The sequence below is a fragment of the Streptomyces sp. NPDC127119 genome (assembly GCF_042677425.1).
Classification (GTDB): Bacteria; Actinomycetota; Actinomycetes; order Streptomycetales; family Streptomycetaceae; genus Streptomyces.
Window position 1 is genome coordinate 1 of record NZ_JBHXTO010000002.1, and the last position, 115,343, is coordinate 115,343.

General features: G+C 70.9%; 87 protein-coding genes and 4 pseudogenes (1 of these 91 running past the window's edge). 31 read left to right on the plus strand and 60 right to left on the minus strand.

Features of this window, described 5'->3' with window-relative positions:
• Positions 1–85: 85 nt before the first annotated feature.
• From ACFVH5_RS01050 to ACFVH5_RS01060, 3 genes are all read right to left on the minus strand, one after another.
• Positions 86–1,426: an ABC transporter substrate-binding protein gene (locus ACFVH5_RS01050; RefSeq protein WP_385831018.1), complete on the minus strand. Its 1,341-nt coding sequence runs from the start codon at positions 1,424–1,426 to the stop codon at positions 86–88.
• A 74-nt stretch (positions 1,427–1,500) separates the two neighbouring features.
• On the minus strand, positions 1,501–2,457 hold the full coding sequence (locus tag ACFVH5_RS01055; RefSeq protein WP_385831291.1) for a carbohydrate ABC transporter permease: 957 nt from the start codon (positions 2,455–2,457) through the stop codon (positions 1,501–1,503).
• Between the two features lie 15 nt (positions 2,458–2,472).
• A complete protein-coding gene (locus ACFVH5_RS01060; protein ID WP_384808289.1) occupies positions 2,473–3,399 on the minus strand; it encodes a carbohydrate ABC transporter permease in 927 nt (308 codons plus the stop codon).
• 196 nt (positions 3,400–3,595) lie between these two features.
• On the opposite strand from ACFVH5_RS01060, the gene ACFVH5_RS01065 reads away from it, so the two are divergent.
• The gene (locus ACFVH5_RS01065; RefSeq protein WP_385831019.1) at positions 3,596–4,675 is read left to right on the plus strand and encodes a LacI family DNA-binding transcriptional regulator; all 1,080 of its coding nucleotides are present in this window, start codon (positions 3,596–3,598) and stop codon (positions 4,673–4,675) included.
• 276 nt (positions 4,676–4,951) lie between these two features.
• Here ACFVH5_RS01065 and ACFVH5_RS01070 read toward each other — a convergent pair.
• Positions 4,952–5,080, minus strand: a pseudogene (locus ACFVH5_RS01070) (hypothetical protein); the annotation flags it as partial.
• Positions 5,081–5,303: 223 nt separating this feature from the next.
• On the opposite strand from ACFVH5_RS01070, the gene ACFVH5_RS01075 reads away from it, so the two are divergent.
• Positions 5,304–6,098: an aminotransferase class IV gene (locus tag ACFVH5_RS01075; RefSeq protein ID WP_385831020.1), complete on the plus strand. Its 795-nt coding sequence runs from the start codon at positions 5,304–5,306 to the stop codon at positions 6,096–6,098.
• A gap of 112 nt (positions 6,099–6,210) precedes the next feature.
• Here ACFVH5_RS01075 and ACFVH5_RS01080 read toward each other — a convergent pair.
• Positions 6,211–6,399: pseudogene (locus ACFVH5_RS01080) on the minus strand (carboxymuconolactone decarboxylase family protein); the annotation flags it as partial.
• Positions 6,400–6,558: 159 nt separating this feature from the next.
• Here ACFVH5_RS01080 and ACFVH5_RS01085 point away from each other — a divergent pair.
• Entirely contained in the window at positions 6,559–8,862 is a 2,304-nt protein-coding gene (locus tag ACFVH5_RS01085; protein WP_385831023.1) for an MMPL family transporter, read from the plus strand.
• Positions 8,863–8,912: 50 nt separating this feature from the next.
• Here ACFVH5_RS01085 and ACFVH5_RS01090 read toward each other — a convergent pair whose 3' ends face one another.
• Positions 8,913–10,388, minus strand: coding sequence for a hypothetical protein (locus ACFVH5_RS01090; RefSeq protein ID WP_385831025.1), 1,476 nt, complete (start codon positions 10,386–10,388; stop codon positions 8,913–8,915).
• A gap of 201 nt (positions 10,389–10,589) precedes the next feature.
• Here ACFVH5_RS01090 and ACFVH5_RS01095 point away from each other — a divergent pair, with 201 nt between their 5' ends.
• Both ACFVH5_RS01095 and ACFVH5_RS01100 read left to right on the plus strand, forming a co-directional pair.
• Positions 10,590–11,609, plus strand: a complete 1,020-nt coding sequence (locus tag ACFVH5_RS01095; RefSeq protein WP_385831027.1) for an ArsR family transcriptional regulator — start codon at positions 10,590–10,592, stop codon at positions 11,607–11,609.
• A gap of 43 nt (positions 11,610–11,652) precedes the next feature.
• Entirely contained in the window at positions 11,653–12,465 is an 813-nt protein-coding gene (locus ACFVH5_RS01100) for an SAM-dependent methyltransferase (RefSeq protein ID WP_385831029.1), read from the plus strand.
• 69 nt (positions 12,466–12,534) lie between these two features.
• Here ACFVH5_RS01100 and ACFVH5_RS01105 read toward each other — a convergent pair whose 3' ends face one another.
• The 6 genes from ACFVH5_RS01105 to ACFVH5_RS01130 are packed head-to-tail and all read right to left on the minus strand — an operon-like array spanning position 12,535 to position 19,552.
• A complete protein-coding gene (locus ACFVH5_RS01105; RefSeq protein WP_385831031.1) occupies positions 12,535–13,785 on the minus strand; it encodes a VWA domain-containing protein in 1,251 nt (416 codons plus the stop codon).
• The gene (locus tag ACFVH5_RS01110) at positions 13,782–14,681 is read right to left on the minus strand and encodes an AAA family ATPase (protein ID WP_385831032.1); all 900 of its coding nucleotides are present in this window, start codon (positions 14,679–14,681) and stop codon (positions 13,782–13,784) included. Before ACFVH5_RS01110 ends, ACFVH5_RS01105 begins: the two co-directional genes overlap by 4 nt.
• A complete protein-coding gene (locus ACFVH5_RS01115; RefSeq protein WP_385831034.1) occupies positions 14,678–15,724 on the minus strand; it encodes an XdhC family protein in 1,047 nt (348 codons plus the stop codon). The genes ACFVH5_RS01110 and ACFVH5_RS01115 overlap by 4 nt, the downstream gene beginning before the upstream one ends.
• Positions 15,721–18,120: an aerobic carbon-monoxide dehydrogenase large subunit gene (locus tag ACFVH5_RS01120; RefSeq protein ID WP_385831035.1), complete on the minus strand. Its 2,400-nt coding sequence runs from the start codon at positions 18,118–18,120 to the stop codon at positions 15,721–15,723. Before ACFVH5_RS01120 ends, ACFVH5_RS01115 begins: the two co-directional genes overlap by 4 nt.
• Positions 18,117–18,656 carry a (2Fe-2S)-binding protein gene (locus ACFVH5_RS01125; RefSeq protein ID WP_385831038.1) on the minus strand — a complete coding sequence of 180 codons (540 nt, stop codon included), beginning with the start codon at positions 18,654–18,656 and terminating at the stop codon, positions 18,117–18,119. The genes ACFVH5_RS01120 and ACFVH5_RS01125 overlap by 4 nt, the downstream gene beginning before the upstream one ends.
• A gap of 5 nt (positions 18,657–18,661) precedes the next feature.
• Positions 18,662–19,552, minus strand: coding sequence for an FAD binding domain-containing protein (locus tag ACFVH5_RS01130; RefSeq protein WP_385831040.1), 891 nt, complete (start codon positions 19,550–19,552; stop codon positions 18,662–18,664).
• Positions 19,553–19,721: 169 nt separating this feature from the next.
• On the opposite strand from ACFVH5_RS01130, the gene ACFVH5_RS01135 reads away from it, so the two are divergent.
• The 4 genes from ACFVH5_RS01135 to ACFVH5_RS01150 all read left to right on the plus strand — a co-directional run bounded on the left by ACFVH5_RS01135 (position 19,722) and on the right by ACFVH5_RS01150 (position 23,959).
• A complete protein-coding gene (locus tag ACFVH5_RS01135; RefSeq protein ID WP_385831041.1) occupies positions 19,722–20,681 on the plus strand; it encodes a LysR family transcriptional regulator in 960 nt (319 codons plus the stop codon).
• A gap of 110 nt (positions 20,682–20,791) precedes the next feature.
• Positions 20,792–21,628: an SRPBCC family protein gene (locus tag ACFVH5_RS01140; RefSeq protein ID WP_385831042.1), complete on the plus strand. Its 837-nt coding sequence runs from the start codon at positions 20,792–20,794 to the stop codon at positions 21,626–21,628.
• A 783-nt stretch (positions 21,629–22,411) separates the two neighbouring features.
• Positions 22,412–22,945 carry a GNAT family N-acetyltransferase gene (locus tag ACFVH5_RS01145; RefSeq protein ID WP_384808247.1) on the plus strand — a complete coding sequence of 178 codons (534 nt, stop codon included), beginning with the start codon at positions 22,412–22,414 and terminating at the stop codon, positions 22,943–22,945.
• Positions 22,946–23,308: 363 nt separating this feature from the next.
• Positions 23,309–23,959, plus strand: a complete 651-nt coding sequence (locus ACFVH5_RS01150; RefSeq protein ID WP_385831044.1) for a DUF4360 domain-containing protein — start codon at positions 23,309–23,311, stop codon at positions 23,957–23,959.
• Between the two features lie 85 nt (positions 23,960–24,044).
• Here ACFVH5_RS01150 and ACFVH5_RS01155 read toward each other — a convergent pair whose 3' ends face one another.
• The 6 genes from ACFVH5_RS01155 to ACFVH5_RS01180 form a co-directional block, all read right to left on the minus strand.
• Positions 24,045–25,355 (minus strand): alpha-glucoside ABC transporter substrate-binding protein, encoded by a 1,311-nt coding sequence (locus tag ACFVH5_RS01155; RefSeq protein ID WP_385831045.1) that lies wholly within the window; start codon positions 25,353–25,355, stop codon positions 24,045–24,047.
• Positions 25,352–26,485, minus strand: coding sequence for a hypothetical protein (locus ACFVH5_RS01160; protein ID WP_385831046.1), 1,134 nt, complete (start codon positions 26,483–26,485; stop codon positions 25,352–25,354). The genes ACFVH5_RS01155 and ACFVH5_RS01160 overlap by 4 nt, the downstream gene beginning before the upstream one ends.
• A 104-nt stretch (positions 26,486–26,589) precedes the next feature.
• Positions 26,590–29,052: a tetratricopeptide repeat protein gene (locus ACFVH5_RS01165; RefSeq protein ID WP_385831048.1), complete on the minus strand. Its 2,463-nt coding sequence runs from the start codon at positions 29,050–29,052 to the stop codon at positions 26,590–26,592.
• Between the two features lie 104 nt (positions 29,053–29,156).
• On the minus strand, positions 29,157–29,519 hold the full coding sequence (locus ACFVH5_RS01170; protein ID WP_385831050.1) for a cupin domain-containing protein: 363 nt from the start codon (positions 29,517–29,519) through the stop codon (positions 29,157–29,159).
• Positions 29,520–29,643: 124 nt separating this feature from the next.
• Positions 29,644–31,146 (minus strand): metallophosphoesterase family protein, encoded by a 1,503-nt coding sequence (locus tag ACFVH5_RS01175; RefSeq protein ID WP_385831051.1) that lies wholly within the window; start codon positions 31,144–31,146, stop codon positions 29,644–29,646.
• A 392-nt stretch (positions 31,147–31,538) separates the two neighbouring features.
• Positions 31,539–31,955, minus strand: coding sequence for a RidA family protein (locus tag ACFVH5_RS01180; protein WP_385831053.1), 417 nt, complete (start codon positions 31,953–31,955; stop codon positions 31,539–31,541).
• 204 nt (positions 31,956–32,159) lie between these two features.
• Between ACFVH5_RS01180 and ACFVH5_RS01185 the strand changes: the two genes are divergently transcribed.
• The 5 genes from ACFVH5_RS01185 to ACFVH5_RS01205 all read left to right on the plus strand — a co-directional run bounded on the left by ACFVH5_RS01185 (position 32,160) and on the right by ACFVH5_RS01205 (position 39,013).
• Positions 32,160–32,642 carry a cupin domain-containing protein gene (locus ACFVH5_RS01185; protein WP_384808233.1) on the plus strand — a complete coding sequence of 161 codons (483 nt, stop codon included), beginning with the start codon at positions 32,160–32,162 and terminating at the stop codon, positions 32,640–32,642.
• Positions 32,639–33,565: an acyl-CoA thioesterase gene (locus tag ACFVH5_RS01190; protein WP_385831055.1), complete on the plus strand. Its 927-nt coding sequence runs from the start codon at positions 32,639–32,641 to the stop codon at positions 33,563–33,565. Before ACFVH5_RS01185 ends, ACFVH5_RS01190 begins: the two co-directional genes overlap by 4 nt.
• Positions 33,566–33,647: 82 nt before the next feature.
• The gene (locus ACFVH5_RS01195) at positions 33,648–35,342 is read left to right on the plus strand and encodes an AMP-binding protein (RefSeq protein ID WP_385831057.1); all 1,695 of its coding nucleotides are present in this window, start codon (positions 33,648–33,650) and stop codon (positions 35,340–35,342) included.
• Positions 35,343–35,355: 13 nt separating this feature from the next.
• Complete coding sequence (locus ACFVH5_RS01200) at positions 35,356–37,737, plus strand: bifunctional salicylyl-CoA 5-hydroxylase/oxidoreductase (RefSeq protein ID WP_385831058.1); 2,382 nt, start codon at positions 35,356–35,358, stop codon at positions 37,735–37,737.
• A 187-nt stretch (positions 37,738–37,924) separates the two neighbouring features.
• Positions 37,925–39,013, plus strand: coding sequence for a hypothetical protein (locus ACFVH5_RS01205; RefSeq protein ID WP_385831060.1), 1,089 nt, complete (start codon positions 37,925–37,927; stop codon positions 39,011–39,013).
• Positions 39,014–39,035: 22 nt separating this feature from the next.
• Here ACFVH5_RS01205 and ACFVH5_RS01210 read toward each other — a convergent pair whose 3' ends face one another.
• Positions 39,036–39,458 carry a PPOX class F420-dependent oxidoreductase gene (locus ACFVH5_RS01210; protein WP_210893278.1) on the minus strand — a complete coding sequence of 141 codons (423 nt, stop codon included), beginning with the start codon at positions 39,456–39,458 and terminating at the stop codon, positions 39,036–39,038.
• Positions 39,459–39,588: 130 nt separating this feature from the next.
• Complete coding sequence (locus ACFVH5_RS01215; RefSeq protein ID WP_385831062.1) at positions 39,589–40,401, minus strand: SAM-dependent methyltransferase; 813 nt, start codon at positions 40,399–40,401, stop codon at positions 39,589–39,591.
• Positions 40,402–40,800: 399 nt separating this feature from the next.
• On the opposite strand from ACFVH5_RS01215, the gene ACFVH5_RS01220 reads away from it, so the two are divergent.
• The 3 genes from ACFVH5_RS01220 to ACFVH5_RS01230 all read left to right on the plus strand — a co-directional run bounded on the left by ACFVH5_RS01220 (position 40,801) and on the right by ACFVH5_RS01230 (position 50,229).
• Positions 40,801–43,353: a beta-L-arabinofuranosidase domain-containing protein gene (locus ACFVH5_RS01220; RefSeq protein WP_385831064.1), complete on the plus strand. Its 2,553-nt coding sequence runs from the start codon at positions 40,801–40,803 to the stop codon at positions 43,351–43,353.
• Between the two features lie 124 nt (positions 43,354–43,477).
• Entirely contained in the window at positions 43,478–46,894 is a 3,417-nt protein-coding gene (locus ACFVH5_RS01225) for a glycosyl hydrolase (protein ID WP_385831065.1), read from the plus strand.
• Between the two features lie 50 nt (positions 46,895–46,944).
• Positions 46,945–50,229 (plus strand): family 78 glycoside hydrolase catalytic domain, encoded by a 3,285-nt coding sequence (locus ACFVH5_RS01230; RefSeq protein WP_385831068.1) that lies wholly within the window; start codon positions 46,945–46,947, stop codon positions 50,227–50,229.
• 49 nt (positions 50,230–50,278) lie between these two features.
• Here the strand turns inward: ACFVH5_RS01230 and ACFVH5_RS01235 are convergent, their stop codons facing one another.
• From ACFVH5_RS01235 to ACFVH5_RS01245, 3 genes are all read right to left on the minus strand, one after another.
• Positions 50,279–51,724: a glyceraldehyde-3-phosphate dehydrogenase gene (locus ACFVH5_RS01235; RefSeq protein WP_385831069.1), complete on the minus strand. Its 1,446-nt coding sequence runs from the start codon at positions 51,722–51,724 to the stop codon at positions 50,279–50,281.
• Between the two features lie 127 nt (positions 51,725–51,851).
• The gene (locus ACFVH5_RS01240) at positions 51,852–54,074 is read right to left on the minus strand and encodes a discoidin domain-containing protein (RefSeq protein WP_385831071.1); all 2,223 of its coding nucleotides are present in this window, start codon (positions 54,072–54,074) and stop codon (positions 51,852–51,854) included.
• 649 nt (positions 54,075–54,723) lie between these two features.
• Complete coding sequence (locus ACFVH5_RS01245; protein ID WP_385831073.1) at positions 54,724–57,894, minus strand: tetratricopeptide repeat protein; 3,171 nt, start codon at positions 57,892–57,894, stop codon at positions 54,724–54,726.
• 279 nt (positions 57,895–58,173) lie between these two features.
• Here ACFVH5_RS01245 and ACFVH5_RS01250 point away from each other — a divergent pair, with 279 nt between their 5' ends.
• Together ACFVH5_RS01250 and ACFVH5_RS01255 are read left to right on the plus strand one after the other, a co-directional pair.
• Positions 58,174–59,430 (plus strand): hypothetical protein, encoded by a 1,257-nt coding sequence (locus ACFVH5_RS01250; protein ID WP_385831075.1) that lies wholly within the window; start codon positions 58,174–58,176, stop codon positions 59,428–59,430.
• Positions 59,427–60,020, plus strand: a complete 594-nt coding sequence (locus ACFVH5_RS01255) for a hypothetical protein (RefSeq protein ID WP_385831077.1) — start codon at positions 59,427–59,429, stop codon at positions 60,018–60,020. The genes ACFVH5_RS01250 and ACFVH5_RS01255 overlap by 4 nt, the downstream gene beginning before the upstream one ends.
• On the opposite strand, the gene ACFVH5_RS01260 is transcribed toward ACFVH5_RS01255, so the two are convergent.
• Positions 59,927–62,071: an ATP-binding protein gene (locus ACFVH5_RS01260; RefSeq protein ID WP_385831078.1), complete on the minus strand. Its 2,145-nt coding sequence runs from the start codon at positions 62,069–62,071 to the stop codon at positions 59,927–59,929. The two genes, ACFVH5_RS01255 and ACFVH5_RS01260, sit on opposite strands and share 94 nt — an antisense overlap.
• A 151-nt stretch (positions 62,072–62,222) precedes the next feature.
• Here ACFVH5_RS01260 and ACFVH5_RS01265 point away from each other — a divergent pair, with 151 nt between their 5' ends.
• Positions 62,223–63,479, plus strand: coding sequence for an aminotransferase class V-fold PLP-dependent enzyme (locus ACFVH5_RS01265; protein ID WP_385831080.1), 1,257 nt, complete (start codon positions 62,223–62,225; stop codon positions 63,477–63,479).
• A gap of 53 nt (positions 63,480–63,532) precedes the next feature.
• On the opposite strand, the gene ACFVH5_RS01270 is transcribed toward ACFVH5_RS01265, so the two are convergent.
• The 11 genes from ACFVH5_RS01270 to ACFVH5_RS01320 all read right to left on the minus strand — a co-directional run bounded on the left by ACFVH5_RS01270 (position 63,533) and on the right by ACFVH5_RS01320 (position 74,115).
• Positions 63,533–64,540 carry a YihY/virulence factor BrkB family protein gene (locus ACFVH5_RS01270; RefSeq protein ID WP_385831082.1) on the minus strand — a complete coding sequence of 336 codons (1,008 nt, stop codon included), beginning with the start codon at positions 64,538–64,540 and terminating at the stop codon, positions 63,533–63,535.
• A gap of 203 nt (positions 64,541–64,743) precedes the next feature.
• Positions 64,744–65,670: an anti-sigma factor RsbA family regulatory protein gene (locus tag ACFVH5_RS01275; RefSeq protein WP_385831084.1), complete on the minus strand. Its 927-nt coding sequence runs from the start codon at positions 65,668–65,670 to the stop codon at positions 64,744–64,746.
• On the minus strand, positions 65,667–66,050 hold the full coding sequence (locus ACFVH5_RS01280; RefSeq protein ID WP_385831086.1) for an STAS domain-containing protein: 384 nt from the start codon (positions 66,048–66,050) through the stop codon (positions 65,667–65,669). The genes ACFVH5_RS01275 and ACFVH5_RS01280 overlap by 4 nt, the downstream gene beginning before the upstream one ends.
• Positions 66,051–66,290: 240 nt before the next feature.
• On the minus strand, positions 66,291–67,349 hold the full coding sequence (locus ACFVH5_RS01285) for a glycoside hydrolase family 5 protein (protein ID WP_385831293.1): 1,059 nt from the start codon (positions 67,347–67,349) through the stop codon (positions 66,291–66,293).
• A 337-nt stretch (positions 67,350–67,686) separates the two neighbouring features.
• Positions 67,687–67,971, minus strand: a complete 285-nt coding sequence (locus ACFVH5_RS01290) for a zinc-ribbon domain-containing protein (RefSeq protein ID WP_383935676.1) — start codon at positions 67,969–67,971, stop codon at positions 67,687–67,689.
• Positions 67,972–68,126: 155 nt separating this feature from the next.
• Complete coding sequence (locus ACFVH5_RS01295; RefSeq protein ID WP_385831088.1) at positions 68,127–68,612, minus strand: hypothetical protein; 486 nt, start codon at positions 68,610–68,612, stop codon at positions 68,127–68,129.
• A 169-nt stretch (positions 68,613–68,781) separates the two neighbouring features.
• Positions 68,782–69,672 carry an STM4011 family radical SAM protein gene (locus tag ACFVH5_RS01300; RefSeq protein ID WP_385831089.1) on the minus strand — a complete coding sequence of 297 codons (891 nt, stop codon included), beginning with the start codon at positions 69,670–69,672 and terminating at the stop codon, positions 68,782–68,784.
• A gap of 6 nt (positions 69,673–69,678) precedes the next feature.
• The gene (locus ACFVH5_RS01305; protein WP_385831090.1) at positions 69,679–71,049 is read right to left on the minus strand and encodes an STM4012 family radical SAM protein; all 1,371 of its coding nucleotides are present in this window, start codon (positions 71,047–71,049) and stop codon (positions 69,679–69,681) included.
• Positions 71,046–71,852, minus strand: coding sequence for an STM4013/SEN3800 family hydrolase (locus ACFVH5_RS01310; protein WP_385831294.1), 807 nt, complete (start codon positions 71,850–71,852; stop codon positions 71,046–71,048). The genes ACFVH5_RS01305 and ACFVH5_RS01310 overlap by 4 nt, the downstream gene beginning before the upstream one ends.
• A 64-nt stretch (positions 71,853–71,916) precedes the next feature.
• Positions 71,917–73,110, minus strand: coding sequence for an STM4014 family protein (locus tag ACFVH5_RS01315; protein ID WP_385831092.1), 1,194 nt, complete (start codon positions 73,108–73,110; stop codon positions 71,917–71,919).
• A 36-nt stretch (positions 73,111–73,146) separates the two neighbouring features.
• The gene (locus ACFVH5_RS01320) at positions 73,147–74,115 is read right to left on the minus strand and encodes an STM4015 family protein (RefSeq protein ID WP_385831095.1); all 969 of its coding nucleotides are present in this window, start codon (positions 74,113–74,115) and stop codon (positions 73,147–73,149) included.
• Between the two features lie 245 nt (positions 74,116–74,360).
• Between ACFVH5_RS01320 and ACFVH5_RS01325 the strand changes: the two genes are divergently transcribed.
• Both ACFVH5_RS01325 and ACFVH5_RS01330 read left to right on the plus strand, forming a co-directional pair.
• Positions 74,361–74,687, plus strand: coding sequence for a hypothetical protein (locus tag ACFVH5_RS01325; RefSeq protein WP_190854525.1), 327 nt, complete (start codon positions 74,361–74,363; stop codon positions 74,685–74,687).
• A gap of 168 nt (positions 74,688–74,855) precedes the next feature.
• Positions 74,856–75,884 (plus strand): DUF6745 domain-containing protein, encoded by a 1,029-nt coding sequence (locus ACFVH5_RS01330; RefSeq protein WP_385831097.1) that lies wholly within the window; start codon positions 74,856–74,858, stop codon positions 75,882–75,884.
• A 45-nt stretch (positions 75,885–75,929) separates the two neighbouring features.
• On the opposite strand, the gene ACFVH5_RS01335 is transcribed toward ACFVH5_RS01330, so the two are convergent.
• From ACFVH5_RS01335 to ligA, 5 genes are all read right to left on the minus strand, one after another.
• Positions 75,930–76,871: an endonuclease/exonuclease/phosphatase family protein gene (locus ACFVH5_RS01335; protein WP_385831295.1), complete on the minus strand. Its 942-nt coding sequence runs from the start codon at positions 76,869–76,871 to the stop codon at positions 75,930–75,932.
• A 432-nt stretch (positions 76,872–77,303) separates the two neighbouring features.
• Positions 77,304–77,744: a hypothetical protein gene (locus ACFVH5_RS01340; protein WP_385831099.1), complete on the minus strand. Its 441-nt coding sequence runs from the start codon at positions 77,742–77,744 to the stop codon at positions 77,304–77,306.
• A gap of 294 nt (positions 77,745–78,038) precedes the next feature.
• Positions 78,039–78,182 carry a hypothetical protein gene (locus ACFVH5_RS01345; RefSeq protein ID WP_385831100.1) on the minus strand — a complete coding sequence of 48 codons (144 nt, stop codon included), beginning with the start codon at positions 78,180–78,182 and terminating at the stop codon, positions 78,039–78,041.
• A gap of 137 nt (positions 78,183–78,319) precedes the next feature.
• On the minus strand, positions 78,320–78,922 hold the full coding sequence (locus ACFVH5_RS01350) for a hypothetical protein (RefSeq protein ID WP_385831102.1): 603 nt from the start codon (positions 78,920–78,922) through the stop codon (positions 78,320–78,322).
• A 116-nt stretch (positions 78,923–79,038) separates the two neighbouring features.
• Positions 79,039–81,195, minus strand: coding sequence for an NAD-dependent DNA ligase LigA (gene ligA / locus ACFVH5_RS01355; protein WP_385831104.1), 2,157 nt, complete (start codon positions 81,193–81,195; stop codon positions 79,039–79,041).
• 74 nt (positions 81,196–81,269) lie between these two features.
• On the opposite strand from ligA, the gene ACFVH5_RS01360 reads away from it, so the two are divergent.
• Positions 81,270–81,833 (plus strand): GNAT family N-acetyltransferase, encoded by a 564-nt coding sequence (locus ACFVH5_RS01360; protein ID WP_385831106.1) that lies wholly within the window; start codon positions 81,270–81,272, stop codon positions 81,831–81,833.
• 109 nt (positions 81,834–81,942) lie between these two features.
• On the opposite strand, the gene ACFVH5_RS01365 is transcribed toward ACFVH5_RS01360, so the two are convergent.
• The gene (locus ACFVH5_RS01365; protein ID WP_385831108.1) at positions 81,943–82,575 is read right to left on the minus strand and encodes a hypothetical protein; all 633 of its coding nucleotides are present in this window, start codon (positions 82,573–82,575) and stop codon (positions 81,943–81,945) included.
• Positions 82,576–82,765: 190 nt separating this feature from the next.
• Positions 82,766–83,968 (minus strand): FAD-dependent oxidoreductase, encoded by a 1,203-nt coding sequence (locus ACFVH5_RS01370; protein WP_385831109.1) that lies wholly within the window; start codon positions 83,966–83,968, stop codon positions 82,766–82,768.
• 299 nt (positions 83,969–84,267) lie between these two features.
• On the opposite strand from ACFVH5_RS01370, the gene ACFVH5_RS01375 reads away from it, so the two are divergent.
• Positions 84,268–86,082 carry an ABC transporter ATP-binding protein gene (locus tag ACFVH5_RS01375; protein ID WP_385831110.1) on the plus strand — a complete coding sequence of 605 codons (1,815 nt, stop codon included), beginning with the start codon at positions 84,268–84,270 and terminating at the stop codon, positions 86,080–86,082.
• Positions 86,083–86,100: 18 nt separating this feature from the next.
• On the opposite strand, the gene ACFVH5_RS01380 is transcribed toward ACFVH5_RS01375, so the two are convergent.
• The 6 genes from ACFVH5_RS01380 to ACFVH5_RS01405 form a co-directional block, all read right to left on the minus strand.
• Positions 86,101–87,189 (minus strand): glutamate--cysteine ligase, encoded by a 1,089-nt coding sequence (locus tag ACFVH5_RS01380; protein WP_385831112.1) that lies wholly within the window; start codon positions 87,187–87,189, stop codon positions 86,101–86,103.
• A gap of 250 nt (positions 87,190–87,439) precedes the next feature.
• Positions 87,440–88,471: an ABC transporter permease gene (locus ACFVH5_RS01385; RefSeq protein WP_385831113.1), complete on the minus strand. Its 1,032-nt coding sequence runs from the start codon at positions 88,469–88,471 to the stop codon at positions 87,440–87,442.
• Positions 88,468–89,430, minus strand: coding sequence for an ABC transporter permease (locus ACFVH5_RS01390; RefSeq protein ID WP_385831115.1), 963 nt, complete (start codon positions 89,428–89,430; stop codon positions 88,468–88,470). The genes ACFVH5_RS01385 and ACFVH5_RS01390 overlap by 4 nt, the downstream gene beginning before the upstream one ends.
• Entirely contained in the window at positions 89,423–91,021 is a 1,599-nt protein-coding gene (locus ACFVH5_RS01395; RefSeq protein ID WP_385831117.1) for a sugar ABC transporter ATP-binding protein, read from the minus strand. Before ACFVH5_RS01395 ends, ACFVH5_RS01390 begins: the two co-directional genes overlap by 8 nt.
• 1 nt (position 91,022) lies before the next feature.
• Positions 91,023–92,114, minus strand: coding sequence for an ABC transporter substrate-binding protein (locus tag ACFVH5_RS01400; RefSeq protein ID WP_384802312.1), 1,092 nt, complete (start codon positions 92,112–92,114; stop codon positions 91,023–91,025).
• 165 nt (positions 92,115–92,279) lie between these two features.
• Complete coding sequence (locus ACFVH5_RS01405; protein WP_107017287.1) at positions 92,280–93,293, minus strand: LacI family DNA-binding transcriptional regulator; 1,014 nt, start codon at positions 93,291–93,293, stop codon at positions 92,280–92,282.
• 410 nt (positions 93,294–93,703) lie between these two features.
• On the opposite strand from ACFVH5_RS01405, the gene ACFVH5_RS01410 reads away from it, so the two are divergent.
• On the plus strand, positions 93,704–96,343 hold the full coding sequence (locus ACFVH5_RS01410) for a PA14 domain-containing protein (RefSeq protein WP_385831119.1): 2,640 nt from the start codon (positions 93,704–93,706) through the stop codon (positions 96,341–96,343).
• Positions 96,344–96,463: 120 nt separating this feature from the next.
• On the opposite strand, the gene ACFVH5_RS01415 is transcribed toward ACFVH5_RS01410, so the two are convergent.
• Positions 96,464–96,838, minus strand: a complete 375-nt coding sequence (locus ACFVH5_RS01415) for a toxin Doc (RefSeq protein WP_210894310.1) — start codon at positions 96,836–96,838, stop codon at positions 96,464–96,466.
• Positions 96,835–97,074 (minus strand): hypothetical protein, encoded by a 240-nt coding sequence (locus ACFVH5_RS01420; protein ID WP_107017285.1) that lies wholly within the window; start codon positions 97,072–97,074, stop codon positions 96,835–96,837. Before ACFVH5_RS01420 ends, ACFVH5_RS01415 begins: the two co-directional genes overlap by 4 nt.
• Positions 97,075–97,300: 226 nt before the next feature.
• Between ACFVH5_RS01420 and uvrA the strand changes: the two are divergent.
• The 3 genes and pseudogenes from uvrA to ACFVH5_RS01435 all read left to right on the plus strand — a co-directional run bounded on the left by uvrA (position 97,301) and on the right by ACFVH5_RS01435 (position 100,993).
• Positions 97,301–99,805: pseudogene (uvrA, locus tag ACFVH5_RS01425) on the plus strand (excinuclease ABC subunit UvrA).
• A 135-nt stretch (positions 99,806–99,940) separates the two neighbouring features.
• The gene (locus ACFVH5_RS01430) at positions 99,941–100,612 is read left to right on the plus strand and encodes a hypothetical protein (RefSeq protein WP_385831122.1); all 672 of its coding nucleotides are present in this window, start codon (positions 99,941–99,943) and stop codon (positions 100,610–100,612) included.
• Positions 100,613–100,633: 21 nt separating this feature from the next.
• The gene (locus ACFVH5_RS01435; RefSeq protein WP_385831124.1) at positions 100,634–100,993 is read left to right on the plus strand and encodes a putative quinol monooxygenase; all 360 of its coding nucleotides are present in this window, start codon (positions 100,634–100,636) and stop codon (positions 100,991–100,993) included.
• On the opposite strand, the gene ACFVH5_RS01440 is transcribed toward ACFVH5_RS01435, so the two are convergent.
• The 3 genes from ACFVH5_RS01440 to ACFVH5_RS01450 all read right to left on the minus strand — a co-directional run bounded on the left by ACFVH5_RS01440 (position 100,944) and on the right by ACFVH5_RS01450 (position 103,939).
• On the minus strand, positions 100,944–101,603 hold the full coding sequence (locus ACFVH5_RS01440; RefSeq protein ID WP_385831126.1) for a class I SAM-dependent methyltransferase: 660 nt from the start codon (positions 101,601–101,603) through the stop codon (positions 100,944–100,946). The two genes, ACFVH5_RS01435 and ACFVH5_RS01440, sit on opposite strands and share 50 nt — an antisense overlap.
• A gap of 87 nt (positions 101,604–101,690) precedes the next feature.
• A complete protein-coding gene (gene mraY / locus ACFVH5_RS01445; RefSeq protein WP_384802288.1) occupies positions 101,691–102,758 on the minus strand; it encodes a phospho-N-acetylmuramoyl-pentapeptide-transferase in 1,068 nt (355 codons plus the stop codon).
• 143 nt (positions 102,759–102,901) lie between these two features.
• Positions 102,902–103,939, minus strand: a complete 1,038-nt coding sequence (locus tag ACFVH5_RS01450) for a saccharopine dehydrogenase family protein (RefSeq protein WP_385831129.1) — start codon at positions 103,937–103,939, stop codon at positions 102,902–102,904.
• Between the two features lie 144 nt (positions 103,940–104,083).
• On the opposite strand from ACFVH5_RS01450, the gene ACFVH5_RS01455 reads away from it, so the two are divergent.
• Entirely contained in the window at positions 104,084–105,028 is a 945-nt protein-coding gene (locus tag ACFVH5_RS01455) for a helix-turn-helix domain-containing protein (RefSeq protein WP_385831130.1), read from the plus strand.
• 46 nt (positions 105,029–105,074) lie between these two features.
• Here ACFVH5_RS01455 and ACFVH5_RS01460 read toward each other — a convergent pair.
• A pseudogene (locus tag ACFVH5_RS01460) lies at positions 105,075–105,473 on the minus strand (acyltransferase); the annotation flags it as partial.
• A gap of 603 nt (positions 105,474–106,076) precedes the next feature.
• On the opposite strand from ACFVH5_RS01460, the gene ACFVH5_RS01465 reads away from it, so the two are divergent.
• Positions 106,077–107,714 (plus strand): amidase, encoded by a 1,638-nt coding sequence (locus ACFVH5_RS01465; RefSeq protein WP_385831132.1) that lies wholly within the window; start codon positions 106,077–106,079, stop codon positions 107,712–107,714.
• Positions 107,715–107,761: 47 nt separating this feature from the next.
• Here ACFVH5_RS01465 and ACFVH5_RS01470 read toward each other — a convergent pair whose 3' ends face one another.
• On the minus strand, positions 107,762–108,622 hold the full coding sequence (locus ACFVH5_RS01470; RefSeq protein ID WP_385831134.1) for an SDR family oxidoreductase: 861 nt from the start codon (positions 108,620–108,622) through the stop codon (positions 107,762–107,764).
• A gap of 114 nt (positions 108,623–108,736) precedes the next feature.
• On the opposite strand from ACFVH5_RS01470, the gene ACFVH5_RS01475 reads away from it, so the two are divergent.
• Positions 108,737–109,450 (plus strand): TetR/AcrR family transcriptional regulator, encoded by a 714-nt coding sequence (locus ACFVH5_RS01475; protein WP_385831135.1) that lies wholly within the window; start codon positions 108,737–108,739, stop codon positions 109,448–109,450.
• 58 nt (positions 109,451–109,508) lie between these two features.
• Here ACFVH5_RS01475 and ACFVH5_RS01480 read toward each other — a convergent pair whose 3' ends face one another.
• From ACFVH5_RS01480 to ACFVH5_RS01500, 5 genes are all read right to left on the minus strand, one after another.
• Positions 109,509–110,936 (minus strand): cellulose binding domain-containing protein, encoded by a 1,428-nt coding sequence (locus ACFVH5_RS01480; RefSeq protein ID WP_385831137.1) that lies wholly within the window; start codon positions 110,934–110,936, stop codon positions 109,509–109,511.
• Positions 110,937–111,028: 92 nt separating this feature from the next.
• The gene (locus ACFVH5_RS01485) at positions 111,029–112,627 is read right to left on the minus strand and encodes a beta-N-acetylhexosaminidase (protein WP_385831139.1); all 1,599 of its coding nucleotides are present in this window, start codon (positions 112,625–112,627) and stop codon (positions 111,029–111,031) included.
• A gap of 63 nt (positions 112,628–112,690) precedes the next feature.
• Positions 112,691–113,530, minus strand: a complete 840-nt coding sequence (locus tag ACFVH5_RS01490) for a carbohydrate ABC transporter permease (protein ID WP_385831141.1) — start codon at positions 113,528–113,530, stop codon at positions 112,691–112,693.
• Positions 113,527–114,516, minus strand: a complete 990-nt coding sequence (locus ACFVH5_RS01495; RefSeq protein WP_385831143.1) for a carbohydrate ABC transporter permease — start codon at positions 114,514–114,516, stop codon at positions 113,527–113,529. The genes ACFVH5_RS01490 and ACFVH5_RS01495 overlap by 4 nt, the downstream gene beginning before the upstream one ends.
• 69 nt (positions 114,517–114,585) lie before the next feature.
• Positions 114,586–115,343 carry the 3' portion of an extracellular solute-binding protein gene (locus tag ACFVH5_RS01500; protein ID WP_385831145.1) on the minus strand. It continues 499 nt past the right edge of the window, so 758 of the gene's 1,257 nt are visible here — the last part of the coding sequence; its start codon lies beyond the right edge, outside the window; it ends in the stop codon at positions 114,586–114,588.

A 115,343-nucleotide genomic window follows, 5' to 3' on the forward strand; every position in this document is an offset into this window, starting at 1 on the left:
GGTTCCCGGGGCCCCCGCGGTGGGGCCCCGGGGGGCGGGTCCCGCCACGGCAGGACCTGGGGGAGGCGTCGGGGGCTGGGCTCGTCTACTCGACGGTGAAGCCCTGCTCCTTGCCGTACTTGACGGAGGCGTCCTGCCAGGACTTCAGGCCGTCGGCGAGCTTGGTGTTGCCGACGTAGGCCTTGCCGACGGTGTCGTTGAAGATCGAGTTGGCGTACTGCTGGAAGGGCAGGTACGACCAGTCGTCGGCGACGTTGGCGGCGGAGTCCGCGAAGATCTCGTTGGCCTTCTGGCCGCCGAAGTACTCGAACTCGGTGTTGAGGAACGAGTCGGCCTGGAGCTCCGCGTTGGTCGCCGGGAAGGCGCCCTCCTTGACACGGCTCTGCACACCGGCGCCGGAGTTGGCGTACTCGACGAAGGCGTAGGCGAGTTCCTTGTTCTTGCCGAGCTCGGGCAGGGTCAGCGAGCTGCCGCCGTTCTCCGCGCTCGCCTTGTCGCCCTTGGTCCAGGCCGGCATGGGGGCCGCGCGCCAGTCACCGGCGGCGTTCGGGACGCCGGTGACGAAGTTGGCGGGCATCCAGGCACCGCTGGCGAGGGTGGCGATGGTGCCGTCGCCCAGGCCCTTGTACCAGTCGTCGGTCCAGCCGTTGATCGGCGCGACCAGCTTCTCGTCGATCAGCTTCTGCCAGGTGTCGGTGAACTTCTTGGCGCCCGCGTCGGAGAAGTCGACGCTCACCTTGGTGCCGTCGACCTTGTACGGGCGCGAACCGGCCTGCCACAGCATGCTGGTGGTGAAGCCCGCGTCGCCGGCGTCGTTGGCGATGTAGACCTTCGGGTCGGCCTTGTGCAGCTTGCGGGCCGCCTCGACGTACTCGTCCCAGGTGGTCGGCACCGCGATCTTGTACTTGTCGAAGACCTTCTTGTTGTAGTAAAGCGCCATGGGGCCCGAGTCCATGGGCAGGCCCCAGACCTTGTCACTGCCCTGGGTCACGGCGTTCCACGGGCCGGCGGTGTACTTGGACTTCAGCTTGTCGGCGCCGTAGGGGGCCTGGTCGCTGAGACCCTTGGTGAGGGCGTACTGCCCGAGCGCGAAGTACTCGACCTGCGCGACGTCCGGAACGCCCTTCTCGGCCGAGATGGCGTTCGACAGCGCGGTGTAGTGCTTGTCGCCCGACCGCTCGGCGACGAGGTTGATCTTGACCTTGGGGTACTTCTTCTGGAAGTCGGCGGCGACCGTCTTCAGCGTGGGCTCCCAGGCCCAGACCGTGACCGAGCCGCCCTTCTTGAGGGCCGCCTGGATGTCACCCGAGGACACCGGCTTCGAGCCGGAGCTGTCGTCGTCGGAGCCACCGCAGGCGGTCGCGCCCAGGGCGAGGACGGAGAGGACGGCGAGGCCGCGCATCAGGCGGCTGGTCGTTCTGCGCATGGAGATGCTTCCACTTCTTCGTGGGTGGGACAGGGTGAGGGTGGAGGTGGGGCTGAGGGGGGCCTGTGGGCGCGTCATTCCTTGACGCTTCCGGCGGCGAGGCCGGACTGCCAGTACTTCTGCAGCAGCAGGAACGCGGCGATCAGCGGCACGATGGTGAGCAGTGAACCGGTGATCACCAGGTTGAAGATCACGTCGCCGCCGATGGTCTGCGCCTGGTTGTTCCAGGCGTCCAGACCCAGGGTCAGCGGGTACCAGTCCGGGTCCTTCAGCATGATCAGCGGCAGGAAGTAGTTGTTCCAGGTCGCGACCGTGGTGAAGAGCAGGACGGTCACGATGCCGGGAGCGAGCAGCGGCAGGGCGACCGTGAAGAAGGTGCGCGCCTCGCCCGCCCCGTCGATCCGGGCGGCCTCCAGCAGTTCGACGGGGATCGCCTCGGTGGCGAAGACCCACATCAGATACAGACCGAAGGGCGAGACCAGCGAGGGGATGATGACCGCCCACGGGGTGTCGGTCAGTCCCATCTTGCTGAACATCAGGAAGGTCGGCACCGCGAGCGCGGTGCCCGGCACGGCGACGGCACCGATGACCACGGCGAACACACCGCGCTTGCCGGGGAAGTTGAACTTGGCCAGTGCGTAACCGCCCAGGATCGCCAGGAAGGTGGCACCGCCGGCCCCGAGTCCCACGTACAGCAGCGTGTTCAGCAGCCAGCGGACGAAGATGCCGTCGTGGTAGGTGAACGTGTCGTGGATGTTGGACCAGAGGGCGAAGTCGTCGGCGAACCACAGTCCGGACGAGTCGGCGAGCCCTTCCTGGGTCTTGGTCGCGCTGATGACCAGCCAGATCAGGGGCACCACGGTGTAGACCAGGATCAGGCCGGTCAGCACGGTCAGCAGGACGCTGCGCTTCGGGCGTCCGGCGGAGCGCTCACGGCGCTTGCGCAGCCGGGGCACACCCTTGGTCGTACCGGTGGCCGGAACGGACGCGGACGGGGAGGCGGAGGTGGCGGAACTGCTCGTGCCGCTCATGCTGCTCATTGCTGGTCACGCTCCCTTGCGCATGCCGCGAAGCTGCACGACATAGGCGATGACCATGGTGATCAGCCCCATGATGATGGCGACCGCCGCGGAGTAGTTGTGCTGCTGGCCGTTGAAGGACAGCGAGTAGGTGTAGAAGTTCGGCGTGAAGTCGGTCGTGATGGCGTTGCGCGCCAGCGGCCGCAGGATGCTCGGCTCGTTGAAGAGCTGGAAGCTGCCGATGATCGAGAAGATCGTCGCGATCACGAGGGCGCCGCGGATGGCGGGGAGTTTGATGGCGGTGATGACCCGGAACTGTCCGGCGCCGTCGATCTCCGCGGCCTCGTACAGCGAGTTCGGGATGACCTTCAGCGCGGAGTAGAAGATCAGCATGTTGTAGCCGATGAACTCCCAGGTCACGATGTTGCCGATGGAGGCCAGCACCAGATCGCTGGAGAGCGGGTCGGGCAGGGTGACCCCGAACGCGCTGTTGATGTCACCCACCAGCCCGTACTTGGTGCCGTACATGAAGCCCCACATGAGGGTGGCGACCACGGCGGGCACGGCGTACGGCAGGAAGATCGTGATGCGGAAGAAGTCCGTGCCGTAGAGACGGCCGCTGTCCAGCGCGAGGGCGATCAGCAGGCCGATGAAGAGCATGATCGGCACCTGGACGGCGAGGAAGAGCGAGACCCGTGCGAGCGAGTCCCAGAACCGTTCGTCCTGCAGCGCCTGCTGGTAGTTGTCGAAGCCGACGAACTGGGTGCCGCCGATCAACTGGTCCCGGAACAGGCTCAGATAGATCGAGTACGCGATCGGTGCCAGGAAGACGAGGGTGAACACGGCCACGAAGGGGCCGATGAAACCCCACCCCGTCCAGGAGCGGCGGTCACCTTGTGCCGGAGGCCGTGACTTGCGCGGCTTGGCGGCCGCCGGCGGTTGTAGCGTCGTCATGTCGTTCCTCGCTCGTCCCTCTCGCGAAAACCCGGCGTCCTGCGCCGATGATGTTTGCGTAAACACGAAGGCCCTCAAAGGCCCGTGGCCTGTTATGTTTACGTAAACATCTGATGGCGGCATGTCTACACTGCCCCGTTGACGGTGGTCAAGGGTCATTTGAGGAAACTACGGTTCGGAACGACGAGGGGGACGGGTGGACACAGCGGACAGCGCCTCGGCGAGCAGACCGCAGGCCGCGGCGCGCACCAGGAAACGGGCTTCCCGCCGGACGGCGAGCGCCTCGATGGCGGACGTGGCCCGGCTGGCGGGCGTCTCCTCGCAGACCGTCTCGCGTGTCTCCAACGGTTACGCGGGTGTGAACGAGGAGACGCGCCAGCAGGTGCTGGAAGCCATGCGCGAGCTGGGCTACCGGCCCAACAGCGCCGCCCGCGCGCTCAAGCGTGGCGAGTTCCGCACCATAGGTGTGATCACTTTCGGCCTTTCCACCACCGGTAACGTCCGCACCCTGGAGGCGATCGCCACCTCCGCCGCGCACGAGGGCTACGCCGTGACGCTGCTGCCCGTCGCCGTGCCCACCCAGGACGAGGTGCGCGGCGCGTTCTCCCGGCTGGGGGAGCTGGCCGTCGACGCCGTCATCGTCATCCTGGAGGTCCACCTCCTCGACGCGGTGACCCTCTCCCTGCCGCCCCACATCAAGGTCGTGGTCGCGGACTCGGACGCCGGAGACCGGTACACCGTCGTCGACACCGACCAGGCGGGCGGCAGCAGGGACGCCGTGCGGTATCTGCTCGGCCTCGGCCATGAGACGGTCTGGCACCTGGCGGGCCCCGAGGAGTCCTTCGCGGCCCAGCGCAGGGCCGACGCCTGGCGCGCGGAACTCACCGGGGCGGGCCGCGCCACGCCCCCGCTGGTACGGGGCGACTGGTCGGCCGAGTCCGGCTACCGGGCCGGCCTCGAACTGGCCGAACAGCCGGACTGCACCGCGGTGTTCGCCGCCAACGACCAGATGGCGCTGGGCCTGCTGCGGGCACTGCACGAGCGCGGCCGGTACGTGCCCGACGACGTCAGCGTCATCGGCTTCGACGACATCCCCGAGGCCGGCTCCTTCCTGCCGCCCCTCACCACCGTCCACCAGGACTTCGCCGAGGTGGGGCGGCGCTGTGTCGAGGGTGTGCTGCGGCAGATGGGCCAGGACACCCCGGAGCACGGCACGACGCTGGTCCCGACCCGGCTCGTGGTGCGGGACAGCGTGGGGGTGCCGCGCTCGCGGTAGGCCGGGCACCTCTCGGGCGACGGGCCGCCGTGAGGCCTCTACCGCTCTTCGTCGAGGAACTTCTTCGCCTCGTCCGGCGGCCCGCCGTCGAGCTGCAGCACGTAGAGGTCGAGTCTGTCCCGACGGCCGGTGTCGGCGGGTGTGTCCCGCACGGCGACGGCCGTGCCCGGGTTCAGCTCCTCGATCCGGTAGGTCGCGTACGTCTCCGTTACCGGCCGTGCCGGCCGACGACCCCTCGCCTGTGTCCTCGCACAGGGTCCGCCGGCTGCTGCCCAGCTCGTCGCTCACGGTGAAGTCCGCGTGCTGCACCCGCGTGTAGAGCTCACCGCGGAACCGGACCGCGAACGCGCAGGACGCCGCACCGCCACCGCCGTCCTCGCCGGAGGGAACCGTGGTGCAGGCCACCGCGAAGAAGAGGGACGACGCGGCGAACAAGTGAGACGGCCGGGGCGGCCCGCGCCCCGTACTGCCGTGGTGCGGGACCTGGCTGGAGCATGCTCCTTACGGCCCCGGACACGGCTCACCGGCGAGTGCCGGCCGGAAGTACTGATCATGCGGACGCGCCCGGGATGAATCCGGACGCGTCGGCGGACGTACTGACGGATGTACTGAGAGGAGAGATTCTTTGATGACACAACCGGCAACCGCAGAAGGACTGTTGGCGTGGGTGCCCGGCCACGGGCTGATCGCGGGTCTCGCGGCCGACACACAGCTGCTGGTCGCGGACTCCTGGCTGCTCAGGGACGGACAGGTGCGCGGCCTCGACCGGCACCGGGAGCGGTTCCTGCGGGCCTGCGGCGACTGCGGAGGGCCATCTCTCCACCAACTGACCGAGTTCTGGCGGGACATGACGGCGGCGCTGCCCCGCACGGGATCCTGGTTCCCGCGCGTCGAGCTGGTGGCCGGCTCCCTCCAGCTGAGACTGCTCCTGAGGCACGCCCCGCCCCTCGCCCCGGAGGTGCGGGTGTGGGCGGCGGGCCAGCCCGACCCGCGTACCGTGCCGCGCCGCAAGGGACCCGACCTGGACGTCCTGGCCCGGGTCCGGCAGCGGGCGGCCGGACAGGGCGCGCAGGAGGCGGTGCTGATCGCCCCGTCAGGCCTGGTGCTGGAGGCGGCCACCTCCAGCGTCCTGTGGTGGGAGGACGACGTCCTGTGCCTGCCTCCGCCGCAGCTGCCGATCCTGGCCGGCATCACCACGGGCCTCGTCCAGGAGCACGCCCTGCGCGGCGGGATCCAGCTGGCCCACCGCGAACGGACCCTGGACCAGCTGGCCGGCCGCGAGGTGTGGCTGGTGAACGCCCTGCACGGAATCCGTCCGGTGGTCGGCTGGGAGGGACGGCCCATGGAAGCGGGCCCGGCTCCCCGCGCGAAGGAATGGCAGGAATGGCTGGACAGCCGTATGGAACCCCTACCGGCTGACTGACCGGTTGACCGGGAATTCCCCAGAAAAGGCGTGTGCGCCGGACCGATCGAATTCGGCCCGGCGCGCAAAGCCAACTGCGGATTCGCTGATCCTTCGAGGACCGTCGGATTTTCTACCGGGCCGGTTTCGGCTGATGACCGCCCGGAACCATCCGCGTGACGATCGCGATCCGGTTGTACGCGTTGATGACGGTGGCCGCCCGGATCAGAGCCGCGATCTGCGCCTCGTCGAAGACCTCGCCGGCTCGCGCGTAGACCGCGTCATGCACCTGGCCGTCGTGCACCAGCGTCACGGCCTCGGTCGACGTTGAGGTGTGCGGCGAATTGGAAGCACCGCTAACAGCGGACCGCGGTACGAGCGTCGTTTCCGCGTGGAGTTTTCACGCGAGGCTTCCGCAGGACGGCGTGATCGAGACGTTGTTCAATGGACGAGTCCGACACATGACGTCGTAGGAGTGCGTATGTCATCGACGGGGTCCAGCTCAGGAGGGGGGCGGGACGCGGCGGGGAGGCTGCGCAGGCTGGGGGAGTGGTGTGCACGGCATTTCGTGATCGTCATCGTGGTCTGGCTGGTCGTCCTCGCGGCCGTGCAGGTCCTGAACCGGTCGTTCGGCGGGGAGTACTCGGACGACTTCTCCCTCTCCGGCGTCCAGTCGCAGCAGGGCCAGGACGTTCTGAGACAGCACGATCCGGCGGCGGGCGGCTACAGCAGCCAGATCGTGCTGCGCGACGGCAAGCAATCGCTGACCTCGGTGAGTTCGCAGCTGGGGCAGACGGTCACCGACCTGCAGAAACTGCCGCACGTCCTGGCCGTGCAGAACCCGCTGACGGCCCAGAACTCCCAGCAGTCGAGCCAGCAGTCCAGCCAGCAGTCGTCCCAGCCGTCCTCCGCCCCGTCGTCCCAGCCGTCGTCGGGGCAGTCCCCGCAGCAGAACGTGGGCCCGCTCTCCGGTGACGGCAAGACCGGATACATCACCGTCCGCTTCGACGTACAGCCGTCCACGCTCGGCGACTCGTACCTCGACGGCGTGGACGCCTCGGTCGAACCCCTGCGAGCGGCGGGAGTCGACGTCGAGTACGGCGGACCGCTCGGCGAACTCGCCAGACCCGCCCCCGACGACCGGGTCAGCGAGCTGATCGGGTTCGGTGTGGCGATCGTGGTCCTGCTCGTCGGCTTCGGCAGTGTCCTCGCGGCGGGCATCCCGCTGCTGACGGCCCTGATCAGCGCCCTCGGCGGGCTGGCCTGCCTGGGACTGCTGGCCGCGGCCTTCACCTTCGCCACGGTGTCACCGACGCTGGCCACCATGATCGGGCTCGGCGTCGGCATCGACTACGCGCTCTTCCTCATCACCCGGCACCGGCAGAACCTCATGGACGGCGACGATCCGGTGCGGGCGGCGGGACGGGCCACCGCCACGAGCGGCCGGGCGGTACTCGTCTCCGGCTGCACGGTCATCGTCGCCCTGGGCGGACTGTCGGTCTCCGGCGTCGCGTTCATCGGAAAACTGGGCGTCGCCGCGGCCGTGACGGTCGTCTCGGCCGTCGTCGGCGCGCTGACGCTCGTACCCGCCCTCCTGGGCCTCATCGGTCACCGCATCGACCGCTACCGGGTGCGCCGCCCCGTCGCGGAGACGGACGCGGAGCCGGGAGCCCCCGCCCACGGCACCTGGCACCGCTACGCCCGGCGTGTACAACGGCGGCCCTGGTGGTTCCTGGCGGGCGGTACCGTCACCGTGCTCGTCCTCGCCGTACCGCTGCTCTCGATCCAGCTGGGTCACATCGGGGACGGCGCGGACCCGAAGTCGTTCACGGACCGGCGGGCCTACGACATCATGGCGCAGGCCTTCGGACCCGGCTCCAACGGCCCGCTGACCGTCGTCGTCGACCAGACGGGTGTGCCCTCCGACCAGCGGTCGTCGCTCAAGACACAGGTGCAGAAGTCACTCACCGATGTGCCGGGTGCCGCCACGACCACCCCCCTCACGGCCACCCAGGACGGAGACGTGCTGGTCGCCACCGTCTACTCGGAACAGGCCCCGCAGAGCGCCGACACCACCGGCCTCACCAACCGCCTGGTCGACGAGACCCTGCCCCAGGCCGTCTCGGGAACCGACGCCAAGGGCTATGTCACCGGTACCACGGCAGCCCAGGTCGACTTCCGCGACATCGTCGCGGAACGCCTCCCGCTGATCATCGCGGTGGTCGTCGCCCTGGCCTTCCTGATCATCCTGATGGTCTTCCGCGGCCTGCTGGTCGCCCTCAAGGCCGCGGTCCTCAACGTCCTGTCGATCGCGGCCTCGTACGGCGTGGTCGTCGCCGTGTTCCAGTGGGGCTGGGGCGGCCCCGCCCTCGGCGTGGACGGAAAGGTGCCCATCGAGAGTTACGTACCGATGATGATGTTCGCCATCATCTTCGGCCTCAGCATGGACTACGAGATCTTCCTGCTGTCCCGGGTGCACGAGGCCTGGCTGCACACCGGTGACGCGAAGGCGAGCGTCGCCCATGCCCTGGAGATCACCGCCCGTGTCATCACCTGCGCGGCCCTGATCATGGTGAGCGTCTTCGCCGCGTTCATCGTCAGCGACAACATCGTCGTCAAGATGCTCGGACTCGGCCTCGCGGTGAGCGTCCTGATCGACGCGACCGTCGTACGCCTGCTCCTCGTCCCCGCGGTCATGACCCTGCTCGGCCGGCATGCCTGGTGGACCCCCGGATGGCTCGACCGGATCATGCCCCATGTGGATCCGGAGGGCGATCACAGCTGACCGGGGGCCGCGGCGGGCGGACGCGCAGGGCGTACGGGGCGGGCGGGTTCTCAGGGAGCGATGCCCACACCGTCGATCCGGCTCCAGGTCCTCTCCTGGCCGGACGTCATGGCCGGCCAACGCAGGCCGCCCGGACGGGCGTTGACCTTCGAGGCGTACGAACCGGGCCGGAAGTCCGGGTCGTAGAAGCAGCCGGTGCCGTGGTCGGCGTCGAAGGCGGGGCAGGACGCGGCGACCGACTTCGGCGTCGGTTTCCTGCCGGTGCGCACCCAGGAGTCCAGCGCGGAGATCGAGGTGGCGTACTCGGAGTCGCTCAGCCCGCTGTGCTCGCTCTCCCGCGAGAACGTCTGCACGAGGTACCGGTCCCGGCTCGCGCCCCGGAGACTGTCCCGGTACGCCGACTCGTGCTCGACGAACGCCGTCGGATCGTCGATCGCGTGGAGCGTGAGCACCGGGATGCCGACCTTGCCCGTCAGGTCACTGTCGTACGAGAGGTCGCGCACGGCGGTGGGGTCGGCGGAGAAGCGCTCGACGCCCGCGTTGAGCGCCTTGTCGTCGTGGGACCCGGAGTAGCGCACACCCTGGTTGCTGAACGGATTGCGGCCGCCGAGCCGGTTGTGCACGATGTCGCGGAAGGTGAACGTGGCGAACCGCAGATGCGACTCCAGCGTGCGCTCGGGCACTCCCGTGACACCGAGGATGTCGTCCAGATTGCGCTGCTGCGCGGCGGTCCGGTCCTGCGGCGCGGACTCGAAACCCGTGCACTCCTGCAGCCGCGCGCCGAGCCCGGCGGACGTCATGGTCGAGCCCTCCCGCAACCCCTCCCACAGCGGGTACTGGACCTCGGTGGGACGGGGATGGTTCTGGCAGTAGTACTGGTAGACCACGCGCAGATCCACGCGGTAGTCGTACCCGCGCGACCCGCCGCCGAGGACGCCGTTGGTCAGCAGCGCCCCGTCGTAGGGGCCGTGCTTCCCGGCACCGTAGGTCTCCACGACCTTCGCGGCGACATCGCCGCCCCAGGACTGACCGTGCACATACGTCCGCTTCGGCGTGCCGAACTCCTCGACGAACAGCCGGCGCACCTTCTCCGTGTCGGCGGCGGCCATCCGGGTCCCGTACCCACCGCGACGGTACGACGAGCCGGCCCACGCGTAACCCTCGTCCACCATCACCGACCAGCGCTCCAGGTCACCCGTGCTGCGCTCCGGGTCGGACTCCGCGCCGAGGTCGGGGCCGCCGTGCGCGTGCACGACGAGGGATCTGTTCCAGTTCTTCGGGACGGCCATCGCGTAGTAGGCGCCGTCGGCGTCCCGGCCGGTGTAGCAGGTGGCCTTGCCGGCGAGGTTCGCCGGACACTCCACGGCCGCCGGAGCGGTCGCGGTCGTGGCCGTCGCCGCGGAGGCCGGCCCGGAGAGGGTACCGAGGAGGATGCCCGCGATGCCCGCGGCGACCGCCGCCCTGCGGCGCCGCAGGAAACCGGACCCGCCCTGGATCTCCGACGTACGCGGCCTCGTCCTGTCCATGACGTGCTCTCCCTCTCCTCGGCGGCGCACCGTTGCGCGGCGGGGCCGATGCTAAGGAGCGGCGCGGCGAAAACCCATGGCTTGATCATTACGTTCATTGAGTTCGTGATCGGACCGTGCGCGACCGGAGCCCCGGGCCGGCGCGGCGGCCGTGAGATCCTGCTCCTGCGTCAGGAGCTCCGTGACTCGGGGGGATCATCCGTGCTCCACATACATTTCTCCACGGCGGATCTCAGCCGGATCCGTATCGCCCAGGACCCGGACCCGGCCTGGGAGATCCTGCTGAGCCTCCATGCCCTGGGAGGCCCGCCCGACCACGTGGTCTTCGGCCCCTGGCGGTCCGAGACGCTGACCCGCGTCGACTCCTCGACGCGCATGCTGCTCGCGCTGGCGCCACCCCGCGGGTACTCGCCCGACTTCCTCACCCCCGCCGGTGCCCCCGACGTGCGCTCCGCCGTGGACGCCGTGGTCCGTACCGGCCGCAGGCGGCTGCGTGCCGACCTCGCCCAGTTCGCCGTCCGGCGCCGGACACCGTCCTGGACGCGGCTGATGGCGGAGGGCGACACCGAGACGATGGATCGGCTCGGCAGCGCCCTGAACCGCTACCACGACCGTGTGCTCGCCCGCCGCTGGGACCGCATCCGCGCGGTGACCGAGGCCGAACGAAGCCTGCGCGCCCGCGACTTCCTGGACGGCGGAGCCGAGAGACTGCTCGGCGGCCTCGGCCCCCTGGTCCGCTGGGAGGCCCCGGTGCTGACGGTGGACTACCCCCTCCACCAGGAGCTGCGTCTCCGGGGCAGGGGACTGCGGCTGGTTCCCTCGTACTTCTGCTGGCGAAGGCCCATCACCCTGCTCGACGAGGAGCTGACACCGGTCCTCGTCTATCCGGCCAACCGCGGCCTGCACCTGCTCACGGGAACCGAACGACCGGGCCGGTCGGCGCTGGCCCGGCTGCTTGGACGAACCCGGGCGTCCGTGCTGGAGGAGATCGCCCTGTCCGGCGGAACGACGGGCGCGGACATCGCGCGGCGGCTCGGCATGTCACCCGTGTCGGCGGGCGAGCACACCGCCGTCCTGCGGAGCACCGGTCTGATCGCCACGCACCGGGGCGCCGACAGCGCACGGCACACGCTGACCCCGCTCGGCCTGGCACTGATCGAGGGACACCTGCCGATCGACGACCTGCCGTACGGGACAGGCGCGCCGGGCCCGGAGCACTGACATACTCCACGACCAACGAAGCTTGTCCTCAAGGAGGTTGCCGGTGACCCAGGACCCGTCCGCTCCCGACGAAGCGGCGTTGGCGAAGATCGACTCCACGGTGCCGCACTCGGCCCGGATCTGGAACTACTGGCTGGGCGGCAAGGACAACTACCCCGTCGACCACGCGGCGGGCGACGCGTTCCGCCAGGTCTTCTCAGGCATCACCGACCTCGCCCGCGGCTCACGTGCCTTCCTCGGCCGGGCCGTGCGCCATCTGGCCGGCGAGGCGGGAATCCGGCAGTTCCTCGACATCGGCACCGGACTGCCGACCGTCGACAACACCCACGAGATCGCCCAGCGCGTGGCCCCCGAGGCCCGCGTCGTCTACGTGGACAACGACCCCCTGGTCCTCACCCATGCCCGGGTGCTGCTGACCAGCACGCCGGAAGGCGCGACGGACTACGTCGACGCCGACCTGCACGACCCCGCGACCGTCCTGCGGGAAGCGTCGAGGACCCTGGACCTCTCACGGCCGGTCGCGCTGACGCTGATGCAGGTCAGCGGACACATCGCCGACTACGACGAAGCACGCCGCATCGTCGGCACGCTGATGGCGGCGCTCCCCTCCGGCAGCTACTTCGCGTTCAACGACAGCGTGGACACCAACAAGGGCAACGCCGAGGCCACCCGCCTCTACAACGAGAGCGGCGCGGCACCGTACCACCTGCGCAGCCCGCAGCAACTGGCCGGATTCTTCGAGGGGTTGGAACTGCTCGCCCCCGGTGTGGTCCCCATCGACGACTGGCGCCCCGACACGGGCGAGGCCCGCGCCACCGACGTGATCGCGCTGGGCGGCGTCGCACGCAAACCCTGAACCGGGCGATGCGGGGAGGCCCGGACGGAACCGGGGAGGCCCGGCCCGGCGGGACATCGGCGGCGCGGCTCACCGCCGGCGGACCCGCCGGTTGCCGTCGTCCGCGATCGCCTCGATCACCTCGGTGAGTGCCATGAGGCTGTGCCCGCTCACGAACGCGTCGCAGTGGGGGAGGGCGGCGGCCATCCCGCCGGTGCGCGGCGCGTAACCGGGCGCCGCCCTGCGCGGGTTGACCCAGACGATCCGATGAGCGAGCCGCGCGAGACGGGACATCTCGCGCCCGACCGCACCGGGATCCTCGCCCTCCCACCCGTCGGAGAAGACCACCACCACCGCTCCGCGCGCCATGCCCCGGCGCCCGTACCGGTTGTTGAACTCCGCCAGTGCATGGCCGATCCGCGTGCCGCCCGACCAGTCGCAGGCCGCGCCGCCCACCCGGCGCAGCGCCGCGTCCACACCGGAGGGACCCGTGTGCCGCAGCACCGGGGTGAGCCGCGTGAGCCGGGTCGCGAAGACGAACGCCTCCGCCGCGCCCCCGGCCGCGGCGCGCGGAAAGAGCCGCAAGTAGGCCCGTGTGTACGGCTCCATCGAGCGGGAGACGTCGCACAGCAGCACCAGCCGTCGCCGCCTGAGCCGGTCGCGGCTGCGAGCCAGTGACAGGACCTCGCCCCCCGTGCGCTGTCCGGCGCGCAGGGTGCGGCGCAGATCGATGCGCCGCCCCCGTCCGCCGGTCTCCTGGCGGCGACCGCGGCGCAACGGCGTCCGCAGCACCAACAGGGCGAGCAGCCGCTCCACCTCGGCCAGTTCACCGGCGTCGAGAGCGGCGAAGTCCTTGTGTCCGAGAACCTCGGCCGCGCTGCCCACGGAGGGCAGTGCCTCGGTCCGCCGGTCCCGGCCCGGTCTCCGCGCGCGGTGCTGCACCGCGTCGAGGGCGCCGCCCGGCAGCGGCGCGGCGACGGCGTCAGGACCGGCCCCGGGCGGCACCGGAGCCCGCCCGCCCACGGGATCGGGCTCGACGCCCGCCCCCGGCAGGGGCCGCCCGCGGTCCTGGCGCACGGACAGCGACACCGAACGCGGCAGACCCCCGAAGACGGTGTCGAAGACCCGGTCGAACGGACCGGTCTGCTCGCGCCCCGTCACGAAGGCCAGCCGCGCCGCCCAGTACAGCGCCGCCCGGTCCACCGGCGGCAGCAGACGCAGGGCATCCAGGAACCGCACCGACCGCTCCGGCGTCACCGCCACCCCGGCGCGGCGCAGTTCCGCGCCCAGCCGGACGCCGAACTCGGCCCGGTCGAAGAGCGGAACCTCCACCGCCGTCACGACCGGCGGCCCGCGACCAGCCAGTCCAGACCACGCTCGCGCACCGACTCCTGGTCCTCCCGGTACTTGAGCAGCGAGCCGAGGGTGCTTCCGGCGGTCGGCGCGTCCAGGACGTCCACACCGAGCAGCTTCAGCGCGGAGATCCAGTCGATGGTCTCGGCGATGCCCGGCGCCTTCTGCAGCTCCAGCGCCCGCAGCCGCCGTACGGCCGCCGCCACCGCGACCGCCAGCTCGCGTGACGTGCCGGGCACCCGGCGGCGCACGATCTCGATGAGCCGCTCGGTCTCCGGATAGTCGATCCAGTGGTACAGGCACCGGCGTTTCAGCGCGTCGTGGAGGTCCCGCGTGCGGTTGGAGGTGAGCAGCACGACGGGCGGCACCGCGGCCCGCACGGTCCCCAGCTCGGGAATGGTGACGGCGGCCTCGGAGAGCACCTCCAGCAGGAACGCCTCGAAGTCGTCGTCGGCGCGGTCGATCTCGTCGATGAGCAGGACGGCGGGCGCGGGGCCGGGATGGCTGAGCGCGGCGAGCACCGGCCGGCGCAGCAGATACGCCTCGCTGAACAGGTCGTCCTCGCCGATCTGTTCGTGCCGCGCCTCGGCGAGCCGGATGCCGAGCAACTGGCGGGGATGGTTCCACTCGTACAGCGCCTCGGCCGTGTCCAGGCCGTCGTAGCACTGCAGCCGGATCAGCGGGCTGCCCAGGACGGCGGCCACCGACTTGGCGGCCTCGGTCTTGCCGACGCCCGCCTCGCCCTCAAGCAGCAGCGGCTGGGGCAGGCGCAGTGCCAGGAAGAGGGCGGTGACCAGGCCGTCGTCGGCGAGATAGCCCAGGGCGTCCAGCGCGGCGCGCAGACTCCCGACCCCCGGGAGAGCGCGCTCGACGTACTCGCTCACGGAGCCCCGGCCTCCGTGTCCGCCGCCCGCGCCCGCGTGTGACGCATGGGGTCCTTCTCGTACGCCTCCCGGCAGGAGGGGCAGCAGAACCACTGCCTGCCCGCGCCGCCCGCGTCCGAGTACGGGGTGGTGGCCGCCGACCCCGCGACCTCCATGCCGCAGACCGGGTCGGTGGCCGTCACCGTCCCCGGGCCGGCCACCGTGGCCTCTGCCGCCCCTTCCGTCACTACCGCCTCAGTCGTCGGCGAGCGGACCGTCTGGACCACCTCCGCCAGGATCGACAGCGCGATCTCGCCCGGCGTACGGGCTCCGATCCACAGGCCCGCCGGAGTGCGGACGCGGGCCCGCTGCTCCTCGTCCAGCTCGTGGGCGAGCCCGGCCAGCACCGCCGCCCCGCGCCGGGGACTGGCGACCAGACCCACGTACGGCACCCCGGCCCGTACCGCCGACAGCAGGGCCCGTTCCTCGTCGCGGCCGTGCGAGGCGATCACCACGGCATGGGTCCCGGTCAGAGTCTCGGCGCCCGGGGTGCCGAGCGCGTCGGCACCGGACACCGACGAGATCGCGTAACCGAGCGCCGGGCCGAAGTCGAGCAGGGTCCGCGCGATGGGGGACTCGCCGAGCACCAGCACGCGGGGCGCGGGCCGCAGCGGTTCGAGGAAGATCTCCAGTTCACCGCCGGACAGACACGGGTTGCAGACGCTGACCGCGCCCTCCTCGACGACCGGTTCCCCGGTGCCGTCGGCCGTCTCCTCCGGCGAGATGCGCAGCAGCAGGGACTCGCCGTCACGCAGGGTCCGCAGGGCCTGGACCCGTACCGTGGCCTCCGCGCAGACCCCACCGACGAAACCCTCGATCCTGCCGTCGGCGAGGACCAGCGCGGTGTCGCCGGGGCGCGCGCTCGCCGGACGGCGGGCACGTACGACGGTGGCCTTCACGAACGGCACCCGCCGGCCGGCCAGTTCGGCCATACGCGCTTCGAGCGGCCCGGCCCGCGGCGGTACGACGGGCGGGACAGGCAGGACGGGGACGACGCGGCTCATTGCGGTGCCTCCACCTCGCCGCCCTGCAGCGCCTGCCACACCCGGCTCGGCGTCAGCGGCATGTCGGCATGGCGCACGCCGATGGCGTCGAGGACCGCGTTGACGACGGCCGGCGGTGAACCGACGGTCGCGGACTCGCCGATGCCCTTCGCCCCGAACGGATGGTGCGGGGACGGCGTGACGGTGTGGTCCAGCTCCCAGGCGGGCACCTCCAGCGCGGTCGGCAGCAGATAGTCCATGAAGGACCCGGAGAGACAGTTGCCGTCCTCGTCGAAACCGATGATCTCCATCAGCGCCATGCCGATGCCGTCGGCGAGACCGCCGTGCACCTGCCCCTCGATGATCATCGGGTTGATGCGGGTCCCGCAGTCGTCCACCGCCACGAACCGCCGCACCTTCACCGAGCCCGTACCGGGATCGACGTCGACGACGCAGACGTACGCGCCGAACGGGTACGTCATGTTGGGCGGGTTGTAGACGGTCGTCGCCTCCAGATGGCCCTCCACGCCGTCCGGCAGCTCCAGCGAACCGTGCGCCGCGAGCGCGATCTCCTGGATGGTCCTCGTCATCGCGGGATCACCCTTGACCGACCAACGGCCCTTCGTCCAGGAGAGATCGTCCGGGGAGACCTCCAGCATCGCGCCCGCGACGATCCGCGCCTTGTCCCGCACCTTGCGCGCCACCACGGCCGCCGCGGCCCCCGACACCGGCGTGGAGCGGCTGCCGTACGTGCCGAGTCCGAAGGGCGTCTGGTCGGTGTCGCCGTGCACGACGTCGATGTCCTCGGGCGGGATGCCCAGTTCCTCCGCGACGATCTGCGCGAACGTCGTCTCGTGGCCCTGCCCTTGCGTCTGCACGCTCAGCCGCACGACCGCCTTGCCCGTCGGATGGACGCGCAGCTCGCAGCCGTCCGCCATGCCGAGACCGAGGATGTCCATGTGCTTGCGGGGCCCGGCGCCGACCGTCTCGGTGAAGAACGACAGCCCGACGCCCATGAGTTCGCCCCGGGCCCGCTTCTCGCTCTGCTCCTTGCGCAGCTCCTCGTACCCCGCGAGATCCATGGCCTTGCGCAGACAGGCGGGGTAGTCACCGGAGTCGTACGTCCAGCCGGTCTTGTTCTCGTACGGGAACTGCTCCGGCCGCAGCAGATTGCGCATCCTCAACTCGGCCGGATCGGAGCCCAGTTCGTCGGCCAGGCAGTCCACCAGGCGCTCGATGAGATAGACCGCCTCGGTGACGCGGAACGAGCAGGCGTACGCGACACCGCCGGGAGCCTTGTTGGTGTAGACACCCGTCACCCGGCAGTGGGCGGCCTCGATGTCGTACGAGCCGGTGAAGATGTGGAAGAAACCCGCCGGGTACTTGGTGGGCTGCGCCGTGGAGTTGAAGGCGCCGTGGTCGGCGAGGACCTTGACCCGGACGCCCAGGATCTTCCCCTCCCGCGTCGCCGCGATCTCGCCGGCCATGTGGTAATCGCGGGCGAAGGACGTGCTCATCAGATTCTCGGAACGGTCCTCCATCCACTTCACCGGCCGCCCGGTGACGATCGATCCGACGATCGCGCAGACGTACCCCGGATAGATGCCGACCTTGTTGCCGAAACCGCCGCCGATGTCGGGGGCCACGACCCTGATCTTGTGCTCGGGGATGCCCGCCACCATCGCGTAGAGCGTGCGGTGGGCGTGCGGCGCCTGGGTGGTCGAGTAGAGGGTGAGCTTGCCGTCCACCGGGTCCATCGAGGCGACCGCGCCGCAGGTCTCCAGCGGGGCGGGATGGACCCGCGGATAGAGCATGGTCTGCTCCACGACGACGTCGGCCCGTGCGAACACCTCCTCGGTGGCCGCGCTGTCGCCCGCCTCCCAGTCGAAGACGTGGTTGTCCGTACGCCCCTCCAGGTCGTCCCGGATCACGGGAGCCTCGGCGGCGAGGGCGTGCCGGGCGTTGACGACCGGGTCCAGCGGCTCGTACTCGACGTCGATCAGCTCGATAGCGTCGCGCGCCGCGTAGTGGTCCTCGGCGACGACGAACGCGACCTCCTGGCCCTGGAAACGGACCTTGTCGGTGGCGAGCACGGCCTGCGTGTCCATCGACAGGGTCGGCATCCAGGCGAGCCCCAGACCGGCCAGGGTCTCGCCGGTGATCACCGCTGTGACCTTGGGGTGCGCCTCGGCGGCGGAGGTGTCCACGGAGAGGATGCGGGCGTGTGCGAACGGGCTGCGCAGGACCGCGCCGTGCAGCATGCCGGGCAGCTGGATGTCGTCGACATAGCGGCCCCTGCCGCGGACGAAGCGGGGGTCCTCCTTGCGCTTCATCCGGCCGAAGCCGATGGGCCGTTCGGGCGCCTGTCCCTGTGCCGGCTCCTGCGGTGTCACCGGGGGTTCGTCGACGGCGGTCATGCCTGGCTCCCCGTTGCTGTTGCTGTTGCTGTTGCTGTTTCTGTTGCCGGGGCCGTGGCTTCCGGGGCGGCGCCGGCGGCCTGTTCCCTGGCCGCCCACCGGATGGACCTGACGATGTTCAGATAGCCCGTGCACCGGCACAGCTGGCCGGAGATGGCCTCACGGATCTCCTGGTCGGACGGGTCCGGATTACGGTCCAGGAGCGCCCGGCCGGTCAGCATCATGCCCGGCGTGCAGAACCCGCACTGCAGACCGTGCTGTTCGATGAACCCCTGCTGCACGGGGTCGAGCCGGTCGCCGTCCGCCAGGTCCTCGACGGTACGGATCTCATGACCGGCCGCCATCACCGCGAGGACCGTGCAGCTCTTCACGGGCTCGCCGTCCATCAGCACCACACAGGTGCCGCAGTTGCTGGTGTCGCAGCCCCAGTGCGTGCCCGTCAGCTCCAGGTCGTCGCGGAGGAAGCGCACGAGCAGATGCCGGGGTTCGACCTCCCGGGTCCGGTCCTCACCGTTGACGTCGACGGTGATCCGCATACGTCTCACGCCTCCCCTGTGGTGCCCTGGGCGGTCCGTGCCCTTGCGACGGACCGCCGCAGGGCCCGCCTGGTGAGTTCGCCGGCCAGATGCCGTTTGTACTCGGCGCTGCCCCGGCCGTCGGTGACCGGCGAACAGTTCGCGGAGGCCAGCCGGGCCGCCTCCTCGTACAGTGCCTCGGACGGTTCGCCGCCGTTCAGCAGCTCCTGGACCGCGTCGAGGTTCAGCGCGCCCGCGCCCACCGCCGCAAGACCCACGCCCGCGTCGGCGATCCGCCCCTCGCGCAGGGTCAGGGTGACCCCGGCGGCGGCGACGGCCCAGTCGCCCGACTTGCGCTCGACCTTCTCGTAGGCGCTGCCCGCCCCCGGCAGGACCGGGATCCGCACCTGGACCAGCATCTCGCCGACGCCCACCGCGGTCTCGTAAGGGCCCTGGTGGAAGTCGGCCATGGGCACGACCCGTTCGCCGCCCTCCCCGCGGATCACGACCCGCGCGTGCAGCGCCCCGCACACCGCGGACAGGTCCTCCGACGGGTCCGCCTGGCACAGGGAGCCGCCGATCGTGCCCCGGTTGCGGACCGGCGGATCGGCGATCACCTTCTCCGCGTCGTGGACGATGGGGAAGCACCGGCCGACCAGCGGCGACTCCAGGAGGGAGCGGTGCCGGGTCAGCGCGCCGATGCGCAGCTCGTTCCCGACCTGCTCGATGTGGTCGAGTTCGTGCAGGTCGTTGATGTCGACGAGCAGTTCGGGTCCGGCGAGGCGCAGCTTCATCATGGGCAGCAGGCTGTGTCCGCCGGCCACGACCCTTGCCTCCTCGCCGTAGCGCCGCAGCAGCTCCAGCGCCTCGGCCACGCTCGTCGCACGCCGGTAGTCGAACGAAGCGGGTACCTGCACGGCACGCTCCCTCCCTTGAGGACCGGGCCGGTGCCCGGCGGTCCGGCGGCCGGTCCGGGGGAACAATCGCGCGGTCGTACGGGCCGGTCAACGGCGACTCAAGCGAATGCTTAAGTCGGCCGGTGACGGAACGGGTCCTACCGGCCGAACAGCCGCTGTAATGGCGAACATGACGCTGACTCAGCTGCGCGCATTCGTCACAGTGGCCCGACTGGGTTCCGTGAAGGGCGCGGCTCAGTCGCTCGGAGTCACCGAGGCCGCCGTCTCCGGAGCGGTCGCCGTGCTCCGCCGCGAACTGGGTGACGTGCTCTTCATCCGGGCCGCCGGCGGGATCAGCCTCACCCCGGGCGGCAGCAGGCTGGCCGCGGGCGCCGCCGAGATCGTCGGTCTCGCCGAGGAGACCCGGCACCGGGTCCGCCAGGCGAGTTCCGGCACCGCCCATCTGCGCGTGGCGTCCACCGAGGCCGGTGTGGAACAGGTGCTCCCCGCACTGCTCACGTCCTTCGGGCGCAGGCAGCCCGACCTCGACGTGGAGACCCTCGCCGTGCCGGTGGCGGTCTTCGGCGACCTGCTCCGCGACCGCCGCGCCGATGTCACCATCGGTCCGGCGCCGCGTCCGGCACCGGCCGTCGAGTCGATACCGTTCCTGCGCTTCCAGCTGGCCGTCGTCGCCGCGCCGGACCATCCGCTCAAACACCGGCAGCGGCTGGGCCCCGCCCAACTGGCCCACGAGCCATGGCTGCTGGGCCCGGCCGGGCTCGACCCGGACACGCTGTCCGGCGCGTTCCTCGCCCACATCGGAGTCGAGGCGACCGGCGCGAAGGCCTTCCCCAGCGTCACGGCCTCGCTCAACGCGGTGGCCACCGGGGCCGGTCTGTCCGTGGCCTTCCTGCACGTCGTACGCGACGACCTGCGGCGCGGGTCGCTGATCCGGCTCGATGTCACGGGCGCCCGGCTGGGCGGCATGCTGTACGCGAGCGCGCTCACCGGCGAACGCCGCTCGACGACGGCCGCCGCGCTGTGCCGCTTCGTGACGACACCGGCCGCGACGCAGGCGGTGCTGACGCGGTCCAACGGGGTTCCCATGAACGAGTTCCGTCCACCGGTCCACGTCACGATCTGGAGCTGACGTCCGCCACGGCTGTCCGTCGCGGTTGTCCGTCGGGCCGGCGGGCGTCTTAAGCAAAGGCTGAAGAGCGCGTTGACGGTCCGGCGGGCTGCGCCCATCGTGTGTCCGTCATGGACTTCACCAATGAGTTCCGAGTGAACCTGCCGCCCGACGAGGCCTGGGCCCTGCTGACCGACGTGGAGCGGATCGCTCCCTGTATGCCGGGAGCCCAGCTCACCGGCGTGGACGGCGACGCGTACAACGGGGTCGTGAAGGTCAAGGTCGGACCCATGACCGTCCAGTACAAGGGGGTCGTCTCCTTCGAGGAGAAGGACGAGGCGGCGCGTACGGCGCTGCTGCACGCGCGGGGCCGCGACACCCGGGGGCAGGGCAACGCCGACGCCCGGGTCACCGCCCGGCTCGTCCCGGACGACTCCGGAACGCACGTCACGGTCGACACCCGCCTCACGATCACGGGCCGGGTCGCGCAGTTCGGCAAGGGGATGATCGAGGAGATCAGCGGGCGGCTGCTGACCCAGTTCGTCGACAACCTGGAGGAGCAGCTGGCGGCGGACCGGCGCCGGGCTACGGCCGGCACCGGCGAACCACTGACGCGGCAGGCGCCGGCTCCGACGCCTGCTGCTGCGGCTGCGCCAGGACCGGCCACGGTGCAGGCGGACACCGGCCCGGCCCCCGGCGCGGAGACCGCGGTACCGGCCGCTGCCGCCCCGGGCACCACGGCGGCGGACGGCTCCACGGCCGGAGCCGACCAGGAGGCCCCTGCGGCAGCTCCCGCGACCCCGGTGTCGAACGGGGTCCGTCCCGCGTCCCCGCCGCCCGCCCCGGCAGCGGTGCAACCCCTGAACCTGATGAGCGTGGCTCGCGGCGCGGTCCTGAAGCGAGCCCTCCCGGCAGCGCTGCTGCTGGCCGCGATCGCCATCGGGCTGACCATCTGGCTCGCGCGATAGACCCTGCAGGCCCCGCGGCCGGGCTGCCTTGGGCGGTGGCGGTGTGCCGCGGGTCCCGTGGCCGGGGGTGCCCGAGCGGTGGCAGCTTTTCGCGGGTCCGTGGCCGGGGGTGCCCTGGACGGTGACGGTCTGCTGCCTGGTCCGCGGCCGGGGGCGCCTTGGGCGGTGGCGGCCTTCGGTGAGTCCCGCAGCCGGCGGCGCCTGAGCGGTGGCGGTGTGCTGGGCCCTGTCGTCCCACAACGGGGCGCACCTGGGCAGTGAGGTCCTTCGGACCCGCGGCCGGGTCGGCCCGGCAGACGCCGGTCAAACGCCGGTCTTGCGCCGGTTTCTTAGCGGCCCCGCCGCCGGGCTCACCCGGACTGCGGCGGTGCGTCCCGCCCGCCGGTTCCGAGGCCCGGTTCGCGCGGGCAACCACGGTGTCCCGCCGGGCTCGCGCGGCGCCCCGCGTGTCAGCGGGGCACGGGTGTCAGCGGTGCCCGGCGTCTCAGCCGCGCCCCGCGCCCCGCGTGCCGCGTCCGGCGTGTCAGCTGCGCCCGCGTGGCAGCGGTGCCTGGCGTGTCAGCCGTGCCCGGCGTGCCGCGCCCCGCGTGCCGAGCCCGGCGTGTCAGCCGCGCCCGCATGGCAGCGGTGCCCGGCGTCTCAGCCGCGCCCGGCGTGTCAGCCGCGCCCGCGTGTCAGCGGTGCACGCTGTGGGCGGTCGCGCGGGCGGCGCGGCCGTCCGGTGGGGGCGCGAGCGAGCTCGCGGATTTCGCACTCACGCCCGCGTATCGACAGGATGGGGGCATGAACGACATCCGTACCCCCCGCCTGCTGCTGCGCCGCTGGCAGGACGACGACCTCCTGCCCCTGTCCGAGATCCACGCCGACCCCACGGTGATGCAGTGGATCGGTGACGGCCTGCCGCGGTCCCTTGAGGAGACCGCGGAGCAGATCGAGGCGTGGGAGGAGGAGTGGGACGACGAGGGTTTCGGGGTCTTCGCCGTCGAACTCCTCGGCTCGGGAGAACTCGCCGGAGCCGTCGGCCTGTACGTCCCCGACTCCCCGCCCGAGATCGCGGACCGGATCGCCATCACCTGGCGGCTCGGACGGGTCTACTGGGGACAGGGGTACGCGTCGGAGGCCGCCCACGCCGCGCTCGAGTTCGCCCTCCAGGACCGTGGCATCGACCGGGTCGTCGCCGCGCCCCGGCCGGGCGACAGCGCCTCCGCGAACGTGCTGGAGAAGCTCGGTATGAAGATGGAGGGTGCCGTACAGGACCCGGTCCATGGATACGACCTCCGGCTGTACACGATCGACCTCACGGAGTACGAGGGCTGACGGACCCGGCGCGCGCACGGCCGTCGGCGGACCTGTCGGCGGCCGGTGCACAAATGGCTGGAGTTCGCCCTGGCCCGGCACGGTCGGGCTTCGTACGATGCGATCGCTCCCGGCCTTCACAGCGCCTTCATCGAACCTTCACAGGGTCGGGTCCGAGCGCGCCTCCGCGTGATGCACATGTAGTTGATCGATTGACATGTGCATGACTGTCCGTGCGCTCTGCCGTTCCTGCGCTCCCTGCCCGATCGTCTGATCCCAAGCACCTGGTCCGCGACGGCCCCTGCACATGGGGGCCGCACCCCCCATTTCGCGGCGGGGCACGCTGCCCGCCGCCGGAACACCGACGCAACGGATTGGAACACCATGACCGGCGGACTGCTTCTGAGCGGCGCCATCGCCGCTCTCTTCGCCACCGCACTGCCCGCGCACGACCCGTCGAGCGCGATCGTCGACCCGCCCCCGGACAAGATCGTCATCAACGTCGCCACCGTGAACGGCTCCGGCTGTCCCGCGGGCACCGCCGCCGTCGCCGTGTCCCCGGACAACACCGCCTTCACGGTGACCTACAGCGACTACCTCGCCCAGGTGGGAGGCAACTCCGATCCCACCGCGTTCCGCAAGAACTGCCAGCTCAACCTGGTCGTCGCCGTGCCGGGCGGCTTCACGTACGCCATCGCCAGCGCGGACTACCGCGGCTTCGCCTCGCTCAAGGCGGGGGCGACCAGCACCGAGAAGGCCTCGTACTACTTCCAGGGCTCGTCGAACACGGCCTCCATCACGCACCCCTTCAGAGGCCCGCTCGTCGACAACTGGCAGGCCACGGACACCACGGAATGGGCCCAACTGGTCTGGGCGCCCTGCGGTGTCCAGCGGAACTTCAACATCAACACCGAGATCCGCGTCAACGCGGGCACGTCGGCTCCCAGCAGCACCAGCTTCATGACCATGGACTCGACGGACGGTGAACTCAGCACCATCTACCACCTGGCATGGAAGGAGTGCCCCGCCGCCTGAGAACCTGAAGGGCCCGCACCGGGTCCCCTCGGCCGGCTCCTCCGCACCGGGAGCCGGCCGAGGGCGTACCACCGGCCTACGGGATTCAGCCGCCGGGGCCGGCGCAGATGTGCTCGGGCGGCCGGAACGAGCGGGCGTCGTCCGCGTCCTCGTCCACCTGGACCCGTATGGTCTCCAACTGCCGGAGCAGCGAGTCGAGATGTTTCCTCGCGGGGTCGCGGAAGAACTCCAGGACCGCCCGGTGGAAGGCGTCCCGCAGCTCCGGCGGCATCACGTCGGAGGCGTCGAAACACAGGGCCTGGGCCGTCGAGTTGAGCAGGTGGTCGATCTCCTGCTCGACGGGGTTCGCCGACTCCGTGGGAGGCAGCCCCTTCGTGTCCGGGAACAGCGGACGCACCGCCGGGTCCGCCTCGGCCCGCCATCGCGCCCGCCCGGCCGGGCTCGACAGCCGCTCGACCAGTTCCTGGGCGTCGGGGTCGTCGCTGAAGACGGCGGCCATGTCCCCGGCGACCTCGAACGTGTCGCGGTTCTCGGCCCGCCCGCGCAGGAACCGGGCCGACGGCTCCACACGGATGTCGTCGCCCGCGTACACGTACCGGATGAAGGCGCTCTGGTGTTCGTGGGTGCACTCGAAGCCGGGGGAGTTCAGCAGTCCGCGGGGCCCCGCAGGTCCGGACGTGCCCTCGTACGACGTCGTCAGCGACTGCTCCACGGAGTCGTCGGTGCGGCCGTCGAGCAGCTCCGCCCAGGTCGTCCACGCCCGTACGACGTCAGGGTCGCGCCAGCTGAGCCTGCTCGTGGCCCATTGCTCGTAGCGGCCGGGACCCGCCTGGTGGAGCATGATGTCCTCGATCCAGTCCGTACCGGGCCAGCCCGAGGTGGCCTGCGAGGCGAGCCCCACGCACCACGTCGGATCGTCGCTCGGCGTGCCCTTCTTGCTCCACACCAGGCTCTTCAGGTCGACCTTCAGCGGCACCCAGTAGGTGCGGCTGCTGCCGTCCACCAGGATCTCCGGAGACCACGGGGAGAAGGCGCGTTCGAGGGTCGGCGAGGCGAGCGGCTTCAGTTTGTCGCGGCGGGCGTACTCGGTGAGTTCGCCGATGCTGTTCAGGACCGCCACGTCCGGCGGGGTGTCCGCCTCGAGCTGCGAGACGAGGGTTTCGCGCAGGGAGCGGGTGCCCTCGTAGGTGTAGGTCCTGCCGGTCCCGTCGTCGAGCCGCTGGAGCGCGGCCTCGAAGGCCTCGCCCTCCTTGCCGGTCCACGGGCCGAGCACGACGAGGGGGTCGGGGGCGTCCGAGGAGCAGCCGGGAACCAGGGCCAGCAGACATCCGGCCATCACGACACGCAGCCCCCGCAGGACACGCATGCCGCGCAGGGCGGTCGGTGGGCGGCTCATGAGACGGCTCCCGGACGGGCGACCACGAGATACTCGCGGCGGTACGCGTGCAGGGCGCCGCCGACGAGACCGGCGGCGAGCAGACCGGCGGGCAGGACGAAGGGCGCGACTCCGTCGAGGAAGGGGAGCCGGCCGTCGGACAGCGTCTCGTCGATCCGGGTCTCCAGTACCTCGATGGCCTGTGGGTCGGGGCCGTCGAAGGGGCGTTCCTCGGCGATCGTCTCCGTCTCCGCGGAGGTCCGCTCGGCGAGCGCGTCGGCCAGGGGAGCGGACCGCGCCTGGGCGTTCTGCGCGAGCAGCGCGTCGGCCGCCAGGAGCGGCACGGCGAGCAGCGGCAGGGCGGCCGCCGCCAGCGGAACACTGAGCCGGATGCGGAAGCGGCGGCGCAGGAACACCACGGTGCGCCACAGCCCGACGGCGAGCAGCACCAGAGCGAGACCGGAGACCACGGCCGCGGTGAGCACGCCCCCGCCCCAGGCGGCGCGTTCCGCGAGCCGTTCGTGCAACTCCCGCTCCAGCCCCGTGACGCGGTCCACGATCGAGGTCGCGCCAGAACCGGTCGCCGCAGGACACGGCGGGTAGCGGTCCTGGCGGTCCGCGGCGGCGACCGGCTCCGAACAGAGCATGCTGCGCGCGTAGGTCAGCTCGGCGTCCCGCAGCACCGCGTCGTTCGCGTGGCCCTGGGCGCGGCCGATCCACCCCGTGTAGTCGACGACCAGCGCGGACACCACACGCAGCTCCTGCTCCTCGGCCACGGTCAGGGCTCCGCTGCGGGTGAGCTGGTTGAGGCTCTGCGTCGCCCGCGCCACCCGCGTGCGGTACCGCTCGCTGAGGCCGCCGAGTTCGGCCGCTCCCGCCTCGGCGAGGTTCTTCTCGGCCTCGCCCTGCGCGATGAACAGCGACGCCTTGGCGTTCGCGAGGCCCACCAGCGCGGGCGCCAGCCGGTCCCGCAGATACGCCGAGTCGTCCCGTACGTCCCTGTACGCCCACCCGAGCGTGCCGAACGCCACCACGATGAGCAGGGGCAGCGCGATGAGCCGGTCCCGCAGGAACACCCGGTTGCGGCGGCCGGTGGGCGAGGGCCACAGATAGCGCCAGAGCCGGCGGGCGAGTTCGGCGACGACGACCACCGCTCCCCGCGCGGCCCGGCGGGGACGGGCGAGCGGTGGGGTCGCGGGCGGCGCGATTGCGACATCCGTGCCCCGGGCCGTACGTCCGCGTCGTGCCGCACCGGTCACTCGCGGGCCGTCCGGACGTTCTCGCCCCGCGTCGGCTGCGACTGATCCCGCGACTCCCGTGACTCCCGTGACTCCCGTGACTCCGGGGATCCTTGAGGCTTCCACGACCTCGGCGACCTCGGCGACCCCGGCGGCTTCTGCGATCCCTGCGACGGCGTGTGGGCGATCGAGCGCAGCCAGGCCGTCGCCCTCTTCCCGAGCCATGGGCTGTCCCGGTGGTGCCGGAAGGCGAGCGGGCGGACCGCGTAGGCACGGTCCAGCAGGGTCTCGGCGACGGCCCCGTCCTCCGCGGTGGCGGAACGGGCGGCCTGGTGGGCGAGGGTGAGATAGAGACGGGAGAGTTCTCTGCGCAGCCCGGGTTCGTCGGACGGGAGTCCCAGCCGTGCGTCGGCGTCCGCGGCGAGCCCGGCCAGCCCCGCCGCGTCGATCGCACCCCGGGCGAGGGCGCCCCGTACCGCCTCCCACACCTCCGCCGTCATACGGACCCGGGCCTGTTCGTCCGTCAGCCCGTGCGCGTGGAACAGCCGGGCCAGCCTGGCCAGCACCTCGCGGAGCCGGTCGGCGGCCTCGTCCGGGCGTTCGGCGGTGCGCGCGTGCTCGACGCCGACGCGTACGGCGGCCGTCCGCGCGGCGGTCCGGTGCCGTGAGTGCTGCGGCACCGCGTCCAGGGCCCGTACGGCGTCGTCCCACGCGGGCTCCCCGCCCAGCGCGAGCCGGGCGCGCGCCGCGCCGAACGCGGCGCTGCCGAGGGAGGGGTTGCGCAGCCGGACCGCCTCGTAGAACGTCAGCGCCTCCTGCCAGCGGCCGAGGCGCTCGGCGCAGTAGCCGAGGGCCAGTTTCGGCGCGTACTCGCCCGGGATCGCCGCGAACACCTCGTCGAAGTGGCGCCGGGCCGCCCCGACCCGGTCCTGGCCGAGCGCGAGCAGACCGCGGTGCCAGCCGAGCCGCCAGTCGTGAGGGGCGTGCTCGGCGCCGATCAGGGTCTCGGCGGACCGCAGCTCCCGTTCGGCGGCCGAGATGCCGCCCGCTGCGCTGCGCAACCGCAGCCGGCAGCGCAGCAGCAGGACCTCCGGCGAGTCCCGCCAGTCCCCGGTGTGCTGCAGGAGCGCCTCGGGAGCGGCGTCGGCCAGCCTGCTCAGCTCGGCGTGGTGGAGGTCCTGCGGATCGGGCCGCGGCACGGGCAGCCGGCTGGCGACCTCGGCGGGCGAAGGCGGCGCGTACGGGGCGGGCGCGTCCGGTGCGGCCCACCGGGTGACGGGCGGTGCCGAACCGAGGGCCGCGTCGAGCGCGTACGGCGACTGGAAGAAGAGCGGGGACGGCTCGAAGGTCTCAAGGCCGGTCCGCAGCGACCGCAACTCCCGGAAGACACCGCGCAGTTGTTCCTCCATCTCGCGCGCGGTGGCGAACCGTTCGGCCCGTTCGGCGCGGGTGGCGCGATGCAGGACCCGGGCCAGCGACACCAGTCCGAGTCCGTGGGGAGGGGGTGCCGTCATGGGGGGCGTCCCGGGGGTCCGGGGGGTGCCGCCCACACCCGGTGACTCCGGTGGACTGGTCGTCGTGCCGGTCGCCGGGCCCGTCGTCGGGCTGATCATGTCCAGGCGGCCCAGCTCCGCCAGGTCGTCGGGGCAGCGCCCCAGTCCGCTCAGCCGCCGCAGGGTCTCCCCGAGGCTGAACAGGTCGTCCTGGCCGGTGGACTGCCCGTTCGGGCCGACGGTCGGGGCCCGGAATCCCTCCGTGGTGTGGCCGGGCAGCCCGGCCGAGCGGACGCTCCCCACATCGATGATCTTCGTGGCGGTGCCGTCGTGCATCACGTTGTCCGGCTTGAGGTCGCCGTAGACCTTGCCGGGCCGGTCGGCGTGCAGATGCCCGAGAGCGGCCAGGATCCTCACCCCGTAGGCGAGTACGAACTCGTGGAAGCGACCGTCGCCGAACTCGGCCGGGTTCACCTGGACCCGCGCCCGCACCTCTTCGAGCGTGAGCCCGTCCACGTACTGCAGGACGAGGAAGTCGCCGACCTCCGGATGGTGTCCGTAGTTGAAGACACGGATGATGTCGCCGTGGCTGAGATCGACCAGGGCCCGCCGCTCCTGGGCGAGGGCGCCCGACGAGGCCGCCGCCTGCTGCGGGTGGAGGATCTTGATGGCGACCTCGCGGTTGTCGACCTTGGTGTCGAGCGCGAGATAGACCTCGCCCATGCCGCCATAACCCAGCGGCCGGATCAGCCGGTACTGGCCCGCGAGCAGCCGCCCCGAGGGAAGGGGCAGTTCCTCCCGGCCGCCGCCGTGGGAAGCCGCCCGGTCCAGCAGGGTGATCGACGGCAGCAGCACGGGGTCGGGGCTCTCCTCGGGCAGGACGACGTGCGCGGCCCGCAGAATCGGCGACGAGACCACGAGCGGGCCGAACGACGCGCTGGACTCCGGCGGTTCACCGGTCGTCCCGCTGCCCGCTGCCCCCTCCATGCGACCCCAGAATAGACGCGGCGGCTCCGAATGACCCCGTGCCGAGGGGGAGATGATGTGTCGGAGTCGACCGGGGCGCCGGTCAGGGAGGGATCAGCCGGGGGTCAGTCGGTGGCCTTCGCGTACTCCTGTGCCATGCCTCCGGCGAAGTCGAACACCACGGTGGGTTCGTCCCCCACGACCCAGGCGTCGTGGCCGGGCGGGCAGATGAAGACGTCTCCGGGGCCGACCTCGCCCTCGGCGCCGTCGTCCATCCGGATCCGCATGCGGCCCTGAAGGACGTAACCGTTGTGGTGGACCTGGCAGCTCTCGGTGCCCGCGATCGGTCCCACGGACTCGGACCAGCGCCAGCCCGGCTCGAACGTCGCCACGGCGAAGTCGAGCCCGGTGAGGTGTACGGCCTCCAGGTGGCCGTGCGGGAAGTCCCGCCGTTCGTCCGGCTTCTCGACCGCCTTGATCTCCATCATGACGGTCCCTCCAATCCAGCGTGTCCAGCGGCCTCGGGGCCCTTCCTCCTCATCGTCCGCCCGCAAGCCGGGCGCCGCCATTCGGGGGAAAGGCGCCTTGTGGACCGCCATGGATCAGCACGCGTCACACGAGGGGGATGACCACCTCGTCCTCGACGGGTGGGTCGAGTTCCTGCGGCAGGTTCCCGGTCGCCGAGAAGCAGCGCAGCCGCACCGACTCGGGGCTGACGTCCAGGCGCAGGAAGCACTTGAAGAACGGCGGACTGTACGTCGCCGACCCCGGCGAGAAGAGCCGGGTGTAGGCCTTGCGCACCGGCAGGCGCATGCGTGAGGTGCGGTCGGGACGGCCGCCGGCGCCCAGCAGGCTCGCGACGAGGCGGGTGCGCCGGGTGACCCGGGCGGACCCGGCCCTGGCCGCCCGGGTCGGGGGGATGCCGAGACGTTCGGAGACGACGGCGGTCGCCTGGTCCTCGGTGAGCGTGAAGAAGCGCCGCATCCGCAGTCGGCGCCCGTACAGACCGCTGTAGAAGGCCAGTGAGTCGCCGCGCAGCGGATAGCAGCGGAAGTCGTCCTCGGTGACCCCGGCGACGGAGACGCGCGGCATGGTGTGGGTGGCGTGCATGAAGGCCCCGCCGCCACCGGCGACCACGTACTGGATGGTGCGGCCGTCCACCGCCACCGGGTAGCGCTGGTAGTTGTGGATGTCACCGCCTATCGCGGCCACGTAGTGGTGGGCGGGATCGCGCACGATGTCGTCGACCGTGCCGCCGCCGTCGATGGCGCAGGGGTGGTGCTCGGCGTCCACGTACAAGGGGGAGCCGGTGACGAGGATCTTGGGCGTGTCGCCCTTGGAGACCTCGCGGAGCCAGCGGCCCTGCTCGGCGTCGAGGGTTCCGAGCAGTCCGGTGTCGATGCCTATGATCCGTACCGGGCCCGCGTCGATGGCCCAGTACGGGCCCGGCTGGACGGCCTGCTGGGCGGGGGCCGAGCGCAACTTCCTCGCCTCTGCCAGGCGTTGTTCGTCGGGGGCGCGGGGCTTGTGCCACAGGAGTGAGCGCCACCAGGCCGACGACAGGGGGCGGGGCCGGGGCTGCGGGGGGAGGGGCTGCGCGTCGCAGAAGACGCGCATGAAGCCGTCCAGGTCCTCGTACCAGTCGTGGTTGCCGGGTATCGCGTAGATCGGCGCCTGGTAGTCCTGGTACGGGCGGAAGAACTTCGTGCCGTAGTCGTCGGTGGCGCCCACCGGGTAGATCACGTCGCTGGCGAGTACGGCGAACTCGGTGCCCTGACCGGCTTTCAGGAAACCGGGCACGACCGCGTACTGGGGGTCGTCGCCCTCGCCGGTGTCCCCGATCACCATGAACGAGAAGCGGTCCGGGGCGGGGTGTCCGATCACCTTGTCGGGCGGGGCTCCGGCGGCCGTCCGTTGCTCCACCCAGCGGTTGCGGGTGCGGGCCGTCGGGTCGCCGAAGAGGGAAGCCAGTGTGCCGTTGCGGGCGGGCCAGAGGGTTTTGGGGTTGACCCAGGACAATTCCTCGGTCCGTTGCGGCATCAGGAGCGGGTACGCGCCGCGTTCGGTGTCGCCCCAGCCTGCGCCGGCCGCGGTGTCGCGTGAAGAGTCGGACATCCACGAACGTTAGCAATGCGGTTGCCCTGGCCGGTGGTTGGGCGGGGGGATCTTCGTCTGCGGGCCGACTGCGGTTGGCCGCGCAGTTCCCCGCGCCCCTTGAAGGCGCCCGGGGGCGCGGGGTTGCTTCTCGCGTGCGGGCCGGTGGGGGCCGGTCGCGCAGTTCCCCGCGCCCCTTAAAGGCGGGTGGGGGTGCGGAGTTGTTTTGTCCGCGGGCCGGTGGGGGCTGATCGCGCGGTTCCTCGCGCCCCTAAAGGCGCTCGGCCGGTGGGCGCGGCGTTCCTCGCTGTGCTTGAAGGCAGGGGGCGGGTCCGGGTTTTTCAGGGGCGCGGGGAACTGCGCAGTCTTTGGCGGGGGCCGGACGGTGGCGCGGGTTCAGGACGGTGGGGCGGTCACACGCGGAGCGTCAGGCGGGCGTCCGGGATCACGGCCACGCCCGTGATCTCGATCATCGCTTCCGGTTGCCACAGCGCCGCGCAGCCGATCCCGGCCATCGCCGGATACACCGGCCCCGCAAGCTCCCGCCACACCCTCCCGATCTCCTTGCCGTGGGCCTGGTAGTCGGGGATGTCGGTGAGGTAGATCGTCACGCTCACCAGATCCCCCGGCTCCCCACCCACCTCGCGCAGCGTCGTCAGCACGTTGCCGAACGCCTGGCGGAACTGCTCGACGATCCCACCCGGCACGATCTTCATGTTCGCGTCGAGAGCGGTCTGCCCGCCCAGATGCAGCGTGTTCCCCGCGAGCGTTCCGTGCGAGTAGCCACGGGGCGTCGGCAGCGCTCCCGGGTTCACGGCGATGGGAGTCACGTGGCCTCCGTGGGTTCGGGGAGGACGGCCCGCTCCGAGGGGCCGTCTCCGGTCGCGTACGGCATGCTGTATTGACAATAAATGACGGTCGTGAAAAAAACGAGATACCACACGAACCGCGCCACCGATGACCCGCCGATCACCCACCGATCAGCCACGATCACCCGCTCCCGAAGCCGCCCGACCGGAACGGAGCCAGCCCCCATGGAGCCCGACCTCAGCAAGTACCGCCTGGAGGGTGACGCCTCGATGTACCGGCTGCCCAGCGGGATCGTCGCTCCCGTGGTGACGCGCGCCGGATCGGAGAGCGGAAACACCGCCGACTCCGGCGGGGCCGTCCGGATCTCGGGCGTCAGCATCCAGCACACCCCCGCCACGAAGCTGTGGTTCGGCAAGGTCAGCAACGACCCCGGCTACCGCTCGGTCACCCACCACCACGGCGAGGCCGAGACCGGCGGTTATGTCCTGTCGGGGCGGGCCCGCATCTACTTCGGCGAGAAGTTCGAGGACTACGTCGACATGTCGGAGGGCGACTGGGTCTTCGTCCCGCCGTTCATGCCGCACATCGAGTGCAACCTCTCCCGCAGCGAGCCGCTGACCTGGATGACCACCCGGACGCCGGAGAACATCGTCGTCAACCTGACCGACGTCCCCGACGCCGACCTGCGCGACTGGCTCGACCGGTGACGCCGGGTCCCGGACCGGCGCCGGGCCGTACGCCGCCGACCTCGGCCTTCTTCACCGACGCCGTCACGCTCACGCCCACCCCGCCCGAGCACTTCGACCTGGCCTTCACCGCCGTCACCCAGCCCTGCCCCTGGCCCAAGGCGTACGGCGGCGACCTGGTCGCGGCGGCGGCAGCGGCGGCCATGCGGTCGGTGACCGACGCCAAGACGCTGCACTCGATGCACAGCTACTTCCTGCGCCCCGCCGACATCGGCGCCGAGGTGCGCTACGAGGTGGAGGTGCTGCGCGACGGCCGCGGCTACAGCACCCGGCAGGTACGCGGCTACCAGAACGGCAAACCCCTCTACGTCTGCCTGGCCAACTTCGCCGCGGGGGAGCCCGGCGGAGCCTTCCACGCGGAGTTCGCGGAGGTCGTCCCCGACCCGGAGGACCTGCCCAGTTCGGCGGTGTACCTCGAAGAGCGCAGCGGCGGCTCGATGACCGACGAGTCGAAGGCCTACTGGTCCGCCGGCCGCAGCTTCGACATGCGGCACGTGCCCGGCCCGGTCTACCTCACCGTCGAGGGCAAACGGCTGCCGCAACAGGCGCTCTGGGTGCGGCCCTTCGACAGGCTGCGTACCGTCGAGGGACTGACCGAAGCCCAACGGGACCTGGCCGCATTGGCGTACGTCTGCGACTACACGATCCTCGAACCCGTCCTGCGCGTACTGGACCTGGCCTGGGCCGACCCCGGGCTCGTCACCGCAAGCCTCGACCACGCCATGTGGTTCCACCGCTCCGGGCCGGTCGGCGACTGGCTCCTCTACGTCCAGGAAGCGGTCGCCGCCGACGCGGGCCGCGGACTGGGCACCGGCCGCTTCTTCACCCGCGACCACCGTCACCTGGCCACCGTCGTCCAGGAGGGCATGATCCGCCCCGCCTGATCCGCCGCCCGGCACGGCACGGCCTCGTCCGGTACCGAGCGGCCCCGCCCGGCACCGACGGGCTCCCGGAAGGACTCCTCCGTTGACTCTTCCGCCACCGCTCCCACCGCGCCCCTCCCGGCCACCGTCCTCCTCGGCGTACGAGGACACCTTCGCCCGCGACCATCTCCCGCCCGCCCACCTGTGGCCGACGATCGAGTTCGCCACGCCCGCACTGCGCCACCCGGAACGGCTCAACGCCGCCACCGAACTCATCGACCGCCCCACGTCCGCGTTCGGGGCCGACCGCCCGGCACTGCGCACACCGACCGGGGAGACCTGGACCTACGGGGAGCTGAGGACCCGCGCCAACCAGGTGGCCCAGGTGCTCACCGAGGACCTCGGCCTGGTCCCGGGACAGCGGGTCCTCCTCCGCTCGCCCAACACACCGTGGACCGTGGCGAGTTGGCTCGGCGTGCTCAAGGCCGGGGGAGTCGTCGTCACCGTCATGGCCGCACTGCGCGCCCGCGAGATCGCCCCGGTCGCCGAACGGACCCTGCCCGCCCTCGCCCTGGTCGACCACCGCTGCGCCGAGGACGTCCGTGTCGTACGCGACACCGTGCTGCCCTCGCTGAAGGTCGTCGAGTTCGGCGGCACCGGGCCGGGCGATCTCGTGGTCCGCGCCTCGGCGAAGTCCGGCGAGTTCACCGCCGTGGACACCGCCGCCGACGACGTGGCACTCCTCGCGCCGACCTCCGGCAGCACCGGCACCCCCAAGATCACCATGCACTTCCACCGGGACGTCCTGGCCATCGACGACACCTTCGGCCGGCAGGTGCTGCGCCTGCTCCCGGACGACCTGGTGGCCTGCAGCGCCCCCTTCGCCTTCACCTTCGGCCTCGGCATGCTCGTCGTCTTCCCGTTGCGGGCCGGCGCCTGCGCCCTGCTGACCGAGACCGTGACCCCGCCGGGCATGGCGGAACTCGTCGAACGGCAGGGCGTCACCGTGCTCGCGACGGCGCCCACGGCGTACAAGGCGATCCTGCGCGAGGGCCGCGAACAGCAGCTCGCCGGGCTGCGTGTCGGCGTCTCGGCCGGCGAACACATACCGGTCGGCACCTGGGAGCAGCTGCGCGACCGCATCGGACTGCGGGTCGTCGACGGGATCGGCGCCACCGAACTGCTGCACATCTTCATCTCGGCGGCCGGTGACGACATCCGCCCCGGAGCCACCGGAAAACCGGTACCGGGTTTCCGCGCCACGATCCTCGGCCCGGACGGCACGGAGCTGGGCCCGGGCGAGCCGGGCAGGCTGGGCGTCATCGGCCCGGTCGGCTGCCGCTACCTCGACGACGAACGCCAGAAGGACTACGTCGTCAACGGCTGGAACGTCACCGGTGACGTCTTCCACCGCGACGAGGACGGCTACTTCCACTACCACGCCCGCGGCGACAACATGATCGTCTCCTCCGGCTACAACATAGGCGGCCCCGAGGTGGAGGCCGCCATAGACACCCACCCCGACGTCCTGGAGTGCGCCGTCGTCGGCCGGAGCGACGCCGAACGCGGCGAGGTCGTCTGCGCCTTCGTCGTCCTGCGGGACGGCGTGAGCGGTGACGCGGCCAAGGCCAAGGAGATCCAGGACCACGTCAAGCAGGTCATCGCGCCCTACAAGTACCCGCGGGACGTGCGGTTCCGCACGTCCCTGCCACGCAACGCCAGCGGCAAACTGCAGCGTTTCGCACTCCGCGCGGCCGTCGAGGACGAACAGGCCGCGGCGGCCGCCGGCGAGCACTGAAAGAGGAACCCCCGTGAAGATCGCGATCGTTGGCGGTGGCCCCGGCGGCCTCTACTTCGCCGCTCTCATGAAACAGCTCGACCCGGCTCATGAGATCACCGTGTGGGAGCGCAACGCCCCGGACGACACCTTCGGCTTCGGCGTGGTGTTCTCCGACGAGACGCTCGGCGGCATCGAGAACGCGGACCGTGAGTTCGCCGATGCCATGGCCCGGCGCTTCGCGCGCTGGACCGACATCGACATCCACTACCGCGGCCGGACCCACACCGTGGGCGGCCAGGGCTTCGCCGCGATGGGCCGCCGGGAACTGCTCGGGCTGCTCCAGCGCCGCTGCCACGACCTCGGTGTGCGCGTCCGCTTCTCCATGGCCGCCCCCGACACCGACGCCCTGCGGACCTCGTACGACCTCGTGGTGGGCGCGGACGGGGTCAACTCGCAGGTCAGGGCCGCTCATTCGGACATCTTCCGTCCCACGCTGGACCAGCGGCACAACAAATACATGTGGCTGGGCACGGACCGGGTCTTCGAGGCGTTCCAGTTCTTCGTCAAGCAGACGGAGTGGGGGACCATGCAGGTGCACGGCTACCCCTACTCCGAGTCCGGCTCCACCTTCATCGTCGAGATGCACGAGGACGTGTGGCGCCGGGCCGGCTTCGACGCCGGCGAGGAGACCGTGTTCCCGCCGGGTGCCTCCGACGAGCGGGCCGTCGAGCGCGTCCGCGGGCTCTTCGCCGAGGAACTGGCCGGGCACCGGGTGTTCGCCAACAACTCGAAGTGGCTCGGCTTCACCACCGTACGCAACGAGCGCTGGCACCACGGCAATCTCGTCCTCGTCGGGGACGCCGCGCACACCGCGCACTTCTCGATCGGATCGGGCACCAAACTGGCGATGGAGGACTCCCTCGCCCTCGCCGCGTGCCTGCACGAACACCCGGACACCGGGAGCGCGTTGGCGGCGTACGAGGCGGAGAGACGCCCCGTCGTCGAGTCCACGCAGCGGGCCGCCCAGGCCTCCCTGGAGTGGTTCGAGAACATCGGCATGTACGCCCACCAGGAGCCGACCCAGTTCTGCTTCAACCTGCTGACCCGGTCCCGCCGCATCACGTACGACAACCTCCGCACCCGCGACCAGGAGTTCGCCGACCGGGTCGACGCGGCCTTCGCGGCCTCCCAGGGTCTGCCGGAGACCGCTCCGGCGATGTTCCAGCCCTTTCGCCTCGGGGAGCTGGAGCTGAAGAACCGGGTGATCGTGTCCCCGATGGACATGTACTCGGCCGTCGACGGCGTACCCGGCGACTTCCACCTCGTCCACCTCGGCTCGAAGGCGATGGGCGGCGCCGGACTGGTCATGACGGAGATGGTGTGCGTGTCGCCCGAGGGCCGCATCACCCCCGGCTGCACGGGACTGTGGAGCGACGAACAGCGCGACTCGTGGGAGCGGATCGTGTCCTTCGTCCACGAGCGCAGCTCCGCCCGGATCGGGCTCCAGCTCGGTCACTCCGGCCGCAAGGGCTCCACCCGGATCATGTGGGAGGGCATGGACGACCCGCTGCCGGACGGCAACTGGGAGCCCGTCGGCCCCTCTCCGCTGCCGTACGGCCCCGGATCGGCCGTTCCCCGCGAGCTGGACCGTGCCGGCCTGGACGCCCTGGTCGCCGACTTCGTCGCCGCCGCCCGCCGCGGCGCCGAGGCGGGGTTCGACCTCCTCGAACTCCACTGCGCCCACGGCTACCTGCTGTCCTCGTTCCTCTCACCGACGGCGAACCACCGCACCGACGAGTACGGCGGTCCGCTGCGCGACCGGCTCCGGTTCCCCCTGGAGGTCTTCGACGCGGTCCGTGCCGCCTGGCCCGCCGAGCGGCCGATGATCGTACGGATCTCCGCGTCGGACTGGGTTCCGGACGGCAACACCGAGCACGACGCCGTGGAGATCGCCCGCGCCTTCGTCGCCCACGGCGCGGACGCGATCGACGTCTCCTCCGGGCAGGTCACCCAGGACGAGCGTCCCGCGTACGGCCGCTCGTACCAGACGCCGTTCGCCGACCGCATCCGCCACGAGGTCGCGGCGGCCACCGGCACGGCCGTCATCGCGGTCGGGGCCATCGCGTCCTACGACGACGTGAACTCGATCCTCCTCGCCGGCCGCGCCGACCTGTGCGCCCTCGGCCGCACCCACCTCTACGATCCGCACTGGACGCTGCACGCGGCGGCCGAGCAGGAGTACAGGGACAGCGCCGGCCAGTGGCCGCTCCCGTACCGGGCCGGCGCCCGCAAACCCCCCAGCGCACGCACCGACGCCGTCCGCCCACGGCTCTCCCTGCTGCGGGCCGAGGACCCCGGACAGACCGTCCACCTGCGCTGGACCCCGCCCAGGAAACCGGCCGCCGTCTCCTGAGGACGAGCCACCGCGCACCGCTCCCACCTGACCGGAAAAGGACCCCCCACTACGTCATGTGACGCATTGACCCCAATGCTCCGTCACGGTTGCATGCTTCAGGACCTCCGGCGGGGAGCCGGAGGGCACGGTGTGCCGAGTGCGGGGGGAAACGATGATGCGTACGGGCTGGGGCGCCACACGACGTGTGAGAGTCGCCGTGGGTGTGACGGTCGCGGTCTGCGCGGTCACGGCGGTGCTGCCGGGAGCCGCCTCCGCCGAGCCCGCGCGCGGCGCGGGAACCGTGGGCGCGCGCGGAGCCGGAGTCGAGCGGGTCAGTGTCGCGTCCGACGGCACGCAGGGCGACGGCGGCTCGGCCGGCGGCACGATCACGTCCGACGGCCGGCGGATCGCCTTCTCGTCGGTGGCGCAGAACCTCACGACCGGCTCCCCGACGACCTATGAAAAGGTGTTCGTGCGCGACCGGCGGACGAACGAGACCCTGCGGATGAGCACCAGTGCGCCCCCGGTCCAGCGGCACCCGGTGATCAGCGGCGACGGGGAGTACATCGCCCACTGGGGGCTGATACAGCGGGACACGAAGACGTTCCTGTCCCAGCTGAGGTCGCAGGGCACGATCGGCATCAACTGTCCCGGCCTCAGCTGCAGTCAGCCGTCACTGAGCGAGGACGGCCGCTACCTCGTGCAGGTCGGCACCTCCGGGCGACCGGCGGTCAGGCAGCGCATCGAGGTGCAGGACTGGCACGCGAACACCACGCGGACCGTCTTCGAGTTCGACCACACCGCCCCGTCCCGGCCGTCCATCAGCGGCGACGGCCGCTTCGTCGCCTACCAGGACGGCCGGGCGCAGGACGTCTTCGTGTGGGACCGGACCGACGACACCTCAGCCGGCCCGATCGAGGGCCCGTCCGAGGCGGCGACACTCGTCCAGCTCAGCAGGGACGGCAGCAAGATCGTGTACCTCTCGGGCTCCGACACCCACGTCCAGGACGAGGCGTCGGGCACCGACCGGCTGGTGCCGGACGCGCGGGGCCTGGCCATCGATCCCACCGGCCGCTATCTGCTGTACGCCCCGCAGGACCCGAACGGACCGTCGCTCGTGCTGCGCGACCTGGTGACGGGCACCGACGAGACCGTCTCGGAGCAACCCGCCTCGGCCGGCACCGACGCCGTCAGCACCGGCGGGCGTGACGTGGTCTTCCATTCCGCGGCCGACGACATCGTGCCCGACGACACCAACGGCACGTCGGACGTGTTCGTCCGCCACTTCTACTGATGGCTCCGGCTCGCTCCGGCTGTTACGTCGAGGCCTGGTCGTTGTCCTTCAGCGCGCCCCAGCCGTGCCACCGGTCGACCTCGATGAAGGCGCTGACCCGGTCGCGGACGCGGTCGGGGTAGGCCTCACCGGTGTAGTGCCGGGAGATGCGGTCGATGTCGACCAGGCCCTCGTCGTCCTTCATGTCCGTCACCTGGCCCAAGAGGGTGACATGGGTGTACCAGTCGTCCCCGTCGAGGACGGTGAGCGTCACCCGGGGGTCGCGCCGCAGGTGTTTCAGGCGCACCCGGCCCAGGTCCATGCTGATCAGCGCGCGGTCGTCCTCCCACAGGTACCAGGTGGGTGTGGACACGGGCGCGCCGTCCGAACGCACCGTGGCGATGACGGCCGCGTTCGGGCGGCTCAGCAGTTCGACGGCCTCGGGCGGAAGCGGCGGCTTGGACATGTGCACTCCTCCATCTGGGCGGGCCCGCAGGGTGAGGACCTCCCGCGACTGCATCCTCGTGCCCCGCGTTCACCCCCGCCACTCGACGCTCCCGCCCTTCGGCGCCGCCGCCTCGGGCGGGTTCCTGCCGTCAGGGCTTCACGGCCACCGCGCCGAACTGCGGGACCGTGGCGGGGGAGCCGGTGCCGGGGTGCCAGTGCGTGCAGGAGACCAGGCCCGGTTCGAGGAACTCCAGACCGTCGAAGAAGGCGGTGACCTCCGCGCGGGTGCGGGCGGTGATCGGCGGGGTGGCGTTCTCGTTCCAGAACTTCATCGCCGCCACGTTGCCCTCGCCGCCGAGGTCGGGGTCGGTGGTGGGGTGGGTGAGGACCAGGTAGCTGCCGGGCGGGACCGCCGCCAGGATCTGACGCACGATGTCCTGGGCCTTGTCGGTGTCGAGGACGAAGTTGAGGATGCCCAGCATCATCACCGCGACGGGCCGGTCGAGGTCCAGGGTCGCCGAGGCTCGCTCGACGATGCCCTCGGGGTGGTGGACGTCGGCGTCGATGTAGTCGGTGGCGCCCTCGGGAGTGCTGGTCAGCAGGGTCCGCGCGTGGGCGAGCACGATCGGGTCGTTGTCGACGTACACGATGCGCGCGTCGGGTGCGGAGCGCTGGGCTATCTCGTGCGTGTTGTCCAGGGTCGGCAGACCGGTGCCGATGTCCAGGAACTGCCGTACCCCGTGCTCCTCGACCAACTGGCGGACCGCACGGCCGAGGAACTCCCGGTCGGCGCGGGCCACGTCGCGGATCACCGGGAACATTCCGGCGACCTGGTCGCCGACGGCCTGGTCGACCTCGTAGTTGTCCTTCCCGCCGATCCAGTAGTTCCAGACCCGGGCGTTGTGCGCCACCCCGGTGTTGAGTCTCCCGGAACCGCTGGACGGGGTCTGGTTCTCACTCATGTCTTTCCTCTCCCGGGCACCCGCGGACCCGCCGCGTGTGTCCTGGGCGTCTGCGGCCGCCGTGGCGGCACCGAACCGTCGTCCCCGCCATTCTGCCGCCTGTTGATCACGCCGTCCCGGTATTCCGGTCTGCCCGTCCGGCACATCCGGCGGACGGCCGGGCCCATGAGGCCGTGCCGTTCCGGCAACGGATGGCCCGCAGGGCCCCCTTGATCACTTTGAACGATTCAAATCAGAGGGCGTAGCTCTGACAACACCCCTTCGTGCGCGAACCCTTGACGCGTGTGGTGTGCACACTTACCGTCTCCCGCGGACGATGTAAAACGATTCAAGTTTCCTCGATTCGCCACCTCTGCTTTCCGTCTGGTACTTCCCCCTGCCCGGAAGGAGCACGGCGTCTTGCCCGCACCGCACGACATGCCACGCCCGTCCCGCCGCCAGATCCTGGCTGCCGCGTCCGCGGCGGCCACAGCCGCCTCGCTCGCCCCGTTCGCCGCGGAAGCGGCCGCGGCCGCGACGGCCGGACCGCGGTCGGTCCTCACCGCCTTCCGGCTGTCCGACGTCCGGCTGCTGGAGAGCCCGTTCCTCGCCAACATGCGGCGCACCTGCGCGTATCTGCTCTTCGTCGACACCGACAGGCTGCTGCACACCTTCCGGCTGAACGTGGGACTGCCCTCCACCGCCGAACCCTGCGGCGGCTGGGAGGCGCCGGGCATTCAACTGCGCGGCCACACCACCGGACACCTGCTCAGCGCGCTGGCCCAGGCGTACGCCAACACCGGCGACGACGCCTACGCGGCCAAGGCCCGTTCCCTGGTGTCCGCACTCGCCGAGTGCCAGCGGGCGGCCCCGGCGGCCGGGTACCACGCGGGATATCTGTCCGCGTTCCCCGAGTCCGTCTTCGACCAGTTGGAGGCGGGCGGCAAGCCCTGGGCCCCGTACTACACGCTCCACAAGATCATGGCGGGGCTGCTCGACCAGTACGAACTGGCGCGCAACAAGCAGGCGTTGGCCGTGCTGCTGGACATGGCGGCCTGGGTGGACGCCCGCACCGCGCCGCTCTCCACCGAGCGGATGCAGACGCTGCTGAAGGTCGAGTTCGGCGGCATGAACGACGTACTCGCCCGCCTCCACCTGCTGACGGGCGACCCGGCGCCGCTGCGGACCGCCCGGCGCTTCGACCACGAGGAGCTGTACGCCCCGCTGGCCGCAGGCCGGGACGAACTCGCGGGCCGCCACGCCAACACCGAGATCGCCAAGGTCGTGGGAGCGGTCCCGAGTTACGAGGCCACGGGCGAGAGGCGCTACCTCGACATCGCGGACCACTTCTGGACGACGGTCGTGCGGGACCATTCGTACGCCATCGGCGGCAACTCCAACCAGGAGCTGTTCGGGCCGCCCGACGAGATCGTGAGCCGCCTGTCCGAGGTGACCTGCGAGAACTGCAACAGCTACAACATGCTCAAGCTCGGCCGGCACCTGTTCCTGCACCGCCCCTCCCGCGCGGCGTACATGGACCACTACGAGTGGACGCTCCACAACCAGATGCTCGGGGAGCAGGATCCCGACTCCGCGCACGGGTTCGTCACCTACTACACCGGACTGTGGGCGGGTTCGGAGCGGCAGCCCAAAGGCGGCCTCGGCTCGGCGCCCGGCAGTTACAGCGGGGACTACGACAACTTCTCCTGCGACCACGGCTCGGGTCTGGAGACCCACACCAAGTTCGCCGACAGCATCTACTTCCGGGACCGTGACTCCCGCGGCCCCTCGCTGTACGTCAACCTGTTCATCCCCTCCGAACTGCGATGGCGGGACGTCGGTGTGACGATGCGTCAGAAAACCGACTACCCCAAAACCGACCGCACCCGCCTCACCGTCACCGGGGGAGACGCCCGCTTCACGCTGAGGCTGCGTGTCCCCGCGTGGGTTGCTGACAGCGGCCGGGAACCCCGGCTTGAGGTCAACGGCCGCCCCTTCCCGGGCCGGCTCAAGCCGGGCACGTACGCCGCCGTGGAACGGCACTGGCGTCCCGGGGACACCGTGGAACTCGTGCTGCCCCGACGGCCCGTCTGGCAGGCCGCCCCCGACAACCCGCAGGTGAAGTCGCTCTCGTACGGGCCTCTGGTCCTCGCGGGGGAGTACGGCGACACCGCGCTCGCCACCCTCCCCGTGATCCGGCCCGAGACCCTGCGCCCGGTGTCCGGCAGCGGCACGGCGTTCACCGCTCTCGCCGACGGGCGTCACGTGTCACTGCGTCCGTTCCACGAGGTGCACCACCAGCGCTACAACGTCTACTGGGCCGTGGAACCGCGGCCCGCACGCGAACGGGACATCGCGCGCTACCCCTTCGACGAGGGGACCGGCACCTCGGCGGCCGACCGTACCCGCACCTTCGCCGACGCGACCCTCGCGCCGGGTGCCACCTGGGCCGAGGCCGACGGCGTGCGGTCCGTGTCCCTGGACGGGAAGGGCGCCCACGTCGTCCTGCCGGCCGGACTGCCCGGCGGACTCGACGAACTGACCGTCAGCGTCCGGGTCCGCGTGGACACCCTGACCGCCTCCGCCCGCGTCTTCGACCTGGGTTACCACAAGGACACGTACCTGTTCCTGGCGGCGACCACCGGAGCGCGGCGCGCACGGGCCGCGCTGAAGATCGCCGGCATGGAGTCCGAGGACGTCGTCGACGCGGGCGGCCCGCTCCCCGCCGGCCGGTGGGTCCACGTGGCCCTCACCCTCGGCGGCGGCACAGGTGTCCTCTACCTCGACGGTGTCGAGGCGGGACGCAACGACGCCATGGTCGCGAGTCCGCTCCTGCTCGGCGCGAGCACCCGCAACTACCTGGGCCGCTCACAGAACACCACGCACCCCTATCTGCACGGCGCGGTCCGTGACTTCCGGCTGCACAACCGGGCCCTGAGCGCGTCCGAGGCGGCGCGCCTGGCGGCCGGCTGACCTGCTGTCTCCGGTGCTCCACCAAGCATCGGCCCCCCCATCGCCCCGATCACCCGGATTCCCCCAGTACACCGTTCCGTCCGGCGGGCGCCCCGGTGCCCGCCGTTCACGCAGGAGTTCAACCATGTCCCACATGTCGCACGACGACCTGTCCAGACGCCGCTTCGTGGCCGCCGCCGGTGCCGCGGGCACCGTCCTCGCGGTCGGCCTGCCCGAAAGCGCCCTCGCCGCCGGAGAAGGAGCCACGGGCGCCGGCGCCACGGCTCCGAGCGCCGAACGCTCCTTCTCCGCCCAGCACTTCGCCGATCCCCGGCGGGACAGCAGACCGACCGTCTACTGGTACTGGAACGGGCCCGTCACCCCCGAACTCGTGGACCGGCAGCTGGCCGACCTCCGGGACAAGGGCATGTACGAGGTGGTGCTCTTCCCGTTCGACAACGCCGAGATGCAGCCGGTGTTCTTCACCGAGGAATGGTTCGACATCGTCGGACACGTACTGCGCACCGCGGAACGCACCGGCATGCGCGTATGGCTGTTCAACGACGACCACTTCCCCAGTGGCCGCGCGGGGGAGTACATCGTCAAGGGCGGCACGGTCGGCTCCCGCACGTACGAGCCACGGCCCGACCTGCGCCTGAAGGCACTCTGGCGCTCCACCACCGTCGTCGAGGGCCCCGCCACCGTCGACCTGCGCCGCAGCAGCGGGGTGGGCGTGGCGGCCGGACAACTGGTCGCCGACGCGGCCGTGCTCGACGGCGCCGCCGTACTGCGCGGCGGCGACGGGTGGGCGGACTACACCGTCACCGGCAGCGCCAAGGCCGACCACACCGCGGCCGGTCTCGTCGTCCGCGCCTCCGCCGACGGACTCGACGGGTACGCCGTCACCTTCGACCAGACCGGAGTCGTCACCGTCCTGCGTCTCGCGCGCGGAACGGACCCGGCCGAACTCCTGCGCAGCACCCGCACCGACGGCTTCAACAAGACCAAGTTCCACACCGTGGCCGTCACCGTCCGGGCGGGCACCCTGTCCGTCACCCTCGACGGCAAGGACAAGGGCACGGTCACCGACGACCGCTACCCGACAGGCGGGGCGGGCGTACGGGCCGTCGCCGACCAGCGCTCCCTGTGGGACACCTTCACGGTCACGGACGCCGACGGCACCTCGCTGCACACCACGGCCTTCACCGACCCGGCCGACGCGGGGGACTTCCCCGAGCGCGCCCGACTCGCCGCCGACGCCACAGCCGTCGCCGCCGCGGCCCGCCCGGTGGGCACCACCGAAGCCACCGAAGTCGTCGACCTGACCGGCCGGTTGGGCGGCGCGCACACCTGGCAGGTCCCGGCGGGCCGCTGGCAGCTCGACCTGTTCGGCGGCTCCCCGCTCGTCGACGACACCCAGGGCTACAGCCGCAGCTACGTCGACCTGCTCGACGACGAGCCAGTGGAACTCTTCCTCGACATCGTCCCGGGCGAGTACCACCGCCGTTTCCGCCGCTACTTCGGTACGGTCGTCCCCGGCTTCTGGGACGACGAGCCGTTCTTCGCCTCGGCCGAGGCACACTTCAAGCGCCTGCCCTGGTCACCCACCCTCGACAAGGCACTGCGCGCGGTGGACGTCGAGCCGGGTGTCGCCTACGCAGCCGCCTTCGACGACCTGGGCCGCGAGGGCCGGATAGCCCGAGGCCGCTACTGGCAGGCCGTCTCCAACCGCTTCGCCCGCTCCTTCCAGAAGCAGGCCCGCTGGTACGAGCAGCGCGACGTCGCCCTGATCACCAACCCGCTCTACGACGAGACGTCCCCGGCCAAACGCATCCCCTCCACCGGAGACCTGCACAAGGTCAACCAGTGGGCCCATGTCCCCGGCGGTGACATCATCACCGCCGAGTACGTGGCCGGTGAACCCACCATGATTCCCCGTAACCCCGTGTCCGTCGCGCATCAAATGGGCCGGGAGCGCGCCCTGCTGGAGATGTTCGGCAACATGGGCTGGCAGGTCACGCCCGGGTTCGTGCACACCACGGTCGGCGCGCAGGCCGCCCGGGGCGTCAACCTGACGGTCCTGCACGCCCTGTGGACCGACGAGGTCCGCGTCTACTTCCCGCCGCCGTTCGGTCCGCGCGCCCCCTGGTGGTGGGCGATGCGGCCGCTCGCCGAGTGGATCGGCCGCGTGATGGAGGCGGGACGCGGCACCTCCGGAGCCCGCACGGCCGTACTGCAGCCGCAGCGCGCCGCCGAGCAGTGGACCGGCACCGACCGGCAGGGCGAGGTCGACGGCGCGCTCTCCGACGCCGCCTACGCGCTGGAGCGGGCCCAGGTCGACTTCGACCTCGTCCACGAGGGCGCCCTCACCGGTGACCCGGACCTGCTCGCCCACGCCGACGTCCGCGGAGGCCGGCTGACCGTGGGAGCGGCCCGCTACGACCTGGTGGTGCTGCCCGTGACACCGACCCTGGACGTGGCTTCCGTACGCGTCCTCGCGGAGTTCGCGCGGGCCGGCGGCACCGTCGTGGCCGTCGGCACCCTCGCCGCCGAGGAGGCGGCCCACAAGGACCGTTCCCTGGCCCGTGCCCTGACCGACCTGTTCGGCGAGCGGGTTCCCGGCCGCCGGACGGTCAGCCGCGGGCACGCCGTGCGAGTCGCCGATGTGGAGGGCCTGCGCGCCGCGACCCACGCGGCAGGGGTCGCCGCGGCCGTGCTGGAGACACCCCAGGACGCGGTACGTGTCATACGGGTCCACCGCGGCGAGGACACAGCCTTCATCGTCAACAACGAGGGCGGCGAGTACGTCGCGACGACCGCGACCCTTCCGGCCACCGGCGTTCCCGAGCTGTGGGACCCCGCGACGGGCGGCACCGGCACCGCACCCGTGCACCGGAGCGTCAAGAACGGCATCCAGGTGCCCCTGACCCTGGAGCCCTACCAGACCCGGATCGTCGTCGTACGCCACGACGCACGGGCGGTGCCGCACCTGACGGCCTCGCCGCTGCCCGTCCTCGCCGTCGAGCGGCACGGAAAGGGCCTGCGGGCGACGGTGGAGGCTTCGGCTCCCGGCAGCCACCGGCTCACCGGAACCGACGGCAGCCGTACGTACCGGGGCACGGCCCGCACCGACGATCCCCTCGCCCCGGTCATAGTGGACGGCGACTGGACCCTCACCCTGGAACGCGAAGGCTCCACCCCGGTCACCGGCCCCCTGGGCAGCTGGGTCGAGCACGACCGGCTCTTCTCCGGCAGCGGCATCTACACCAAGGACCTCGACGTCGAGCGCGCGCTCCTCGACGGGCGCCGCGTCCTGCTCGACCTCGGCGACGTCCGTGACGTGGCGGCCGTCACCGTCAACGGCACCGCGCTCCCGCCGCTGCTGTGGGCGCCCTGGACCGTCGACATCACCCGCCTGGTGAAGGCCGGCCGCAACTCCCTCGCCGTCCGCGTCGCCAACACGCTGTCCAACGAGCGCAACAAGCCCCTGCCGTCCGGCCTGCTCGGACCGGTGACCCTGCGCTTCCGACGCCACCTCACGGTCGACCTCACCCGCGACTGACTCTCCCTAGCGCCTCTCTCCCTCCCCGCACGCACTTCATGGAGCCCTCAATGCCCAGACCCCGTTCGCGACCGCGTCCTCGCAGCGGACACCGGCGGCCCGTACCCGTCCTCCTCGCCGCACTGACCGCGTTCGTGACCGTGCTGGCCGGCGCCGTCACCGCCGACGCCACCACCACCGGACACAGCGCCACCATCACCCCGGACCGGCTGCGCACCCAGCACCTGAGCCAGGCCCTGGGCATCGACGACACCACGCCCGACCTCGGCTGGGAGACCGAGGCCCGCGCCACGAACACCCGCCAGGCCGCCTACCGCGTCCAGGCGGCCAGTTCCCCGGAGCTGCTGCGCCGCGACCGGGCCGACCTGTGGGACTCGGGCAAGGTCCGTTCGACGGTGTCCGAGACCACGTACGCGGGGAAGAAGCTGGGCTCCCGCGACCGCGTGTACTGGCGGGTCATGCTGTGGTCGTCGCACGGGTCACGTGACTCGGGCTGGAGCGACACCGCCGTCTTCGAGACCGGGCTGACCCGGCAGTCGGACTGGAACACCGGCGGTGACGCCGACTGGATCACGCACCCGGACTGGCGGCTGAGCGAGCGCACGGTCGAGCCCGTCGTCGTCAAGGTCCCCCGCACCACGGCCCGTTACGTACGGCTGGACGTCACGAAGCTGGGGCTGCCCCTGGAGGAGGCCTTCCCCGAGCGCGCCTGGCGCGTGCAGCTCGGCGAGATCGACGTACGTGACTCCGCGACCTCCACCACCGGCCTCGCCCGCGGCGCCGCGGTGACCGCCTCCGAGACCAACACCCTGCGCAAGACCTGGGAACCCGCCCTCGTCGTCGACGGTCTGCCCAACAGCGCCCTGCAGACGGCCGCCGGCTACGCGAGCGCCGCCCACACCGGCGCCGACGTCTCCGGCACACCCGTGGTCCTCACCCTCGACCTCAAGTCGGCGAAGACCTTCGACGAGGTGGCCCTGTACCCGCGCGCCGACGTCCTCACCGCGGACGGCCGCGTCCCCAACTTCCCCGTCGACTACGCCCTTTCGAGCGGCGACAGCGCCACAGGACCGTTCACCGCACTCGCCGACGTGACCGGGCAGAAGGCTCCCGAGCCCTACCTCCCGGCCGGACTGCCCCTGCTCACCGACGACTTCGAGCTCCCCAAGAAGGTGCGCAGCGCCCGCCTGTACATCGCGGGACTGGGCATCTACGACCCGACCCTCAACGGCGAACCGGTGGGCGACGCCGTCCTGGAACCCGCCAACACCGACTACGCGGAACGCGTCCAGTACGCCACCTACGACGTCACCGACCGCCTGAGGACCGGAGCCAACACCCTCGGTGTGGCCCTCGGCAACGGCATGTCCAACGTCGTCAGCACCGCCGACCGCTACCGCAAGCTGTACGGCAACCTGAGCGACCCCAAGCTGATCGCCCGACTGGAAGTGACCCTCGCCGACGGCAGCGTCCGTACCGTCACGAGCGGCGACGACTGGCGGACCACCCTCGGACCCACCACCTCCTCCAACTGGTACGGCGGCGAGGACTACGACGCCCGCCGCGAGAGTGCCCACTGGGACGAGCCGAGCGGCGACCGCCGCGGCTGGGACAAGGCCGTCACCGTGGCCGGACCCGGCACGGCCGAGAAACCCGCCGCACTCAGCGCCCGCGAGACCGAACCCGTCAAGGTCGTCGAGACCCTCAAGGGCAAGGAGGTCGAAGGCGCCCCCGACAGCAGGGTCTTCGACCTGGGCCGCAACATCGCCGGCTGGCCCGAGATCACCGTCGGCGCGCCCGCGGGCACGGCCGTCCGTGTCTACCCGGCCGAAAGCCTCAAGGACGGGCACGCCTTCCAGTCCATCAGCAATGTGGGCTCACCCCTCTGGGACAGCTACACCACCCGGGGCGCCCGCACCGAGACCTGGCACCCGCGCTTCAGCTACCACGGCTTCCGCTACCTGGAACTGAGGGGCGTCCCCGCGGGCGCGACCGTGACCGTACGCGGCAAGGTGCTGCGCACCGACAACACCTCGGCCGGTGACTTCAGCAGCTCCGACCCGCTCGTCAACGACATCCACTCGCTGATCCGCCGGGCGATGGAGGGCAACATGATGAGCGTCCTCACCGACTGCCCCAGCCGGGAGAAACTGGGCTGGCTGGAGCAGAACCAGCTCGTGTTCCCGGCGCTCGCGGGCAACTACGACATGCGGTCCTACCTGCGCAAGATCGTGCGGGACATGGCCGACGCGCAGACCACGGACGGGCTGATCCCCAGCACCGTGCCCGAGTACACCAGCCTGCCCGGCGCCTACCGCAACGACTCCAACTGGGGCGGCGCGTTCGTCCTCGTCCCCTGGCAGCTCTACACGACCTACGGGGACCGGGACACGATGGCCACGTACTACCCGCGCATGCGGCAGTACGCGGACTTCCTTCGGACGCAGGTCTCCGGCGGCATCCTCGACTACGGCCTCGGCGACTGGTTCACCCCCGACCGCACCTTCCCGCGCGCGGTCGCGGGCACCTACGGCTACTGGCGTGTCGTCGACGCCCTGAGCAGGACCGCCGCCGTCCTCGGCGACCAGGAAGCGGCCGACGCCTACCGGGCGAAGGCCGACGCGAGCGCCACCGCCCTGGCCGCCAAGTACTACGACTCCACCACCGGCACCTTCGGCGGCGGCGGACAGGGCGCCGAAGCACTCGCCCTCGACATGGGCGCGTACCCGGCGGGGGAGAAGGACCGGCTGCTCGGCCACTTCACCGGCACCGTCGAGGACGCGGGCTACCACCTGACGCTCGGCGAGATCTCGCTGCCCGCCGCGTTCCGGGTGCTGTCCACCCACGGCCGCGACGACATCGTGCACAAGATCGCCACCCAGACGACCAGTCCCAGTTACGGCTACCAGGTGCGGGCGGGCAACACCACGCTCGGCGAGTCCTGGGACGGCGGGCCCGGCCAGTCGCAGAACCACTTCATGCTCGGCGCCATCGACTCCTGGTTCACCACCCGGGTCGCGGGCATCGGGCAGACCGCCGACTCGGTCGGCTACTCCGAGCTGCTCGTCGATCCGGCCGTCGAGGGCGACCTGACCTCGGCGTCCGGCTCGTACCGCACTCCGTACGGGATCGCGCGGACCGGGTGGAAGCGGGACGGCGGCCGGTTCCGCCTCACCGTGGACGTGCCGGCGGGGAGCACGGCGGAGGTGCATGTGCCGCTGTTCGGCGGCAGGGCCACCGCGCCCGCCGGGGTACGTCCGGTGCGTACGGAGCAGGGCGAGGCGGTCTACGAGGTCGGCTCCGGCACCTGGACCTTCCGCTCCACCGCGTCGTAGTCCGACTGCCGGGTGCCCCGGGATTCCGTCCCGGGGCACCTGGGTGCGGTCAGACCGCGGGCGCCGGGTACGTCGGGTACTCGACCCCCGTCACATGCTGGACGACCCGGACGACCTGGCAGGAGTAGCCGAACTCGTTGTCGTACCAGAGGTAGAGGATCGCGTTGTCGCCGTCGACCTTGGTGGCTCCGGCGTCGACGATCGAGGCGTGGCGCGAGCCCATGAAGTCGCTGGAGACCGCGTCGGGGGCGGTGGTGAAGTCGATCTGCCGCTTCAGCGGCGAGGTCAGCGACACGTTCCGCAGGTGGTCGAGGACTTCCTCGCGGGTGGTCTCGCGGCCGAGCCGCAGGCTGAGGATCGCGATCGAGACGTCCGGCACCGGCACCCGGATCGAACTGCCGGTGATCGGCGCGTCGAGGTCGGGCAGAGCCTTCGCCACGGCGGAGGCCGCGCCCGTCTCCGTGATCACCATGTTGAGCGGCGCCGAGCGGCCACGACGGTCGGCCTTGTGGTAGTTGTCCAGCAGGTTCTGGTCGTTGGTGAACGAGTGGACGGTCTCCACGTGCCCGCGCAGCACGCCGTACTCGTCGGCCATCGCCTTCAGCGGCGGGACGATCGCGTTCGTGGTGCAGGACGCGCAGGACAGGATCTGCTCGTCCGGCTTGATCATGTCGTGGTTGACGCCGTGCACGATGTTGGGCACGTCACCCTTGCCCGGCGCGGTCAGCACGACCTTGTCGATGCCGGGGCGCAGATGCTGCGACAGGCCCTCGCGGTCGCGCCAGATGCCGGTGTTGTCGATGAGGACGGCGTCCTTGACGCCGTACGCCGTGTAGTCGACCTCCGAGGGGTCGTTCGCGTAGATCACCTTGATCGCGTTGCCGTTGGCGAAGATCGTGCTGCTCGCCTCGTCGACGGTGATCGTGCCCTGGAACTGGCCGTGGATCGAGTCGCGGCGCAGCAGCGAGGCGCGCTTCACGATGTCCTGGTCACCGCCCCGGCGGACGACGACGGCACGCAGGCGCAGACCGTTGCCGGAACCCGCCTTCTCGATGAGCAGGCGGGCGACCAGGCGCCCGATGCGGCCGAAGCCGTACAGGACGACATCGCGTCCTGCGCGGCTCTCGATCCTGTCGGCGCCCGTGGCGCCGGCGACGGCCTCGGCGGTGAAGGCCTCGACCGTGAGGCCCCGGTCGTCGCTGCGGTGCGTGGCGGCGAGCATCCCGATGTCGATCTGGGAGGGGCCGAGGTCGAGCGTGGTCAGAGCCCGCAGATAGGGCAGGGTCTCGGTGACCGACAGTTCCACCCCGGTGATCTGCCGGGCGAACCGGTGGGTCTTGAGGATGCTGACCACCGACTTGTTCACCAAGGAGCGGCTGTGCAGCAGGACGGTGACGTCCTGCTCGCGGTGCAGCTTCCCGATGATCGGGATCATCGACTCCGCGATCTCCTCGCGGTTCTTCCAATTGGTGAACGAGTCGTCATTGACAGTCACAGGTTTATCTTTCGAGCTAGGCGGTGCTCATATGATAAACGGTCGATGATCTCGCTCCGCACGCGGCCCGCCCTCCCGGTGGGAGGACGGGCCGCGGACGCAGTTCAGTCGGCTGTCACTGTCACTGTCACGGGAAGCTGGTGATCTTCGACGGGATGGTGTCCGAGCCCGAGGTCGGCGCACCCGTGTTGTTCACGACGTGCGCGTACTGGCCCTTCCCTCCCAGCGAGATCACCTGGATGCTGTGCAGCTTGACGCCCGACTTGACCGGCACCTGGAACCCGTGGTGCTGGACGATCGTCGAGTCGGACGTGAAGTTGCAGTAGCTGCCCAGGCCCCACGCCTCATGGGTGTTGACGCTGTCGGCCACCTTGTAGGCGGCGTACCCGACGATGCCGTCATGGGTGACGGCGGCGGAGTTCGGGACGTCGTAGGCCTTCTCGTTCTGGAAGAAGATCGTCCGGCCGCGTTCGCCGCTCCAGACCACGTCGTACTTGTTGAAGTGCTCGACGAACAGGCCCGTCGCGAGGACGTCGTCGCCGTTGACCTCAAGCCCGTAGTCGGCGCGGTTGGTCTCCCAGCCGACGCCCGCGCCGTGGTCCGCCCGCCAGATCCACGTGTGGTCGACGATGGCGTCGTCGCTGTTGATGACCATGGAGTGGGTGGCCAGTCCGGGGCCCGCCCCGCCGATCCGGACGAACACGTCCTGCACGGTGGTCGGGTTGGCGGCGTGGTCGGCCGAGGAGCCGGGCGCGCCGACCTGGAGCAGGGTGTCGGACTTGGCGGCACCGGCGTCGATGAGGAAGCCCGCCAGCCTGACCCCGTCGACGTCGGCGACGTGCATGGCGTCCACGCCGTTGTCGGGGACGATCGTGGCGAGGCCGAGTCCGAGGACGACGGTGTTGGCGCGGTTCACGTTGATCGTCTGGTCGAGGTGGTAGACGCCGGGCGTGAACAGCAGGTTGAGGCCCTGCGCCAGTGCCGCGTTGATGGTCGCGGCGGTCGCGCCGGGCTTGACGACGTAGAACTGGCTGAGCGGGAGCGAGGTGCCGCCCGCGTTCGCCGGCCAGGACACACCACGGGCGTTGGTCCGCTTGGCGGGCACGAACACCTTGTAGTCGTTGCCGTCCAGGTACAGGAACGGCTTCTCGCGCGAGACCGGAGTGGTGTCCAGCGTCGTGTACGGACCGGTGTCGAAGTTCGTCGCCGGGGCGCCCTGCACACCGGAGAACGTCATGTTCCAGACGCCGTTGGTCCAGCCGCCGACCGAGCTCTCGCGGGTGTACCACTGCTGCTGCGAGTACGGGCCGACCGTGCCGTCGATCTTCGAGTCGGCGATGTAACCGCCTGAGGCCCAGCCGTAGCCCGCGGGTGCGAGGTTGAGGCCGCCCTCGACATGGATCCGGCGGAACGGCGCGGCCTGCGCCACCGCCCAGCGGTCCGTGCCGTTGACGGGCCTGATCGACAGGTTCTCCGCCGAACGCCAGAAGTTCTGGGTGGCGTTGCCGTTGAACCAGCCCGCGTCCACGGTGATGTCACCGTTGATCTTCACGTCGTCGGGGTTGAGACCGAGCCCGGAGATCGAGGTGTAGAAGCCCAGTTGCGCGTTGATGCCGTTGTACGTGCCCGGCTTCATCAGGAACTGGTAGCGCCCGGAGCCGAACTGGTTGGACTCCTGCTGGGTGAAGACCTGGTCGAACTTGGCCTGCAGATTGGGGGTGTTCGGGTCCACGACGATGACGTTGGGACCGAGGTCGCCGCCGCCCTCGACGGGCGGGGTGCCGCCGCCGGTGCCGGTGTGCACCGCGACCTCCCACAGCGAGTAGCCGTAACCGGTGCCGCGGACCGTCCCGTTGATCCGGACGTACCGGCCCGAGCCGCTGACGTCGTAGGAGGCGGTGCCGCCGGTGCCGCCTGTGACGGACTTCAGCGTCGTCCAGTCCTGGCCGTTGGCCGAGGTCTGGATGGTGAAGTCCTTGCCGTAGGCGGCCTCCCAGTTGAGGTCGACCTTGCAGATGTCCTGGACCGAGCCGAGGTCGACCCGTACCCACTGGGGGTCGGACGCCTGGCTGGACCAGCGGGTGCCCGTGTTGCCGTCGAAGGCGGACGCGGCGGGGGTGCCCGCGTTCTCCGTGGAGGACGCGGTGGCCGGCTTGCCCTGGGCGGCGTTGGCGGTCGAACAGGCCGCGGCGGCCCTGGCGTTGCCGCCGGCCGAGGAGGCGGTGGTTCTCTCGGGGGAGAGGGGTGCTTGGGCCGCGGCGGCCGGCAGCTGGGCGGGGAGGGTGATGAGCGCGGCCGTGGTGGCGAGCGCGAACCCCAGGGATCTGAGTCGCAAACGTTGACGTCTCATACGTTGACTCCGTGCGGGTGTGGAGGGCGAGGAGCGGGCGGGGGGAACCCGAACCAGTGCGGTGGGGAACCCGATTCCAGTGCGGTGACGCTTAGTTCAGGTGTTGATTTAAGTAATGAATCAACTACTCGGCAACCCGTCGGACACGACTTCTTTCCGACGCTGCTCGCGGGCGGGGTGTCCGGGGGGAGGGCATCGCCCGGGCGGGGCGGCAACGTCAGGACGTGAAAACCGCATGGAAACGGCACCGGCCGCCGACGCGGGGCCCGCGGCCGGTGAGGGGGTGGTTTCGGGGCGGTGGAGGCCCGTGGCCAGGCGGTTCGAGTGGCTGTCGGGAGGCCCGGGGGCGTGACGCCGAACGATCATTCGCACGTGCAGACGAGTCTCGAAAAGCGGAACCATCGGGTTCGCCAGGGCGATAGGTTACGCCTGCCGCGTGATCGTTTCGCGTCGGCCTGGCGTAGTTCGAACTGCAAGGAGAGCCGTGCTTCACAAGGTCTACACCGCTGCCCTGCCGGTCATGCTCGCCGCACTCACAGCGCCGGTGGTGCTCCGCTGGATGTGGTGATCCCACCGCGGACCGTCGGCGGCGCAGGTCGAGGCTGACCGGGGCCGACGGAGTGGCAAGGACCGGCTCCTGGGCCACCGCTCAGGAGCCGGTCGACCTGTGGTTCTCCAAGAACTGGAGCAGTTTCACCGCCTCCGCCTCCGCACCCAACTCGCGGTACAGGGCGACAGCCCGTTCGCCGTGGTCGACGGCCCGGTCGGCCGGGCGAGGGGACAGGGACGCGATCCGCGCGAGTCCCGCGAGCGCGTGGGCGGAACCCATGGGGAACTCGATGCGCTCGGCCACCTCAAGGGCCTGCTCGTAGCCCTTCGCCGCGGTGTCGAGCCGGCCCGACTCACGCTGGACGTCCGCCGCCGCGATCAACGCCCGCATTCGCTCGTACGGGTTGTCGATACGGGTCGCCACCTGCTCCGCCATCGTGAGATGCAGCAGTGCCTCGCCCCGGCGCCCCGACCGGGCATAGGCCGTACCCATGCTGATCAACACGTCGGCCTCGCCCAGCGCGTCCCCGCTGAACCGGTGGGCGGCGAGAGCTCTTTTGAAGCAGCGGAGTGCCTGGTCCGTCTCGCCGACGGCCTGGTGCACCCCGCCGAGGTTGGTGTCGAGAATCGCCAGATCGACACGGCCGCCGTGCTGCCGCATCAGCACGCGCGACCTTTCGTAGCACTCCTGGGCATCGGCGTGACGCCCCTGGAGAAAGGCCAGTTCGCCACGGTTGTTGAGCGCCTGTGCCAGCCCGTAGGGGTCGGGCAGCTCCTCGTAGATGGCTTCCATGGCCTGGACCTTGTGCAGGGCCTCGTCGTAGCGCCCCGCGTAGTACAGGACCACTCCCTGCACGTTGAGGCACTCGGCCTCGCCGGAGCGGTCGCCCACCTCGCGGTACAGCTTCAGCGCCTGTTCCAGGACGCCCAGCGACGTGTCGCCGTGGCCCGCCGCCAGGTGCGCACGGCCCGACTGGAAGAGGGCGTCGGCGCGGCCGTGCGTCTGGTCCAGGCTCTCGTGGATCGCCAGGGCCTCGGTCGCACAGCGCAGCGCCGCGCCATGGTTCCGCTGCGCGAGCAGGTCCGCGTGGTCGGTGAGGGTCTGGGCCAGCGCGGCACGATCGCCGGACGCGCGCAGAACCGGTAGGGCCGCGTCGAAGAGTTCGGCCTCGATGTCCCACGCGCCCCACAGTTTGAGGGATCTGGCCAGCACGTGCGGGAACAGGGCCGCGTACTCCGGATGTCCGGCGGCGGCCGTGCGCGCGATCGCGACGAGGTTGGCGCGCTCCACGGTCAGCCACACCGAAGCCCCGTCCGCGTCCGCGAACACGGGCGTGGACGGCCGGGCCTGTGCGGGGAGGTTCAGGTCGAGCACCCGGCGATGGGGGTGGCAGAGCCGGTCGGCCTGGTACGCGGTGGTGAGGTGGTGGGCGACGAGACGGCCGACCGCGGCATGCCGGACCGCTTCCGGGTCCGTTTCGAGGCACACCTGCAGGGCGTAGGCCCGGGTGAGGTCGTGCAGCCGGTGGCGTCCGCGGACCGGCTCCTCCAGGAGGCTGGAGTCGATGAGTTCCTCGACGCATCGCTCCAGTGCTCCGGGCTCGCTCGCGAGATCCGGTCCGGCCAGCGCCTCGGCCGCCCGGAGGGTGATGTCGGAGCCGGGGTGCAGGGCGAGGCGCCGGAACAACTCCTGTGCGGGGGAGCCGAGTTCCGTGTACGAGAACCGGAACACCGCGCTGATCACCGTGTCGAACTCCTGGAGCGGGCTCGTCGCCTGTGCCAGCCGGTCGAGCAGATGCTGCAGGTCCCAGGAGTCCCGGTGCCGGAAACGGCTCGCCAGGACCTGGGTGGCCAGCGGGTGGCAGGCGCAGGCTTCCACGATCTTCCGCAGGCACTCCGGTTCACCGGACACCCTCGACGCACCGACGATCCGGGTGAAGAGAGCCGCGGCCTCCTCCCGGGACAGGGTGTCCACGAACAGGTGGGCGGCGCCGTCCAGTCCGGCCAGCCGGCCCCGTGTGGTCACGAGGACCCGGCAGGTGGGGGAGCCGGGCAGCAGAGGGCCGACCTGAGCGGCGTCCCGCACATTGTCCAGGACCACGAGCACCCGGCGCCCGGCGGTCCACTCGCGCCACCTGGTCGCCCGCTCGTCCAGCGCCGCGGGCAGTTCACCGCCCCCGCCGGTGGCGTGCAGCAGATGAGCCAGGGCGTCCGCCGGATCGAGCGGCTGCTGCCCGCTGTGACCCCGCATGTCCACGTAGAACTGGGAGTCCGGATAGGCCGCGGACATCAGGTGCGAAGCGTGCACCGCCAGCGCTGTCTTCCCGATGCCGGGCATTCCGTGGATCACGGTGACCGGCAGAGCGGTCGCCGTGCGCTGCCCGGCCGTGGAATCGGCGAGCAGGATGCGCAGTTCACCCACCCGTCCCGTGAAGTCGGGGATGTCCCGCGGCAGACAGTTGCGGGGCTCCGCACGCGGGGCCGGGGCACGCGGGCCCGGCTCCGTCCGCAGGAGGTCCCGGTCCTGTTCGAGCATGCGCAGGTGGAGCTGCTGCAGTTCCGCTGTCGGCTCGATGCCCTGGCTCTCGTGTAATCGCGTGCGGGTGTTCCGGTAGACGGTGAGTGCTTCGTCGTGCCGTCCGGAGCGGTACAGGGCCAGCATCAGCGAACCGATCACCTGCTGGGCGAACGGGCTCTGGGAGGCCAGTTCCCGCAGTTCGCCCACGAGGTCCGCGTGACGGCCCAACTCCAGCTCCAGACCGATCCGTTCCTCCCGGACCCTGCGGTGGTCCTCGATCAGCCGGTCACGTGCGGACTGCGCCCAGGAACTCTCACTGAACTCGGTCAGGGGTTCACTGCGCCACAGCGCCTCGGCGGTCCGCAACAGGCCTATGGCCAGCGGGCGTTCACCTCGCGCGGCAGCCGCCAGCGCGTCCGAGCGCAGCCGCCGGAAGCGCAACAGGTCGATGTCGTCCGGATCGGCGCGCAGTTGGTACAGCCGCAGGGAGGGCCGTTCCACGCCCACCCTGTCGTCTCCGGCCGCCCGGCGCAGCCGCCCCCTGAGCCGCGAGATGTAACTCTGCAGCGTGTCCAGGGCCGTCAGGGGCGGTTCGCCGTCCCAGACGCGGTCCATCAGCGTGTTCGCCGACACCGGTTCACCACGGGCGTGGAGCAGTACGGCCAGCACGCGGCGTTCTTTCACCGATCCGAGTTCGTGCTGTCGCTGGTCGTGCCAGAGTTCCAGAGGTCCCAGAGCAAGAAGTTCCACCATGCCCCCCGACGGGTGCGCTTCTTCCCACGGCCTTCGCTGATGTCCGTACATCCGTGTGAGCCGTACCACTGTTCTACGGCTGTTCCACGGAGTCAGGGGTGGGCGGACAGGCGCACCGAAGCGTGACGGGCGCACACGGACATCGGGGTCCCTCGCCGTGCCACAGGAGTGCAGGATTCCTGCAGGCCCACCGTCCGGCCCCGTGGGCATCCCTCTGCCATCGGCCGCGAAGCATCGCGGTCGCGAAGGCGATGCAGGAAGAACCGGGGGATTTCGACGATGAGCGTGACAGTGCCGGAGCCGTACTGGCGGCATGTGCCGGTGCGTCTGGATGTCGAGCGCTGGGCCACCCGCAGGACCCGCAGGCGGGTCCTGGTCGTGGTGCACACCGTGATCGCGGGTCAGCGGCTGCTCGACACGATACGTCTGCTGGAGGGCGAGAGCAGGGTGCAGGTGTTCTTCACCCAGGCACCGGACGTGTTCAGCAACGGGGTCGGTGGGTTCCTTGAACGGCTGGGAGGTCTCGTACTTCCCTGGAGTCAGGCGGTACAGACAGGCTTCGACCTCGCTCTGGCCGCCGGTCACGGCAGCCTGCACGAACTGCACGCGCCCGTGGTCGTCCTTCCCCACGGGGCCGGACACAACAAGGTCATCCAGGTCGGACAGCGCGGCCGGCCGGTCACCCAGCGGGGTGCCTACGGCCTCAGCAGGCAGCGACTGGTGCGGGACGGGGCCGTGGTGCCCGAGGCCATCGTGCTGGCCCATCACGAGGAGCTGGCACGGCTCGGCCGCGAGTGCCCGGAGGCGCTGGCGGTCGCGGAAGTGGTGGGCGATCCGAGCTTCGACCGGATCGCCGCGAGTCTCGCCTCACGGGCGCTGTACCGGGAGGCTCTCGGGGTCGGGACGCGGCAGCAGCTGGTTCTCGTCTGTTCCACCTGGGGGCCCGACTCCCTGCTGGGGGAGGGGTGGGGCACGCTGGAGCGGCTGGTCACCGAACTGCCCAAGGACGAGTACCGGATCGCCGCACTTCTGCATCCGCACGTCTGGAACGCGCACGGCGACTGGCAGGTCCGCACCTGGCTCGCCCAGTTGGTCCGCTCCGGTCTGATCCTGGGCAGCCCGTACGAGGACTGGGCCGGAACGCTCGTCGCCGCCGACCACATCGTGGGCGATCACGGCTCGGTGACGCTCTACGGCGCGATGACCGGTGCGCCGGTGCTGATGGCGGGCCGCTCCGACGCACCCGTCGATCCGGGCTCACCGATGGCCGAGCTGATGTCCTTCGCCCCGCGACTGCAGGGGGACCGTCCGGTGCGTCCGCAACTGAAACGGGGTTCCGCGGTCCGCAGCGCGCGGCGGTACGAACGGGTCGCGGCCAGGATCACCTCCGAACCCGGCCGGTTCGCCCGCAGGATGCGCGCGCTGCTCTACCGCAAGCTCCATCTGCGGGCCCCGGCGGCCAGGACCACCACGGAACCGGCACGTCTTCCGCTGCCGGTGCGCTACGACGGCCCCGGCAGCGCGGTGCCCCGATGACGCTGATCGCCGCGATGTCCCGGACGGCGGTGCCCATGGCCCCGGACGACCGGACCCCGTACGGACGGGCGCCCTCCGACCGAACCTCGTACGACCGTGATGCGGTGGTACGGGTCCGGACCGTGCTCGTGAACCCTTGTTCCGGGACTCTCTTCGTGGATGAACACGTGAGGGTGCGGGCCTGCGCGCGGAACCGGTGGCAGGCGCTGGGCGATGTGCTGGTCGCGCGAGGCGAGGGAGCGTGGCGGGCCGCCGGGCTGGCCGCGTCGAGTCCGGGGGCCCTGGTCGTGGCGGTGCATCACGGCTCCCGCTGCTGGATACGGCTTGGCCCGGACGGCAGGATGCTCGTGCTCGAAACGGGCGGGCCGGGACAGCCGGAGGGGTTCTGGGCACCGGAGGAATTCTGGGAGACCGTCGCCTCGCTGACGCACACATGGCTGGTGGCCGGGCTGTCCGCGTCGGCGCACGGGTCCGCGGGCGGTCGCCACCCGCGTGCTCACGTCCCGTCGGGCTCGCTCCGCTCCAACCGCCGGAGCCGGCTCCGGGTCTCCTCGGCCTCGTCGGACCCGGACCGGCCCACGGAGGAATAGAGGTCCAGCGCCTCCCGGTAGCGGGTCCGGGCGAGGTCCGTCCGTCCGCGTCGCTCGGAGACCTCCGCCAGGCCTCCGGCGGCGCGGGCCGTCTCGTAGTTCGCCGTCATGCCGCGCAGGATCGCCCATGCCGAGGACAGCAGTTCCTCCGCCCGGTCGAGCCCGTTCACCACGAGATGCGCACGGCCCAGGAGCGTGGTCGCGCGTGCGGCGTTGTAGGTGTCGCCCGTATCCAGAAGCGTGGTGCGGGCGACACCGGCATGGCGGATCGCCTCCTCGGCCTGCCCGGTCGCGAGGGCGACATCGGCGAGGTTGAGCCTGGCCAGCCCTCCGGCCCGCTCATCACCGTTCCTCGGTAACTCGCTGGCGGCGCGCGCAAAGTAGCCCGCGGCCTCGTCCGGCCGCCCGAGCCGCTGCAGCGCGAGGCCGCGGTAGTTGAGCGTACGGGCATGACCGAGCAGGTCACCGCGTGCGAGGAACAGCCGTGCCGCCTGCTCGAACATCGCCAGGGCGCCGTCGGGGTTCCCGGCACCGAGTTCCCCGACACCGCCCGAGGTCAGCATCCGGCATTCGGCCGCCGCGTCCCCCAGCTCCCGCGCAGCCGCCAGGCCCTCCCGGTGCGCGGCGCACCAGTCGTCGTAGAACTTCCGCCGCAGGAAGAGCGGCCACAACGCGTCGGCGAGCTGCCAGCAGACGGTGGGAAAACCGGCGGACCGGGCCTGGTGGATGACCGCCATCAGATTGGGCAGTTCACGCTCCAGCCAGTCCAGAGCGGCCTCGGAACCGGGTCCCACCTCCGCGACCACCACCGGGACGAAGCCGTAGTCCCGGGCCATGGTCCGGTGCTGGGGGTCGACGATCTCCTCGGCGCGTGTCGCGCTCGCCAGATAGTGGTCGGCGATACGGCGCACGGCCTCCGCACGGTCCTGCGGCGACTCGTCCTCCCTCGCCTTCGTGGCGGCGTGCAACCGTACGAGGTCGTGGAAGCGATGACGTTCTCCCGAGGCGTCCACGAGGAGGCTCGCCTCGTGGAGCACGTCCAGCGAGCGCGTCGCATCAGCCTCCGCGGGGAGCAACGCCGCGGCCACCGAGGCGTCGAACTCCCGGCCGGGGTGCAGCCCCAGCAAGCGGTAGAGCCGGGCCGACGCAGGCGGCAGTGCCTGGTACGACAGATCCAGTGCGGCTCGGACATTGTGGTCGCCGTCGATGGCCAGTGCCTCCAGTCGCTGATGCTCCGCGGCCAGTGAGCGGACCATCGTGGCGATACTCCGCCCGGGGCGCGCCGCGAGCCGGGCGCCCGCGATCCGGACGGCCAGCGGCAGCCCCGCGCACAACTCGACCAGCGCCCGGGCGTCCTCGGGCTCCTCGGCCACCCGCCCGTCCGCGAGAGTGTCCGTCAGCAGTTCGACGGCCGCGTCGAGGGCCAGTGCTTCCAGATGGACGGGGTAGCAGCCGTCGACGGTCAGTCCCGGGAGCCGTCTGCGGCTGGTCACCGCGGTGACGCTGCTGCCTCCGGGCAGCAACGGCCGGACCTGAGCGGCGGTCGCGGCGTCGTCGAGCAGGACCACCAGGCTCCGGTCCGCGGTCAACGACCGGTACATCACCGTTCGTTCGGCGAGCATCGCCGGGACCTGCTGTGCGGGCACGCCCAGGGCCCGCAGGAAACGCGCGAGGATCTCTCCCGGCTGCTCCGGCCCGTCGGGTGACTGCGCCCCCAGGTCCGCGTGGAGCTGACCTGCCGGACACTGGCGGCGCAACGAGTGCAGCCATCTCAGGGCGACCGTCGTCTTGCCGACTCCGCCCAGTCCGCTCACCGCGGCCAGTGCCGGCCGCCCCTCCCGCGCGGCGCGGGCACGATGACGTTCAAGCGCCGCCAGCTCCGACGACCGGTCGACCGCCCGGACCAGCGGGGGAAACTGCCAGGGCGTCTGCCGGACGGCAGCGGGCGGCGAACCGATGTGGATACCGCCGTGTACGGAGCCCGCCTGGACGACCGAGCCGTACACGTCGCCGCGCACCTCGTTGTGGGACTTGTGCCCCTCGCTCGGCACTCGCGTCCTCCGCCCCCTGTACGTAAGTACCCATGCCTACGCTGGATCCTTTCCGCGCAGGAGATCGATATCCACCGATCGACGGCTTTCTTCCGGACCCGGGGAGAGCGGGCGAGGCATACGAACGCCGGGCGGATGGAAACACCTCGTCATGGAACACACCAGCGTTGGACACGGCACCGTGGAAGACAGCAGCGTGGAGAGTGGCCGCGTGGAACACCCCGGCCTGGACATCGAGGCGCTCCGCGCGGAGACCCCGGGCACCGCACACCGCGTGCACCTCAACAACGCCGGGGCCGGGCTGCTCTCCCGGCGGACCCTGGCGACGATGACCTCGCACCTGGAGTTGGAGGCGGACATCGGCGGATACGAGGCTGCCCGCCAGGAGAGGGACCGCATCGACGCCACCCGTACGAACCTCGCCCGACTGGTGGGCGGGCGGCCCGACGAGATCGCGCTCTTCGACAACTCCACGCACGCGTGGAACGCCGCCTTCTACTCGATGACCTTCAAGCCGGGCGACCGTATCCTGACCGGTCGTTCGGAGTACGGCAGCAGCGTACTGGCGTATCTGCAGACCGCCCGGCGGTCCGGCGCCGAGATCGTGGTGGTCCCCGACGACGAGTTCGGCCGGCTCGACACCGCGGCGCTGACCGCACTGATCGACGAGCGCACCCGCCTCATCGGCGTCACCCACATCCCCACCAGCGGCGGCCTGGTCAACCCGGCGCACGAGATCGGCCGGATCGCGCGAGCGGCAGGCGTGCCGTTCCTGCTCGACGCCACACAGTCCGTGGGGCAGTTCCCCGTCGACGTCACCCACATCGGCTGCGACATGCTCACCGCCACCGGCCGCAAGTTCCTGCGGGGCCCGCGCGGCACCGGCTTCCTGTGGGTCCGCAGCGAGGCCCTGGACTACCTCGACCCGTTCGTCAGCGACATCGAGGCGGCGACCTGGGACGGCGAGCGGAGCTTCACCTGGCACGCCGGCGCACGGCGCTTCGAGAGCTGGGAAGCGAGCTACGCCAACGTCCTGGGCCTGGGAGCGGCCGTCCGCCAGGCCCTCGACCTGGGCCTGGAACCGATCGGGGAGCGGGCCATGGCCCTCGGCGCGTATCTGCGCGAGGCACTGGACGCCCTGCCCGGCGTCAGCACGTACGACCTCGGCCGGGTCCGGTGCGCCATCGTGACCGCGAAGGTCGACGCCGTGCCCACCGCGGACGTCGCCGCGGTGCTCGGGCGGCAGGGGATCAACGTGAGCACGACCGTGCCCGAACACACCCAGTTCGACACGGAGGCGCGGGACGTCCACCCTCTCGTACGCCTCTCACCGCACTACTACAACACCCATGCCGAACTGGACCGGGCCGTGGAGGCCGTAGCCGACCTCACGCGCACGACCGGATGACCGGACGACAGACCGACGCCCTCACACCCCCCCCCGAGGTTCCCTATGGCCCCTCATTCCATACGGGCCTGCTCCTCGTCGCTCCAGGCGCGGGTGTCCCGGGGCGGAACATAGGGCTCCTCGGTGTCCGGCAGACCGCCCGCGATGGCGCGCTGCCGTGCCATCTCGGAGTCGAACTCCAACCCGAGCAGGATCGCGATATTGCTGATCCACAGCCAGACCAGGAAGACGATGACACCGGCGAGCGTGCCGTAGGTCTTGTTGTACGAGCTGAAGTTCGCCACGTAGAACGCGAACCCGGCCGACGCGATCATCCAGATCAGCAGGGCCAGCACGCTCCCGGGAGTGATCCACTTGAAGCCGCGGCCCTTCACGTTCGGGGTCGCCCAGTAGAGAAGGGCGATCATGACAGTGACGAGCACGACCAGCACCGGCCACTTCGCGATCGACCACACCGTCAGCGCCGTGTCACCGATGCCCAGCGCGCTGCCTGCCTCGCGGGCCAGACCACCGGTGAACACCACGATCAGCGCGCTGATCACCGCCAGCACCAGCAGTACGACGGTCACACCTACGCGGATGGGCAGCACCTTCCAGACGGGGCGTCCCTCCGGCATGTCGTAGACGGCGTTGGCGGAGCGGATGAAGGCCGCCACGTAGCCGGAGGCCGACCACACGGCGAGCACGACACCGACCACGGCCATGACGGAGCCGATGCCGCCCCGGCCCTGCAACTGCGTCACCGCGTCGCTGATGATGTCCCGGGCGGAACCGGGAGCCAGCTTCTTGAGGTTGTCCAGGACCTCCTGGGTCGCCGATTGCCCGGCGATACCCAGGATCGAGACCAGGAGCAGCAGTGCCGGGAACAGCGAGAGCACCCCGTAGTACGTCAGTGCCGCGGCCCTGTCGGCGAGTTCGTCGTCCTGGAACTCCTTGACCGTGCCCTTGAGGACGGCAGGCCAGGACCGCTTCGGCAACTCGTGGAGCCTGTCCGGCGCCCGTTCCTCGATCTCCTCCGCCGGCCCCGGAGCCTGCTGCTCGGATTCAGATGTCCTTGACATACCGCCCGGGTATCCCACCCGCCCCCACCCATGCCCCGACTCCCGGCGGTGCGGGGAACCGCGCACCCAGCCACCCTCGATTTCGGGTGACCATCTTCATCAGGCCAGACCCCAACCCCCTAGGGGCGCGGGGAACTGCGCGGCCAGCCACAACGAACCCGCACCCGCAAACGCACCCACAAGCCACCCCGAAGGGCGAACCCTCAGACGTCGACGTAACAGCGAATGACCGTACCCTCAACCCCCGTACGAACACGCACCAGATCCACGAGGTAGTTCACCAACAACAACCCCCGCCCACCCACCTGCGCCGGAGGCGAAGCCCGCCGCCCGGCGAGCGGATCCTTCAGCTCCCCCTCGTCACGCACCTCGCACACCACCTGCCCACCCTCGCCCCACACATACACCGTGCCCGAACCACCCCCGTGCACCACGCTGTTGGTGGTCAGCTCGGCCACGACCAGCGCCAGGTCGTCCAGCCGGACGCCGGACAGACCGAACCGCGCGGCCCGCTCGGTCACGAAGGACCGGGCCGCCGGCAGCTCGTCCGCCCCGAAGACGTACCCCTCCGCCCCCTCCGCGACCGGCAGGGGTTCGTTGTACCGCTCGACCACCCGCTCGGGCGCGTACGACGGGCTGTTGCGCCACCGGCCGTCGGAGATCACGACCGGATGCGTCGCGTACGCGTCGGTCAGCACCTGCTCATTGAGCCCCGCCTCGTCGTACGGACAGAGGACCGTCGCGTCCCGCCCCTCGAACGCGGAGTTGATCAGCGCCTCGTGCTGGACACAGGCCGGGTACTCCACGCCGGAGCGCTCGGGCCAGATCGGCTCCCCGACGATCCGGACGCGCGCCTTCGGGTGGGCGTCGGCGAACACGCTCAGCACCCTGGGAATGATCCGTCCGGGATTGCGCCCCGCCTGCGTCATGTCGATGAAGCGCACATCCGTCGCGCCGTCGCCCAGGGCTGAGCGCAGCACGTCCAGCCTCGGTCCCGGCACGGCGACCGCCACCGGTTCGCCGGCCGCCAGACCCTCCCGGATGAACGGCACGGTGCCGTTCACGTACTCCTCCTCGCCCCGGTAGAAGAGGGCGGGATGCGCGAACGGCTCGGAGAGCGAGGCCGTCATCGCGCCACCACCTCCACGCCCGGCAGGTCGGGCCAGAACATGTCCAGTACCCGTCCCACGGCGGCAGGTGGCTGTTCGATCATGATGCGACGTCCTTCGGGAAGACCTTGAACCGCCGCCGCGAGGGCGGAGACACCGGCGACGTCGACGAAGGTGACCGCCGAGAGCTCCAAGTGGCACACCTCGACATCCTCCAGAGCCAGCCGGTCCAGCGCCCGTTCCCAGGCCGTGCGGGTCGTCAGACTGACCTCGCCCGCGGCCTGCCAGCCCGACCGGTCCGCCAGCGGGCGCACCTGGAGGGTGCCCGTGGACCGTGCGGACGACACGTCCGGCAGGTCGCCGGCGAGGTCCGCCTCCCACGCTCCGTCCACGCTGACCACCCCTGAAGTGTCGTCGTTTCCCGCCCAGTATTCCCTCTCCGCACCTCCCGTGAGGCAACAAGGGCACATGGGCAAGGAGGATCAGTCCGGAGGCCCGGAGGCCCGGAGGCCCGGAGGCCCGGAGGCCCGGAGGCCCGGAGGCCCGGAGGCCCGGGAGCCCGGGGGCCCGGGGGTCATGGCCGCGCCGAGGGTGCTGCCAGAACGCGGCCGGGACGCGGTCAGTACGTGGCCCTTACGCGGTCAGGGCCGGACGGGCTTGCCGCGTCCCCAGGCCCAGGCCAGCCGGTCGGCGCCGGACTGGTTGGTGGTGGCCAGCCCCGGCCGGGCGGGGTCACCGACCAGGGTCTGCAGCGAGTACGTGTCGTCGGTGCGCAGCCCCGGCCAGTACACGGAACCCATCTTCAGCTCGCGGAACGTGTCGGTTACGGCCTGCAAGTAGTTGACGAAGTTGTCGTCGGGCGCCGGCTTGTTGTAGTCGAGCCCGGTGGTCATGGGGGAGCCGAACTCGTCCGCCACGGTCCGGCCGGCGCAGTCACCGATGCGCACCTTGAGGTCGGCGACCCACTCGTCGTAGGTGGCGTACTCCTTCCAGAACCCGTAGTGGTGGAGCGACAGATAGGTGCCCTTCAGGCGCGGGTCGGCGCAGACGGACGTGACGTGGTCGTTGTAGCCGGCGCCGCTGACGAACACGCGATCGCGGGGCACGTTCCGGTACGTGTCCAGCCACTTCGCGGCGATGTCGGCCCACTCGGTGTCCGTGTAACCGTGCGGCTCGTTCATCGGTTCGAAGTAGACGCGCTTGTCGTCCTTGTACGCCTTCACCACGGTGTTCCACATGGGCCAGTACGTGGCGGGGTCGTCGATGAAGCCGTCCTTGCGCGGGCCGGTGCCTTCCCAGTAGGACAGGATCACCTTGAAGCCCTTGTCCGACGCCGCGTCGACGACCCCGCGGTAGGACGTCCAGTACGAGCCGTCGACGGTGTACGGGTTGATCGGCAACCGGACGGTGTCGGCGCCGAGGTTCGCGCGGAACCCCGAGATCACCCGGGTCGCCTTGGCGTAGGTGCGGGCATAGCCGTCGGAGGTCGACAGACCGGAGAGCACGACGGGATCGTCGGCGAAGTTGTCGCGGGGATCGGCCCAGTTGACGCCCTTGAACTGAGTCGTGTCGACGCTCGGCGCGGCGGTGGCGGCAGGGGCGGCGGCGATGCCCGTACCGCTGCTCGCGGCGATCGCCAGGGCCACCAGAGTGGCGCGCAGCCGGGGAGTGGAGCGGGGGCCGGTGGGGGTTCTGCGCATCATCGTGCCCTTTCTGAGGAGGACGGCGCAGCACAGCGGCGGGGCCTGTGCGCGGGCGGATGTTTACGTAAACATCGAACGCCCGAAGCTGCCCCGGCCGAACTCTCGGCCAGGGCTGGGTCGGTGGTGATGTTTACGTAAACATGACGGCGCCGGAATCGTGGCACCCACGGGAGTGATCGTCAAGGTTTCTCACACGTAACGTTCGTTGCCGCAAAGCCGGGACGGACGTTGTCGCAGAGCCGGGCGGAACGGTGGTCCGCGGCGGGCGGGTTCGGGCCTGCCCCGGGCCGTGGCCCGGGGGTGGTGGGCCGGACGTCGGGCGCAGGGGACCGGATCAGCCCTGGTAGGGCTGCTGCTGCGGCTGTCGGCCGTGGGGCTGGCCGCCCGCGCCCTGCACCTGCAACTGCTCCGCCTGCTCCTTGGTGATCTTCTGCTGTGCCCCGCAGAACGTGCACTGGGTCGCGTACTTCGTCGAGACGGGGAACAGCGGGACGAAGAACAGGGTGAACTTCGTGACGCGCTTGCTGAGCGTGTGCGCGGCGGGATTCCCGCACTGGCCGCACACCAGGGTCAGTATCGCCAGCTGGTAGAGATATCCCTTGGTGCCAAAGATGATCATGCGGTGGTTCCTTTCGGGCGGGCCGTGTCCGGCGGGGCGGGACCGTACCGGTGAGCGAAGGTGTGCGCTCACCGGTCACGGTCTCGCCCCCCAGTCTCGTGCACGGCGTGCCCGGCCGGCGGCACTCCCGCTGTTGCGGAACCGATCTCCGCGGGTCAGATACCCATCGAGGCCATCTCGATAGCCGACCGGTAGTTCGCCGACGCGGTCACCACGCAGGCGCGGTAGGTGCGGTTGTCCTTCACCGCGAGGAAATAGTCCTTGAGGTTCTTCCAGTAGCTGAGCAGGTAGCCGACGCCCGGGACGAAGCCGGCCGGCCGGGGCACGAGGGCGAAGGCCTCGGAACACCGGAGGATCTCGCCGGTCGCCGTGGAGAGCACGTCGGCGACCTCGGGGTTCATGTTCCAGCCGGCGGCCAGGTCCGCGTTCCAGATGGCCGCGGCCACCTCGCGCAGGTGGGCCTCCTCCTCCGGGGTGAAGCTGCTCTGTCCGAACACCGCCTGAGCCGCCTCGGCCGCCGCGACCGAGGGGGCCGGAGCCGCGGCCGGTCCGGTGACGGCCGAGGCCGCGGTGCCCGAGACGCCGAGGAAGAGTACGGCCGCCGTGACTGCCGCCGCGTACGTGACCTGTCTGCCGCTCATGCTGATCGGTCCCCTCTGTGGATGTGCCCGGAGTCTGCCGCCCGGAGCTGATGCCCGGGGCGGACCGACGCTGTCATGTGCCGCGCAAAGGGGTCAACGGCGACATCCTGCCAGCCGCGCCGCCCGCGGCCGAAGGGTGATGCTTGACGGTGCGGCAGTCAACGGGGCGTCAGGCGCTCCCAGTTGTGGATATGAGGGGCAGGAGCGGTCGGTCGGGGAGGGCGGGCGGTACGCGTTCCAGAATTCCGCCCGCGAACACGTCGTACAGCGGCAGTGTCTCCAGGTGGACGTATCCGATGTGGCAGTCGCACAGCTCCTTGGGGCAGGGCCGGGGGCCGAGTGCGGCCCGGTAGGAGCCGTCGTAGAGGTTGCCCAGTTCGGTGCGCACGAAATGGCAGCGGCGGACCGTGCCCTCACCGTCGACCGAAAGGACCGACTCGCCCGTGCGGCACGGCATGCCCGCGGAGCGGTGCGGGTGGCGGCTGAACGGGAAGAGCGGGTCCAGCTCCGTCCACTCGGCGGCCTGCGCGTCCGTATAGGTGTGCCCCTCGGCGGCGTTGACCCACAAGTAGACGTGCGATGGCAGCTCCGCGCGCAGCCGACGCGCGTGCTCCAAGTGGTCGGGCACTCCGACGATTCCGACACTGAAGCGGACACCGAGGCCGGCCAGCGCGTGCGTCTTGGCCAGGAAACGTTCGTACGGAGTCTGTCCCGGGTGGTAGGTGCACCACAGGGCGACGGTGTCGGGGTCCGCGTCCCCCAGCCAGTCGGTCCGGCAGCTCAGATTGGTCTGGATGGCGACCCGCTGTATGTGCGGCTGGTGCGACAGGTCCACGAGGGCGCGGCGGTACCAGGAGCGCACCAGCCCCTCGCCCCACGGGGTGAACAGCACCGAGAGGCGGTCCTGCCGCTGCTCGTGCGCCCACGCGCTGAAACGCTCAAGTGCCGCGCGGTCGGCGCGCAGTTGGGCCGTGGAGTCCCGGCGCTTCGCGAACGGGCAGTACGGGCAGTCGTAGTCGCAGGAGGAAAGCGGGCCGCGGTACAGCAGGGTGAGGTCCATCGGCGCTCACTTCGTCTCGTAGGCGGCCATGGCCTCGCGCACGGCCGGTGAGAACAGCTCGGGGCCGATGGCGTCCGAGTGCGCGAGCCCTTCGGGGGAGAGCCGGAGCAGCCGCGGCCGGGCGTCGTCGAGCCAGCCTCGGTCGACGAGGGTGTCCAGCTCCGCCGGGAAGTCGTCGTACGGGTCCGTACCGAACCGCAGACGGTAGTCCTCGACCGGCAGGCCCTCCGCCTGGAGCAGCGACTGCAGCAGATGCCGCCGCCTTGCCTCGTCCTCGTCGACCCACCTGCCGTGCAGGGCGCGGGAGAAGTCCTCGGTGGCGGTGTAGTCGTCGATGATGCCGCGGATCTCCCGCATCGACACCGCGTAGTCGAAGGAGTAGTGCAGCCGTGAGGTGTACGAGCGCGCGCCGCAGCCCAGGCCGATCATGCCGTCGGTCTGGCACGCGTAGTCGTCCGGCCCCTGCGGCGGCGCGTCGGCCCGCCGGAACATCCGCATCGACACCTGCTCGTACCCGTGCGCGAGAAGATGGTCGCGGCCCTCCCGGTAGCGGCGCAGCCGTTCCTCGTCCCACCGCAGGTCGGCCGTGCGCAGGTCGGTGTGGCGGCCGAGACCGGTGAGCGGACGTATGTAGAGCGGGTAGAGGTAGATCTCCTCGGGGCGCCAGGACAGGGCCGCGTCGAGGGAGTACCGCCAACTGGCCGCCGTCTGGCCGTCGATGCCGTAGATCAGGTCGATGTTCAGGACCGGGATCGCGGCCTCGCGGATGCGGGTCAGCGCCGCCTCGACGTCGCTCCTGCGCTGCGGGCGTACGGCGGCGCGGGACTCCTCCTCGACGAAGCTCTGCACACCCAGGCTCAGGCGCGTGGTGCCCCGTTCCGCCAGGACGGCCAGCCGGTCGGCGGTGGCGGTGGACGGGGAGGCCTCCACGGACAGGGGGACGGCCCGCAGGTCCACGCCCATCTCCCGCTCGGCGATGTCGCACAGCCGCTCCAGCTCGGCGGCCTCCAGATAGGTCGGAGTCCCGCCGCCGAACGCCGCGTTGGCGAACCGCGGCGGCTCCTCGTCACCCAGGGCCTCGCGAACGGCGGCGGCCTGGCGCCGCACGGCGTCCAGATAGCGGCCCGTCAGCCCGTCCGGCGCGCCGATGCGGGTGAAGAGGTTGCAGAAGCCGCAGCGGATCTCGCAGAACGGGATGTGCAGGTACAGCGAGAGCGCCTGCCGGGACTCCCCGGCCCACAGGTCCGCGAGCCGGGGCCGCGGGACGAGCGGCCGGTAGGCGGTCTTGTGCGGATACGCGTACGTATAACTCTGGTAGGGGCGCGGCACGGCGACGGAGGTACCCGCAGCGCTGCCCGCGGAAGTGGCGACGGTCATGTGGGCGGCTCCAGGAAGAAGTGGCCGTAGGGCACGGTCCACACGGATTCGTGGCCGAGGCGGTGGCCGGTGTAGCCGTCGTCCCCGTAGGCGGTGCCGTGGTCGGAGCAGACGATCGCGAAGCAGCGGCGGCGCGAGCTCATCGCGCTGAACAGCCGTCCCACATGGCGGTCGATGTACTCCAGCGCCGCGGCGTGCGTGAGGCGGCTGTCGCCCGCCTCCCGGGTCGCGCCGGGGAGGTGGAACCAGTTCGGCTGGTGCAGCGCGGAGGCGTTCAGGAAGAGGAACAGCCGCTGTTCCGGAGGCAGTTCGGCGACCGTCTTCTCGGCCTGTGCCACCTGCGCCTCGAAGGAGGTCGGCGAAGCCACGGAGAACTCGGGCTCCCAGTGGCTCTCCTGGAAGTAGCCGGGCAGTACGTCGCCGAGGGCGCCCTGTTTGTTGAAGAAGCCGACGCCGCCGATGCACACCGTGCGGTAGCCGCGCGCGGCCAGGGCGGACACGATGTCCGGGGTCTCGAAGACGAACGTGCCGTCCGCTGTCGTCTCGCTGCCCGCGAACCGGGCCGCGAAGAGGCGCGGATGCGGCCCGGGTCCGGCGGGCGTGGGGAGGAAACCGGCGAACATCGCCTGGTGGGAGGCGTAGGTGAAGTTCCCCGGCGCGTGCCGCTTCTCCCAGACGCCGTCCGGGAGATGGGCGGTGAGGTGGGGCAGCCGGCCGGCTGCCGCGAGCTCGACCGCCACGTCGTGGCGGAGGGTGTCGAGGGTGAGGAGGAGCAGGTCGTCCCGGCCCACGACCTCGTTCATGTTCGGAGGGGTGGTGGACGTCCCGGGCGGGGCGTCGGTGCGGTCGCCCGAGGGCGGTACGGGGTCAGGCTGTGGCATGGGCTGTCCTCGGCAGGTCGTGCGGTGAAGCGGGTGGTCCGGGCTCCCCGGCCGGTGTGGCGGGAGCGGGGCGCGGGCCGCGGCGGAAGGAGCCGGCCGCGGCGATCTGCGCCGCGTACGTGTCCTGGCCCTCCGCCCCGCTGCCCGGCAGTCCGGTGAGGCGGGGGAGCAGGTCGCCGAACGCGTTGACCTCGCCGACGGCGAAGCGGCGCCAGCCGATGGCGGGCAGCAGGTCGACGCCGACGCACAGCGAGCCGGGGAAACAGGCGGCGGCCCGCTCGCTCACCTCGACGGCCGTGGTCCACCGGTCACCCGCCAGCGCGCGTACGGCCGCCAGATCGCCACGCGTCCCGCCGAGATGGAGATTGGTCAGCGGCGAACGGCTGGTGCGGACCACGGCGTGGGTGGCCCGGCCGGCCACGACCACGATGCGCAGATCGGCCGACCGGCCGCCGAGGGAGGCCTTCGGCAGCCAGCGTTCGACATGCAGCCCGTCGGGGGCCAGGGTGTCGACGATCGCGGCGACCTCCGACTCCGACGTGTAGCGGCGCACCCGCAGTGAGTTGTACAGCCGGCCGTCCTCGGCGCGCTCCACCGAGGTCGTCGCACGGATCCGGCCCGCGGCGGCCGTCTCGACGGCCAGGACACCGGAGGCGGACGAGCCGTGGGCGAGTTTGACGAAGGCACGCCGCATGCCCGCCGCCGCCATCATGTCCCGTACGTCCGACCACCCCCGGACCGGCGGGAGACCGACGGAACCGGACGTGGGGGACGGCGGCACCGGCACGTCGGCGCGCGCGAGCCGGTCGTGACACAGCCGTTTGTCGAACATCACGGCCAGCTCCGCCGGGTCGTCGAGCCGTACCCCGCCGCGCAGCGAGGCCACGCAGTCCAGGAACCGCCCGTACCACCGCGCGGAACCCTCCACCCGCGTCGGCTCGTCCACGCCCCGCAGCAAGGCGTCCACGTCGGCGTTCTCCCCGGGGGAGTCGAGGCGGACGATCTCGTCGTCGGCGAAGGCGTGCCCGCCGTCGCGCAGGACGTCGAGCCACTCGACCACCCGGGGTGTGCCATGGCCCGCGGCCTCGGCGGCCGCGGTGAACAGCCCCACCCTGCGGTTGTCCCCGTTGGCGACGACCACCCACTTCGGCGGTGCGTCCGCCGATCCCGTACGGCCCATGCCGTTCCCCCTCCCTGGTCCTGACTTCGCGGCGCGCTACTCGCCCACCGCGACGAAACGCCAGACCTCGCCGTCGTCGTCCTCGTCGGACTCGGCGTCGTCCTCGTCGACGTCGACCTCCACACCCGCGGGTTCGAGGGTCTCCAGCAGCCGGGTGCGCAGGGCGGGGCTGAGGTAGTTGTGGTGGAGGTCGAGCACCTTGAGGTGCGTCAACGGCTGGCCGGTCAGCAGCGCCGTCGCGCCGTCGTCGGTGAGCACACCCATGGAGACGTCGAGCTCCTCCAGACTCGCCACCACGGGAGCGGACGCGAGGGCGGAGCAGATGGCGTCCTGGATCTCGCTGTTGTGCAGGGCGAGCCGGGTGAGGGCGGGCAGCCTGGTGCCCGCGAAGAAGGGTTCGAGGTCGGCGACGTCGCAGTCCCCGCCGTACTCGGAGGTGCCGAGCCACAGGTCGAGTTCGACGAGGGAGGGCAGGTCGCTGGCGGCGATGGCCCGCACCACCTCGACGGGCAGCCCGCCGCTCTCGACGGTCAGCTTCCGCAGCCGCTCATGACGGGCGGCGGGAAAGACCAGTCCGTTGCCGCCGCGGACCCCGAACTCCTCCAGACCGGGAAAGGCTTCGAGGAGCGGACCCATGTCGCCCTGGGTGATCCAGGAGATCTCGGCCTCCTCCATCACGATGTCGCCGACGAACAGCGCGCGCAGGGCGGGCAGCCGGTCGCGCGCCGCCACCAGCGCCTTGACCACCTCGTCGGGGGCGGAGTCGTACACGTCGCTCCACGCGCCCACGACGATCGCCCGCACCCGCTCGGTGTCGACGGCCGCCAGGAAGCGGCCGAAGGCCTCCTCCCACTGCTCGTCGGAGTCGTAGGAGTTCACCGCGATGTGCCAGGCCACGGACTCGGGCGACGGAAGCGAGGACGGTTCCGGCTTCGGGTCGTCGACGCCCGGGAAGTTGAAGGCCGGCAGCCCGTGGAACTCCTTGAAGTGGTCACCGATGGTCATGCGCGCCTGCTCCTTCGTGCTGAGGTCGGTGGATCGGCAGTCGTGGGTCCTGATCCCGGCGCGCGCCGACCGCATCCAGGTACCGGAGTTCTACCAAGTCCCACTGACATCGCGTGGATCAGGGGTCCTCCTGCGGCGCCCCCCGTCCCGCACAGACCGTGTGACCTGCGGTCGGGGGCGATTGTCAGTGGTCACCTCTACGGTCCTTCCCATGGCACACGGTGTGCCGCAGCGGGAGGAGACCCATGTACCGGCAAGGAGACGTCCTGATCGTGGCGCTGGCCGAGAGCGCGGTGCCGGAGCACGCGGCCGACGCGGCGTCCGAACCACGTGACGGCCGCGGCAGGCTCGTCCTGGCACTGGGCGAAGTCACCGGCCACGCCCATGCGGTGGTCGGACCCGGACGGCTCGTCCGCGAGGCCGGCCTGTTCGGGCCGATGCTGCTGCACGTGCCCGACGGCGCCCGCGTCGTCCACGAGGAACACGCGGCGATCTCCCTCCCGAAGGGCTGGTACCGGGTGATCCGGCAACGGGAGTACGTGCCGGGCTCGGTGCGCATAGTCGCCGACTGACGACAGACACACATCGCACACGCGGACAGCACGAGGCAGGACAGCGCGACGCGGGACATGGCGACGCGGGACAGCGCGACGCGGGACAGCGCGACGCGGGACAGCGCGACGCAGGGCCGGGCGGCACGGGGGTGCGGTCCGGAACGGTTTTTGGGGAGAGGAACGGCGTTGATGGAGCAGGGCAGTTGGCGGACGACGGCGGCGGCCACGGGGCCGGGGGACCGGGCGGCGGCCGAGGAGGGCGTACGACTCGCCTACCGGCGGGCAGGTCTGGCCGAACCGGAGCGGATCGTATGGACGCGCTCACCTCGCGAGGCGGTACGGACACTCATGGCGGCGGCACATCCGGACGCCGCGGAGCCGGACACCTTCGGGGCGAGTGTCCGGGACGCCGTGTTGGGCGCCCCCTGGGCCGCCGAGCGGGCACGGCTGCACGCGGAGCTGGGGCCGACGGGATGGAGCGGCCACTGGCGTGCCACGGGAGCGGGCCTGTGGGAGTCGACCCGCACCCTGGTCGACCGGGTGCGGGCGGGCATCGTCGAAGAATTCGCCGACGACCGGGCACAGGAGACACAGGTCCGCCTCCTTCTGCTGGACGCGGCCCTGGGGCAGCACGACGCGGCCTGGCTGTGCGCCTTCGACTCCGGGGACGAGAGCCCCCTGGACGGCCTGGCCGCTGTGGCGCGCCACGCGGGCTGGTGGTGGCCCTACGAGAAGGCGGCGGTCATCAGCGAACGCCCCCTGACCCTGCACCGCGACGAGGCCGGACGCCTGGACCGCGGCGACGGCCCGGCACTGGGCTACGGGGACGGGTTCGAGCTGTACGCGTGGCGCGGAATGCCCGTCCCGGGAGACTTCCTCGACGAGCTGACCAGACTGACTCCCGAGCGGATCCGCGGCGAGGAGAACGCCGAACTGCGCCGCGTCATGCTGGAGTACTACGGCTACGACCGCTATCTGGACGAGTCCGGCGCGGTCCCCGTCCACCGCGACGAGACCGGCGTGCTGTGGCGGGTCCAACTCGTCGGTGACGAGGACGTGGTGATGGTCGAGGTCGTCAACTCCACCCCGGAACCGGACGGTACGAGCCGCACCTACTGGCTGAGGGTCCCGCCGACGACGCGCACGGCCCGCGAGGGCGTGGCATGGACGTTCGGCGTCGGCGAGGAGGCGTACGAGCCGTTGCAGCAGACGTAGGAAGGCGGGCGGGGGCGGAGTGTCGCGCGGGGGGGAAAAAGAGCGTCAGGGAGTCGGCGACGGGTCGCCGGAGCCGCGATCGAGCCTGATGTCGACGGCGACGGGGAGGTGGTCGCTGCCGGTGGCGGGCAGGGTCCGCACGTTCGACACGGTGGCCGAGCGGGCCAGGACCTGGTCGATCCGGGACACGGGCAAGGAGGCGGGCCAGCTGAAGGCGAAGGCCTGCCCCGCCGGGTCCGTACGGTCCATCCGCGAGGTCACCGGATCCAGACCCCGGTCGTCCAGGGTGCTGTTGAGGTCACCGAGCAGGATCACCCTGTCCAGCTTCTCGGCGGCGAGCGCCGATCCCAGCAGTCCGGCGCTCTCGTCCCGCGGACCGGAACCGAGACCGCGCCAGCCGAGGCGGACCGAGGGCAGGTGGGCGACGTACACCGCGATGTCGCCCCACGGAGTGCGAGCCGTGGACCGCATTCCGCGGCTCCAGCCCTCCTCGATCGCCGCCGGTCTGATGTCCACCCGGCGCACGTCCGACAGGGGATGCCTCGACCACAGCCCGACCGTTCCCTCGACCGCGTGATGCGGGTAGTCCCGTGCCAGGGCCTTCTCGTAGGCCGGCAGTGCGGCGGGGGTCAGCTCCTCCAGGGCGACGAGATCCGGTGCGGCCTCGATCAGCGCGGCGGCGGTGCCCGCGGGATCGGTGTTCACGTCACTGACGTTGTGCTGGACCGCCGTGAGGTCGTGTGCGCCGCGGTCCTCCGGCAGGAGCCGCCCGCCGAACGACTGCCCCCACACGGCCACGGGCAGCAGCAGGGCCACCAGCGCGGTCGCCGAGCGGCGCAGCAGCGCGAGAACCAGCAACAGCGGGACGGCCAGGCCGAGCCAGGGCAGAAACGTCTCCAGCAGGCTGCCGAAGCGGCCCACCGTGTTGGGCACCAGAGAGTGGAAGGCCAGCAGAGCGGCGGTCAGTACGGCGAGTGCCGCCGGCACACGTCCACGCGCCCAGGGCGACCGGCCGTCCGCGTCCGGGCCCCAGGGCCGCCGGGAGAGGTGTCGCCAGGAGAGCTTGCGATGCCATAGGCCGGGCGCCGCGGCCTTCGTCCCCGTAGCCGCGCTGCCGTCCGCCGTGCGCTCCACCAAACCCCACCCGCATCCGTCCCGGGATCCCGCATCCGCTCCGGAACCGCTCTTCGCCTCGCGTCATGAACCTCACGTCATGAACTCCGTGTCATGAACCCGCGTCATGCGCGCGATGTACCTGTCACGACGCTCAGCGCGGTGATCAGGTTCCGGCAGCGAGCCCTTCGCCCCGGGGGCGGGCGGGTGCACCGGGGGAGGACGGGACTGTCGCACGCCGACAGGCCCGTAGGAGCAGAAGCTCCTACGGGCCTGTGAGCAGATGCCTCGGCGGCGTCCTGCCGCTCAGAGACGACCGCCGCTGAGACGGGAGAGCGGGCCTCGCTGCCGCAGACCGGCACGCCGGCCGACGGCGTAGGAGGAGAGGACCACGGCCGCGGTCCCCGCGCCGACGCCGGCGGCCACGACCTTCCTGGCCTTCAGGAGGGTCCAGACGAGACCGGCCTTCCCGACCGTCTGCTGAGCGGCCGTGGAAACACCGCCCTGCACCGTCCTGGCCGTTTCCTTGGCCCTCTGCGACGCGACTCCGCCGAGGTTCACCAGGGCTTCCCTGCTGCCACGGCCGACGGCCCCGGCAGCGTCCCCGGCGTTCTTCACCGCCTCGGTGGCGGCCTTCTGCGACTCCTTCGCGGGCGCCATGGCACCTTCGGTCACGGTGGTCTTCGCCGCTCGCGCATGCGCGGTGGGCGACTGTCCGTTCGTGGTTTTGTTGTTCGCTCCAGCCATGAACACCGGGTATCCGGCTCTGCGTTCGGCAAACGGGAATTGTGTTCTACGCCTTCACGGCCTTCAGCCTGCCCCGTCGCACGCGTGTGCAGAGCGGTCCGAGAAAGCTGCTAGACTCGATCTTGAGCGAGCCGCCGAGTGCGGGCCCGTCTCGCGTCGGTGGTCCAAGGAAAGACGCCCCGCTTCCTGCGGGGAAATGCAGGTGCAAGGCCTGCCCGGCGCTCAACAAGACCCCACCCGAAGTGCATCGGGTGGGGTCTTTTCGTTGACCGGGGGCGGGCCGCTCGATCGGGGTCAGCGTCGCCCGCGCAGTTTGCCCAGCAGCCGCTGCGCCTGGGCACGGCGTCGCGGATCGGCGGAGGCGCGGCGTGCCTGCTCGATGGTGCGTCCCTGCGGGCTCCGGGCGAACTGCTTGATCTTGTTCATGATGCCTGCCATGGCTGTACTCCTGGGCCGGGGGCGGTGGTGCGGTCCGTGCACAGCTCCGTATACCCCGTCACGGGGAGACCACAACGGCAACGCGCCCCCGGCTCCTGCTCAGAACCTGGTGGAGGCGCCGGCGTGGGACACCTGGGTCACAGGGCGAAGGAGTCGGTGAGGTGCACGGCGTAGCCGTCGTCCTCCATGAGGAGAACGGTGACCCCGAAAGGGGAGGGGTGGTCGAGGTCGAGGGGAGTGAAGGAGTACGTGAGGGCGGCCTGGATCGGCGGGGCCAGCTCGCCACCGGGCTGCGGGGGCGGGGCGGGGAGCCACCGGGGCTCGACCGCGTCCGGAACCTCGGGCGTCGACCCCTCGGGCGTCGACCCCTTGGGCGTGGACGCCAAGGGCTGGTGCGTGCAGGGGAGTTGATGCAGTACGTGACCGTCCTTGGTGGCGTGCACCAGGTTCAGACAGGGTGCCGGGCCGACGACCGGAAGCCCGCACTCGGTCGCGACGTTCTCGGTGTCCCAGGCGAGCACCACCTCGTCCGCGCCCGCCGCCGCGGCGACGTTCGAGAGCTCGACGATCGCGGTCATGGCGTCCTCGCCGGTCTCGGCCGGACGGAGCCAGACGAGCCCGACCAGTTCGCCGCGGACGAGCGGCATGATGACCGGACGGGGCGCCCTCCCTTGGGCCAGATCCGCGGTGTACGCGTTCTTCATCGATGCGACCAGTGCGTCCCACGTCTGGGTGTCCACGGAAATCCCCTCACCAACAGCCTGTTCACGAGCGACGCAGAGCCTGTCACGACGGCCCGGTCCTGCGCCAGCGGCCCCGGCCGGGAGCATGCGGAGCACGGTCGGCCGGGGGCGGACTACTGGGCGGGCTGTTCGAGGTGGTCGGTGACGAGCTCGGCGAACTCGTCGGGGGTGGCCAGGCGGATGCCGAGGGTCTCGGCCTTGGCGCGCTTGGATCCGGCGCCCTCTCCCGCCACCACCAGGGTGGTCTTCTTGGAGACGCTGGAGGAGGAGCGGCCTCCCGCCCGTTCGATGAGTTCGTTCATCTGGTTGCGGCTGAGCTTCTCCAGTACGCCGGTCATCGCGCCGGTCACGACCACCGTCATTCCGGTCAGCGGCCCGCCGGCCGGCGCCGAACCCTCCGTACCCTCCGAGCTCTCCGGATCTCCCGAACCGGCCGAGCCCTCGGACCCTTGGGAGCTGCCCGAGGCGTCCTCGGCCGTCGGCGGGCTCGGGGGAGTGGCGCCGGGCTCGGTCATGTTCACCCCGGCGGCGACGAGCTTGTCGATGAGCGGGGCCAGTTCGGCGAGTTCGGAGACGATGGACGGGGCCTTCTCCGTCCCGATGCCCTCGACCTGCTGCATCGACGCGGCGTCGGCCGCGCGGACGTGGTCCATCGTCGCGAAGTGCCGGGCGATGCGCCGGGACATCGACCGCCCCGTGCCCCGTACGCCGAGCGCGCACAACACCCGTGACAGCGGGCGCCCCTTGGCCGTGGTGAGCGCCGCGAGGAGGTTGTCGGTGCTCGTCTCACCCATCCGCTCCAGACCCAGGAGCTGGTCGCGGGTGAGGGTGAACAGATCCGCGAGATCGGCCACCAGCTTCGCTTCGACGAGCTGGACCACGCGAGTGTGGCCGAGACCCTCGATGTCGAGCTGATCGCGGCCGGCCGCGTACGAGAGGGAGGCGACCAGGTGGCAGTTGCGGCCGTTCTCGCAGCGCCAGCGCTGCTCGCCGGTGTCGATGCCGCTCCCGCACCGCGGGCACACCTCGGGGAAGACGATGGGCTGTTCGTCACCGGTGCGCAGATGGGCGACGGGGGCTTCGATACGGGGGATGACGTCACCGGCGCGGTGGACCATGACATGGTCGCCCAGGCGCAGGTCGCGGCGCGTGATGTCGGCCGGGTTGTGGAGGGTGGCGTAGGTGATGGTGGCGCCGTCGATGACGACCGGTTCGAGGACGGCTCGCGGGGCGATGATGCCGGTACGGCCCACGTTCCACTCGACCTCAAGGAGCCGGGTGATCTTCTCCACCGCGGGCAGCTTGTAGGCGATGGCCCAGCGCGGGGCGCGCGAACCGGATCCGGCGGCCTGCTGGTCGGCGGCCAGGTCGGCCTTGATGACGATCCCGTCGATACCGAACGGCAGCGCGGCGCGCAGCGCGGCGATCTCCTGCACCCGGGCCAGGACCTGCTCGGCCGTCCCGGCGGTGGTGCCGGGCACGGCGGTGCCCGCGGTGGTGTTCACCCCGAGCTCCGCGGCGCGGTCCATCAGTTCGCTGTGGGACAGCTCGTGCAGCCGCCCGGCCGCCTCGGCGTCCGTGTCCGGCAGGGGCAGCAGCCCGTAACCGAAGAACGTCATCGGCACGGTGTAGGCGCGCTCCTTGGCTCTCAGGGTGCCCGCCGAGGCGCCGCGGGGATTCGCGAAGGGCTGTCCGCCGTGCGCGGTGCGCACCTCGTTGGCGTGCTCGAACTGCGCGGTGGTCATCAGGACTTCACCGCGCACCTCCACCGTCACGGGCTCGGCCAGGACCTCGGGCAGGCCCTCGACGGTGCCGATCGCGTGCGAGACGTCCTCCCCTGCCGTCCCGTCCCCGCGGGTGATCAGCCGCTCCAGGCGGCCCGCGGTGTAACGGGCGGCGATCGCCAGGCCGTCGAGCTTCGGTTCGACGCTGAACCGCTCCACGTCATGGCCCACGCGCCGGGCCAGCGACGCCGTCCAGGCGGTGAACTCGTCGGCCGAGAACACGTTGTCCAGACTGAGCATCGCCACCGTGTGCGGCACGTCGCCGTCCACCGCGCCACCGGCGACCTTCCCGCTGGGTGAGCCGGGCAGCACCTCGTCGGGATGTTCCGACTCCCAGTCGGTGATGGCGCGCACGAGCCGGTCGTAGGTGTCGTCGTCCATCGGCGAGGTGCCGCCCGTGTAGTAGGCGGCCGACGCCTTCACGGCGTCCTCGACGGCCTGTGCGTAGGCGACGGCATCCACGATCACTGCAACTGGTGAGGTCATGGGGGTCATCCTGCCTGCCACCACTGACAAACGGCTCCGGCCCGGGCTCCGGACACGGCGTGCTCCAATGGGGGATGGCATCGTTTTGGACCGGTGAACGAGTACGGCTGCGTGGTGTCGAGCCCGACGACTGGACGGCGCTCATGGGCTTCGAGGTGGACGAGGAGGGGCTGGGCGACCTGGTGCGGGCGCCCCGCTCCGCCGAGGGCCATCGTGTCCGGGCGAAGGAACTGGCGCTCGCAGGACCCGACGGGGACCGCTTCGTCCTGGTGGTCGAAGCCGTCGACACGGGACAGCCGGTCGGTGTGGTCGGCTCCCAGCATGCCGACGCGCGCGCGGGCTGGTTCGAGTACGGCGTCTCCCTGGGCGCGGAGCACCGGCGCAAGGGACATGCGACGGAGGCCGTGACACTGCTGCTGCGTTACATGTTCGCCGAGCGGCGTTTCCACAAGTGCCAGGCGCGGGTCTTCGCACACAACGAGGCGTCGCTGGCACTGCAACGCAGACTCGGTCTCGTCGAGGAGGGGCGTCTGCGCGATCAGGTGTTCTTCGCGGGCCGGCATCACGACGTGGTCATGTTGGGCATACTCGCCGACGAGTTCGCCGACCTGCACCCGGCCGGTCCGACGGTGATGTGACGGGCCGCGGACACCTCGGACCGTCGGCGGCCCCGGCACGCAATGGCGTACGCGAACGAGCGCCAGTGAGCGTGCCGGCGGCCTCGGGGCGGGGCGCCGACGAGGAAGGTCAGCCGGCGGCCGCGGCGGGCTCGGCCTTTGCGGCGGCCTCGGTGGCGGCGGTGTAGAAGACCGAGGAGCCCTGCTTGTTGCGGTGGGCGCTGCTCCTGGCGACCAGGTTCTCGAGGGTGGTGCGCACGACGGTGGTCTTGATGGTGCGCTCGGGGTGGGCCGCGGTGAGCGCGGTGGTGATCTCGGCGGCGGAGCGCGGTTCGTTCTGCGCTTCGAGGTGACCGCGGATCAGGTCGACGAGGCTCGGCTGAGCGGTCGTTGCCTTGGCCGCGGTCTTGCCGGTCTCGGGCTTCCTGGCCTCGGCCTTCTTCACGCCCGTGGCAGCCGCCTTCTTCGGCTTCGCGGCCTTGACCTCCTTGGCGGCCTTGGTCTGCTTGGTCCGGCCGGAGGACTGACTCGGCACGGAGGCCGCTGCTGGGGTGGTTGCGGCGACGGGGCTCGTACCGCCGAGTGCCTGGTGCATGTTCACCAGTACCGAGTGGTCGTGCTGCAGAGCCAGCAACTGCTCCTGCAGGGCGGCGATGTCCGTCGCGATGCGCTCCTGCTCCTTGCCGTTGCGCTCCAGGTCGCTGGTCACCTGTGCGATGTACTGCGAGGTGAGTTCCGTGGTGGAGATCTGGTTCTCAGACATGAGTGGAGCCTTTCTCGGTCCGCCGACACATGTGCGAAGTGGGGCTGCACGTCCGTGTGCGGGTGGAGAGCGGGATGGTGTCTGTCAGGGCTGGTCCGTCCGAAGGACTCAACTGCGCGCTTTGCGCCAGTGTAGAGATAGTACGCATGTGTGGAACTGACTGTTCCTGGTGCATGCCTTGGGACGTCCACTAGTGAGGCAGCGATCCAGGTGCGCCGTCCCCGTACTCGGTCCAGAGGTTGGTGTGCCAGTCCAGGTGCCGGACGAGGTCGTCGTCGCCCGGCCGTGACGCGGGGGCACCCCGGCCGGGACGCGGTGCCTGGGGAGTGCCCCGGGAGATGTTTCCGCTGACGGTGACGTTGTCCTCGACGCGCGGACGACGCAGTGACTCGTACAGGCAGAGCGCGGCTTCGGTGCCGGGGGCGTCGCGCAGGGACTTCGCGAGAACGACCGCGTCCTCCAGGGCCATCGAGGCACCCTGTCCCGTCGCGGGGGAGGCCGCGTGGGCCGCGTCACCGATGGTGAGGACGCGGCCGGAGCGCCAGGGTGCACCGGTGGGGATCTCCGTGGCGTTGGTGACCATGAGGCGGTCGGTGGTGGCCGCGACGACACCCGCGGCAGGGGTGGTGTCCTTGCGCAGCAGCGGCAGAAGCAGCTCGCGCCAGTGGGCGGGTGTGCCGTGGGCGATCTCCTCGGCGGCCAGGGGTTCACCGGCCACGCGCGCGAACCAGTACGTCTCCCCGGCCGGCGACACCGCGTGGCCGAAGGCGGTCCCGCTGCCCCGCACCATGGTGATGCGCTCGCTCTCCCCGGCGTTCTCCTCGGCCAGGAGCGCGTCGTCGGTGTAGCCGTAGAAGACACGCTGTCCCGCGTGACGGGGCCGCACCTCGGGGGCGAACCCCTGCCGTACGACGGAGTTCAGTCCGTCCGCCCCGACGAGCAGGTCGCCGGTCGCGGTGCTGCCGTCGGTGAAGTGCGCGGTGACCGCGTCCCGGGTGTCCTCGACGGACGCGAGACGGGCTCCGTGCCGGATGCCGATGCCCCGGCGAGCGGCCTCCGCCTGCAGCGCGGCGGCGAGTTCACCGCGGTGCAGGCACCGGTACCGCAGGAGCGGGTCACCGGCCTCGCCGAGCGGTACGTGGGCCACCGTGGCGCCCGTGTCGTCGAGGACACGCATCGAACGCAGCGGGAAGCCGACCGCGGTGACCGCGGCGGAGGCGTCGATCTGGGCGAGGGCGCGCATGCCGTTGCTCGCCAGGGTGAGGAACGCCCCGATGTCCTCGGCCGAGTCGGGATGGGCCTCGTACACGGTGACGTCCCTGCCGGCCTTGTGCAGCGCCAGCGCGGCAGCCGTGCCGGCGATCCCACCACCGATGACAAGTGTGTGCACCATGTCGTATCCCCCACTCGTGCCTGTACGGACCCTCCGTCGCACTGTATGCCCGCACTTCCCTGTGTGCCTCCCGCTAGGTGTGAGGGCTGTGGCACGACGTTGACGGAAGGGGAACCCGGCCACCGACTTCGCACATGCGTATGGGTGTACGGGCCGCAAAACACTTGGACTCGGCGGGTGTCGACGCGGGACAATTCCAGTTCCGGCCCACCCGTACTCGCACCTGTTGTCGGCGTGCGGCAACGGCGATCAACCGGAGGAACGGGCGACGGGCCGCCTGACGACCACTCGGGGGTGGGATGGGATCGCCTGAGACACGTACGGTCCAACCGCGCAGGGGCGCGGTGCTGCTGGCACTTCGTCACTACGGCCGGGAGCTGGCCCGGTTACGGCTGTTCTCCGTACCGGCCATGCTGCTGCCCGCGATGGGCAACATCGGCATCAACTACATCGCGCCGCTCATCGTCGCCAAACTCGTCGCCAGGATCGCCACCGAAGGCGGCATCACCGTCACCGAGGCACTCCCCTACGTCCTCGGCTTCGCCGGCGTCCTGTTGCTCGGGGAGGCGCTGTGGCGCCTGGGCCTGCACTGTCTGAACCGGCTCGCCGCGCGCGGTATCGAGAACCTGTACGTGATCGGCATGGACGAACTGTTCGCCAAGGACGCGGCCTTCTTCCACGACAACTTCGCCGGGTCGCTGACCAAGCGGGTGCTGAGCTTCGCCTCCCGGTTCGAGGAGTTCGTCGACACACTGACGTTCCAGGTCGTGGGCCGTGTGGTGCCCCTGGTGTTCGGATCGGTGATCCTCTGGCGGTACGAACCACTGCTCGTCGTCGGTCTGTTGACGATGCTCGTGCTGACCGCGCTGTGCGTGGTGCCTCTCATCCGCCGCCGTCAGGCGCTGGTCGACCGGCGCGAGGAGGCCATCGCCCGGGTGTCGGGCCATGTCGCCGACAGCCTGATGAACATGGACACGGTCCGCGCGTTCGCGGCCGAGGAACGCGAAGCCGCCGAACACCGGTCCCGGGTCGCCGAGTCACGGCGGCTCACCCTGCGGGCGTGGGACTACGGCAACCTGCGCATCGACACACTGGTCGCACCCATGTCCGTACTCACCAACGCGCTGGGCCTGTTGCTCGCGGTCGCCCTCGCCGGCAGCGGGCACGGGGTGGAGGCGGTCGTGGTGGCTTTCACGTACTACTCGAACGCGACGCGGATCATGTTCGAGTTCAACCAGATCTACCGCCGCCTGGAGAGCTCGATGACGGAGGCGGGGCAGTTCACCGAGCTGCTCCTGTTGCCGCCGACCGTGCTGGACGCGGTGCCGCCGGAGCCGTTGCTGTCCCAGGCCGCCGACGTCCGCTTCGAGGAGGTGACCTTCGCCCACGCGGGGGCGGGGCCTCTCTTCCAGGGGCTCGAACTGGCGGTGCCCAGCGGGACGAAGATCGGTCTGGTCGGCCGGTCCGGCGGTGGCAAGACCACCCTCAGCAGGCTGCTGCTGAGGATGACGGACCTCGACGCCGGCCGGATCCTGATCGGCGGACAGGACATCAGCAGGCTGCGCCAGGCCGAGCTGCGCAGCCTCATCGCCTATGTGCCGCAGGATCCGGCGATGTTCCACCGCTCGCTGCGGGACAACATCGCGTTCGCCCGCCCGGACGCCACGGACCGGGAGATCCGGCGCGCAGCCGAGATCGCACACGTCACGGAGTTCGCCGACGCCCTGCCGGACGGCTTCGACACCATGGTGGGCGAGCGCGGGGTCAAACTGTCGGGCGGACAGCGCCAGCGGGTCGCGCTCGCCAGGGCGATCCTCCGTGACGCGCCGATCCTGTTGCTCGACGAGGCCACCAGTGCCCTGGACTCCGAGAGCGAGGTCCTGGTCCAGGAGGCGCTGTGGCGGCTCATGGAGGGGCGGACGGCGCTCGTGGTGGCGCACCGGCTGAGCACGGTCGCCACCATGGACCAGCTCGTCGTCCTCGACCGCGGACGCATCGTGGAACAGGGCACCCACCGGGAGCTGCTCGCCTCGGCCGGCGCCTACGCCAAGCTCTGGCAGCACCAGTCGGGCGGCTTCCTCGACGACGGGCCCACCCCGGAGCCCGTGCACTGACCGTGCGGTGCGGTGCGCTCAGGTCTGTGTGCGCCGCACGCACTCCTTGACCACGTCACCCAGGCTTCCGGTCCGCTCCAGGGTCTCCCGCTGCACCCGGGCGCCGTTCCCGTCGCGCAGCAGGTGCGAGGCGGCCTGGTGCACCCGGTCGGTGTCACCACTGTCGTCCAGGGCGGGGCCGACATGTTCCAGCAGTGCGCGCACCACGTCCCCGGCCGGTGCCGGCCGCATGGTCGAGGGGTGCAGCAGTTCCTCCTCAAGTCCCGACCGTGCGGCCCGCCAGGCTGCCAGGCGCAGCAGTTCCACGGGCTGTGCCGCCGGGGCGGTGCCCGCACGCCACTCGCGGGCCGCCGTCTCGACGAGTCCACGGGTGAGCGTGGCCAGCAGGGTCGCGGTGCTCGCCTCCAGGCAGACGTCCGACACACGGATCTCGACGGTGGGGTACCGCTCGGCGATCCGCGCGTCGTAATAGACCATGCCCCTGTCCTTCAGCACCCCCGTGGCCACCATGTCGTCGATCCGACGGTGGTAGGTGTCGGCCGTACCGAAGAGTTCCGTGGGGCCGGCCATCGGCCAGCGCATCCACACCCGGCTCCGGTAGCTGCTGTAGAGGCTGTCCTTTCCCTGCCAGAAAGGGGAGTTCGTGCTGAGCGCCGTCAGCACGGACAGCCAGGGGCGGATGCGGTCGAGCACCGCGGCGCCCTCGTCGTCTGATTCCACCGACACATGGATGTGGCAGCCGCAGACGAGCTGTTCCTGGGCCGGCAGGCCGAACTCCTCGACCATCCACTGGTACCGGGCGTTCGTACTGACCGACGGACTGACCGGCAGGGGGGACGTGGCGAGCGCGACGACCGTGGCTCCGACGTCCCCCGCGACGCGCGCCGCCTCCTTGCGGCACCGGACGATGTCCGCGCCGAGTTCGGCCATGTCCGCGTGTGGCTGAGTCGCGAATTCGAGCTGCTGGGTGTGCAGTTCCTTCTCGAACGTCTCCTCCGACGGATCGTCCCTGGCGGCGCGAGCGAGTACCGCCGCGGACAGCGCCTGTGGTTCGCCGGTCTCGGGGTCGACCAGGAGAAGTTCTTCTTCCACTCCCACGGTACGCACGTGACAAAGCCTCTCATAAGGGTCGTCGGGGGCGACGACGCAGAATTCCGGGAAGGCGGAGGCCGCCACCTCCTCCCGCGGTTCCGACTGCCCTGGAACAGCGGGTGGACACCCGGCAGCCGAGAGGGCTTGCACGGACGCCCCGCGGCGGCTCTGCGCGCGGGGCGTGGAAAAGGACGACGAGGATGCTCGACGCACCTGACATGGCTCGGTCCCGTCCGGGCGGCGACGCCGCCCGGACGGGACCGGTTCACAGCACCCGGCGCCTGCGTCCCAGCCAGGTCTGGGCCACCACGACCACGGCGAGGAAGGCACCGCTGACCACCTGCTGGTACGCGGAGTCCAGCGAGCCGATCTGGTTGATCACGTTCTGGATCACCTTCAGCAGGAGCACACCGACCAGGGAACCGCTGACGAAACCGAAGCCGCCGGAGAGCAGGGTGCCGCCGATGACGACCGCCGAGATGGCCTCCAGTTCCATGCCCGACCCGAGGATCGTCACGCCCGACACCAGCCAGGCCGCGTTGAGCGCGCCCGCGAGACCGGCGCACAGTCCCGACACGGCGTACACGGTGATCTTCGTACGGGCCACGGGGGCACCCATCAGGGCCGCCGCGTCCTCGTTGCCGCCGACCGCGTACACGTACTGACCGAATCGGGTGAGGCGCAGGACGACGGCGCCCAGGACGAACAGCGCGACCGTGATCCAGATCGGTACGCCGATGCCGAACAGCGAGCCCTGTCCGAGGGTCGCGAAGAACGAGTCCTTGTCGACGAGGTAGGTCTTCGAGCCCTCGTCGGTGATCGCCAGCAGGATGCCGCGCGCCCCGAGCATGGCGGCCAGGGTGACGATGAAGGGGGCGAGGCCCGACCGGGCGATGAGCAGACCGTTGACGACCCCGATCAGTCCGCACACGGCGAGCGGGAGCAGCAGGGCCACCACCGTGCCGTACTGCGAACCCCAGGCCGCCAGGACCCCGCCGAGGGCGAAGAGCGAGCCGACCGACAGGTCGATCCCGCCGGTGACGATGACGAACGTCATGCCCAGCGCGACCACGGCGAGGAAGGCCGAGGACAGCGCCATGTTCTCCAGGTTGTCACCGGTCAGGAAGGTGTCGAAGCTCAGTGACGCCGCGACCATGGCCACCAGCAGGGTGACCAGGGCGCCGTGCTGCTGCGCGAGGGCGCTGAAGCGCTCGGCACGGGTGGGGGCGTCGACCTTCTCTGGCTCCTGGTGGACTGGGGCCGGCCGCCTCTCGGCCTCTGTGGTCCCGATGGTCATCGCTTCCCCCGTTCACGGGCCGCGTAGACGGCGGCGATGATCACCACGGCCTGGGCCATCTGCGTCCACGACGGTTGCAGGTCGTGCTTGATGAGCGTGGTGGTCAGCAGCTGGATCAGTACGGCCCCGGCGACCGTGCCGCCGATGCGTACGCGTCCCCCGGACAGGGGAGTGCCGCCGACGACCACCGCCGTGATCGCCGACAGTTCCATGAGGTTGCCCAGCGAGGTCGGATCGCTGGCCGTCAGCCGGGCGGTGGCCAGGACGCCCGCCACCGCGGCCAGCGCGCCGGAGCACGCGTACACCACGATGAGGACCCGGCGCACCGGCAGCCCCGCGAGGCGTGCCGCGGGCCTGCTGTCGCCGACGGCGAGCAACTGCCGCCCGAAGGTGGTGCGGCGCACCACGAAGGCCACCAGCAGTGCCAGCCCCGCCGCGATGAGGACGAGGTACGGCACGCCCAGCACGTCACCGGAGCCGAGCGACGCCATGCCCGGATCGCGTACGTCCTCCAGCTGCGGGAGCAGCACCAGGGCGATGCCGCGGCTGGCGACCATGAGGGCCAGGGTGGCGACGATCGGCTGGACGCCCAGGAAGGCGATCAGCGAACCGTTCGCCAGGCCGATCACGATGCCGCCCGCCACCGCCATGAGGACGGCGAGCCAGGGGCCGTAGCCGAGATACAGGGACAGCAGCGAGGTGGACAGGGCCATCACCGAGCCCACCGACAGGTCGACGCCCTCGGTGCCGATCGCCAGTGCCATGCCGAGCGCGACGATGAGGACCGGCGCGACCTGGACGGCCTGGGTGCGGAAGTTCTCCGCCGAGACGAAGTTCGAGGTGAAGACGAAGTTGAAGACGAGCAGAGCCACGACGCCCGCGTAGACGCCGTACTCCTGGAGCAGGCGCAGCAGCCGCTCGCGGTCCACCTGACCGCGGATGAGCGTCAGGTCAGTCATGGGCGCTCCCAGCGGATTCCGCGTTCTTCGAGAAGTCGGGCGATGTCGGGGGATCTGCAGATGCCGGGAGGTCCGCCGCTTCGGAGGGGGCCGGGGGCTCGGCGGCGATGGCGCGCATCAGCGCGTCCTCGGTGACGGCGTCGCCGGTCAGTTCGTCGACCACCACGCCGTCCTTGAGGACGATGATCCGGTCGCTGCCCTCGATCAGTTCCTCGGTGTCGGAGGAGATCAGCAGCACGGCGAGCCCCTCCTCGGCGAGTTCGTCGATGAGGGACTGGACCTCCGCCTTGGCGCCCACGTCGATGCCCCGGGTGGGCTCGTCGAGGAGCAGCACCTTCGGGTGCATGGCGAGCCAGCGGGCCAGCAGCACCTTCTGCTGGTTGCCGCCGGAGAGTTCACCGACCTTCTGGTGAGGCCCCGCGGACTTGATGCGCAGCCGTTCGACGAACATGTCGACGACCTTGTCGACGCGCGCGTTGTCCACCAGACCGAACCGTGAGAGCCCGGGAAGGGCGGCCAGCGCGATGTTCTCCCGTACCGACAGGCCGGGCGAGATGCCCTCGGCCTTGCGGTCCTCCGGCAGCAGGCTGATACCGGCGCGGATCGCGGCCGGTGTGGAGCCGGTCCGCACGGGCGTGCCGCCGACCGACACCCGGCCGGAGTCGGTCGGCAGCGCCCCCGCGATCGCCCGCGCGGTCTCGCTGCGGCCGGAGCCGAGGAGTCCGCCCAGGCCCACCACCTCGCCCGGACGGATGGCGAGCGACACGTCCTTCAGCTGATGACGGATCGTCAGCCCTTCTGCGCGCAGCACCGGTTCGGTGGCTGCCTGGTGCGAGCCGGTGAACTTGGTGAGGCCCTCGCTGCGGACCTCGCCGATCTCCCGGCCCAGCATCAGCGAGACCAGCCGCAGCCGGTCGAGGTCGGCGAGCCGCCCGGTGTGCACCACCCGGCCGTCGCGCAGCACGGTGACGGCGTCGCAGATCTCGTACAACTCGTCCATGCGGTGGCTCACGTAGACCACCGCGATGCCGCGCTCGCGGAGCATGCCGATCACGTCGAACAGGGTGCGCACCTCGCGCGGTTCGAGCGAGGAGGTGGGCTCGTCCATGATCACGACTCGTGCGTCGATGGCGACGGCCCGTGCGAGGGCCACCATCTGCTGGGCGCCCACGCCCAGTTCACGCAGAGGCCGGCTCACGTCGACCCGGATGCCGAGACCCCGCAGTGCCTCGTCGGCCTCCCGGTGCATACGGCGGAAGTCGATGAGGCCGAGCCGGCCGCGCGGTTCACGGCCGAGCAGGAGGTTGCGCGCCACGCTCATCAGCGGGACGAGGTTGACCTCCTGGTAGATGGTGGAGATGCCGGCCTGCTGGGCCTGCAGGGGGGTCGTGAAGCGGACCGGTGAGCCGTTGTGGACGACCTCACCGGCGTCCGGCTGGTAGACGCCGGTGAGCACTTTGATCAGGGTCGACTTGCCCGCGCCGTTCTCGCCGACGAGGGCGTGCACCTCCCCGGCGCGAGCGGTGAAGTCCACGTCGGACAACGCCTTCACGCCGGGGAAGAGCTTGGACACGCCAGTGACGGAGAGCATCTCAGTAGGCCTTGGCGATGTCCGACTCGGCGTTGGCCTCGGTGTACTCGGTGTCCTTGATGACGATGTCCTGCGCGACCTCGTCGCCCTTGGTGAAGCTGTCGAGGGTCTGGAAGGCGAGCGGGCCGAAGCGCGGGTTGGACTCGACGACACCGCTGATCCAGCCGTCCACGATGCCCTGGACGGCGTTGCGCGTGCCGTCGATGGTCACGATCTTCACGTCGCCGGCCTTCTTGCCCGCGCCCTTGAGGGCGTTGACGGCGCCGAGGCCCATCTCGTCGTTCTCGGCGTAGATGCCCTTGATCCCGGGCTTGGACTGGATGAGGTTCTCGGTGACCGACTGGCCCTTCTCGCGGGCGAACTCACCGGTCTGCTGGAACACCACCTTGAGGCCGGGGGCCTCCGCCTTGATCTGGTCCACGAAGCCCTTGGTGCGTTCCGTGGTGACGTTGTTGCCCGCCGCGCCGAGCAGGATGGCGATCTCGCCCTTGCCGCCGGTCGCCTCGATCATCTGGTCGGCGGCGCGCTTGCCCTGCTCCACGAAGTCGGAGCCGATGAAGCTCACGTAGTCCTTGCAGGCCTCGGCGTTGATCTTGCGGTCGACCGTGACGATCGGGATGTGCTTGGCCGCCGCCGTCTTGAGCACCGGCTCCCAGCCGTCGGAGTTGAGCGGGGCGACGACCAGCACGTCGGCGCCCTTGGCGATGAGGTCCTGCACGTCGCTGATCTGCTTGGAGAACTGCGACTGGGCGTTGGCGGTGAGGAGCTTGACGCCGCGCTTCTTCGCCTCGGCCTTGATCGAGGCGGTCTCGGCGATCCGGAAGGGGTTGGCCTCCTTCTCGGACTGCGAGAAACCGACCGTGGCGTTCTTGAGGTCGAGCTTCTCGCCCCCGAACGTGTCGATGGTGCAGGAGGGCCCGGAGCCGGCACTCGGCGAGGCGACCTCCTGACCTGCGTCGGCCTGCTGCTCGGTGGCCTTGTCGTCGGAGGAGTCCTCGGACTTGGTGCATCCGGTGAGTGCCAGGCTCGTGAGGATGCCGGTGGCGAGGAGAGCGCGAGCGGTGGTGCGACGAGACGATGCGGTCGACTTCATGGAGATCCCCAAACGGCGCGGCCCTGGAGCTGAGAGCGCTCCCGGGTAGTTCGGCACTTGACGGTCGATACGGCGTGCACGGCGTTCAGGGGAGGTTTTTACATCGTTGGAGAGGTCGTGTAAACCCCTCCGTCCGAAATCTCGACCGATTCGTTCGACCCGCCGTCAGCGCCGCCCGAGGGTGCTCTCCCGCTCCACCAGCCGGAACTCCGCCGTGAGTTCGCGTCCGCCGGGGTCCTGGCGGCCGGAAAGACTGCGCAGCAGGGAGGCCACGGCGAGGCGGGCGATCGCCTGCTTGTCCGGCGCGATGGTGGTCAGCGAAACGGCTCCGAACCGGCTCTCGGCGATGTCGTCGAAGCCGACCACGGCGATGTCCCACGGCACCCTGAGCCCGCGCTCGTGCAGCACCCGCATGGCGCCGATCGCGATGAGGTCGTTGAAGGCGAAGACCGCGTCGGGCCGATGGCCCGCGTCCAGCAGTTCGGCCATGGCCCGGGCGCCGTCGTCCCGGTCCCAGCCGCCGACGGGCACGATCAGGTCCTCGTCGGGGGTGAGGCCCGCCGCCGCCAGCTCCGCACGCCAGCCGTCGAGCCGCAGATGGGCGGGCCGGTTCGCGGAGTCCGTGCGGACCCCGAGGTAGGCGATCCGGGTCCGGCCGCGGTCGAGCAGATGACGCACCGCCGCCCGTGCGGCGGCGACGTTGTCGATCGCGATGTGGTCGAAGGGCAGACCGTACTCGCGCTCGCCGAGCAGGACCAGGGGCACGTCGTCGGCCCGGCCCTGCAGGTCCTCGGCCTCCAGCTCCAGCGGACTGAGGATCAGCCCGTCGATCACCCGGGCCCGGAAACCCTGGCTGACCAGCAGTTCCTGCTGGCGCTCACCCCGTGTGTGGTCGAGCAGGACCGTGAACTCGTGCTCGGCGGCGGCGTCGATCACCGCGCCCGCCAGCTCGGCGAAATAGGGGTTGCCCAGCTCGGGGACGGCCAGCGCGATGATGCCCGTACGGCCTTTGCGCAAATGCCGTGCGGTGAGGTTCGGCCGGTAGCCGAGCTCGTCGATCGCCTCCTGGACCTTGGCGCGCATCGCTGGGGTGATGTGCGGATAGTTGTTCACGACGTTGGAAACGGTCTTGATCGAGACGCCGGCCCGTTCGGCCACGTCCTTCAGGCTGACCCGCAAGGGATCTCCTCGGCATCGACGGGAACTCCGCGACCGGAGCTGTGTCATGAACCTGGACAGCGGGTGGGAGCCCGTGCTCTCATGCCAACTGCCTCTGCTTCCAACGTTGTACAGACTGAAGCTCCGAGCCGCCACCCTTCCTCACCCTAGGACGTGTCCGCAGAGCCCCGTCGTCCGCCCGGACCGCGGGGCAGGCGGAACTCTGCGGACACAGACCCGGGAGGCTTCCGGTGGGCCTCCGCGGGGGAGTGGCGTTCGGTGCTTCCGCACTGCCTGAAGGGCGTGGGACCCCCGACCGGGCCGGGTGAAGCCGGTCCCCGGGCAGGGGGCGCGTGCCGGGTGTCGCGACACCGCCACGACCGGGTGTCCCGGCGCCGCGGAGATTCGTCAGAAGCTCCCTAGGAGGATTCGTGCGCATCACCTCACTCAAGTCACTCGGATCGCTCAGATCACGCATACAGCTCAGACAACGACTCGCCCTGTTCCTCGCGGTGTTACTCGGGGCCGCGGGACTGGCCGCCGCACCGGTCGCGACAGCCGTGGAGGACCCTGTCGAGGTCCACGGCCTCAAGGGGGAGTACTACACCCAGTCCGCCCCCGGCGCCTTCGATTTCCACGAGCTCAAGGCCACCGGGATGGACGCGCAGCTCGACTTCGACAACCTGGAGTCCCGGCTGCGGGCCGCGACCGGGAAGTCGGACGACGTCAGCGTGCGCTGGACCGGCCGGATCGTGCCCGAGGAGACCGGCCCCACCACCTTCTCGATCATCGGGGACAACGGCTTCCGTCTCTGGGTCGACGGGAAACTCACCATCGACCACTGGGTCGACGACTGGGACCGCGAACAGAGTGCGGAACCGGTGCAGCTGACCGCCGGCACGGCCTATGACATCAAGGTCGAGTACTTCGAGCACTACGGAGGCTCCAACCTCCATCTGCGCTGGACCCCGCCCGGCGGCACCAAGACCGCGATCCCGCAGTCGGCGTTCCTGCTGCCCGCGGGCTACGACTACGACGGGGCCATCGCCACCACCGTCCTCAAGGACGGCCGCACGCTGCGGCTCGACTTCGCCCAGGAACTCAAGGCGCCCGAGGCCGGTCTGATCGACCACCTGGACGCGGTCATCGGCGGGGCCACCTGGCCGCTCGGCCGCATCAGGCTCGACCCCGCGGACTCCAGGTCCCTGCTGATCGCGCTCAAGGAGCCCGTGGTCGGCAACAAGACGGGCACCGCGCGCGGCAGCGCCGATGTGCGCTACGACGGGGCAGGGGGCCTCTCCGCCAAGGACGGCAACGTTGTCAAGTCCTTCTGGAGCAGCGGCACCAACCGCTCGACCCACCAGCTGAGCACCAAGTGGGGCAAGGACGTCACCCCGGCCAACGCCCACCGCGAGTACCCGAGGCCGCAGCTCACCCGAGACAACTGGCAGAACCTCAACGGCAGCTGGCAGTTCGCCGCCGCCGAGGCGGGGGAGCAGCCCCCGGTGGGGAAGAAGCTCGCCGAGAAGATCCTCGTCCCGTACCCCGTCGAGTCCCAGCTGTCGGGCATCGAACGGCACGAGGACCGCATGTGGTACCGCCGCACCTTCACCGTCCCGAAGGACTGGAAGATCGGCTCGAAGCAGCGGCTGCGACTCAACTTCGGCGCGGTCGACTGGCGTTCCGAGGTCTACGTCAACGGCACGAAGGTCGCCGACCACCAGGGCGGGTACGACAAGTTCAGCGCCGACGTCACCGACGCCCTCAAGCCGGGCCGCGCCCAGGAGCTGATCGTCGGCGTCTACGACCCGACGGACGCCGCGAACGGCGAGAACCCGCCGATCGGCAAACAGCGCCTCGACCCGAGCGGTATCTGGTACACCCCGTCCTCCGGTATCTGGCAGACCGTGTGGATGGAGCCCGTCGCCGCCGACCACGCCGACTCGCTCGCCCTCACCCCGGACGTCACCGCCGGCACGCTGACGGTCACGCCGAAGGGGGTACGCGACGGGGTTCCGGTCACCGCGACGGCGTACGAGGGCAAGCGCAAGGTGGCCACCGTCTCCGGACGCACGGGCAGCCCGCTCACCCTGAAGATCCGCGACGCGCGGCTGTGGTCGCCGGACGACCCGTTCCTGTACGACCTGAAGGTCGGCGTCGGCTCCGACCGTGTCGGCAGCTACTTCGGTATGCGGTCCATCGCCGTGGAGAACGTCGAGGGGACCCCTCGTACCGTCCTCAACGGCAAGCCGGTCTTCATGATGGCCACTCTCGACCAGGGTTTCTGGCCGGACGGACTGCACACCGCCCCGAGCGACAAAGCCCTCGCCTACGACCTGAAGATGCACAAGGCCATGGGCTTCAACTCGGTCCGCAAGCACATCAAGGTCGAACCCGACCGGTGGTTCTACTGGGCCGACAGACTGGGTCTGATGGTGTGGCAGGACATGCCGGCCATGACGGCGGGCGTGAACCCGTCGGCCACCGCGCGCGCCACCTACGAGCGCGAGATGAAGCAGATGATCGACGAGCACATCAGCAGCCCGTCGATCGTCATGTGGGTCACCTTCAACGAAGGGTGGGGCCAGTACGACGTGGGCCGCATCGCCGCACAGGCCAAGGCCTGGGACCCGACGCGCATGGTCAACAACCAGTCGGGCCTCAACCTCGGCGCCGACGGCGGTACGGGCGACATCATGGACGAGCACGGCTATCCGAGCCCCGCCCTGCCACCGCATCCGGACGGCAGACGGGCCCAGGTCATGGGTGAGTACGGCGGCCTCGGACTCGCCGTGCCCGGACACGCCTGGTCGGTGCAGCAGTCCTACGTCGACGTCGACCCGGCCACGTACACCGACGACTACCTCACCAAGCTCGCCGAGGTGCACGCCCTGGCCTGCAAGGGCGGCAACGGCGCGGTGTACACCCAGATCGCGGACGTCGAGGGCGAGCTGAACGGGCTGATCACGTACGACCGTGCGGTCGTCAAGCCCGATGTGCAGCGGGTGAAGGCCGCGCATGAGGCCCTGATCGACGACGTGTCCCGGGCGATTCCCGCGGGCTGCGTCTGACGTCGTGCGCCAGGGCCGCCCGGTGAGATGCCTCCCCGCTGCTCACCGGGCGGCCTCTGCATCCTGCCAGGGGTGCGACGACCGGCCCCGCGACGGCCGGCCCGCCCGGCGTCGGACGCGTCAGATGCGCCAGGTACGGATCCGGTCGGCGGCCTGGTAGACCGTGGCCTTGCGGGCCTGTATGTCGCGCACCAGCTCCACCAGCGCCCCGTAGGGCGGATCGATGCCCTCGGCGGAGGTGTGCATGTAGGCGACGGCGACCTGGCAGGCGTACAGGGAGTTCCGGTACGGCAGCGGCTCCAGCCGGACGATCGTGTGCAGGAGCGCCGCCGCCCGCCAGGACGCGTCCGGCGTGGCGAGGCCGGGGCGGGGGATGCGGGTCTTGTGGCGGGCGACCGCGGCCACCAGGGCCGAGTAGTCCCCGACCGTCACGTCCTCGGGGACGGCCTGCTCCTGGATGTCGAGCAGCCAGGCGATGTCGACATGGAGCATCAGGCGGCTTCGGCTCCCTGGTGGCGGCCGGCCGGGGGGATCTCGTCCGGGAACGCCTCGTCGAACTCGGCGCGCTGCAGCTCGCCCCAGGAGACGGCGTAGCGCACGAACTGCTGGCGCTGGCGTTCGCGGAGGGAGAGGTCGTGGACGTACTGCTTGAGGGAGGTGCCTGCGGCTGCGGCTGCGGCTCGCAGTTCCTGCATCTCCTCGTCGCTGTAAGTGATGTTCAAGGACGGCATATGCGGATGGTACCTAGTAGGTACCTGAGGGGGCAAGCGGTGTCCCTGCCGGGGGTGCGGGGGGTTTCGTCGTGGGGTGGGTGCGGGTTCGGTGGGGGCCGGGCGCGCAGTTCCCCGCGCCCCTGGAGGAACGGGACTGCGCCCCGGTTCCTCCCCCAGGTGCTGAACTCGGACAGGAGGGTCACGCTGGATGCGCGGGGGCGGAGGCCTTCGGTGAGGAGGGGTTGTGGAGTGTGGTGCGTCCGACCCGTTCGTGCATGTCAGAGGTGCCGGCGAGCACAATCTCAAGAACGTCGACGTGGACGTTCCCCGCGATGCCATGGTCGCCTTCACCGGGATCTCCGGCTCCGGCAAGTCCTCGCTGGCCTTCGGGACGCTCTACGCCGAGGCCCAGCGGCGGTACTTCGAGTCCGTCGCGCCCTATGCCCGGCGGCTGCTCCAGCAGGTCGGTGCCCCGCATGTCCAGGAGATCTCCGGACTGCCTCCCGCGGTCGCCCTGCATCAGCGGCACGGTGCCCCCAGTTCGCGGTCCACGGTCGGCACGCTCACCACGCTGAGCAACCTGCTGCGCATCCTGTACTCCCGTGCCGGTACCCACCCGGACGGGGCCCCGCGGCTCCCCGCCGAGGCGTTCTCGCCCCATACCGCCGCCGGTGCCTGTACGCGGTGCCACGGGCTGGGGGCCGCCGTCGACGTGGCCGAGGACCTGCTCGTACCGGACCCCTCCCTGAGCATCCGCGACGGCGCCATCGCGGCTTGGCCCGGTGCCTGGCAGGGCGCCAACCTGCGCAGCGTCGTGAGCGGTCTGGGCATCGACATCGACAAGCCGTGGCGCCGGCTCAGGAAGAAGGACCGGGAATGGCTGCTGTACACCGATGAACAGCCGTCCGTTCTGATCGAGCCCGAGGCCGACCGGATCGACTACGGCTACCACGGCAAATTCTGGAGCGCCCGCGCCCATGTCATGCATGTCCTCGCCGACTCCAAGAGCGAGCGGATGCGGGAACGGGCGATGCGCTTCGTGCGGAGTGTGCCCTGCCCGGAGTGCGAGGGCAGCGGGCTGCGGCGGGAGGCCCTGGCGGTGACCTTCGCGGGACACTCCATCGCCGAGGTCAACGCGCTGCCCCTCACCGAGGTCGTCGCGCTGCTGCGGCCCGTCGCCGAACTGCCCGGCGCCGAGGTGGCCGCCACGACGGACCCGGCCGGGGAGACGAACGAGGTCGCGGTACGCATCTGCGCGGACCTGGTCGCCCGGATCGAGGTGCTGCTCGGGCTCGGCCTCGGCTATCTCGGGCTGGGGCGCCGCTCGACGACCCTGTCGCCCGGCGAGGCGCAACGGCTGCGCATCGCCACCCAGCTCCGCTCCGGACTGTTCGGCGTCGTCTACGTACTCGACGAGCCCTCCGCCGGACTGCACCCGGCCGACGCCGAGCCCCTGCTGGACGTGCTGGACCGGCTCAAGGCGTCGGGCAACTCGCTGTTCGTCGTGGAACACGACATGGACGTCGTGCGACGGGCGGACTGGGTGGTGGACATCGGCCCCGAGGCGGGCGAGGGCGGCGGACGGGTCCTGTACAGCGGTCCGGTGCCCGGCCTCGAAGAGGTCGCGGAGTCCGCCACCGGCCGCCATCTGTTCGGACACGCCCCGCAGGTCGAGCACCGCCGGCGGAAACCGCGGGGCCGGCTGCGCCTGAGCGGGGTCTCCCGGCACAACCTGCGGGACGTCTCGGTCGACATCCCTCTGCAGGTGCTGACAGCGGTGACAGGTGTGTCCTGATCCGGGAAGTCGACGCTGGTGACCCAGGTGCTCGCCGAGGTCGTACGCCGCCATCTGGGCCAGGGCCCGGACGGGGGCGGAGGCTCGGACGGGGACGGGGGTGGTGGCTCGGGCGAGGGCGCGGAGCTGGAGGTCGATCTGCGGGACGCGTCGGGGCTCGACTCCTTCGACCGGCTGGTACGGGTCGACCAGCGGCCCATCGGCCGGACACCCCGCTCCAACCTGGCCACGTACACCGGCATGTTCGACGCGGTCCGCAAGCTGTACGCGGCGACCGACGAGGCACGGGAGCGCGGGTACTCGGCGGGGCGGTTCTCCTTCAACGTCGCAGAGGGCCGCTGCGAGACCTGCCAGGGCGAGGGGTTCGTCGAGGTCGAGCTGCTGTTCCTGCCCGGCACGTACGCCCCGTGCCCGGCCTGCCACGGCGCGCGCTACGACCCCGAGACGCTCGAAGTCACCTACAGGGGCAAGAACATCGCCGACGTGCTGGCCATGCCCGTGGACGAGGCCGCCGGGTTCCTCGCCGACCTCCCGGCCGCCTCACGGAGCCTGGAGACGCTGCGGGAAGTGGGGCTGGGGTATCTGAGACTGGGCCAGCCCGCGACGGAACTCAGTGGCGGTGAGGCTCAGCGGATCAAGCTGTCCACGGAGTTGCAGCGGGCCCGTCGCGGCCACGCGCTCTACCTCCTCGACGAGCCGACGGCCGGACTCCACCCGGCCGATGTCGCCCTGCTGCTGCGGCAGTTGCACCGGCTCGTCGACGCGGGCAACACGGTCGTCCTGGTCGAACACGACCTGGACACCATCGCGACCGCCGACTGGATCATCGACCTGGGGCCCGGCGGCGGGGACGCGGGCGGCCGGGTGGTCGCCGAAGGCCCTCCGGCAAAGGTGGCGAAGGCACGCCGAAGTGCGACGGCGCCTTACCTGGCACGGCGGTTGGCGGAATCCTGAGCCGCCGTCGACGGCGGCCGGCGCGGGATTCGGACATCGCTCGCGCATCATGAGAACTATTTGGCCACAGAGGGTCCACAAGGCTCGCTCACAACGTCATGATGCATCCCTCAGCAGCACCGCACAGGGGGACACATGAGCCACGAGTCGACGCCGCCGCCCGCGCCGAGCCCCCACCCTCCGGCGCTCCCGCCGCCCCCGAAGAAGAACCACTCGAACGCGGTCGTCATCGGCTCCGCGGCTGCCGTCGTCGTCGCGGTCGTCGCCACGGGCATCGCGGTGAGCGGCAGCCGTGACGGCGCGGCCGAACCGGGCCCGACCGTCACGGTCACCGAGGTCGCCACGCCGGACGACGAGTCCGCCGCGGCCGAGGACGACGCCCGGCCGGCCGCCGAGGAGTCAGGCGGGGAGTCCGGCGACGGCGTGTACAGCCTCAGCGAACCGGTCGCCTACGGGAACGACGTGGAGGTCAGCCTGTCGAAGTTCTCGCGGGGCACGTCGAGCGACTACGCGTCCCCGGGGAACACGCCGTACGCCAAGTTCACCATCAAGATCGTGAACGGGTCCGACGAGAGCGTCAACGCCGACGAACTCAGCGTCAACTGTGCCTACGGCGACGAGGGCAAGGAAGGTGACGCCATCTTCGACGAAGGGCTCGACGGCCTTCCCGAGACCCGCATCCTCGCCGGGCGCTCCCTCTCCGTCGTCTGGGCCTGCGAACTCCCCAAGGACCAGAAGTACTTACAGGTGGAAGTCGCACCGGACTACGAGTCGAAGACCGCCGTGTTCACCGGCAATGTGAAGTAGGCGGGCCCTAGCCGCCGAGGGGTGACTCCTCGGACGACTCTCCCGGTTCACCCTGACCAGTTGGTTCATCGCGTTCGGCGACGAGGATGCGGAGCAGTCCGGGGCAGTGCTCCTCGATGTCCGTCCTCAGCAGTCGCAGGGTGCTTCCGTTGCTGGCAGTACCAGGTGCACCGCGACGCCGCCGACCCCACCACGCTGGTCTTCTACGAGCTGTGGCGCTCCGGCGACGACCTGCGCAGCCACCTCGCCCGACTCCATACGGCAGGACGCGTAGGGCGTCGGCTCGGCTGTGAGCCGTCACCGGCGCCGGTGGACCCTCCCGGTCGGAGCGTCAGCGATGTGCCAGTAGTACTCCGCCGAGTGTGCGTGCCGCCGAGGTGATGGTGGGGTGGGGTTCGACCGTGAAGCCTGTTTCGGTGAGCCACGTGGCTACCTGGCTCGGTCGGCGGCGGTGGCCGTAGGACTCCGGCCAGGCTTCGTCGGGAGCCTGTGCCTTCGGTGGTGAGGTGTTGGCGGCGTGGAAGCCCAGGAGCAGCAGGCCGCCGGGGCGGAGTACCCGGTGGAAGCCGGCCAGGACCTCGCCGATCGCTTCATCGGGGACGTGCATGATCGCGTACCAGGAGAGCAGGGCGGTCAAGGAGCCGTCCGCGAGGGCGAGGTGGGTCATCGAGCCCACTTCGAACCGCAGGCCGGGGTGCTCGCTGCGAGCCACCTCGATCATCCGGGGTGACAGGTCGATGCCGAAGGCGTCCACGCCGAGGTCCCTCAGGTGGGCGGTGATCCTCCCGGGCCCGCACCCCACGTCCGCGACGGGCCCGCCGCCCGCCGCGCGCACCGATTCCGCGAACAGCGCCATGACCTCCTGCTCGGGCGGCAGTTCGGCCAGGAGGTTCCGTGTCTCGTCCGCGTAGTCGGTGGCGTCGGCGTCGTAGGACGCCCGGGTGTCCGCCAGCCAGCTCTCGGTCTCCGGGTCTTCCCGTCCGGTGCTCACCCCTGGAGGTTATCCGAGGTGACAGTCGCGGTACGGAGAATCGGGGCCGCCGCGTCGACGACGTACGCACGGGCGGGCCGGAAGGGCTCAGCCCGCCACCCAGCCCGCGTAGAACACGCCGATCCCGAGGATCACGCAGATCCCCTGGATGGTCCAGAAGCGGACCACGACCAGAACCTCGGACCAGCCCTTGAGCTCGAAGTGGTGCTGCAGCGGGGCCATCTTGAAGACCCGCTTGCCGGTCAGCTTGAACGAGCCGACCTGGATGACCACGGACAGGGTGATCAGGACGAAGAGCCCGCCGAGGAGGGCGAGCAGCAGCTGGGTGCGGGAGCAGATGGCCAGACCCGCCAGCGCGCCACCCAGGGCGAGCGACCCGGTGTCACCCATGAAGATCTTCGCGGGTGAGGTGTTCCACCACAGGAACCCGATGCAGGCACCCATCAGCGCGGAGGCGACGACGGCCAGGTCGAGCGGATCGCGTACCTCGATGCAGGAGCCGGGGTCGGTGAGGTTCATCGCGTTGGCGCACGAGTTCTGGAACTGCCACAGGCCGATGAAGGTGTAGCCGGCGAGGACCATCGCCGAGGCGCCGGTGGCGAGCCCGTCCAGACCGTCGGTCAGGTTCACGCCGTTGGACATGGCCAGGATCATGAACAGGGCCCATACGACGAACAGCACCGGCCCGATGGTCCAGCCGAAGTCCGTCACGAACGACAGCTTCAGGGAGGCGGGAGTCAGCCCGCGGTCGTCGGCGAACCGGATCGCCAGGACGGCGAACAGAATGCCGACGATCAGCTGGCCCGCCATCTTGGCACCGGCCCGCAGCCCCAGCGAACGCCGCTTCACGATCTTGATGTAGTCGTCGAGGAATCCGACGACACCCATGCCCGCCATCAGGAACAGCACCAGAACACCGGGGAACGTCGGCGGCTCACCCGTGATGACCTTGGTCAGGACGTACGCGGCGAGGGTGGCCAGGATGAAGGCGATGCCGCCCATGGTGGGCGTGCCGCGCTTACCGTGGTGGCCGCGGGGCCCGTCGTCACGGATGAACTGGCCGTAGCCCTTGCGGGCCAGCAGCTTGATCAGCAGTGGTGTGCCGCCGAGTGTCAGGAACAGGCCTATGGCCCCGGCAAACAGGATCTGGTTCATCGGACGGCGGTTTTCCCCTCGACTGCGTTCTCGTGCGTGACCGCCGCACCGGTGCGGGCGGCTGTCGCAGCCCACACCCTATGCATAGAGCCAATCGCTTTACGCCGGTGGGTAGTTGCCGCCCCACGCCCCGACGCCGCAGGCTACTTTGTCGTCGAGTACGTGATGTGCGGGGCGAGCGCGTCGAGGAAGTCGGAGGCGTCGAAGACGGCACCGGCGAAGGCGACACCCGTCCGGCCGGTCCGGCCGTCGAGGATCCGGTGGACGGCCTCCACGGCGAGGGGCGCGGTGACGGCGTAGATGTCCTGCCCCGAAGCCGTGGCACGGCGCTCGGTGCCGCCGGAGCGTACGACGACATCGACGAGGAAGGTCTGCGCGGACCGCCCGCTCCCGTCGACGGCGGTGGGCGCCGGAGTGTCCGGGGCAGCCAGGTCACCGGCCGCCTCGGTGGTCATGTAGGTGCGCACCTCGGGGATGGACAGATGACTGGGCACGGTGACGACGTCGGCCATCGTGAACTCACCGATGACGGTCCGCGTGCCCGTCGGGGCGGGAAAGTGCCAGTCGAGGGTGGGCAGGCCATCCCGGTGGTACTCAAGCCGCCCCTCCCGGAAGCGGACGCGCTGCCCGCCGCGCCGCGCCTGGACGGCCGCGCCCGCGATCCGTGTCCCGGGGGTGGGGTGCCAGCCGCTCAGCCCGTAGGCGATGTGCGCCTCGTCGGCCTCGGTCCAGTCACCCATCGCCGCGGTCACCAGCAGATCGCCGAGCCCGCCGTAGAAGGCCATCGCGGGCACCACCACGGTTCCGGCGGCGCGGGCGCGGTCCGCGAAGTGCGCGAGCGTGTCGGCGTTCGCCTCGATCTCGGCCGCCACATCGACGTACGGGATCCCGGCGCGCAGGGCCGCCTCGATCACGGGGGCGGCCGTGACGGTGAAGGGGCCGGCACAGTTGATCACCGCCGCCGCACCGGCCAGGGCGCGGTCGAGCGCGGCCGGATCGTCGACCGGGGCGGGCCGCACGTCGAGCCCGGGACGGGTCGCCGCCAGTGCCCGCAGCTTGTCCGCGTCGCGTCCGGAGAGCACCGGCACGAACCCGCGCGCCAGCAGCTCCGCCACCACGAACCGCCCGGTGTGCCCGTACGCGCCGAACACTGCCACCGTGTGCCCCGGACCGGATGTCATGACTGCTCCTCGTGCTCGAACGTCCGTCAGGACCCGCTGATCGGTCCTGCTGCGAACCCGCCCGGGATCCGCTGAGATCATCCTGCCGAGCGCCGGCGCCTCGTCGTGAGTGTCCGGAACGACATGCTGCGTACAATTACGGACATGGGTTCTGTCGCCGTGGTCGCCACCGAGGGAATGCTGCACTTCGAACTGTCGGTGGCCTGCGAGGTGTTCGGCAGCGCCCCGGCGGGCGTGGACGTTCCCTGGTACGACGTCGAGATCTGCGGGTCCGCCGCCGTGCGGGTCGGCCGGTTCCGGCTGGAACCCGACCACGGGCTCGACCGGCTGCCGCACGCCGACACGGTCCTCGTCCCGGCCTGGGCCGACGTCGACGAGGAACCGCCCGGCGAACTCGTCGACGCGGTGCGCGCGGCCCACGAGGCGGGCGCGCGGGTGGCTTCCCTGTGCACCGGCGCCTTCGTGCTCGCCGCCGCCGGACTGCTGGACGGCAGGCGCGCCACCACGCACTGGGCGCACACCGACGTGCTGGCCGCCCGCCACCCCCGCGTACAGGTCGACCCGGACGTCCTCTACGTGGACAACGGCAGCGTGCTCACCTCCGCGGGCAAGGCCGCCGCGATGGACCTGTGCCTCCATCTCGTCCGCCGCGACCACGGTTCGGCGGTCGCCAACGCGGTGGCCCGCCGACTGGTCGTACCGCCGCACCGGGCCGGCGGTCAGGCCCAGTTCGTCGCCGCGCCCGTACCCGCCCGGGACGACCACCCGCTCGCGGCCCTGCTGCCCTGGGTGATCGAACGCCTCGACCAGCCGCTGACCGTGGACGACCTGGCACGCCGGGCGGGGATGAGTTCGCGCCACCTCGGCCGGCACTTCAGAGCGGCGACCGGCACCACTCCGCTGCAGTGGCTGCTGTCCCAACGCATCCGCCGCGCCCAGGAGTTGCTGGAGACCACCGACAGTGGTGTCGATGCCATCGCGGAGGCCACCGGCATGGGCACCGCCACGACGCTGCGCCGCCACTTCAACCACACGCTCGGGGTACCGCCCGACACCTACCGCCGCACCTTCCGCTCACGGCCCACGTGACGGCGCCTGTACGCGCCCGAACACACCTGGACCCGTCCGAAAAGGCCTACCCGAACAGGGACCGGCGCTCGCCGGCCATCTCGGTGAGCATGTCCTGGACGGTGTCCCGGACCTCGTCGGAGATCTTGTGGACGAACATCGGGTCGTCCAGCGAGTCCTGCGCGTAGTGGTCGGTCGGCAGGGGCGTACCGAAACGGATCGTCCACTTCGTCGGCAGGGGAATCGCACCGAGCGGCCCGAGCAGCGGGAACGTGGGGGTGATCGGAAAGTACGGCAGCCCGAGGAGCCCGGCCACGGGGCGGGCGTCGGCGACCATCGGGTAGATCTCCTCGGCGCCCACGACGGCGCACGGCACGATCGGTGTTCCCGTGCGCAGAGCGGCTGCCGCGAAGCCGCCCCGGCCGAAGCGCCGCAGCCGGTACCGTTCGCCGAACGGTTTGCCGAGCCTCGCCCGTGTCGAGGTACGAACCCACGAGGTACAGCACCACCCCCAGCCGGGTGAGCATGCCCACGGAAGCGCTGCTGGTGCCGCCCAGGTACGCCATCGTGCCGTGGATGACGACGACCCAGAGGCCCACGGTCGCGGCCTCGGACCACTCCATGCTCCTCTTCAGCACGACGAAGGTCGTGGCGACGAAGCGCAGCAGGTGGACCGCGGAGAGGGCGAACAGCAGCCCCCGGCGCAGCGGTTCGGCGTCGACCGTGTCGCTGCCACCGGACAGGAACCACCTCGCGGCCGCCACGGCCAGCGTGTTGCACGTGGTCACCAGCATCTTGGGTCCTGTCGAGGCGTCGTACCTGCCGTACATCAGGAACGGGCCTTCGTCAGGCCGTCCTCACGGTCCGTGGGCCCGGTCCGCAGGGCGGTCGGACGGCGCGCGGAATTCCCGCCAACTCCGCCCGACACCGCGCCGAAACACGTACGGCCGGACCTCACGGCGGAGGGTTGCTCCGGCTGACCCCCGCTGCCGCAGGGGGCTGCTTGCACCTCGGACAAGGGGGACAGCCGGAGCGAGAAACGCCGGTCACACCTCTAGCGTGCTGGTGCATGACGTCCCAGGAGTCGCACCGAACGGACCGGACCGACACCCCTCGCCGCACCGTGCTCGCACTGGGCACCGCCGTGGCCGCCACGCCCCTGCTCGGCGGCGGCCCCGCCCAGGCCCGTACCGCGAGCAGCGCGCGCCAGGCGTCGGCCTCGGCACTGCATGAACTGGGCATCGGCGAACTGCGCCAACGGATGGCTGACGGACGGCTCGACGCCGAACGGCTCACCCGCCACTACCTGGAACGCGTCGAACGCGTCGATCCCCTCCTGCACTCCGTGATCGAGGTGAACCCCGACGCGCTGCGGGAGGCCCGGCGCCTGGACGCCGAGGGTGACCCCCGGAAACCGCTGCACGGCATGCCCGTCCTGCTGAAGGACCTGGTGGAGACCGCGGACCGGATGCACACCACGGCCGGATCACTCGCCCTGCGGGGCCTGCGTCCGGCGGCCGACGCCACCGTCGCGGCGCGACTGCGCGCGGCCGGTGCGGTCATCCTCGGCAAGACCAACCTGAGCGAGTGGGCGGGCGGTATGTCGCTCACCCATCACGCAGGCTGGAGCGCCCGCGGAGGGCAGACCCGCAACCCCTACGAGCTGGACCGGTCGCCGAACGAGTCGAGTTCCGGCAGCGCGGTCGCCGCCGCCGCCGGCCTGTGCGTCGCCGCCATCGGCACCGAGACCAACGGCTCGATCATCGACCCTTCCTCGGCCAACTGCGTCGTCGGCGTGAAGCCGACCGTCGGTCTCGTCGGCCGCGGCGGTGTCATCCCCGGCGTGCCGAGCCAGGACAGCGTCGGCCCGATCGCCCGCACGGTCCGCGACGCCGCGATCCTCCTCGGCACCCTCGTCGGCGTCGACGACCGTGATCCGGCGACCAGGGCGAGCCGTGGCCGCTTCCACCGCGACTACACCCGCTTCCTCGACGCCGACGGACTGAAAGGAGCGCGCATCGGCGTACCGCGCACGGTGTACTTCGGCTACAGCCACCACGCCGACGACATCGCGGAACGCGCGATCGCCACCCTGCGCGAGGCCGGCGCGACCGTGGTCGACCCGGCCGACATCCCGACCGCCGAGCAACTGGAGGACCTGCCCAGCTCGATGGTCGTCCAGGCGTACGAGTTCAAGCGCGCCCTCAACGGCTACCTGGCCGCTGCCCCCGGAGACCACCCGCGCAGCCTGGCCGAGTTGATCGCGTTCAACCGCGAACACGCCGACCGCGAACTGCGCTATGTGCGGCAGGACGGACTGGAAGCAGTGCAGGAGCTGGACTTCGGCGAACGCGAGTACCGCGAGGCGCTGGCCACCAACCACCGCCTCTCGCGCGCCGAGGGCATCGACGCGGTGCTGCGCCGGTATCGCCTGGACGCACTGGTGATGCCCACGACCGGGCCGCCGGCGAAGATCGACCTGATCCGCGGGGACAGCTACGGCGGAGGCGCTTCGACACCCGCAGCCCTCGCGGGCTATCCCGCGGTCAGCGTCCCGGCCGGCTTCGCGTTCGGCCTGCCCGTCGGGCTGACGTTCATGGGCACGGCGTGGAGCGAACCGGTCCTCCTCCGCCTCGCTCATGCCTACGAACAGGCGAGCCAGGTTCGCCGCCCACCTACCTATCGCCCGGCGGACGTCGGCTTCTGACCACGGGCGTACCGACAGTCACGCGGGCCGCCGGTCACTTCGAGTGGTTACCGGTGCTCGCGCAGGACCGTGCTCAGAGCTATGGGCTCCCGGCCGAGCAGCTTGGCCAGGGTCGGGTCCACCGTGGCGAACTCACCGGCGCGGGCCGCGGTGAAGACACCGAGCAGTTGGTCCGCCGTCCCGGCGGGCACACCGTGGCCGATCAGCTGCTGCCGGAACTGGTCGTCCGGTGCGGTGCTCCTGGTGAGGGGACGGCCTGTGACGTCGGTGGCGATGCGCGCGATGTCGTCGAAGGTCAGCGCCTGGCCCGCGGTGAGCGGAGGAGTGGGGCCGTCGAAGCTGCCCTCGTCGGTCAGTACGGCGGCGGCAGCGTCGGCGAGGTCGGCGTGGGCGGTCCAGCTCACGGGCCCGTCCGCGGGCAGAACGACCTGGCCGGTCTGCAGGCCCTGGCCCAGGAACTGCAGCGCGCTGGAGGCGTAGAAGCCGTTGCGCAGGGAGGTGAACGGCACGCCGCAGGCCCGCAGCGCCTCCTCGGTGGCGGCATGGTCACGGCAGGGCTGGAAGTGCGACGAGGCGTCGGCTCCCATGTGGCTGGTGTAGAGGATGCGGCGGGCACCGGCGGCCACGGCGCCGTCGATCGCGGCGCGGTGCTGCCGTACGGCCTCGTCGCCCATCTTGTCGACCGAGACGATGAGCACCTGGGAGGCGCCCTCGAAAGCGTGGGCAAGACTCGCGGCGTCGGTGAAGCTGCCCTGCCGGACCCGTACCCCCTGCTCGGCGAACGTCTTCGCCGCCGCCTTCTGCGGGTCGCGGACGCTGATGCCGATCCTGTCCGCCGGTACGAGGGTGAGCAGTCGCTCGACGATCTGGCGTCCGAGCAGTCCGGTGGCTCCGGTAACGATGATCATGCGGGGCTCCCATGGCGGAGTGATGGAGTGGTGGAACAGAGGAGTTCCAGTGGAAACGTTTTGAGCGTACCATCGATATTAACGCTGGAAACGTAGATGCGATATCGTTGATATATGCCACCACATACACGCGCCAGGGACGGGGCAGCCGTCGAGACCAGGCAGCGCGTCATCGAGGCCGCCGCCGACCTGCTCGCGCGCGAGGGCCGCGACGCCGTCACCACTCGCGCGGTCGCGGTCGCGGCGGGCCTGCAGCCGCCGGCCATCTACCGGCTGTTCGGCGACAAGGACGGGCTGCTGGAAGCGGTCGCCGAACACGGCTTCGCGACCTTCCTCGCGGCCAAACACGTCGATCCCGACCCGCGGGACCTCATCGAGGACCTGCGGGCCGGGTGGGATCTGGCGGTCGAGTTCGGGCTGGCCAATCCGGCGCTGTACACGCTGATGTACAGCGAGCCCACCAGGCCGGCCTCGCCCGCCTTCAAGGCGGGCATGGAGATCCTGATGGGCCGTATCCGCCGCCTCGCCGCGGGCGGTCACCTCCGTGTCGGAGAGGAGCTGGCGGTCTCGCTCATCCACGCCACGGCGCGTGGCGCGGTGCTCACCTGGCTGTCCCTGCCCGAGGAGCGGCGGGACCCCGCCCTGTTGTCCGTGCTTCGGGAGTCCATGGTCACCGCCGTGACCAACGAGGAGCCGGCCGTGCAGGACGCGGGCCCGGCCGGTGCCGCCCGTGCCCTGCGCGCCACGCTGCCCGAGCAGTCGGCCCTCAGCGGCGCGGAGCAGCATCTGCTGAAGGAGTGGCTGGACCGTCTCGCCTCCGACGGCTGACCGGCCGTGGCCCGGCCGCTTGGGCCCGGGTCGCCCGGACCCGGGCCCGCGCGGACGGTCAACTGCCGGGCACGGTGTCCTGGAAGGTGGTGCCCGCGCTGCGGTAGGCGTTCAGCTTCGTGGTGACCTGCGCCGGTGTGAGGACCTGGTCCTTCACATGCAGGACGTAGTCCACCTGCTGGTCGTACGCCCGCGCGGTGGTGCTGGTCTGGCCCGCGAGGTCGATCAGCCACTGGTTGAAGTTGATCGACATGGGCCGCTCCGGAAGATACGCGGAACCGTGCGTCCCGAAGAGCTGCCCGTCGATGTAGTACTTGATGGTGCTGTTGTCGATGGTCAGCACCAGGTCGTGCCAGCCGCTGAAGCTCTGCCTCGCCTCGGTGTGCTCGTTGACCGCCACCCACGGCTCGGCCTGGTACGTCTCCCAGGACGTCGTGTAGAGGATGTTCGACGGCTCGCCCCAGCCGCCGTTGGGCAGGTACTCGAAGTCGTACTCGGAGTAGTCGTCCGCCAGCGGTGCCTTGAGGTCGTTGATGGTGAAGAACGTCTGGACGAGACGGTCGCCGTCCGGGCCGTACTTGGGCGCGTCGTTGAACCGGACCCGTGCCGCGTAGGTGCCGTTCTTGAACTTCGTCGCCTTGGTGAGGATCTCGGTCTGCTTGGTGCTCGCCGCGGTGCCGGCGGTCGAGGTCTCCAGGTTCATGATGGAGTTGCCGCCCGTGCTCGCGAAGGTGACCTTGTCGGGCGCCCAGGTCGCGCCGGGCACGCCGGGACCACCGGAGTTGGAGCGTACGGTCCAGCCGTTCGCCGAGATCCGCGGGTCGCTGTAGCCGCTGTAGTTGAAGTCGTCGAACAGCGTGGCGGCGTCGGCCGGGGGATCGGTCGGCGGGTCGGTGGGCGGATCCGTCGGCCCGTTGCCCGCGGGCGCCTGGCCCCACACGGTGGTGCCGCCCAGTTGCGCGGTGACCTTGGACCAGTCGCCGTACGACGTCTGGGAGGCGCCGAAGGAGTAGTCGTCGCTCTGGTTCAGTGACGCCCATGTCGACTGGTAGAACCGCAGTTGCAGATCGCCGGTGTCGGCGCCCGGGGCGAGCGACCCGGCCCCGGAGGTGAAGCCGATCTCCAGGTAGCGGTCGGCCGTGGCGGTCGGGTTGGCGAGCGTGCCGAAGGTGCCCGTGACGTTGGCGCAGCCCTTGACCGCCCAGGAACAGGCGAAGCGGTAACTCGCGCCCGCCGAGTCGGCCTTGAAGTAGTACCGGACCTTGACACTGCTCAACTGCACGGTCGAGGTACCGGTGTTCTTCACCTTGAACCACGGTTCGGCCTGGTCGGCACCGGCTCCGGTGGCGCTCGTACGGTACTGGACGCTCAGTCCGTCGGCGGCCGCGTTCGCGGTGGCCGGGAGTGCGGTGAGCGCGGCGGCGCCCATGGCCACCGCGACAGCGGTGTGTGCGGTGGCGCGCAGCCGGTTCTTGGCGAATCTCATGGTGGTTCCTCTCCAGAAAGGTGGGGTGATTCCCGGAAACGGACGGGTCGGGGGACGGGTGGGACAGGGGTGGGTGGGACCGGGGAGTGAGGTCAGGGGTGGTGGTGGACGCCGAGTGCGTCCAGCCGGGCCATGTGCCCGTCGAGCCGGGAGCGGAAGTCGGGCCAGTCGGTGGCGCCGCTCCAGCCGCGGTCGGCGAGGGCGCACAGCCGCGGATAGGTGAGGTATTCGATGTGCGCGGGCGTCGAGACGAACTCGGTCCACAGCTGGGCCTGCGTGCCGAGCACCCGTGCGGCGACCTGGGCGTCCGCCTCCGCCCCAGCCCCCGTACCCGCATCCGTGTTCTCGGGCACCGGGTCATGGGAGTGCACGGCACGCAGATCGACGACGGCTCCGGGCTGCGCCTGCGGTTCCTTCGGGTCGTCGGACTGGGCGTAGTCGAGATAGGTGGCCCGGTGGTGGGCGTTGATCACCGAGTGGCCGCGGCGGGCCGCCGTCAGGGTGTGGGCCGGATCGCGCCAGGTCATCACGGTGAACTCGGGGGGCAGTTCGGCGCCGGTCTCGGCCCAGCCGACCGGCCGTCGGCCGTTCCTGACGACATGCTCGCCGACCTTCCCGAGGAACCAGCCGTGCAGCGCCTCGGGGCTCGACAGGCCCTCCGCCGCCACTCGTTCACGTGCGGCGGCACTGTGCGTCCACTCGGCGGTCGGGCACTCCTCGCCGCCGAGGTGGATGTACGGCGACGGGAAGACGTCCATGACCTCGTCGAGGACACCGCGGCAGAAGTCGAGTACCTCGTCGTGGACACCGAGGACGGTGTCGCACACCCCCCAGCGCGTCCACACGTCGAGGTTCCGCCCGGGGTGGTTGCCCAAGGAGGGATAGGCGGCCAGGGCGGCACGTACATGCCCGGGCATCTCTATCTCCGGAACGACGGTGACGCCACGAGCGGCGGCGTACCGCACCAGGCCGGTCAGTTCGCCCCGCGTGTACGCCCCGCCGTGCGGGATTCCGTCGTACGTGCCGCTGCCGGCCGGGCCCCGCTGCGACTCGGCGCGATGGCCGCCGATCTCGGTCAGTTTGGGGTGGGCGGCGACCGGCATGCGCCAGCCCTGGTCGTCGGTGAGGTGCAGATGAAAGACGCTGATCTTGTGCAGGGCGAGCAGGTCGACGTACCGGCGCAGATAGGAGACGGGCTGGAAGTGGCGTGCCACGTCCAGCATCGCGCCGCGCCAGGGGTGGCGCGGGACGTCGGTGATGTCGGCGCACGGCAGCAGCCACCGGGTGACGCGCTGCGGGTCCGCCGACAGGGCGGCCGGGGGCAGGAGCTGACGGACCGTCTGGATGCCGCGGAGCAGCCCGGTGGGGTGTGTGGCGCGCAGCAGCACCCTGTGCGGGTCGATGGTGAGTACGTATCCCTCGTCGCCCAGGCCACCGAAGCCGCCCACGCCACCGAAGTCGGCGAGCTCACTGGAGGCGGGGTCGAGTGCCAGGGTGAACTGCCCCTCCGGGGAGGGATGCAGGGGCAGCCCGGTGGCGGGGGCGAGCAGGGTGCGCAGCAGGTCCGCGGCGGGTTCGGCGCCTTCGCCGACCCGCAGCGCCGTGTCGGCGTCGAGCGTGAAGTGTCCCGGCCGGAACGCGGCCTCGGTGGGGCGGGGGACGAGGGTGGGCGCGGTTGGCTGTGCGGGCACGGATCGCCTCCGGAGCTGAGTGCAGCCGAGTGCACGGGGAGCACATGGGGGGAGTGGAAGGGGTCAGCCCTTGACCGCGCCCGCGGCGAAGCCGGACGTGACATGGCGTTGCAGCAGCAGGAACACCACGAGCGCCGGGGCCGCGAAGAGGGTCGAGGCGGCCATGGTGGCGCCCCAGTCGGTGCCGAAGACGTTCTGGAAGGAGGACAGCCACACGGGCAGGGTGCGGTTGTCGTGCTGTTTGATGATGAGGAAGTTGGCGTAGGCGAACTCGTTCCAGGCGGTGATGTAGCCGAACAGCGAGGTCGCCATGAGTCCCGGTGCCAGCAGCGGGAACGCGATGTGCCGGAACGCGCCGAGCCGGGTGCAGCCGTCGACCTGGGCCGACTCCTCCAGCTCCGGCGGGATCGTGCCGATGAAGCCGCGCAGGACGATGACCGTGAACGGCAGGGTCATCATGAAGTAGACGAGGGTCAGGGTCGGCAGCCGGTCCAGCATGCCGGTGTCCCGCGAGATGATGTAGACCGGGATGATCAGTGACTCCCAGGGCGCCATCTGGGCGATGAAGACCATGAGCATGAACTGCCGGCGCCCCTTCCACCGCATCCGCGCCACCGCGTAGGCGGAGCCGAGAGCGACGACGAGGGAGAGCAGGACGGCGCTCAGCGTGACGAGAAGGCTGTTGCGCCAGAACAGACCGAAGCCGTCGGCGCCGACAGCGGTGCGGAAGTGGTCGAGCGTCCAGGTCCGCGGGACGAGCCGCGGACTGTCGGACTGGATGTCGCGGGCAGGTGTGAACGCGGTCGCGACCATCCAGTAGACCGGGAACAGGCAGAGCGCGACCGTGACGACGGCGGCGGCGTTGAGCGGGATGCGGCGCATACGGGGGCGGGTCGTGCTCATGCGAGCTCGTCCTCCTGGCGGAACATCTGACGGAAGTAGAGGACGAGCACGCCCGACATCAGCACGACGGTCACCATGGAGGCCGCCGACCCGAGGTCGTAACGCTGGCTCGACAGGGCGGTCTGGACCGCGTACACGGGCAGGATCGTGGTCGCGTCGCCGGGGCCGCCGTTGGTCATCACCCAGATCTGGACGAACGCCTTGAACGTCCAGATCACTTCGAGCGAGAACACCAGCAGGAAGATCGGCCGCACGACCGGGAAGGTGATGGACCGGAAGATCCGCGCCCCCGACGCCCCGTCGAGCCGCGCCGACTCGTACAGCTCGACGGGCACGGTGGTGAGGGCCGAGTACAGGGTGATCGCCGCGAACGGCACGGACTGCCACACGATGAGCGCGACCAGGATGGCGAAGGCGGCCGGTCCGTGCGCGAACCAGGCGTAGCGGTCGAAGGACGTGAACCCCAGGTCCGTCAGGACCGCGTTGACGATGCCGAACTCCGAGTGGAACAGCCATTGGAAGACGGTGGTCGCCGCGATGACCGGCATCGCCCAGGTCAGGACGAGTGAGCTGAGGACCGCGGTCCGGCCGAACCGGCCGAGCCGCTCGATCATCAGCGCGACCAGCGTGGACAGCACCATGATCAGGACGACGTTGATCGCCATGAAGAGGAAGGTGCGGCGTACCACCTCCCAGAAGCGGCTGTCGCCCAGCAGCGTTCCGTAGTTGTCGAGTCCGACGAACCGCGCGTCGCCCAGGATGAGTTGGCGCAGTCCGAAGTCCTGCAGCGAGATCACCACCGCGCGGACCAGCGGATAGACGAGCAGGTAGAGCGTGCCGAGGACGGCGGGTGCGATCAGGACGTACGGCCAGACGCCGGGCCCGCCGTCCTTCGACGGGCGGCGTGGTTCTGGGCCGGGGGAGCGCCGGGGGCGCCCGGCGCTCGGTGGGGGATGGGGTGCGGTCTGCTCTCGGACGGCCGTCACGGCACACTTCCTCCAGCGCGGCACCGGCGCGGACGGCCGGTGCGGGGACGGTTGAGGGGCCGGGCCGGCTCAGGTGCCGGAGTTCATCGCCGTGGTGATGGCCTCGGACGCCTTGGCGGCTTCCTTACGCGCGTCGCCTCCGGTGAGTACGGCGGTCAGGTAGTCCTTGATCGGGTTCTTGGCCTCGACGGCCGCCCAGCCGGGTGTGTTGGGCGTGGCGTGGCCCTCGGCGGCGCCGACCGCCATGGCCGAGGCGCCCGGGTCGGAGGCGACGGCGTCGGACAGGGTGGTCTTGTTCGGTACGTAGCTCATGGCGACGGCGAGCTTCTTCTGCCGGGTGTCGCCGGTGAGTTCCTTGACGAAGGTGTAGGCCGCGTCCTGTTTGGCGGAGGCCGTGGGGATGACGAGGTCGGAGCCGCCGGTGAAGACGGCGCCGGGAGTGTCGGCGGTCTTCCCCGGGATCGGGAAGAAGCCGAGCTTGTTCTTGAGCGCGGGGTTGTTCTCGACGACCGTGTTGGCACCGCCCGGGGACGACACGACCTGGGCGACCTTCCCCTTGGCCATCACGTCCGCCTGCGGGGGATTGGCCTCGTCGGAGTCCTTGGGGCCCCGGCCGAGTGCCTGGAGCTTCTTGTAGAACTCCATGCCGCGGACGGCCTCGGGGGTGTCCAGCGAGCCCTTCCACTTACCGCCGGACTCGGTGGCGAGGTCGCCGCCCTCGTCCCAGACGAAGCCCGCGAGGGTGTACCAGTTCTGGCCGGGCAGATAAATGCCCTGCGTGCCACCGGTGTTGAGCTTCTTGGTGGCGGCGGTCCACTGGTCGCGGG

Coding starts and splice junctions, on each gene's coding strand:
- ACFVH5_RS01050 (WP_385831018.1), bottom strand. CDS start 1,426: ATGCGCAGAACGACCAGCCGCCTGATGCGCGGCCTCGCCGTCCTCTCC.
- ACFVH5_RS01055 (WP_385831291.1), bottom strand. CDS start 2,457: ATGAGCGGCACGAGCAGTTCCGCCACCTCCGCCTCCCCGTCCGCGTCC.
- ACFVH5_RS01060 (WP_384808289.1), bottom strand. CDS start 3,399: ATGACGACGCTACAACCGCCGGCGGCCGCCAAGCCGCGCAAGTCACGG.
- ACFVH5_RS01075 (WP_385831020.1), top strand. CDS start 5,304: ATGACACAACCGGCAACCGCAGAAGGACTGTTGGCGTGGGTGCCCGGC.
- ACFVH5_RS01085 (WP_385831023.1), top strand. CDS start 6,559: ATGTCATCGACGGGGTCCAGCTCAGGAGGGGGGCGGGACGCGGCGGGG.
- ACFVH5_RS01090 (WP_385831025.1), bottom strand. CDS start 10,388: ATGGACAGGACGAGGCCGCGTACGTCGGAGATCCAGGGCGGGTCCGGT.
- ACFVH5_RS01115 (WP_385831034.1), bottom strand. CDS start 15,724: ATGAGCCGCGTCGTCCCCGTCCTGCCTGTCCCGCCCGTCGTACCGCCG.
- ACFVH5_RS01120 (WP_385831035.1), bottom strand. CDS start 18,120: ATGACCGCCGTCGACGAACCCCCGGTGACACCGCAGGAGCCGGCACAG.
- ACFVH5_RS01125 (WP_385831038.1), bottom strand. CDS start 18,656: ATGCGGATCACCGTCGACGTCAACGGTGAGGACCGGACCCGGGAGGTC.
- ACFVH5_RS01135 (WP_385831041.1), top strand. CDS start 19,722: ATGACGCTGACTCAGCTGCGCGCATTCGTCACAGTGGCCCGACTGGGT.
- ACFVH5_RS01140 (WP_385831042.1), top strand. CDS start 20,792: ATGGACTTCACCAATGAGTTCCGAGTGAACCTGCCGCCCGACGAGGCC.
- ACFVH5_RS01145 (WP_384808247.1), top strand. CDS start 22,412: ATGAACGACATCCGTACCCCCCGCCTGCTGCTGCGCCGCTGGCAGGAC.
- ACFVH5_RS01150 (WP_385831044.1), top strand. CDS start 23,309: ATGACCGGCGGACTGCTTCTGAGCGGCGCCATCGCCGCTCTCTTCGCC.
- ACFVH5_RS01155 (WP_385831045.1), bottom strand. CDS start 25,355: ATGAGCCGCCCACCGACCGCCCTGCGCGGCATGCGTGTCCTGCGGGGG.
- ACFVH5_RS01165 (WP_385831048.1), bottom strand. CDS start 29,052: ATGGAGGGGGCAGCGGGCAGCGGGACGACCGGTGAACCGCCGGAGTCC.
- ACFVH5_RS01170 (WP_385831050.1), bottom strand. CDS start 29,519: ATGATGGAGATCAAGGCGGTCGAGAAGCCGGACGAACGGCGGGACTTC.
- ACFVH5_RS01175 (WP_385831051.1), bottom strand. CDS start 31,146: ATGTCCGACTCTTCACGCGACACCGCGGCCGGCGCAGGCTGGGGCGAC.
- ACFVH5_RS01185 (WP_384808233.1), top strand. CDS start 32,160: ATGGAGCCCGACCTCAGCAAGTACCGCCTGGAGGGTGACGCCTCGATG.
- ACFVH5_RS01210 (WP_210893278.1), bottom strand. CDS start 39,458: ATGTCCAAGCCGCCGCTTCCGCCCGAGGCCGTCGAACTGCTGAGCCGC.
- ACFVH5_RS01215 (WP_385831062.1), bottom strand. CDS start 40,401: ATGAGTGAGAACCAGACCCCGTCCAGCGGTTCCGGGAGACTCAACACC.
- ACFVH5_RS01225 (WP_385831065.1), top strand. CDS start 43,478: ATGTCCCACATGTCGCACGACGACCTGTCCAGACGCCGCTTCGTGGCC.
- ACFVH5_RS01230 (WP_385831068.1), top strand. CDS start 46,945: ATGCCCAGACCCCGTTCGCGACCGCGTCCTCGCAGCGGACACCGGCGG.
- ACFVH5_RS01240 (WP_385831071.1), bottom strand. CDS start 54,074: ATGAGACGTCAACGTTTGCGACTCAGATCCCTGGGGTTCGCGCTCGCC.
- ACFVH5_RS01245 (WP_385831073.1), bottom strand. CDS start 57,894: ATGGTGGAACTTCTTGCTCTGGGACCTCTGGAACTCTGGCACGACCAG.
- ACFVH5_RS01250 (WP_385831075.1), top strand. CDS start 58,174: ATGAGCGTGACAGTGCCGGAGCCGTACTGGCGGCATGTGCCGGTGCGT.
- ACFVH5_RS01255 (WP_385831077.1), top strand. CDS start 59,427: ATGACGCTGATCGCCGCGATGTCCCGGACGGCGGTGCCCATGGCCCCG.
- ACFVH5_RS01265 (WP_385831080.1), top strand. CDS start 62,223: ATGGAACACACCAGCGTTGGACACGGCACCGTGGAAGACAGCAGCGTG.
- ACFVH5_RS01270 (WP_385831082.1), bottom strand. CDS start 64,540: ATGTCAAGGACATCTGAATCCGAGCAGCAGGCTCCGGGGCCGGCGGAG.
- ACFVH5_RS01275 (WP_385831084.1), bottom strand. CDS start 65,670: ATGACGGCCTCGCTCTCCGAGCCGTTCGCGCATCCCGCCCTCTTCTAC.
- ACFVH5_RS01285 (WP_385831293.1), bottom strand. CDS start 67,349: ATGCGCAGAACCCCCACCGGCCCCCGCTCCACTCCCCGGCTGCGCGCC.
- ACFVH5_RS01290 (WP_383935676.1), bottom strand. CDS start 67,971: ATGATCATCTTTGGCACCAAGGGATATCTCTACCAGCTGGCGATACTG.
- ACFVH5_RS01295 (WP_385831088.1), bottom strand. CDS start 68,612: ATGAGCGGCAGACAGGTCACGTACGCGGCGGCAGTCACGGCGGCCGTA.
- ACFVH5_RS01300 (WP_385831089.1), bottom strand. CDS start 69,672: ATGGACCTCACCCTGCTGTACCGCGGCCCGCTTTCCTCCTGCGACTAC.
- ACFVH5_RS01305 (WP_385831090.1), bottom strand. CDS start 71,049: ATGACCGTCGCCACTTCCGCGGGCAGCGCTGCGGGTACCTCCGTCGCC.
- ACFVH5_RS01310 (WP_385831294.1), bottom strand. CDS start 71,852: ATGAACGAGGTCGTGGGCCGGGACGACCTGCTCCTCCTCACCCTCGAC.
- ACFVH5_RS01315 (WP_385831092.1), bottom strand. CDS start 73,110: ATGGGCCGTACGGGATCGGCGGACGCACCGCCGAAGTGGGTGGTCGTC.
- ACFVH5_RS01320 (WP_385831095.1), bottom strand. CDS start 74,115: ATGACCATCGGTGACCACTTCAAGGAGTTCCACGGGCTGCCGGCCTTC.
- ACFVH5_RS01325 (WP_190854525.1), top strand. CDS start 74,361: ATGTACCGGCAAGGAGACGTCCTGATCGTGGCGCTGGCCGAGAGCGCG.
- ACFVH5_RS01340 (WP_385831099.1), bottom strand. CDS start 77,744: ATGGCTGGAGCGAACAACAAAACCACGAACGGACAGTCGCCCACCGCG.
- ACFVH5_RS01345 (WP_385831100.1), bottom strand. CDS start 78,182: ATGGCAGGCATCATGAACAAGATCAAGCAGTTCGCCCGGAGCCCGCAG.
- ligA (WP_385831104.1), bottom strand. CDS start 81,195: ATGACCTCACCAGTTGCAGTGATCGTGGATGCCGTCGCCTACGCACAG.
- ACFVH5_RS01360 (WP_385831106.1), top strand. CDS start 81,270: ATGGCATCGTTTTGGACCGGTGAACGAGTACGGCTGCGTGGTGTCGAG.
- ACFVH5_RS01365 (WP_385831108.1), bottom strand. CDS start 82,575: ATGTCTGAGAACCAGATCTCCACCACGGAACTCACCTCGCAGTACATC.
- ACFVH5_RS01370 (WP_385831109.1), bottom strand. CDS start 83,968: ATGGTGCACACACTTGTCATCGGTGGTGGGATCGCCGGCACGGCTGCC.
- ACFVH5_RS01375 (WP_385831110.1), top strand. CDS start 84,268: ATGGGATCGCCTGAGACACGTACGGTCCAACCGCGCAGGGGCGCGGTG.
- ACFVH5_RS01385 (WP_385831113.1), bottom strand. CDS start 88,471: ATGACCATCGGGACCACAGAGGCCGAGAGGCGGCCGGCCCCAGTCCAC.
- ACFVH5_RS01390 (WP_385831115.1), bottom strand. CDS start 89,430: ATGACTGACCTGACGCTCATCCGCGGTCAGGTGGACCGCGAGCGGCTG.
- ACFVH5_RS01395 (WP_385831117.1), bottom strand. CDS start 91,021: ATGCTCTCCGTCACTGGCGTGTCCAAGCTCTTCCCCGGCGTGAAGGCG.
- ACFVH5_RS01400 (WP_384802312.1), bottom strand. CDS start 92,114: ATGAAGTCGACCGCATCGTCTCGTCGCACCACCGCTCGCGCTCTCCTC.
- ACFVH5_RS01420 (WP_107017285.1), bottom strand. CDS start 97,074: ATGCCGTCCTTGAACATCACTTACAGCGACGAGGAGATGCAGGAACTG.
- ACFVH5_RS01430 (WP_385831122.1), top strand. CDS start 99,941: ATGAGCCACGAGTCGACGCCGCCGCCCGCGCCGAGCCCCCACCCTCCG.
- mraY (WP_384802288.1), bottom strand. CDS start 102,758: ATGAACCAGATCCTGTTTGCCGGGGCCATAGGCCTGTTCCTGACACTC.
- ACFVH5_RS01450 (WP_385831129.1), bottom strand. CDS start 103,939: ATGACATCCGGTCCGGGGCACACGGTGGCAGTGTTCGGCGCGTACGGG.
- ACFVH5_RS01455 (WP_385831130.1), top strand. CDS start 104,084: ATGGGTTCTGTCGCCGTGGTCGCCACCGAGGGAATGCTGCACTTCGAA.
- ACFVH5_RS01465 (WP_385831132.1), top strand. CDS start 106,077: ATGACGTCCCAGGAGTCGCACCGAACGGACCGGACCGACACCCCTCGC.
- ACFVH5_RS01470 (WP_385831134.1), bottom strand. CDS start 108,622: ATGATCATCGTTACCGGAGCCACCGGACTGCTCGGACGCCAGATCGTC.
- ACFVH5_RS01475 (WP_385831135.1), top strand. CDS start 108,737: ATGCCACCACATACACGCGCCAGGGACGGGGCAGCCGTCGAGACCAGG.
- ACFVH5_RS01480 (WP_385831137.1), bottom strand. CDS start 110,936: ATGAGATTCGCCAAGAACCGGCTGCGCGCCACCGCACACACCGCTGTC.
- ACFVH5_RS01490 (WP_385831141.1), bottom strand. CDS start 113,530: ATGAGCACGACCCGCCCCCGTATGCGCCGCATCCCGCTCAACGCCGCC.